At 63.4% G+C, this 115343-nt stretch carries 96 protein-coding genes (1 of these 96 only partly in view); 39 read left to right on the plus strand and 57 right to left on the minus strand.

Annotation, left to right across the window (positions count from 1 at the left end; translation table 11 throughout):
• The first annotated feature begins 6 nt into the window (after positions 1-6).
• From OOJ09_RS00280 to OOJ09_RS00325, 10 genes are all read left to right on the plus strand, one after another.
• Positions 7-1014 carry an ABC transporter permease gene (locus OOJ09_RS00280; RefSeq protein WP_269903266.1) on the plus strand — a complete coding sequence of 336 codons (1008 nt, stop codon included), beginning with the start codon at positions 7-9 and terminating at the stop codon, positions 1012-1014.
• Positions 1015-1082: 68 nt separating this feature from the next.
• The gene (locus OOJ09_RS00285) at positions 1083-2033 is read left to right on the plus strand and encodes a sugar ABC transporter substrate-binding protein (protein WP_269903267.1); all 951 of its coding nucleotides are present in this window, start codon (positions 1083-1085) and stop codon (positions 2031-2033) included.
• A gap of 77 nt (positions 2034-2110) precedes the next feature.
• Positions 2111-4246 carry an ABC transporter permease gene (locus OOJ09_RS00290; RefSeq protein ID WP_269903268.1) on the plus strand — a complete coding sequence of 712 codons (2136 nt, stop codon included), beginning with the start codon at positions 2111-2113 and terminating at the stop codon, positions 4244-4246.
• Positions 4246-5286, plus strand: coding sequence for a hypothetical protein (locus OOJ09_RS00295; RefSeq protein ID WP_269903269.1), 1041 nt, complete (start codon positions 4246-4248; stop codon positions 5284-5286). The genes OOJ09_RS00290 and OOJ09_RS00295 overlap by 1 nt, the downstream gene beginning before the upstream one ends.
• The gene (locus OOJ09_RS00300) at positions 5283-6779 is read left to right on the plus strand and encodes a sugar ABC transporter ATP-binding protein (protein WP_269904032.1); all 1497 of its coding nucleotides are present in this window, start codon (positions 5283-5285) and stop codon (positions 6777-6779) included. The genes OOJ09_RS00295 and OOJ09_RS00300 overlap by 4 nt, the downstream gene beginning before the upstream one ends.
• 187 nt (positions 6780-6966) lie before the next feature.
• Complete coding sequence (locus OOJ09_RS00305) at positions 6967-8514, plus strand: AMP-binding protein (protein ID WP_269903270.1); 1548 nt, start codon at positions 6967-6969, stop codon at positions 8512-8514.
• Positions 8515-8600: 86 nt separating this feature from the next.
• On the plus strand, positions 8601-9494 hold the full coding sequence (locus tag OOJ09_RS00310; RefSeq protein ID WP_269903271.1) for an SDR family NAD(P)-dependent oxidoreductase: 894 nt from the start codon (positions 8601-8603) through the stop codon (positions 9492-9494).
• Positions 9494-10666, plus strand: a complete 1173-nt coding sequence (locus OOJ09_RS00315) for an acetyl-CoA C-acyltransferase (RefSeq protein ID WP_269903272.1) — start codon at positions 9494-9496, stop codon at positions 10664-10666. The genes OOJ09_RS00310 and OOJ09_RS00315 overlap by 1 nt, the downstream gene beginning before the upstream one ends.
• Positions 10667-10879: 213 nt before the next feature.
• The gene (locus OOJ09_RS00320) at positions 10880-11263 is read left to right on the plus strand and encodes a VOC family protein (protein WP_269903273.1); all 384 of its coding nucleotides are present in this window, start codon (positions 10880-10882) and stop codon (positions 11261-11263) included.
• Positions 11264-11553: 290 nt separating this feature from the next.
• Entirely contained in the window at positions 11554-11787 is a 234-nt protein-coding gene (locus tag OOJ09_RS00325; protein WP_269903274.1) for a hypothetical protein, read from the plus strand.
• Positions 11788-11820: 33 nt separating this feature from the next.
• Here OOJ09_RS00325 and OOJ09_RS00330 read toward each other — a convergent pair whose 3' ends face one another.
• From OOJ09_RS00330 to OOJ09_RS00350, 5 genes are read right to left on the minus strand one after another with little or no spacing between them, the layout of a single operon-like run.
• Complete coding sequence (locus OOJ09_RS00330) at positions 11821-12942, minus strand: ABC transporter permease (RefSeq protein ID WP_269903275.1); 1122 nt, start codon at positions 12940-12942, stop codon at positions 11821-11823.
• A 3-nt stretch (positions 12943-12945) separates the two neighbouring features.
• On the minus strand, positions 12946-13707 hold the full coding sequence (locus OOJ09_RS00335; RefSeq protein ID WP_269903276.1) for an ABC transporter ATP-binding protein: 762 nt from the start codon (positions 13705-13707) through the stop codon (positions 12946-12948).
• Entirely contained in the window at positions 13676-14290 is a 615-nt protein-coding gene (locus tag OOJ09_RS00340; protein WP_269903277.1) for an ABC transporter substrate-binding protein, read from the minus strand. The genes OOJ09_RS00335 and OOJ09_RS00340 overlap by 32 nt, the downstream gene beginning before the upstream one ends.
• Before the next feature lie 9 nt (positions 14291-14299).
• A complete protein-coding gene (locus OOJ09_RS00345; protein ID WP_269903278.1) occupies positions 14300-15517 on the minus strand; it encodes a sulfotransferase family protein in 1218 nt (405 codons plus the stop codon).
• Complete coding sequence (locus OOJ09_RS00350) at positions 15517-16587, minus strand: type III polyketide synthase (RefSeq protein ID WP_269903279.1); 1071 nt, start codon at positions 16585-16587, stop codon at positions 15517-15519. The genes OOJ09_RS00345 and OOJ09_RS00350 overlap by 1 nt, the downstream gene beginning before the upstream one ends.
• 289 nt (positions 16588-16876) lie before the next feature.
• Here OOJ09_RS00350 and OOJ09_RS00355 point away from each other — a divergent pair, with 289 nt between their 5' ends.
• Positions 16877-17581, plus strand: coding sequence for a class I SAM-dependent methyltransferase (locus OOJ09_RS00355; protein ID WP_269903280.1), 705 nt, complete (start codon positions 16877-16879; stop codon positions 17579-17581).
• Positions 17581-18750, plus strand: coding sequence for an NAD(P)/FAD-dependent oxidoreductase (locus tag OOJ09_RS00360; protein WP_269903281.1), 1170 nt, complete (start codon positions 17581-17583; stop codon positions 18748-18750). The genes OOJ09_RS00355 and OOJ09_RS00360 overlap by 1 nt, the downstream gene beginning before the upstream one ends.
• A gap of 48 nt (positions 18751-18798) precedes the next feature.
• Here OOJ09_RS00360 and OOJ09_RS00365 read toward each other — a convergent pair whose 3' ends face one another.
• On the minus strand, positions 18799-19179 hold the full coding sequence (locus OOJ09_RS00365) for a DUF4267 domain-containing protein (protein ID WP_269903282.1): 381 nt from the start codon (positions 19177-19179) through the stop codon (positions 18799-18801).
• Positions 19180-19276: 97 nt separating this feature from the next.
• Here OOJ09_RS00365 and OOJ09_RS00370 point away from each other — a divergent pair, with 97 nt between their 5' ends.
• Positions 19277-19846, plus strand: a complete 570-nt coding sequence (locus OOJ09_RS00370; RefSeq protein ID WP_269903283.1) for a TetR/AcrR family transcriptional regulator — start codon at positions 19277-19279, stop codon at positions 19844-19846.
• 239 nt (positions 19847-20085) lie between these two features.
• Here OOJ09_RS00370 and OOJ09_RS00375 read toward each other — a convergent pair whose 3' ends face one another.
• The 4 genes from OOJ09_RS00375 to OOJ09_RS00390 are packed head-to-tail and all read right to left on the minus strand — an operon-like array spanning position 20086 to position 22227.
• Positions 20086-20259: a hypothetical protein gene (locus OOJ09_RS00375; RefSeq protein WP_164548627.1), complete on the minus strand. Its 174-nt coding sequence runs from the start codon at positions 20257-20259 to the stop codon at positions 20086-20088.
• A 33-nt stretch (positions 20260-20292) separates the two neighbouring features.
• On the minus strand, positions 20293-21420 hold the full coding sequence (locus tag OOJ09_RS00380) for a WD40 repeat domain-containing protein (protein ID WP_269903284.1): 1128 nt from the start codon (positions 21418-21420) through the stop codon (positions 20293-20295).
• Between the two features lie 13 nt (positions 21421-21433).
• Positions 21434-21757: a hypothetical protein gene (locus OOJ09_RS00385; RefSeq protein ID WP_269903285.1), complete on the minus strand. Its 324-nt coding sequence runs from the start codon at positions 21755-21757 to the stop codon at positions 21434-21436.
• Positions 21754-22227 carry a hypothetical protein gene (locus OOJ09_RS00390; RefSeq protein WP_269903286.1) on the minus strand — a complete coding sequence of 158 codons (474 nt, stop codon included), beginning with the start codon at positions 22225-22227 and terminating at the stop codon, positions 21754-21756. The genes OOJ09_RS00385 and OOJ09_RS00390 overlap by 4 nt, the downstream gene beginning before the upstream one ends.
• A 559-nt stretch (positions 22228-22786) precedes the next feature.
• Here OOJ09_RS00390 and OOJ09_RS00395 point away from each other — a divergent pair.
• The 8 genes from OOJ09_RS00395 to OOJ09_RS00430 all read left to right on the plus strand — a co-directional run bounded on the left by OOJ09_RS00395 (position 22787) and on the right by OOJ09_RS00430 (position 31752).
• Positions 22787-24460 (plus strand): aromatic/alkene/methane monooxygenase hydroxylase/oxygenase subunit alpha, encoded by a 1674-nt coding sequence (locus OOJ09_RS00395; RefSeq protein ID WP_420107482.1) that lies wholly within the window; start codon positions 22787-22789, stop codon positions 24458-24460.
• 47 nt (positions 24461-24507) lie between these two features.
• The gene (locus OOJ09_RS00400; protein ID WP_269903288.1) at positions 24508-25569 is read left to right on the plus strand and encodes an NADH:ubiquinone reductase (Na(+)-transporting) subunit F; all 1062 of its coding nucleotides are present in this window, start codon (positions 24508-24510) and stop codon (positions 25567-25569) included.
• A 47-nt stretch (positions 25570-25616) separates the two neighbouring features.
• Complete coding sequence (locus tag OOJ09_RS00405) at positions 25617-26675, plus strand: aromatic/alkene monooxygenase hydroxylase subunit beta (RefSeq protein ID WP_269903289.1); 1059 nt, start codon at positions 25617-25619, stop codon at positions 26673-26675.
• Between the two features lie 16 nt (positions 26676-26691).
• Positions 26692-27063, plus strand: a complete 372-nt coding sequence (locus OOJ09_RS00410) for an MmoB/DmpM family protein (RefSeq protein ID WP_027045792.1) — start codon at positions 26692-26694, stop codon at positions 27061-27063.
• 73 nt (positions 27064-27136) lie between these two features.
• Positions 27137-28159, plus strand: a complete 1023-nt coding sequence (locus OOJ09_RS00415; RefSeq protein WP_269903290.1) for an amidohydrolase family protein — start codon at positions 27137-27139, stop codon at positions 28157-28159.
• A gap of 5 nt (positions 28160-28164) precedes the next feature.
• Positions 28165-28962, plus strand: coding sequence for an iron-sulfur cluster assembly protein (locus OOJ09_RS00420; RefSeq protein WP_269903291.1), 798 nt, complete (start codon positions 28165-28167; stop codon positions 28960-28962).
• A 76-nt stretch (positions 28963-29038) separates the two neighbouring features.
• On the plus strand, positions 29039-30670 hold the full coding sequence (locus OOJ09_RS00425; RefSeq protein ID WP_269903292.1) for a molecular chaperone GroEL: 1632 nt from the start codon (positions 29039-29041) through the stop codon (positions 30668-30670).
• Positions 30671-30708: 38 nt separating this feature from the next.
• Positions 30709-31752 carry an NAD(P)-dependent alcohol dehydrogenase gene (locus tag OOJ09_RS00430; protein ID WP_269903293.1) on the plus strand — a complete coding sequence of 348 codons (1044 nt, stop codon included), beginning with the start codon at positions 30709-30711 and terminating at the stop codon, positions 31750-31752.
• Positions 31753-32049: 297 nt separating this feature from the next.
• Here OOJ09_RS00430 and OOJ09_RS00435 read toward each other — a convergent pair whose 3' ends face one another.
• From OOJ09_RS00435 to OOJ09_RS00495, 13 genes are all read right to left on the minus strand, one after another.
• Complete coding sequence (locus OOJ09_RS00435; protein ID WP_269903294.1) at positions 32050-34128, minus strand: sigma-54-dependent Fis family transcriptional regulator; 2079 nt, start codon at positions 34126-34128, stop codon at positions 32050-32052.
• Positions 34129-34214: 86 nt separating this feature from the next.
• Complete coding sequence (locus tag OOJ09_RS00440) at positions 34215-34688, minus strand: hypothetical protein (protein WP_269903295.1); 474 nt, start codon at positions 34686-34688, stop codon at positions 34215-34217.
• A 463-nt stretch (positions 34689-35151) separates the two neighbouring features.
• Entirely contained in the window at positions 35152-35613 is a 462-nt protein-coding gene (locus OOJ09_RS00445) for an RrF2 family transcriptional regulator (protein ID WP_269903296.1), read from the minus strand.
• Positions 35614-35674: 61 nt separating this feature from the next.
• Positions 35675-36139, minus strand: coding sequence for a group III truncated hemoglobin (locus OOJ09_RS00450; protein ID WP_269903297.1), 465 nt, complete (start codon positions 36137-36139; stop codon positions 35675-35677).
• 270 nt (positions 36140-36409) lie between these two features.
• Positions 36410-36763, minus strand: a complete 354-nt coding sequence (locus OOJ09_RS00455) for a chaperone modulator CbpM (RefSeq protein WP_269903298.1) — start codon at positions 36761-36763, stop codon at positions 36410-36412.
• A complete protein-coding gene (locus OOJ09_RS00460; protein WP_269903299.1) occupies positions 36760-37677 on the minus strand; it encodes a J domain-containing protein in 918 nt (305 codons plus the stop codon). The genes OOJ09_RS00455 and OOJ09_RS00460 overlap by 4 nt, the downstream gene beginning before the upstream one ends.
• 99 nt (positions 37678-37776) lie before the next feature.
• A complete protein-coding gene (locus OOJ09_RS00465; RefSeq protein WP_269903300.1) occupies positions 37777-38907 on the minus strand; it encodes an Acg family FMN-binding oxidoreductase in 1131 nt (376 codons plus the stop codon).
• Between the two features lie 281 nt (positions 38908-39188).
• Positions 39189-39962, minus strand: a complete 774-nt coding sequence (locus OOJ09_RS00470) for an SDR family NAD(P)-dependent oxidoreductase (RefSeq protein ID WP_269903301.1) — start codon at positions 39960-39962, stop codon at positions 39189-39191.
• A gap of 8 nt (positions 39963-39970) precedes the next feature.
• Positions 39971-41305 carry a dihydroorotase gene (locus OOJ09_RS00475; protein WP_269903302.1) on the minus strand — a complete coding sequence of 445 codons (1335 nt, stop codon included), beginning with the start codon at positions 41303-41305 and terminating at the stop codon, positions 39971-39973.
• Positions 41306-41327: 22 nt separating this feature from the next.
• Positions 41328-42260, minus strand: coding sequence for an allantoinase PuuE (locus OOJ09_RS00480; RefSeq protein ID WP_269903303.1), 933 nt, complete (start codon positions 42258-42260; stop codon positions 41328-41330).
• Between the two features lie 11 nt (positions 42261-42271).
• Entirely contained in the window at positions 42272-43291 is a 1020-nt protein-coding gene (locus tag OOJ09_RS00485) for an NAD-dependent epimerase/dehydratase family protein (RefSeq protein ID WP_269903304.1), read from the minus strand.
• 30 nt (positions 43292-43321) lie between these two features.
• Complete coding sequence (locus OOJ09_RS00490; RefSeq protein ID WP_269903305.1) at positions 43322-44089, minus strand: SDR family NAD(P)-dependent oxidoreductase; 768 nt, start codon at positions 44087-44089, stop codon at positions 43322-43324.
• Positions 44089-45339 (minus strand): MFS transporter, encoded by a 1251-nt coding sequence (locus tag OOJ09_RS00495; RefSeq protein ID WP_269903306.1) that lies wholly within the window; start codon positions 45337-45339, stop codon positions 44089-44091. The genes OOJ09_RS00490 and OOJ09_RS00495 overlap by 1 nt, the downstream gene beginning before the upstream one ends.
• A 313-nt stretch (positions 45340-45652) precedes the next feature.
• Between OOJ09_RS00495 and OOJ09_RS00500 the strand changes: the two genes are divergently transcribed.
• The 7 genes from OOJ09_RS00500 to OOJ09_RS00530 are packed head-to-tail and all read left to right on the plus strand — an operon-like array spanning position 45653 to position 52806.
• Positions 45653-46003: a RidA family protein gene (locus OOJ09_RS00500; protein WP_269903307.1), complete on the plus strand. Its 351-nt coding sequence runs from the start codon at positions 45653-45655 to the stop codon at positions 46001-46003.
• Positions 46004-46035: 32 nt separating this feature from the next.
• Positions 46036-47466 (plus strand): dihydropyrimidinase, encoded by a 1431-nt coding sequence (gene hydA / locus OOJ09_RS00505; RefSeq protein WP_269903308.1) that lies wholly within the window; start codon positions 46036-46038, stop codon positions 47464-47466.
• Positions 47451-48365 (plus strand): nitrilase-related carbon-nitrogen hydrolase, encoded by a 915-nt coding sequence (locus OOJ09_RS00510; protein ID WP_269903309.1) that lies wholly within the window; start codon positions 47451-47453, stop codon positions 48363-48365. The genes hydA and OOJ09_RS00510 overlap by 16 nt, the downstream gene beginning before the upstream one ends.
• Positions 48366-48378: 13 nt before the next feature.
• On the plus strand, positions 48379-49710 hold the full coding sequence (locus OOJ09_RS00515) for a Coenzyme F420 hydrogenase/dehydrogenase, beta subunit C-terminal domain (protein ID WP_269903310.1): 1332 nt from the start codon (positions 48379-48381) through the stop codon (positions 49708-49710).
• Positions 49707-50870 (plus strand): NAD(P)/FAD-dependent oxidoreductase, encoded by a 1164-nt coding sequence (locus OOJ09_RS00520; RefSeq protein ID WP_269903311.1) that lies wholly within the window; start codon positions 49707-49709, stop codon positions 50868-50870. Before OOJ09_RS00515 ends, OOJ09_RS00520 begins: the two co-directional genes overlap by 4 nt.
• On the plus strand, positions 50867-52144 hold the full coding sequence (locus tag OOJ09_RS00525) for a hydantoinase/carbamoylase family amidase (protein WP_269903312.1): 1278 nt from the start codon (positions 50867-50869) through the stop codon (positions 52142-52144). The genes OOJ09_RS00520 and OOJ09_RS00525 overlap by 4 nt, the downstream gene beginning before the upstream one ends.
• Complete coding sequence (locus OOJ09_RS00530; protein WP_269903313.1) at positions 52141-52806, plus strand: cysteine hydrolase family protein; 666 nt, start codon at positions 52141-52143, stop codon at positions 52804-52806. The genes OOJ09_RS00525 and OOJ09_RS00530 overlap by 4 nt, the downstream gene beginning before the upstream one ends.
• Here OOJ09_RS00530 and OOJ09_RS00535 read toward each other — a convergent pair.
• The 9 genes from OOJ09_RS00535 to OOJ09_RS00575 are packed head-to-tail and all read right to left on the minus strand — an operon-like array spanning position 52791 to position 64159.
• Entirely contained in the window at positions 52791-54281 is a 1491-nt protein-coding gene (locus OOJ09_RS00535) for an N-acyl-D-amino-acid deacylase family protein (RefSeq protein ID WP_269903314.1), read from the minus strand. The two genes, OOJ09_RS00530 and OOJ09_RS00535, sit on opposite strands and share 16 nt — an antisense overlap.
• A 33-nt stretch (positions 54282-54314) precedes the next feature.
• Positions 54315-55856 carry a trimethylamine methyltransferase family protein gene (locus tag OOJ09_RS00540; RefSeq protein ID WP_269903315.1) on the minus strand — a complete coding sequence of 514 codons (1542 nt, stop codon included), beginning with the start codon at positions 55854-55856 and terminating at the stop codon, positions 54315-54317.
• Positions 55857-55877: 21 nt separating this feature from the next.
• Positions 55878-56846 (minus strand): D-2-hydroxyacid dehydrogenase, encoded by a 969-nt coding sequence (locus OOJ09_RS00545; RefSeq protein ID WP_269903316.1) that lies wholly within the window; start codon positions 56844-56846, stop codon positions 55878-55880.
• 10 nt (positions 56847-56856) lie between these two features.
• Positions 56857-57765: a dihydrodipicolinate synthase family protein gene (locus OOJ09_RS00550; protein ID WP_269903317.1), complete on the minus strand. Its 909-nt coding sequence runs from the start codon at positions 57763-57765 to the stop codon at positions 56857-56859.
• The gene (locus tag OOJ09_RS00555; RefSeq protein ID WP_269903318.1) at positions 57762-58352 is read right to left on the minus strand and encodes a hypothetical protein; all 591 of its coding nucleotides are present in this window, start codon (positions 58350-58352) and stop codon (positions 57762-57764) included. Before OOJ09_RS00555 ends, OOJ09_RS00550 begins: the two co-directional genes overlap by 4 nt.
• On the minus strand, positions 58353-61211 hold the full coding sequence (locus OOJ09_RS00560; RefSeq protein ID WP_269903319.1) for a 2Fe-2S iron-sulfur cluster-binding protein: 2859 nt from the start codon (positions 61209-61211) through the stop codon (positions 58353-58355).
• The gene (locus tag OOJ09_RS00565) at positions 61208-61474 is read right to left on the minus strand and encodes a sarcosine oxidase subunit delta (RefSeq protein ID WP_269903320.1); all 267 of its coding nucleotides are present in this window, start codon (positions 61472-61474) and stop codon (positions 61208-61210) included. Before OOJ09_RS00565 ends, OOJ09_RS00560 begins: the two co-directional genes overlap by 4 nt.
• A 19-nt stretch (positions 61475-61493) precedes the next feature.
• Positions 61494-62735, minus strand: coding sequence for an FAD-dependent oxidoreductase (locus OOJ09_RS00570; RefSeq protein WP_269903321.1), 1242 nt, complete (start codon positions 62733-62735; stop codon positions 61494-61496).
• A gap of 5 nt (positions 62736-62740) precedes the next feature.
• Positions 62741-64159: an MmgE/PrpD family protein gene (locus tag OOJ09_RS00575; protein WP_269903322.1), complete on the minus strand. Its 1419-nt coding sequence runs from the start codon at positions 64157-64159 to the stop codon at positions 62741-62743.
• A gap of 167 nt (positions 64160-64326) precedes the next feature.
• Here OOJ09_RS00575 and OOJ09_RS00580 point away from each other — a divergent pair, with 167 nt between their 5' ends.
• The 4 genes from OOJ09_RS00580 to OOJ09_RS00595 all read left to right on the plus strand — a co-directional run bounded on the left by OOJ09_RS00580 (position 64327) and on the right by OOJ09_RS00595 (position 70652).
• Positions 64327-65214, plus strand: coding sequence for a LysR substrate-binding domain-containing protein (locus OOJ09_RS00580; RefSeq protein ID WP_269903323.1), 888 nt, complete (start codon positions 64327-64329; stop codon positions 65212-65214).
• 192 nt (positions 65215-65406) lie between these two features.
• Entirely contained in the window at positions 65407-67062 is a 1656-nt protein-coding gene (locus OOJ09_RS00585; RefSeq protein ID WP_269903324.1) for an ABC transporter substrate-binding protein, read from the plus strand.
• A 152-nt stretch (positions 67063-67214) separates the two neighbouring features.
• On the plus strand, positions 67215-69635 hold the full coding sequence (locus OOJ09_RS00590) for a GcvT family protein (protein ID WP_269903325.1): 2421 nt from the start codon (positions 67215-67217) through the stop codon (positions 69633-69635).
• 114 nt (positions 69636-69749) lie between these two features.
• Positions 69750-70652 carry an SMP-30/gluconolactonase/LRE family protein gene (locus tag OOJ09_RS00595; RefSeq protein WP_269903326.1) on the plus strand — a complete coding sequence of 301 codons (903 nt, stop codon included), beginning with the start codon at positions 69750-69752 and terminating at the stop codon, positions 70650-70652.
• A gap of 38 nt (positions 70653-70690) precedes the next feature.
• On the opposite strand, the gene OOJ09_RS00600 is transcribed toward OOJ09_RS00595, so the two are convergent.
• Complete coding sequence (locus OOJ09_RS00600; protein WP_269903327.1) at positions 70691-71596, minus strand: allantoinase PuuE; 906 nt, start codon at positions 71594-71596, stop codon at positions 70691-70693.
• A 33-nt stretch (positions 71597-71629) separates the two neighbouring features.
• Complete coding sequence (locus OOJ09_RS00605; protein WP_269903328.1) at positions 71630-72697, minus strand: pyridoxal phosphate-dependent aminotransferase; 1068 nt, start codon at positions 72695-72697, stop codon at positions 71630-71632.
• Between the two features lie 398 nt (positions 72698-73095).
• Between OOJ09_RS00605 and OOJ09_RS00610 the strand changes: the two genes are divergently transcribed.
• The 3 genes from OOJ09_RS00610 to OOJ09_RS00620 all read left to right on the plus strand — a co-directional run bounded on the left by OOJ09_RS00610 (position 73096) and on the right by OOJ09_RS00620 (position 78467).
• On the plus strand, positions 73096-75645 hold the full coding sequence (locus tag OOJ09_RS00610) for a caspase family protein (RefSeq protein ID WP_269903329.1): 2550 nt from the start codon (positions 73096-73098) through the stop codon (positions 75643-75645).
• Between the two features lie 469 nt (positions 75646-76114).
• Positions 76115-77215, plus strand: coding sequence for an OmpA family protein (locus OOJ09_RS00615; RefSeq protein ID WP_269903330.1), 1101 nt, complete (start codon positions 76115-76117; stop codon positions 77213-77215).
• A gap of 7 nt (positions 77216-77222) precedes the next feature.
• Positions 77223-78467, plus strand: a complete 1245-nt coding sequence (locus OOJ09_RS00620) for a caspase family protein (RefSeq protein ID WP_269903331.1) — start codon at positions 77223-77225, stop codon at positions 78465-78467.
• Positions 78468-78512: 45 nt separating this feature from the next.
• Here OOJ09_RS00620 and OOJ09_RS00625 read toward each other — a convergent pair whose 3' ends face one another.
• Positions 78513-79091: a DUF6931 family protein gene (locus OOJ09_RS00625; protein ID WP_269904033.1), complete on the minus strand. Its 579-nt coding sequence runs from the start codon at positions 79089-79091 to the stop codon at positions 78513-78515.
• Positions 79092-79273: 182 nt separating this feature from the next.
• Between OOJ09_RS00625 and OOJ09_RS00630 the strand changes: the two genes are divergently transcribed.
• Positions 79274-79810, plus strand: a complete 537-nt coding sequence (locus OOJ09_RS00630) for an OmpA family protein (RefSeq protein ID WP_269904034.1) — start codon at positions 79274-79276, stop codon at positions 79808-79810.
• Positions 79811-79948: 138 nt separating this feature from the next.
• Here OOJ09_RS00630 and OOJ09_RS00635 read toward each other — a convergent pair whose 3' ends face one another.
• From OOJ09_RS00635 to tagH (OOJ09_RS00670), 8 genes are all read right to left on the minus strand, one after another.
• Positions 79949-81577, minus strand: a complete 1629-nt coding sequence (locus tag OOJ09_RS00635) for a caspase family protein (protein WP_269903332.1) — start codon at positions 81575-81577, stop codon at positions 79949-79951.
• A gap of 213 nt (positions 81578-81790) precedes the next feature.
• Positions 81791-84139 carry a M23 family metallopeptidase gene (locus tag OOJ09_RS00640; RefSeq protein WP_269903333.1) on the minus strand — a complete coding sequence of 783 codons (2349 nt, stop codon included), beginning with the start codon at positions 84137-84139 and terminating at the stop codon, positions 81791-81793.
• Complete coding sequence (locus tag OOJ09_RS00645) at positions 84136-84546, minus strand: DUF1036 domain-containing protein (RefSeq protein ID WP_167365241.1); 411 nt, start codon at positions 84544-84546, stop codon at positions 84136-84138. The genes OOJ09_RS00640 and OOJ09_RS00645 overlap by 4 nt, the downstream gene beginning before the upstream one ends.
• Before the next feature lie 108 nt (positions 84547-84654).
• Positions 84655-87237 carry a serine/threonine-protein kinase gene (locus tag OOJ09_RS00650; RefSeq protein ID WP_269903334.1) on the minus strand — a complete coding sequence of 861 codons (2583 nt, stop codon included), beginning with the start codon at positions 87235-87237 and terminating at the stop codon, positions 84655-84657.
• Between the two features lie 5 nt (positions 87238-87242).
• Positions 87243-88016, minus strand: coding sequence for a PP2C family protein-serine/threonine phosphatase (locus OOJ09_RS00655; protein WP_269903335.1), 774 nt, complete (start codon positions 88014-88016; stop codon positions 87243-87245).
• 159 nt (positions 88017-88175) lie between these two features.
• The gene (gene tssM / locus OOJ09_RS00660) at positions 88176-91727 is read right to left on the minus strand and encodes a type VI secretion system membrane subunit TssM (protein WP_269903336.1); all 3552 of its coding nucleotides are present in this window, start codon (positions 91725-91727) and stop codon (positions 88176-88178) included.
• Positions 91728-91749: 22 nt separating this feature from the next.
• Positions 91750-93246, minus strand: a complete 1497-nt coding sequence (tssL, locus tag OOJ09_RS00665) for a type VI secretion system protein TssL, long form (RefSeq protein WP_269903337.1) — start codon at positions 93244-93246, stop codon at positions 91750-91752.
• Between the two features lie 295 nt (positions 93247-93541).
• Positions 93542-94597: a type VI secretion system-associated FHA domain protein TagH gene (gene tagH, locus OOJ09_RS00670; RefSeq protein ID WP_269903338.1), complete on the minus strand. Its 1056-nt coding sequence runs from the start codon at positions 94595-94597 to the stop codon at positions 93542-93544.
• A 262-nt stretch (positions 94598-94859) separates the two neighbouring features.
• On the opposite strand from tagH (OOJ09_RS00670), the gene tssI reads away from it, so the two are divergent.
• Genes tssI through OOJ09_RS00685 form a run of 3 tightly spaced genes read left to right on the plus strand, consistent with a single transcriptional unit; the run spans position 94860 to position 98697 of the window.
• Positions 94860-97187 carry a type VI secretion system tip protein VgrG gene (tssI, locus tag OOJ09_RS00675; RefSeq protein ID WP_269903339.1) on the plus strand — a complete coding sequence of 776 codons (2328 nt, stop codon included), beginning with the start codon at positions 94860-94862 and terminating at the stop codon, positions 97185-97187.
• A gap of 8 nt (positions 97188-97195) precedes the next feature.
• On the plus strand, positions 97196-97621 hold the full coding sequence (locus tag OOJ09_RS00680; RefSeq protein WP_269903340.1) for a DUF6484 domain-containing protein: 426 nt from the start codon (positions 97196-97198) through the stop codon (positions 97619-97621).
• Positions 97621-98697 carry a hypothetical protein gene (locus tag OOJ09_RS00685; protein ID WP_269904035.1) on the plus strand — a complete coding sequence of 359 codons (1077 nt, stop codon included), beginning with the start codon at positions 97621-97623 and terminating at the stop codon, positions 98695-98697. Before OOJ09_RS00680 ends, OOJ09_RS00685 begins: the two co-directional genes overlap by 1 nt.
• Before the next feature lie 26 nt (positions 98698-98723).
• On the opposite strand, the gene OOJ09_RS00690 is transcribed toward OOJ09_RS00685, so the two are convergent.
• The 14 genes in view from OOJ09_RS00690 to OOJ09_RS00755 are tightly spaced (at most 39 nt apart) and all read right to left on the minus strand, a layout consistent with a single transcriptional unit that may run on beyond the window.
• A complete protein-coding gene (locus OOJ09_RS00690) occupies positions 98724-99566 on the minus strand; it encodes a hypothetical protein (protein ID WP_269903341.1) in 843 nt (280 codons plus the stop codon).
• 15 nt (positions 99567-99581) lie between these two features.
• Complete coding sequence (locus OOJ09_RS00695) at positions 99582-100616, minus strand: PAAR-like domain-containing protein (protein WP_269903342.1); 1035 nt, start codon at positions 100614-100616, stop codon at positions 99582-99584.
• A gap of 9 nt (positions 100617-100625) precedes the next feature.
• Positions 100626-101636, minus strand: coding sequence for a hypothetical protein (locus tag OOJ09_RS00700; RefSeq protein WP_269903343.1), 1011 nt, complete (start codon positions 101634-101636; stop codon positions 100626-100628).
• Positions 101633-102718, minus strand: coding sequence for a DUF2169 family type VI secretion system accessory protein (locus OOJ09_RS00705; RefSeq protein ID WP_269903344.1), 1086 nt, complete (start codon positions 102716-102718; stop codon positions 101633-101635). The genes OOJ09_RS00700 and OOJ09_RS00705 overlap by 4 nt, the downstream gene beginning before the upstream one ends.
• Entirely contained in the window at positions 102718-103278 is a 561-nt protein-coding gene (gene tagF / locus OOJ09_RS00710) for a type VI secretion system-associated protein TagF (RefSeq protein WP_269903345.1), read from the minus strand. Before tagF ends, OOJ09_RS00705 begins: the two co-directional genes overlap by 1 nt.
• Entirely contained in the window at positions 103260-106796 is a 3537-nt protein-coding gene (gene tssM / locus OOJ09_RS00715) for a type VI secretion system membrane subunit TssM (RefSeq protein WP_269903346.1), read from the minus strand. The genes tagF and tssM (OOJ09_RS00715) overlap by 19 nt, the downstream gene beginning before the upstream one ends.
• Position 106797: 1 nt before the next feature.
• Positions 106798-108120 carry a type IVB secretion system protein IcmH/DotU gene (gene icmH, locus OOJ09_RS00720; protein WP_269903347.1) on the minus strand — a complete coding sequence of 441 codons (1323 nt, stop codon included), beginning with the start codon at positions 108118-108120 and terminating at the stop codon, positions 106798-106800.
• Positions 108121-108124: 4 nt separating this feature from the next.
• Complete coding sequence (gene tssK, locus OOJ09_RS00725; protein WP_269903348.1) at positions 108125-109459, minus strand: type VI secretion system baseplate subunit TssK; 1335 nt, start codon at positions 109457-109459, stop codon at positions 108125-108127.
• 39 nt (positions 109460-109498) lie between these two features.
• Positions 109499-109951 (minus strand): type VI secretion system lipoprotein TssJ, encoded by a 453-nt coding sequence (tssJ, locus tag OOJ09_RS00730; protein WP_269903349.1) that lies wholly within the window; start codon positions 109949-109951, stop codon positions 109499-109501.
• A 3-nt stretch (positions 109952-109954) separates the two neighbouring features.
• Positions 109955-111421 carry a type VI secretion system-associated FHA domain protein TagH gene (gene tagH / locus OOJ09_RS00735; protein WP_269903350.1) on the minus strand — a complete coding sequence of 489 codons (1467 nt, stop codon included), beginning with the start codon at positions 111419-111421 and terminating at the stop codon, positions 109955-109957.
• The gene (tssG, locus tag OOJ09_RS00740) at positions 111418-112485 is read right to left on the minus strand and encodes a type VI secretion system baseplate subunit TssG (protein ID WP_269903351.1); all 1068 of its coding nucleotides are present in this window, start codon (positions 112483-112485) and stop codon (positions 111418-111420) included. The genes tagH (OOJ09_RS00735) and tssG overlap by 4 nt, the downstream gene beginning before the upstream one ends.
• Complete coding sequence (tssF, locus tag OOJ09_RS00745) at positions 112449-114323, minus strand: type VI secretion system baseplate subunit TssF (RefSeq protein ID WP_269903352.1); 1875 nt, start codon at positions 114321-114323, stop codon at positions 112449-112451. Before tssF ends, tssG begins: the two co-directional genes overlap by 37 nt.
• A 1-nt stretch (position 114324) precedes the next feature.
• The gene (tssE, locus tag OOJ09_RS00750) at positions 114325-115080 is read right to left on the minus strand and encodes a type VI secretion system baseplate subunit TssE (protein WP_269904036.1); all 756 of its coding nucleotides are present in this window, start codon (positions 115078-115080) and stop codon (positions 114325-114327) included.
• A protein-coding gene (locus tag OOJ09_RS00755) for a type VI secretion system tube protein Hcp (protein ID WP_269903353.1) crosses the window boundary here: on the minus strand, positions 115067-115343 show its 3' portion. It continues 185 nt past the right edge of the window; only the last 277 of its 462 coding nucleotides appear in the window; the start codon falls outside the window, past its right edge; the stop codon is at positions 115067-115069. The genes tssE and OOJ09_RS00755 overlap by 14 nt, the downstream gene beginning before the upstream one ends.

Raw genomic sequence — 115343 nt, forward strand, 5'->3', positions numbered from 1 at the left:
CCTGCCATGACTGAGACCGTTTTCGGGAATTTGTTGGGCAGCCGCGAGGCCGGCATGCTTGAGCGCGTCGTGCTCGTCGTGACCTTTGCTCTGGTGGTCTTGTTCTCGCTGTTCATCGACGGATTTGCGACCGCTGGAAACCTGCTGGTCATCCTGTCCAATTCCACTTCCCTCGTCATGCTGAGCTGCGGCATGGCTGTCGTGATCATATCGAGGGGGTTGGATCTGTCCCTGATCGCCCAGATGGTGTCGGGGGCGACCATCTTCAGCATCCTGGTTACCAATGGCAGTCCAGCCGCGTTCGCGCTGCTGGTGGCGGTCGCCGCCATGGTCCTGGTCGGATTTGTGAACGCTTTTCTGATCGCCTATGTGGGCATTCCAGCCATGCTGGCGACATTGGCGTCAGCCATGTGCATCACCGGCCTGTTTCGGTTTGCGATCCTGCGTGGCGAATTCATCCTGCTGCTGCCGAAATCGAACCCCGCAGTGCTCTTCCTGTCAGGAAACATCCTGCCGGGTGTAACGGTCCCCGTTGCTTTGATGATCGCCACCCTTTTGGCGACCTGGGCGCTGCTGAGCTACTCGACGGCCGGGCGCATCATCTACGCCATGGGCGACAATTATCAGGCTGCCCGCCTGACCGGCCTGCCGGTGAGAACGACCACCGTGGTCGTTTATGTCTTTGCCGCCGTCACCGCACTTCTCGCCGGTCTTGTCACCTCGGCGGCCAGCGGTGCGGTCGATTTCCGGACTGTCTCGAACGGGACGCTGCTGTTTGACGTGATCCTGGTCGTGGTGCTCGGCGGCATACCGCTTCGAGGTGGCCGCGGCGGCCTCAAGAACATCCTGGTCGGAGCAGCGCTCATCGCCATCCTGCGCAATGGGATGACGCTCATGAACTTCACCACACAGATGCAGGATGCCCTCAGGGGGCTGGTCCTGATCCTGGCAATCGTCATCGATAACTATCTCAACCCCAGGGACACCGAAACCGACACCGTTGGCGATCTTTAAGACTGACAATCAAAACCAAGGAGGAGAACATGGTCTACAGAATTGGGAATCGCATCCGAACCACCGCTATGGCTTTTCTGATCGCTGCAACCGCAGCACTCGGTTCAACTGGATCGACCTCGGCCGGCAATGACCTCACCGGCAAGAAGGTGATCTTCATACCGATCGCCATGGGTATTTCGCTGACCGAAGGGTGGGCGCGCCGCATGAAGGAGGATGCGGCGTTGCATGGCTACACGCTCGAAATCCGCGATCCCGCCTTCAACAGCGGCGCCATGGCCGAACTTCTGGCCAAGGCGATCAGTGAAAAGCCTGATGTTCTGGTCGTCCATAACCCGACGGTTCAGCTGTTGGCCCGTCAGATCAAACAGGCCGAGGCCGCCGGTATCAAGGTGCTGCAGCTTAACCTGCAGTCCAACCAGCCGTCCTCCGCATTCGTTGGCGCCAACCGGACCCGCATTGGCCACGATGTCGCAGAGGATATCGTCAAGGAATGCGGCGCCGGCAGCGGCAAGTCGGGCAAGGTGGCCATCATCCCCGGACAGTTGACCGCTGCTGACAGCGTCATGATGAATGATGCCGCCTTCAAGGTGTTCAAGGATCATCCCGAGATCCAGGTCGTCTCCAACCAGGCGTCGGACTGGGAGCCGGAGAAGGCCCGCCAGATCACGGCAACCGTGCTGCAACAGCATCCTGACCTGTGCGCCATCTTCGGCCATTGGGACGTTCATACGATGGGCGCCGGCCATGCCGTCAAGGACGCCGGGCTTGAAGACAAGGTGCTGGTCTACGCAACGGGTGGTGGTGATAGCGTCACCTGCAAGGCGGTCGAGGACAAGATTCTCGATCGCGTGTGGAGCTACGACGCCGATGGCCAGGGCCGCGATGCAGCCACGATGGTCGACCTCCTGTTGCAAGGTGCCGCGGCGACGGATGGTTCCATGCTTACTGCAGAATCGCCGCTCAAGATCATCAAGGCCGGCCCCACATATGATCCCGGCCTGTGCTGGAAAATGTGAGCCGCAGCCAGTCACCGTCACAGCATCACCCGCGGGGCTCTCCGAGCCCCGCTCGTCCCCTTCGCCTGGAACGCATCATGCCTGCCGAGATCGCCTTCGCCAGCCTGCCGAAGCAGCGCGTGCCCCTGTTCGTCGTTTCGCCGCGGCGCATTCTTGCGGACGTCCTGGCCAAGGGGTGGATCGAGAGCACGATTCCGTTCCTGTCCCTGCTGTTCGTGCTCACCGGGATCGCGCTGACGACGGATGGCTACTTCTCGCCGGCCAATCTGCAGAATCTCGCGCAATATGCCGCCGATGGCGGGCTCGTCGTCCTGGCGCTGCTCATCGTTGTCGCGGTTGGCGGCATCGACCTCTCGGTCGGATCCAACTTCGCAATGTCGGCCTTCGTGGCGCTCTATTGCTTCCACATTCTCAACCTGCCGGTTCCCGCTGTCTTGGTGCTCACGCTTGCGGCCGGAGGGTTGGTCGGCACTGCCAATGGGATCGTCGCTGGCCTGCTCGGCTGTGGCGCGCTGTTGACGACGCTCGGCACCATGATAACCGTCAGGGCGTTCTTTGCGCTCGCCGCACAGGCTGAACTCGTCGAAATCTCGACAAGCAGCCGAACCGACGATCTGTGGGACTGGATCGGGTTCGAGAAATTCCTGAGCGTGCCGATCGGCGCCTGGTGTCTGATCGTCGTGTCGGTACTGGTCTTCGTCATGTTTCGCCAGCTTCGCTTCGGCTGGCATATCCTTGCCGTGGGTGGGAACCGCAAGGCGGCGCGCCACGGTGGCATCCCTGTCAGGACGACCATTTTCCTTGCCTACCTGCTGGCGGGACTTATCGTAGGGCTGGCGGGTTTTCTGTTTGCGGCCCGTCAAAACAGCATCAGCGTCGCCGACACTGGCATCGGCATGGAATTTTTTGCGCTGACGGCCCTTGTGGTCGGCCTTGGCGGCTTCGTGCCCGGCAAGGGTTCGCCAGTGACGGTGCTCATCGGGTTTACGACGATCTACCTCCTGAACAATGCGATGATCAACGCAGGTTTCCGCGGCGATTTCGTCCAGCTTTGCATGGGCGCCATCATCATGGTGATCTTGACCATCGATGTCAGATTCCGAAAGAACCGGCACCGCCTGCTGGCCTCGACCTATCTCGATCCGGTCGCGCTCGATGCCGGGCCTGTGGAAGGCATGCGCGGACTGATGCCAAGCGAGATTGCGCCCCGGCTCAAGGGCGCGGAAATCCTGGCGTCCGGGCGCGTTGACGGACCTGAGGATGTCATTCTCGACGCGCAGGGGAACCTCTATTGCGGCAACCGCAATGGCTGCATCCTGAAGATCGCCGCGCCGACGTATTCGGAGGTAAGCGTGCTGGCCAAGATCGGCGGCCGTCCGCTTGGACTGGCGTTCGACCGGGAAGGGCGGATCGTCACCTGCGTTGCCGGAATGGGCCTGATACGCGTCACGATGGCAGGCGATGTCGAACTGTTGACGGACGAAACGACGCGCAGCCTCTTCAGTGTCCAGGACGACACCGCAATCCATATGGCCGATGACCTGGATATCGGGCCCGATGGCACGATCTACTTCACCGACGCAACCAAGCGTTATGACATAGACAATTGGGGGCTGGATCTGCTGGAGGGGCGCCCCAACGGCCGCCTTCTCAGCTATGATCCGAAGTCCCGCAAGACCCGTACTGTGTGCGACAATCTGGTGTTTCCAAACGGTGTCTGCCTGACCCATGACGGCAAGCACCTGCTGGTCGCCAGCACGTGGAGCTGCTCGATCCTGATCTTTGATCTCGCCAAGCTGTCGGAGGGGCCGCGCGTCTTTCTGAAAGGTCTGCCTGGTTATCCCGACAACATCAACCGGGCGTCAGATGGCGGCTACTGGGTAGCGCTCGCCGGGATGCGCAATCCGCTCTTCGACCAGGTGCTGAAACACCCAGGCCTGCGACGGCGCATGACGAGGCGCGTGCCGCCGACAAACTGGCTCTTCGGCAACCTCAACATCGGAGGCGTGCTCAAGATCGACGGGCTCGGCAAGATAGTCGACGCGCTGTGGGACGCCTCCAACGGGCCTCTCTACATGATCACATCGATGCGCGAGCACGAAGGCTCGCTGTTTCTCGGCGGCGTCACCAACGACAAGATCGGCCGCCTTGTCCTCGATGGTGCCGATGTACAGTGGACCGGGCCCGCAAGTTATTGGGGGAGAGACCGCTGATGCTCTTCGCACGCAAGGTCACCGAGGCTCCCGGAATGACGCTGGAGGGGGTTCTTGGCCCCAACAACCGGCTGGACGAGGCGATGGCCATCCATGCGGAGAAGCCGGAAGCAATGTCCATATCAGCCGAAGGACATCTGCTGTTCAGCTCCGGCAACCAGATCCATCGCCTGCGCCGATGGGGTGAAGCGCCCGAAGACTGGGCGCGGTTCGACCAACCAGTGTCAGCACTATCGAGCAACGCCGACGGCCTTGTCGCGGTCGGCCTGCAAGGTGGTGCGATCGCGGTCATGGACCAGAGCGGGCAACCTGTCGACGGCTGGTCCGTGCCGTCAGACCTCGTCTCGGTGGGCGATTGCGCCTTTCTTTCCGGGGACGAGATCGCTGTCGTCGACAACGGCTACCGCGACGATCAAAACGTGTTGTCCATCGCGCCATGGGACGAGGTGGCACGCGGACGAGTCGCGGTGATCGGCCGCTTCAAGGAACCGCGCGTCGTTGCGCGCGCATTGCACTGCCCGATGGGCATTACCCACGACTTCGCGGGCGGCCTCATCCTCTCCGAACTCGACCGCGCCAGCATCGTCGACCTTTCAGGCCGCATTCTCCAGTCTGGCTATCCCGGGTACCTGGGGCGCATTCGCAAGACCGATACCGGATACGTGATGGCCTGCCTGTCAAGGCGCGATCCCTTGATCGAATTCCTGAAGACCGAGCCAGTGTTCGTGTCGGACATGAAGGCCAATCTCGACCCGCGCTATTGGATCTCGCCGCGTGCGACACCGGAAATCAGCCATGACTTCCCGATCGAGCTGGGTGCAGCCCGCCTTTTCGGTGACGTAAAACCTTGGGCGCCTTCGTTTTCATATGGGCTGGTGATCGAACTGGACGGGAACCTGATGCCGATCGCCTCCGCGCATTCGCGCGCCAACGGAAGCCGGCATGCGATTTGCGATGTCTGTTCGTGGAATGGCGATCTGATGGCCATCAGCCGGGCCAGCGGCGAAATCCTCAACCTTGGTTCCGGGAGCGTGCCATGACGGCCCAGCCGATCGTCAGCCTCGAGAATGTCACCAAGACTTACGGCACCACCGCCGCGCTGGCCGACGCGACCTTTGATTTGATGCCGGGCGAAATTCACGCGCTTGTTGGAGAGAACGGCGCGGGCAAGTCGACGCTTTGCAAGCTGATCGCCGGCGTGATCGCACCCTCCGAGGGCATCCTTAAGATCGACGGCCAGACCGTTCTGTTCTCTTCGCCGAAGGATGCGAGCGGGCATGGGATTTCGATGGTCTATCAGGAGACCAGCCTGGTGCCGCAACTCACGGTCGCCCAGAACATTTTCCTCGGCCGCGAGCAAATGTTCAATTCCGTGCGGCGGGTGCGCAGTGCCGCCCGGCAAGTTCTGCAGCGGCTGAACTTCAAGGTCGATCCCGCGCAGCTTGCAGGCACGCTCTCGGCTGCCAAACGGCAGATGGTCGAGATCGCCCGCGCGGTGCACAACCAGGCGAGGGTGATCATCCTCGACGAACCGACAGCGGCTCTGACCCCTGAGGAAACCGATCATCTGTTCGACCTGATGAAGTCCCTGCAGCGAAACGGTGTGGCGATCATTTTCATATCGCATGCCCTGGAAGAGGCCCTGAGCTATGCGGATAGAATCTCCGTTCTGCGAAACGGACGCATGATGACCACCGGGCCGGCCGCCGATTTCAATCGCGGCACGCTCATCCATCACATGATCGGCGATGAGTTGATCGAGCAGGAGAAGGTCCCGGCGGCAAGGCGCCCGCCGCGGTCCGCCCTGCCGGTGCTGCGCGTGGAGAACATTCGCATGGGCAGCATTGTCAACAACATGTCGTTCTCGATCTTCCCTGGTGAGATCACAGGCTTGGCGGGTTTGATCGGGTCGGGCAGGAGTGAAGTCGCCAAGGTCATCATGGGACACACAAAGCGCAATTTCGGCGGCGGTCGTATCTGGCTTGACGGTCGCGAAGTCCGCTACGGCCTCCCGGCCCAGGCGGTCGCTGACGGCATCGCCTACATCAGTGAAGACCGCAAGCTCGACGGTTTCTTCGACACGCTGAGCGTGGCGGAAAACATCGGCCTGGGTTGGCTGGCCAAGTTCGGAGGTCGTCGCTTCCTTGCGCCACGGGCGAAGATGCGAACCTTGGCGCGGGAATGGGTGGATAGGCTCTCGATCCGCAGCATCGGCGTCGAACGACCGGTTTTGTATCTTTCCGGCGGCAACCAACAGAAGGTGGTCATTGCCAAATCCCTCATTCAGAAGCCGAAGCTGGTCATCTTCGACGAGCCGACGCGCGGCGTGGATGTCGGGGCAATCGCCGAGATACGTCAGATCATCCGCAGCTTTGCCGACAGCGGTGCCGGCGTCATTTTGATATCGTCATATCTGCCGGAAATTCTGGAGACCTGCGACCGGATTTTGGTCGCCAAGAGCGGCACGATTGCCGCCGAGTTCTCAAGGGCCGAGGCAAGCGCCGCCAGTATCCTCAATGCCGCGATCCACTGAGCGAGTCGCGGTCTGGTGAGACGCGGCAGAGCGGGACAGTCCATTTGATAGGTCAATGCATGTTATTAACTGGCTCGATAGTGAATTTTAGGCTGACGCTCGCACGCCGAGAGTGCGACCATCGACAGGTCGTGGCCAGCTGCCCGGCGAGGTCTCGATGATAGACGGCACTGTCCAGCCTTTCGCCTTGACGCTCGAGAAGTTTCTCGAGCACGCCGCCAAATGGCATCCTCAAGCGCAGGTGGTGACCGGACGCGCGGACGGCAAATCCGATCGAATTGGATATTCCGCGTTGAAGGATCGCAGCTTGCGGATCTCGGCGGTGCTGCAGAGCTTCGGCATAGGCGCCGGGGACCGGATCGCGACACTCGCCTGGAACACCCAGGCTCATATCGAGGTCTGGTACGCCTGCATGGGCATGGGCGCTGTCTGCCACACACTCAATCCGCGGCTGACAGGCGGCCAACTCGCCGCCATGGCAAGCATGTCCAAGGCGCGCATCCTGATCGTAAGTGCGGATCTCCTGCCCCTGGGCGCTGAAATCGTCGGTGCCGCAACAGCGATCGAGCGGATCTGGGTGATCGACGGGGAAAGCGACTTCGTCGTCGAAGCGCCGCTTTGCTCGCTCGACCTGCTGATCGCCCAGTCGCGGGGCGAGGCGACCTGGGGCGATTTCGAGGAGACGTCGCCCTGCGGGCTCTGTTTCACTTCGGGCACGACCGGTGCCCCCAAAGGCGTCACCTATACGCATCGCTCGAGCTTTCTCCACACGCTGCGGCTGTTGCAGGCCGATGTGATGGCGATCTCGGGTGCCGATAGCGTGCTTGCCGTCGTGCCGATGTTTCATGCCAACGCCTGGGGCCTTCCATTCGCGGTGCCGGCAGTGGGCGGCAAGCTGGTTTTGCCGGGACGCAAGATGGACGGCGCCAGTCTGGCCCGCCTGATTGTGGAGGAAGAGGTGACAATGGCGGTAGGCGTTCCGACAGTCTGGCTGGGCCTCGTCGAGCATGCCGAAGCAACCGGCATAACCATGCCAACGCTCAAGCGCATTACCGTCGGAGGAGCCCCGATCGCGCCGGCACTGATGGAGCGGATCGAAAGCCGCCTCGGGGTGAAAGTGCAGACAAGTTGGGGAATGACCGAGCTCTCCCCCTCCGGTACGGTGGCGCCGCTTTTCGAGCGATCGCAAGCGGCGCTCTCCGGCCGCCCTGCCATCGGCGTCGATCTGTTGCTCACCGACGCCGATGGACAGGCGTTGCCCGGGCAGCGCGGTGTCGAAGGGCAGCTGCGCGTACGCGGCGCTGCAGTCGTTGAACGCTATTTTGGAGAACAGGACAGGGCGAGCGACGCGGATGGCTGGTTTGCGACAGGCGATCTCGCGCGCATCGACGAACAGGGCAATCTTGTCATCACGGGCCGCGTCAAGGACCTGATCAAATCCGGCGGCGAATGGATCAACCCGGCCGAGATCGAGGCGGTGATCGGCTCTCTCCCGGAGGTCGGGCTCGCGGCGGTGATTGGTCGGCCGGATCCGAAATGGGGTGAGCGCCCGATCTTGTTGATCGAGATGCGCGAGGCGCAGGTGATCAGCGATGAAGACCTGCTGGCTTGCCTGCACGGGCATGTCGCGTCCTGGTGGATTCCTGATGCGATCTATCGCCTGCCACGCATGCCCCTTGCCGCCACCGGCAAGATCGACAAGATCCGACTGCGAGCCGAGTACGGCAGCGGTTGATGTGACGGCTTACCAAGTCTCTTCGAGAGCCCCCAACCGCCGAGCACACCGGCGGCAGTTCCAGTCAGATCAGAGGTTGCAGCCGAATGTCCGTAAAGGGAAGAATTGCGATCATCACCGGTGCGGGAGGAGGGCTTGGGCGCGCCCATGCCCTTTTCCTCGCGCGCCAAGGGGCCAAGGTGGTCGTCAACGATGTGTCGTATGAGGCGGCCAACCGCGTCGCGACAGAAATAGCCGCCGCGGGTCATGACGCCGTTGCCATCGCCGCGTCGGTGACCGACGAGGCCGCCGTCGCAGCAATGATCGCGCGGACGATTGAGCATTGGGGCCGCGTAGACATCCTGATCAACAACGCTGGCATATTGCGTGACAAGAGCTTCGCGAAGATGAGCCTCGAGGACTTCCGTCTGTTGATCGATGTCCATCTGATGGGAGCGGTGATCTGCACCAAGGCGGTATGGGACATCATGCGCGAGCAGCGCCATGGCCGGATCGTGATGACCACGTCCTCGTCCGGGCTTTACGGCAATTTCGGCCAGGCGAACTACGGCGCCGCCAAGATGGCGCTGGTCGGACTGATGCAGACCCTGGCGATCGAGGGCGACAAATACGGTATTCGGGTCAATTGCCTGGCTCCGACGGCCGCAACGCAGATGACGGATGGCTTGCTGTCCGAAAGACACCTGAGCTTGCTCGATCCGGCGCTGGTCAGCCCCGGATTGCTGGCGCTCGTCGGTGAGGACGCTCCCACTCATGCGATCCTGTGCGCCGGCGCGGGCCATTTCGCCCGGGCGAATGTCACCCTCACGCACGGCCTCCATATCGGCGCCGGCGAAGACGCCGGCGAGGAAGTAATCCGCAATTGGGATGCGATATCCGAGCGCGCCGGCGAGATCGTCCCTGACTACGGTTTCACCCAGGCCGAGCACGAACTTGCCAGCGCCGAGGCGGCAGCCCCGTCAATTGCGAGGCAGCGTTGATGCGCGACGCGGTCATCGTATCGACGGCGCGGACGCCGATCGGACGCGCCTATCGCGGTGCGTTCAACCATACGCCGTCGCCCACGCTTGCGGCCCACGCCCTCACCGCGGCTGCCCAACGCGCCGGCGTCGCGCCCGAGGAGGTCGAGGATTGCGTGCTGGGCTGCTCCTTGCCGCAGGGTGTGCAGCAGACGATCGGCCGGATGGCGGCATTGCGTGCTGGCTTCCCCGTATCGGTGCCGGGCATGACGATGGACCGGCAATGTTCGTCCGGCTTGGTGACCATCGCCACGGCGGCCAAGCAGATCATCGTCGATCGGATGGACATCATCGTTGCCGGCGGGGTGGAATCGATCTCGCTTGTCCAGACGCCCGAACTACGAACCACTCCCGACCCGGCGCTGGCCGCGATGCATCCTGATGCGTACATGCCGATGCTCGAGACCGCGGAGGTCGTCGCGCGGCGCTACGGCATCGCGCGCGATGCCTGCGACCTCTATGCGCTCGGCTCGCAGCAACGCACCGCGGCAGCTCAGGATGCCGGGCGGTTCGACGCCGAGATCGTGCCTGTGAAGACGACGATGAAGAAAGTGGACAAGACCAGCAAGGAGGTCACCTTTCACGAAGTCGCTCTCGACCGGGACGAGGGGATGAGGCCCGACACGACGCTCGCAGGACTTGCCGCGCTAACGCCGGTGATGCCCGGCGGTACGGTCACGGCCGGGAATGCCAGCCAGCTTTCCGATGGCGCCTCGGCTTGCGTTGTCATGGAGGCGCGCCTGGCGGAGCGACGCGGCCTCAGCCCGCTCGGGCGGTATGTCGGCATGGCCGTGGCCGGCACCAAACCGGACGAAATGGGCATCGGTCCGGTCTTTGCCGTGCCGCGCCTGCTTGGACGCTTCGGGCTCTCGCCGGACGACATCGGTCTCTGGGAGATCAATGAGGCCTTCGCCGTGCAGGTGCTTTATTGTCGCGACCGGCTGGGCATCCCCGACGAACGGCTCAACGTCAATGGCGGCGCGATTTCGATCGGCCATCCCTATGGCATGTCCGGCGCAAGAATGGTTGGCCACGCCCTTCTTGAAGGCAAGCGGCGCGGCGTGCGGTACGTCGTGGTCTCCATGTGTGTGGGTGGAGGCATGGGGGCGGCAGGGCTTTTCGAGGTCCTGTAGAGCTGCTTGCCGCGGAGCGTTCGGGCCGCCACATCATACGAGAACGAACGAAGAGGGACGATACGGACCAGTGCGCGATTTGGGTGCTGACTGGCGGCGCAAGAATAAGATCGGCGGGACGAGGCGACCCTTGCGAACGGCGACACCAACAAAGTGGCGCCGTACCCGGCGGTGATCTTGGCCCCAAAGCCCGGCGTGGCTAGAGTTCGGAGCATGCTGAACGCCATTCACCACGTCGCGCTAATCTGCACTGACTACGACCGGTCGCGACGTTTCTACGTCGAACTCCTCGGCCTCGATCTGATCCGGGAGGTCTATCGGGAAGAACGGCAGTCATGGAAGGCCGACTTGCGAATCGGTTCCGCCCAGTTGGAATTGTTCTCCTTCCCCACCCCAGCGATGCGGCCGTCGTATCCAGAGGCGACAGGTCTGCGGCATCTGGCATTCGCCGTGGCGAATCTCGATCTCGTCATTATGCGCCTGGAGGCCGCCGGCGTTGCCGTTGAGCCAATCAGGATCGACCCATACACGAGTCAACGGTTTACCTTTTTCCGCGACCCGGATGGATTGCCGCTCGAACTATGCGAAGCCCAATAAAGAGCTGTTTTCCCCTTTCACGACCACGTCGTCGCAGGTGGGAACACCACTGCTATTGCCTTTTGAGAACTGCAGGTTTGCGATCGCCCTGAGATAGGCGAATGCACCGGGCTTCGCCCCCGAATACTACGGTCGCGAATTCATTGACATCTGCCGTTGCAAGTTCCAAGCAACATTGTTGTCGCCGACCAAATACCTGCCCGGGCGCTGTGCACTGGCGGTCTCATCGGTATCGGCGGAGCCGCGAATCTGTGCTAAGCCGCCGCCCGAACAACCAAAGGACGACACCAGTGAGCGAACTGAACGTGGCCGAGGCGACCGAAAGTATCTATGCCTCGCTCAGAGCGGACAATGCCGACATCGACGCACATATCGCAGCGCTCAAGGCCGCGCTGACGCGAGAGGGGATAAAACAGGCGGTATTCGATCCCAGCAGATTGGCGCAGAACAACCGCTCGGGCCGCAAGCTGATGCAGGCTTATTTTCGGCAGCGCGGCGTGAGCGTCAGGTTTTCGGACCAGTAGAGCCGCGCGCGGGCGGTCTCAAACGCGCCGGCGTCAGATCCTGCGGAGCGCGTCAGCGGGGAGAAGGCGCGTGGCGCGCCAGGCCGGATAGAGCGCGCCGAGGGGGCCAGCGATGAAGACGAAGATCAGCGCCTGCGCGATCGACCAGCCTGACAGGTAAGGCACGATCAGACCCGCCGCGAACTTTGTCTTCGCCGCCATTTCCATTGTCAGGGCGCCGAGAATGATCCCGATTACCCCGCCGGCTGCGCTCATGATCACGCCTTCGATGAGAATGAGCCGAAGAATCCGCCGCGGCGACCAGCCAAGCGCTGCGAGAACTCCAATCTCGAACGTCCGTTCATTCACGGCCATCAGAAGTGTATTGGCAATGGCGACACAGGCCATCACCATGACAACCAGTGAAATTGTCCGGGCAATCGCCTGAAGCAGATCGAAGACGCGGATGCTGCTGGCGAACTGCTCGGTGTCGCCGACCTCGAACCCCGGCGCGGCTGTGACGAGCCTGGTTCGGGCAACAGCGATATCGTTCTTGTCGAGCGGGCGCTTCAGCCTCACCTCGAACAAGGTAAACACGTCCTCCCGCGACAGGAGTTGCTGCAGCCCTTCGAGCGGAACGATCGCGCTGTTCTGGTTCAGTATGGACGAGAACGACGCGATGCCGACAACCGTATAGGGCTGGAACTGGAGCTCGACAGTATCACCGACCCGTTTGTCCAATGCGCTGGCGATCGACTCGCCAAGGATCACGGACCACTGGTCCCCCGATGCAGGGATGCGTCCCGCCAGGAGGTGTATGTCCTTCCACAGGAAGCTGCCGCTCGGCCAGCCGGCCATGACAATGTTCGCGGCGTCGTCAGCAGTGGTGATGTTCAGGAGAACGCCTGACACGGCCTCGACGTTTGGCACCCCCGAAAGCGCCGGGCCCAGCGACGTAGGTACGGTGCTGCTCACCAGGTTGAACGCGCTGCGCTGGCTTACCACCAAATCCGCACCGTTCTCATCGATTCCCGATGCAAACGAGTGCTGGACGCCAGCGGTCAGGCCGGTCAGTGCCACAAACCCCGCCACCGCCAAGGCGATGCCGAGAACCGTGAGCAGGGTGCGAAGCGGACGCGCAATGAGACCGCGCAAGGGAAGGGTCAGCTCTGTCATGGGTCAGCGGATCCGCGACGCCGGCGCGGGCGTCGACATCGCCGCCATTCCGCTGTCCGAGCGGATGCGGCCGTCGGAGATCTCGACTCGCCGGCCGCACAGTGCGGCCACGTCCTCGTCATGCGTCACCACGATCACCGCGGTACCGAATTCGCGATGCACGTTGCCAATGATGCTCATCACCGATTGGCTCGTCTGCACGTCGAGGCTTCCTGTCGGCTCGTCCGCCACGAGAAGCTTCGGACGGTTGGCCAGCGCGCGGGCAATTGCAAGCCGCTGGCGTTCGCCGCCCGAAAGCTCGGCCGGCCGGAGCGTAGCGCGCTCGGCAAGACCGAAATGTGCCAGAAGTTCGAGCGCGCGAACACGACGCTGCCGCGCTCCGCCGAGGTTTCCCAGCAAAGCCACCTCGATGTTCTCGCGCGCCGACAAGGACTGGAGCAGGGAGAAATTCTGGAACACAATCCCGATCTTGCTGGCCCGGACGGCTGCCCATGCAGCCCTGCCGTTGACGGCCCGACCTTCGAACCGAACTTCGCCGCGCGTCGGCCGGTCAAGCCCACAGATCAGGTTCAGGATCGTCGACTTGCCGCTCCCGCTGCGGCCGACAATGGCGACGGTCTCGTCATTGCCGATCGCGAGCGACACATCGTCAACGGCGACAATGCGGCCACCGTCGAAGTCGCGGCCCACATTGCTCAATTCGACGAGGGGGGGCATGAGCACGAGCGAGAAGTCATACCCGGCCTTTCCTGAGATCGACGACAAGCGCGGGGATCGAGCCGCCATTGCCGGCGAGCCGTTGGCCAATGCGGTCCCGCTGCTGCACGGTCACGGAGCCGCCGTCGACAAAGACATCGCCGATGCAGAGTTGTCCGCGGCAGTGGCGGACACGCCAGTCCACGGATGTTGGGCCGTGGAGCGGCCGGCGGAATTCGCTGCGCACCAGGATGTCGCCGTTGGCCAGGGCCTTTGTGCCGATCACGGTGAACGTCTTGTCCTGCGTCCGCTCCAGCCTGTCGGCCAGCCTGTGCGCGATAGCATAAAGAAGCGCATCGATCACCGCGGCGCGGTCGTCCGCACTCGCCCGGCGCCAATACGTCCCGAGCACGGCTTGCGCGATCCCCCTACCGTCGAACGCCGCGGAGATGGAGCGGAGCTGCCCCTCGGCGGATCCACCGTGCCCAAGCACAACCGCCGCCTGGCGCACGGTCTCAACCAACTTGACCGCGTCGCTCTGCTCATCGGCGGCTGCCGAAAGCGATGGGGCGCAGATCGCGAGTAGCATGGGGACAAGCAACAGCCGGGCCAAGGCTGCCCAGCTTGCGTGCGACCATGGGGCTGTCGTCATGATCCCATGTCATCCAATGCGCGGTTGGCTGTCAATATTGAGCGTCCCGGGAGCCTGCGCCGGCGCATGCCCAAAAGCGGCTGCCAGCGGTGCGAGGCGAGCCACGCGCGCTTTCTGCCTTTCCGTCAGGTCGGGATGGCGGCTGCGCACCTGTTTGCCAAACGTCGCGGCGACCTGCTGCATCCGCTCCTCACAGCCGCGGGAAAATGGCAGGCCCAGTTCGCGGTAGATCCGTTTCATCTCGCCCACGGGGTCTGCAGTGAGATCCTGCAGCCGTACTTCCGCGAGGTCGGCGGCTGGAATCTGAGGTCTATCTGCCAGATAGTGCATCTCCGTCGCGAGATATTCGTGAGCGATGATCTCCTCCTGCTCGTCCTCGGGCAGTGGCGGCTGCAAGGCGAATGCACGCTGCAATTCGCGCGCCAGAAGGAGGTTGGACCGGAACACCACTTCCGGCGAACGGGAGATGTGGACAAACTTGGCGCCCGGGAACAACTCCTGGAGGTAGCGGACACGCGCCGTATGGCTCGGCGACTTGAGCAAAAGTCGCCGCCCGCCTGCAACGAGAGTGAGCTTCTGGACGAAAGCGAACTGATGTGAGCGCCAGCGGCTTAACTCGTCCGCCGAAAGCCCGTCGAGATCGTGAAATCGATTGAAGAAGGCTTGCCGGCGGGGAAGCACGGCGCGTCCCGCGAGGATGGACATTCCACCCAGATTGTTCAACGCGAAGTCATCCTCCGCCGGCAGCCTGGCGCCCACCGGCACGACCGCGTCGAGGCGCGTCAACGGCAGCAAGGGGACGAAAACGTAGCGCAGGAGAGCCCAGCCAAGGACGAATGCCTGAGGCGCCAAGACCTGCGGCCAGCTCGGCGATCTCAGGCCCGGGTCAGCTGCCAGCAGGTTCTGTAAGAACGTCGTCCCGGATCGGAAGTAGCCGAGAACGAACACAGGGGCGTTATCCCGCTCCATCGGGGGAGGGCGCAGCCGCAGCCATGCTCCAAGGATCACGCGCTCCGGCAGGGAGGCGATCGTGTTGATGCCGGAAAGCAGCAGCAGGAGCACTAGGCGCGGCCAATAGGCGGGAGGGATCTGGCCTTCAGCGCGCCATAGGGTCCTCAGTACGGCGTCAAGAGGCGCCACGCACATAAAGTGCGGATACGGCAAATAGGGCACCAACCAGCGGCCTGCGAAAGCTCGGATGCGGTGTCGCACGTTGTTCGATGGCATCAGGCAGTCCGGAACATCATGGTCTCGGTGGTCAATCCCGGCCCGAACGCCATGCCGCAGCCGAGCAGGCCCGACGGCTCCTTCAGCATTTCGGCCATCACGAACATGACGGTTGCCGACGACATGTTGCCGTATCGCCGCAGCACTTCGCGCGATGCGGCGAGCGCGGTCGGCTCCAGTTTGAGTGCCCGCTCGACCGCGTCGAGCACGGAGCGGCCGCCGGGATGCACCGCCCATAAATCGATGTCCCTGGCGGGCCTGCCGCCCAGGATGGCAGGATGGTCATTGCGCAGCGTCTCACGCACCGCGCCGGGAACCTGGCCGGACAGCACCATGTCGAAGCCGTCGTCGCGGATGTGCCAGCTCATCAGCTCCTTGCGCTCCGCCGCGACGATGGCGTGGAAGCTTTCGAGCAGGATGCCGTGCGGTTCGGCCGTTACCAGCGCGGCCGCGCAACCGTCGCCCCACAGGCCGAACGAGATCAGCTTCTCAAGCTCGGTGGCTTCCCTGAGATGCAGCGTGCACAATTCGATGTTGACAACCAGCACGCGCGCTTTCGGGTCGGAGCGCACGATATGGCGTGACAGCTTCAAGGCGTTGATGGCGGCATAGCATCCCATGAAGCCGACGATGGTCCGCTCGACCGACGTCGTCAGCCCGCATCGCTGCACCAGCTCGAGGTCGATGCCAGGTGCCGAAAAGCCGGTGCAGCTCGTCACGATCAAATGCGTGATCAGCGAGCGGTCGTCGTCGGCCAGAAGCTTGTCGACGGCCTTTTGCGCGAGCTCCGGCGCGGCGGCCTCGTACATCTCCATACGGATTGCGGTGCTGGCGAACGAGCCCCTGACCGAGGTGCCGTCGCGGTCAATTGCCCCACCGCGCGGATCGTCGGCAGGCGCAAAGCAGGAATAGCGATGTTCGATCCCGGCGAGAGCGACCATTCGCTCGAAGAGCGTAAGGCGCTGGGCATCGTCTTCAAGCAGCAAAGCTCCATAGCGGAGGTAGAACTGATGCACGTCGTGTTTTGGAACTGACGTGGCGATGCGGTTCAGATACGCTTGAGGGGACAAAATTGCTCCGACAATGAGCCCAACGGGTCTCACAAGAGGTCTAGAAATTGGGGAAGCGCTTCCTAAGGCAAACGCCGGCACAAAGTGTTTTATTGCGCAGCGCCGATATTTCTCATTAGCAAACTGTGATATCAGCCTCCGATCTTGTATGAAAGGGACCAAGGTTCGGCTTCGCCATCCGGATTGAGTTCACATGCGAGTTCCGCCATGAACGGCGCGCGGCCATAAAAGTACGACCGAATTCTATTGCCGGATCGCCGGCTGAAGCCCTAGATTTCCGATCCATCGCATGACCGACATAAACATCCGGCATCTGGAGCCAGAGCTCCTCGACGGTCTCCCGGCCGACGATCCTGGTGCGATCGCATCCCGTCGTGATCTCGTTCGCATCAATGCATTGATGTTCCAGGCCAGGTTCATGGCATCGCTCATGCGAGCCAACGTGCAGACGCTGCCGCTGCGCATCCTGGAAATAGGCGCCGGTGACGGAAAGTTCATGCTGACGGTGGCGCGGCTGATGGCGCGGCGTTGGCCCAACGTCGAGATCGTCATGGTCGACAGGATCGGCCTGATCGGCAAGGATGTGTGCAACGCTTTCGCTAAATTTGGTTGGCGGGCGCAACCCGTAACCGCCGATATATTCGATTGGACAGGAGACAGACCCTTCGATCTTGTCTGCGCCAACCTTATCCTCCATCACTTCGACGACACGCGCCTGCTGGAGCTGTTTTCCCGGATCATGGCGATGGCCCCCATGCTCGTCGCGACGGAGCCATTCAGGGCCAAGGTGCCACTTGTCGCGACACGGTTGCTGCCATTGATCGGCGCCTGCGCGGTGACCCTGAACGACGCGGCGCAAAGTGTCCGCGCCGGTTTTCGCGGCACGGAACTTTCACGATTGTGGCAACTGTCAGGGGGAACGCCTGTGGTTGAAGGCCGCCGGGGCCTGTTCACTCAAGCTTTTGTCGGTGCCAGCGTGCCCGGCGCCAGATGATGCACGACGCAATTGTCATCGGTGCTGGCCCTGCTGGCAGCTCGACCGCCACTGCGCTGGCCCAGCATGGTTGGTCGGTGGCAATGGTGGAGAAGGTGGTGTTTCCGCGCCGAAAGGTGTGCGGCGAATTCATGTCGGGGACCAGCCTTGCCTTGCTTGACCGGTTGGGCGTCGGTGAGATCTGGCGCGCGGAAGCGGGCCCGGAAATACGTCGCGTCGGTTTTTTTTCGGGCGATGTCTCGGCGCAGGCGCGGATGCCGACCGCCAGGACGGGTCCCGGCCGCGCTCTCGGCCGCGATCGCTTGGACTACGTCCTGTTGCAGGCGGCCGAACGTGCGGGTGTCGAAATTCTCCAGCCTTGCAAGGCTGTCGCCATTCGTCGGGGCGATGACCTGCAGTTTGTGACCGTGGAGGAGGGACAACAAGAAAAGGTTTTGAGCGCACCTGTCATAATTGCCGCGCACGGATCCTGGGAACCCGGGAAACTCCCAAGCCAGCTTGCAAGAACAAGCCAGCCCTCTGACCTTTTCGGGTTCAAGGCCCATTTTACCGGCGCCGCGCTGCCGCCCGACCTGATGCCGTTGCTGGTATTCCCGGGCGGCTATGGTGGAATGGTAACGGCGGACCGTGGCCGGGTTTCGATTTCCTGCTGTATCCGCAGGGATGTTCTATCCGGGCTGCGCCAGCGCTTTGGAAACACTGCGGCGGCGGATGCGGTATGGCGCCACGTCGTGGCCTCATGCCGGGGCGTGGGAACTGTGCTGGCCGGTGCCGAACTGGATGGCCCATGGCTCGCCGCGGGACCGATCCATCCCGGTATTCGAGCTGGCTATGATCAGGGCATCTTCCGCGTCGGCAACGTCGCAGGCGAGTCACATCCCGTCATTGCGGAAGGGATTTCCATGGCGCTGCAATCCGGCTGGCTTCTTGCGAGAGAACTGGTCGCGTCGGGTAAAGGTCACGAGGGCCACGACGAGGCTGGACATCGCTACGAAAGGGAATGGCGTCGGCAATTCTCGACCCGTTTGCGTGCCGCGGCCTTGATTGCCCGAATAGCACTTGGGCCTGGCGGCGCGGCGGCCATGCGCGCCGTGATCAAGAATTTTCCGGCGGCTTTGACGCTTGGCGCGCGATTGAGTGGAAAGATCCAGCCTGTCCCGGGCTTCTGATGTCAGGTTGCGCTGCTCAGGAGCTGGATTGAGAGGGTGTGCACCATCCTAGGCCACGCCCATAATCAGGGGGATCGCCGCCAGGATCATCAGCGCCGCCGTGAAGCCGTGGATGCCGAAGGCACGCTTGGCCGAGCCTTTCGAAGCCAGAATGAGCGACATGTCGCCCGCGGGGATAATCGCCTCGATCAACAAAGCGATGCCGACCATCCGTGGCCCGCCCCACACCATTAGGGCCAGCACGACCAGCCCTGAAGCGATGTCGCGCACGCCTTTGAGGCGAAGCCACCAGGCGATGTTCGCCCCCTCTTCGGGAAGCGGCAGGCCAAAGCTCTGTGTCGCTGCCCTTGGGTTTGAAAGATACATGATGCCAATCGCGATGATCCCGATCGCCACCAGCAGCGCCACTCCGATTGAAAACCAGTACATACACGCCTCCTCTTTGCGGCGATATATATTCTAGCATTGCTAGTTTATCAAGCCGCGTTATATGTGGGCCACGCATTCGGCATGTGGAGATCAAGGGTTGGGTGTCGCGGAAAGGAAAGGCAGGGAGCGGGCCGGACGAGAGCGCCGCATCACCGCGGCGGCCCGCCTGATTGCGGCACGCGAGGGATGGAGTGCCGTCACGATCCGCCGCCTCGCGGAGGAAATCGAGTATAGCCAGCCAGTTCTCTACTCGCACTTCGAGAACAGGGAGGCGATTGTCGCGGCCGTCGCCGTTGAGGGTTTCGGGGAACTCGCCAGAGCCCTTCAGCAGGCCGCGCATGAATCGAGCGATCGTCGAAATGCGCTCCGGAACGTCGCCATGGCGTATCTCGCCTTCGCCGGCGAGCATCCGGCGCTCTACGAAGCCATGTTCACTATGCCGACTGGCCTGCGTTTTGCGGAAGCTGACACGAAGCCAGAATTGAAGGACGCCTTTGCGGCGCTGACAGCTGTCCTCACGCCATCAAACAGCGATGTCGAGGTCGCGGCCGAGACATTCTGGGCAGCGCTTCATGGTCTAGCCGAGCTCGAGCGCTCGGGTCGGATCAGGCACAGCGCGCGAGACGAGCGGGTAGCGCTCGTCGTCCACGGACTTCTTGATCGTTGAGCCGATCGGGCGGCACCGAATGGCGCAGACATCGGCCTTGTGATGCTGCCCGATGGAACCTTGACCGGAACCTATACGCTTGCCGGCCAGACCTAGACGGGCGTGTTCGTCAGGCAATGATCAAGGGAGCATCTAGCTCATCGCACTGACAGCTCTTGAAGGAGTGGCGGGACCAGGGGTTTGGGCCCGCCATTTACCGGTCATCCGTTAGAGGGGAGCGGACAAGTGCGTTATACAGTCTAATTGGTCTTCAGCTTGCCAACGCGATTTTCAGCGATCCAGCGGGCGGCAAGTACCAGCGCGCCCATGCTGAAATCCTTGCCATGCTTGGCCACCATTTCTTCCGACAGCTTGGCCAGCCGCTCGAAAAATTCGTCTTTGCTTTCGTCCTCGGCCGTGAGTTCGGTCTGCATGTCATCCTCCTGTTTCATGTGGACTTGCGTCCGCTATTTGAACATCTGCGCGGGAAAGGTGATGATCGCGGCGGTGCCATCGACGGCGCCCACCGCCAGGTGCCGCCCGTCGCCGGACCAGGCAAGCGCGGTCACCGCGCTGCCCAGGGGTCTGACGAGCAGTTCGTCCCGCGCGCCGATCTGGGCGATGGTGATGCGGCCATTGGCGTAACCCGCGGCAATCAGCTTCTTTTCCGGGTGTGCCGCCACCGCCTCGACCAGAACCAGCCCGGTGCGGCCAGTTTCCAGCGCGCCAGAGGTTTCGCCGCCAACTGGCGGCACGGTCATCGACCATCCGGCGATCCGGAAGGCGCCCGAGGCAAACAGGGCATTCGCCGTCTGGCTCCAGCACACTGTCCGGACCGGCGATGGAAATCCCGCGACGATGTCAACTCGGCCATCGGCCAGGCTGACCAGGGCAAAGCCACCTGTTTCGAGCCCGCAGGCCAGCCATGTGCCATCACCGCTCCAGCGGATCGACACCGGGCGCGCTGACAGAGAGATTTCGCGTATCAGGGCAGGGTTGTCTTCGACCGCCCAGATCGACAGTCCTTCACCGAGGCCACACGCCAGACGCCGTCCGCCTGGCGAGAGCGCAAGTGCGTCCGTGGACGATATCGTGGCATGGTTCAGCTTCACTGCATCGCCTTGGCCGCGCGACACGAAGACGTCATGCCCATTGCTCACGGCTGTCATGTCCGCCCGGGGGCTGTGGTCGATGGCCACGATTGGCCCGTCGATCCTGACCACGGGGGGCGCGACTTCACCGTCGGCGGTCAGATGCAGCACCTCACCATTGGCCGCGCCCACCAGAAAGCCGGAATGCGCATAGGCAGCGAGCGGGACATCGCCATCTCCAAATGCCGCCGTGGCGATCAACGGTACTGGAGGCTTCTCTCTTGGCCGGATCGTCGTCTGCCCGAGATCATTGCTCACCCTGATCCGCGACTCCGGCGGCTCCTGGTCCGCGACCGCGGCTATGGCGACAGTCCCATCCACGCAGGCGAAGGCGACAGTCGAGCCATCGGCGCTGAAGCGCAGATCGGCGACCGCCGACGGACGACGCCAACTGCGGGCCAGAAGGTCGAACAAGGTCAGGTTCTGCATCGTCTGCTGGTTCACGCTGTCTCTCCCATCAGTCCTCGTTCGCCGTTGCGGCAAGCCGGCGATCGACGTCCTCGACATCGTCTTCCGCCGCGACGATGCGCTGCTCGCACGCCGCGCATGCCTGCATGATCGCCGCCGCGCTCTGCTCTGCTTCATGCAAGTCCCGCACCAGTTGCTCGCTGGCGCCGCTTCTGCCTATTTCCAGCTCCAGGCGCAGCACATCCATCTCGATGCCGGCGCGTTTCTGGTTGAGCCGCAGCGCCTCGGCGGTGAGCGCGGAGACGCTGGCGACCAGATCGAGCCGGCGGGCGAGCAACGCGTCACGCCTGGCCGTATCGGACCCCCTCGTCATTTTTCGCTCTCCGAAGGTCCGGGCGGCTTTTCGAAAGCCGACAGCAATTTTGGCAAAGTGCCGGCCTGCGACTGGAACTGTTTTTCGGCCGTCTCGATGTGGCTCTTGAGTTGGTCCCAGATGTCGACGCGGATCATCGATGTCGTGTCGCCGGTCAGGCGCTCGATCTCGTCGACGCGGAACTGGCGTGTCAGCGAAACGCCGGAAAACACGAAGTCGCGCAGCAGGATCGCGTGGTTTTCGATGAAAAGATGGATCATTGGATGCGTCTCCGTGGTGACGCCACCGGCGGCAAGCTCGGCCCGGATGAAGTCCTGGAAATGGCTCTGCAGGCGGTGCTGGCTCTCGCCCATGAAGCGCATGACAAAGACCAGATCGCGGGGCATCAGCTTGACAAGATCGCCGGTGACGCCGTCGGCGTGACTGGACATTCGCCGCGGCGGGCCGCTTGCGTCCCTATCATTCTGCATGGTCTTTCTCCAGCGCTAGGCCCACCCCAGGGGCCGTCACCTTCAAATAGTAGAGAAAGACAAAGAATTAAACAGATAATATGAGTTTTGATATTTGCTGCAACTGCTAACAATATATATTGCATGTGCGAATACATGTTAAATATTACAGGCGTAAGTTACAACTGTAAGAGAACGTTACAGTGGTTGCCGGGTCGCGTGTCGAAAAGGGCGCCGATTTTGTTTTAAGCGCCAGCCATGGGTGCTGTTTCGAAACTGGCACGGCGCTTGCGTTGCTCATTTTCATAAGAAGCCCATCGCGCTTGGACGCGGTGCCAAAAGAACGAAGGAACGGAGGAAGCAGGGACAAATTCCGCTTCGATACGCCCATCGCACATGCGGTTGGCGCCGCGGGTCTCTGCCCTCGAACACCTTTGCCGCGATCCACTTGAATGGCCGGACCACGGGTCGCGCCTGAACGCGCAACCCTTTGTCATGCCGCTCGCACTCTCACTGGCGGTGCTGTGCGCCGCTTCATGCCGGGGTCAACGGACCTGCGGCTCAAACCTGGTGGAGGCTTATGACCATGACGTCTCTGACGCTCAACAAGATTACCTCGCAACGCGGAATCTCCGTCGGCGAGGCGACCAAGAAGATTGCCGATCTCGGCTGGAATCCTTCCTACGTGCAGGAAGCGATGACGTTTCCGACCGACTACAAGATCACCAAGACGCCGCGCGACCCGATGAAGCAGGTCCTTCGGTCGTACTTCCCGATGCAGGAAGAGAAGGACAACCGCGTCTATGGCGCGCTCGATGCGGCATTGCGCGGCGACATGTTCCGCAACGTCGAACCGCGTTGGGTTGAGTGGATGAAGCTCTTCCTTGCCATCATTCCCTTCCCTGAAATCTCCGCCGCCCGTTCGATGGCGATGGTCGCCCGCATCGCTCCCGGCGAGGAACTCAGAACCGGATTCACCATGCAGATGATCGACGAGTTCCGTCACTCGACGATCCAGATGAATCTGAAGAAATGGTACATGGAGAACTACATCGATCCGGCTGGCTTCGACATCACCGAGGAAGCTTTCGGAAAGTGCTACGCCACCACCATCGGCCGGCAGTTCGCCGAAGGCTTCATCACCGGCGACACCATGACCGCCGCCTGCATGTACCTGACCGTGGTGGCCGAGACCGCTTTCACCAACACGCTGTTCGTCGCCATGCCTTCGGAAGCCGCCCGCAACGGCGACTACGCGCTGCCGACCGTCTTCCTGTCGGTGCAGTCGGACGAGAGCCGGCATATCGGCAATGGCCATTCGCTGCTGATGGCGGCGCTCAAGGAGCCGGAAAACCACCTCTTGCTCGAGCGCGACCTGCGCTACGCCTTCTGGCAGAACCACGCGATCGTCGATGCCGCCATCGGCACCTTCATCGAATACGGCACCACCAACCGCGACAAGAACAAGGAGTCCTACGCGGAAATGTGGCACCGCTGGATCTACGAGGACTATTATCGCACCTACATGCTGCCGCTCGAGAAATACGGCATCAAGATCCATCACGACGACGTCCAGGCGGCCTGGGAGCGCATCACCAAGAAGAACTATGTCCACAAGGTCGGGCAGTTCTTCGCGGTCGGCTGGCCGGTCAATTTCTGGCGCATCGAAGCCCAGACCGACAAGGACTTCGAGTGGTTCGAGCATAAGTATCCGGGCTGGTACGCCGAGTTCGGCGACTTCTGGAAATGGTACGCCAAGCTCAGCCACAAGGGCGAGAAGGTGCTGCTGTTCAACAGCGACGTCGGCTACGTCTATCCGCACCGCTGCTGGTCGTGCCTCGTTCCCTGCCTGATCCGCGAGGACATGGTGGTCGGCGAGATCGACGGCCAACTCCATACCTTCGCTCACGAACTCGACAAGTGGACCGCAACGGTTGCCTTCGCCGACGAGTATCAGGGCCGGCCGACGCCCGCGATGGGCCGCTTCAGCGGCAAGCGCGAGTGGGAGACGCTCTATGACGGCTGGGACCTGGCGGATGCGATCAAGGACCTGAACTTCGTCCGCTCCGACGGCAAGACGCTGGTCCCGCAGCCGCATCTGCGCTTCGACGACAAGGAGATGTGGACGCTCGACGACGTGCGCGGCAACACGCTCGGGTCGCCGCTCAACGCGCTGCGTGCCATGTCGCCCGCGGACCGCGAGAAGCACCTGGCGGAGTACCGGGCTGGCTTCACCATCAATCCCTGCAACTGATCAGGGGGGCGGGTTCATCCCGCCCCTTCCTTTCACTGGAGGTCCGTATGTCGGAAACCCACACGGTCAGGCTGAGTCCAGTCGGCGTCGAATTCGACGTCGAGCATGGCGAAACGGTGCTCAACGCCGCGTTCCGCCAGGGCATTGCGCTGCCGCACGGCTGCAAGGAAGGGCAATGCTCGGCCTGCAAAAGCGTGTTGCTCGAAGGCGAAGTCGACATGCTGAAATACTCGACCTTCGCCCTGAACGACATGGAGAAGGAAAGCGGGCACGTCCTGTTGTGCCGCTGCATCGCCTTCTCCGACCTGGAAGTCGAGCTTCTCAACTACGACGAGGAGATTTTGGCGAAAGCGATCGCCGTGAAGACGTACAAGGGCCGGATTGCTCGGATCGAGCAGCTGACCCACGACATTCGCGGCATCGAAATCGAACTCGGCTCCCCAATGAAGTTCTGGGCGGGGCAATATGTCGACATCACGGTTACCACGCAAAAAGGGGAGACGATTACGCGCTCGTTCTCCATGGCAAATACGCCGGACCAAACCGAAAAACTCTCCTTCATCATCAAAAAATACCCTGAGGGAAAGTTCTCGGGAGAACTCGATTCCGGAGGCATCAAGGCCGGAGCCGAAGTCACCGTCGTCGGACCCTACGGAACCTGTTTCCGCCGCGACGAACGGCAAGGACCCCTGATCCTGGTCGGCGCCGGCTCGGGCATGTCGCCGATCTGGTCGATCCTCAACGACCATCTGAAGAGCGGCGAGAAACGTCCGGTCTATTTCTTCTACGGCGCCCGTACCCGCAACGACCTGTTCTATCTCGACAGGATCGCCGAGCTGGTCGGCAATCATTCCGACGTCACCTTCATTCCCGTGCTGTCGCACGCCAATGACGACGCCGAATGGCAAGGCGAGCGTGGCTTCGTGCACCAGAGTGTCGATGCCAAGCTCAAGCAACTGGCGGTCGACGGGCAGGGCGATGTCCATGCCTGTGGCCCGCCGCCGATGATCGATGCGCTGCAGCCGGTGCTGTTCATGAACGGCTTCGAGACCGAGCGGATCTTCTTCGACAAGTTCACCACATCGGCAGGCGCAACGCCGGCCCATTGAGGGCGGTCGTGCCAAGCCAACCACAACTGCAACAAGGGAGAGAGACTATGCCTGCAACCTCGAGTTCAGTCGGTTCCGGAGCCGCTGGTGCTGCGATCTTCGCCGACTCCGACAGCCGGAAATACCGGTACTTCGAGCCGAAAGGCCAGCGTGCCACACACTACGAGGACATGACGGTCGACGTTCAGCCCGATCCGGAACGCTACCTGATCCAGGACTGGATCATCTCCTTCGCCGACGGCAAGGGCGCCTACGTCAAGCAGAACACCGCCGCCCAGAGCTCCAACTGGCATGCCTTCCGCGCCCCCGACCAGGAGTGGGAGCGCACGCACTACCAGCGCCAGTCGAAGATCGAGACGATGGTGCAGAGCGTCATCAACAATGCCCGCAAGGCGGGTGCGCCGAAGACCTTCGACAAGGCCTGGGTCAAGATCCTGCAGACGCAGCTCGGCGCCTGGAAACATGCCGAATTCGGTCTCGGCACCTCGCTGATGCAGGCGCAGCGTTACGGCTACACCCAGATGATCAACAACGCGACGCTGACCAACTCGTCCTACAAGCTCAGGCTTGCCCAGGACATCACGCTCTACCTTGCCGAGATCGGCATGGATCTTCCCGACTGGGACGACGAGCTCGGCAAGAAGGCCTGGCTCGAGGACAAGAACTGGCAAGGCACGCGCGAAGCGGTCGAAACCATCATGGGCGCGACCGACTATCTCGAGCAGTATTTCGCCATCAACATCGTCTTCGAACCGCTGGTCGGCGAAGTGTTCCGCTCCGGCTTCCTGATGCAGATCGCCGCTGCCAACAATGACTTCATCACGCCGGCGGTGATTTCGGCGGCCGAGGCCGACTATGAGCGCAACCTCGCCAACACGATCGACCTCATGCACATGCTCGCCAATGACGAGACGTATGGCGCAGCCAACCGCAAGCTCTTCCAGGGCTGGGTCAAGAAACACGGCGCGCTCGCCGACAAGGCAGCCCTCGGCCTGCAGCCGATCTGGTCGATGCCGCATTCCAAGCCGGTCGCGTTCGCCGATGTCCGCGCCAAATCCGAGGAGCGGATTGGCCAGATCCTCGGCGAACTCGGCCTCAAGCGCTGAAACAGGAGAAATTGTCATGTCATTATCTGCACGCGACGCAACCCATTCCAACATCTTCAAGGCGATGAAGGACATCACCTTCGAACAGACGATTTCGCATCAGTGCGGCGTCACCATGAACGACTCGGTCGAGGCTCGTGCCATCGCCGAATTCATGGGCCAGAAGCCGGGGGTGACCATCACCTACCAGCCGGCGCTGATCCGCATCGACGGTGACGGCAAGCTGATCTTCAAGATGGACGCGATCGGCGAATATCTCGGCCGCGAGATTTCGGCCGAGACCTTCGAGGTCAACACCTCCACCCATTACGGCCGCATGGTTCGCGTCGACGACAACACCGTGATCCTGTTCGGCAACATGGACGAGATGTTCGAATACATCGAATAGTCGTCACAGAAATCCGGCGCGCCGCCGGGTGCGGCGCGCCGAACCGATCAACGCGATTGCTGCGGAGGCAACAATGTACAGAACACCGGAAGGCAAGGACATTTTCGTGGTCGACGGCCACACCCATTTCTGGGACGGCAGCCCGGAAAACCAGAAGAATATCCACGGCAAGCAGTTCATCGAGTGCTTCTACGCCTACCACACGGGCTTGAGCCCGAAGGACCAGCTGTGGGAGAAGAGCAAGTTCGAGAAATACAGCGCCGACGATCTCTATCGCGACCTGTTCATCGACGGCCCCGATGATGTGGCGATCGTCCAGTCGACCTATCTCAAGGACTTCTACAAGAACGGCTTCAACACGATAGAGCGCAATGCCGAGGTGGCCAAGCGCTATCCCGAGCGGTTCATCGTCAACGGCGCCTTCGATCCGCGCGACGGCGAGAAGGCGCTGGAATACATCCACTTCCTCAAGGAGACCTACAACGTCAAGGGGGTGAAGATGTACACGGCCGAATGGAACGGTGCTTCCAAGGGCTGGAAGCTCACCGATCCCGATGCCTACAAGTGCTTCGAACTCTGCGACAAGCTCGGCATAAGGAACATTCACGTTCATAAGGGCCCAACGATCCTGCCGCTCAGCAAGGATGCGTTCGACGTGCATGACGTCGATCACGCGGCGACGGATTTCCAGGGCCTCAACTGGATTATCGAGCATTGCGGCCTGCCGCGTCTCGACGACTTCTGCTGGATCGCGACGCAGGAAACCAATGTCTATGGCGGCTTGGCGGTGGCGCTGCCCTTCATCCACGCGCGACCGCGCTATTTCGGCGAGGTTATCGCCGAGCTGCTGTTCTGGCTCGGGCCGGAGAAGATCCTGTTCGGTTCCGACTATGCGATCTGGACGCCGCGCTGGCTGGTCGAGAAATTCTGGGCCTATCAGATCCCCGGGGACATCGCCGCCGAACGTGGTGTGCAGCTGACCGACGAGATCAAGGAGAAGATCCTCGGCCTCAACGCCGCGCGTCTCTACAACATCGACATCGAAGCCAAGAAGAAGGCGCTTGCCAACTCGCCCTTCAGCATCGCGGCGGAGTAGGGGCCATGGCAACCGCCAGCGTTTCCGGCAGCCGCGAGAAGGAACTCTGGCGGCGCCTTGGTGAGGTCAACGACCCGGAACTCGACGAACCCGTCACCGAGATGGGCTTCGTCGAGCGCGCCGCGGTGACGAGCGATGGCCGGGTGGAAATAGATTTCCGCCTGCCGACCTACTGGTGCTCCCCCAACTTCGCGTTCCTGATGCTGGACGGCGTCCGCAAGGCGCTCGACCAGCTCTCCTGGGCGCCGGCCTATCGCGTCAAGCTGCACGACCACATGTTCGCCGAAGAGGTCAATCGCGGCATGGAAGCCGGCAAGACGTTCGGCGACATCTTTGCCGTGCTTGCCGAGGATCAGGATCTCGGCGCGTTGCGCGAAACCTTTGCCATGAAGGCATTCAAGCGGCGCCAGGAGGCGGTGTTGCGCGGCCTGCGGCAGCACGGCCTGACTGATCGGGAAATCCTCGGCATGGACCTGCCGGCATATGACGTCGCCCGGTTCGAGCCGGGCGAGGCGGCCAAACAGAAGCCGAGATACCGGGCGGCTCTGCTCGAGCGGTTTCCCGACCGTCGGCCAGATGATCCTGTCTTCGTGACATGGGAAGGGGAGAAAATCCCGGCTGACGCACTCAGTGCCCATCTCGCCGAACTGCGCGGTGTGCGCATCAACATGGAGTTCAACGGCGCGCTGTGCCGTGGGCTCAAGCAGACCAGATACAAGGAACTGGATGTGGTCGACGGCGAACCGACGCTGGTCGATTTCATCTTGGATCGCGTGCCGGCACGAACCGGCCCGACCGCCTGAGGCAGAGCTGACACAACGGCCTCCCTTGCACGAGGCCCCTAACCAACAACCCGCCCGTAAGGCGGAAGGAGGAATCATGTCCAAGATAATGCTTCACAATTCCGAGGCCCGCCGTGCTCTCGCCCGTGGCGTCTTCCGGCTTGCGGCCGCCGTCGAGCCGACGCTCGGTCCCAAAGGCATGAACGCCATGATCGACCGGCCGATCGGCACGCCGATGGTGACCCGCGACGGTGTCAGCATCGCCTCCGAAATCGAGCTGCATGACCGTTTCGAAAACATGGGCGCGCAAGTCGTCCGCGAAGTGTCCATGCAGACCAACGAGATCGCCGGCGACGGCACCACGACTGCCATCGTGCTCGCCAACGCGCTCATCCAGGGTGGTGTCGCGGCGAACGAGCGCGGCGCCAAATCCGTCGATCTGTGCAAGGGCATCGACCTTGCCGTGGCGGCGGTGGTGGCGGCGCTCAAGGCCTCGGCCAAGCCGGCCAAGGGCAACGGCATCCTGGCGTCGGTCGCCAACATCGCCGCGACCAACAGCAAGCTTGGCGCGCTGGTGGCGGAAGCCCATCAGCGGGTAGGCGCCGAGGGCGTCATCACCACCGACTTCAGCGTCACCACCGAGACCACGCTCGATGTCGTCGAGGGCATGTCCTTCGAACGCGGCTACCTCTCTCATCACATGGTGACCGACCAGGACAAGATGGAGGCCGTGCTCGAACGGCCCTACATCCTGATGACCGATCTCAAGATCAAGGAGCCCGAGCAACTCGATGCGGTTCGCCGCATCGCCGAGGAGGCCGGCCGGCCGCTGCTGATCGTGTCCGAGGAGATGTCGCCGGAAGTGGTGGTGACCCTGCTCGGCAAGCAGGGGCCCGGAAGATACCTCGTGGTCCACCCGCCGGAATACGGCCACTGGCGCAAGGCGATGATGGAGGATCTGGCCATCATCACCGGCGGCAAGGTGATCGCGCGCGATCTCGGCGGCCGGCTGGAGGATGTCACCGCCGAGGATCTCGGAACGGCCGACCGGGTGAAGACCAGCTCGTCCTACACCTCGATCATTCGCGGCGGCGGCGACCATGCGGCCATCGCGTCGCGTCGCGCCCAGGTGCAGCGGCAGTATGAAGCCTCGCCGCCCAACATCGACCAGGACAAGCTGCGCGAACGCCTGGCCAAGCTCTCCGGCGGCACCGCGATCCTCTATGCCGGCGGCGTCACGCCGGTAGAGCAAAAGCGGACCATCCAGCTGATCGAGGATTCCTTGAATGCGGTGCGCGCCGCGTCCGAAGAGGGCGTGGTCGCCGGTGGCGGTTCGGCACTCGCCCAGATCGCGCCCCTGCTCGACAAGGTGGCGGCTGGCGTCGATGGCGATGTCGCCGAGGGCGTGCGCCTAGTGCGGTCGGTTCTGTCGCGACCGCTCTGGCGCATCGCCGCCAATGCCGGTGCCGATCCTGAAGCCGTGGTCATCGAGGTCACGCGGATCAATGGCGGCTACGGCTACAACGCGTCGACCGGCACGTATCAGAACATGTTCGAGGCAGGCATCATCGATCCGGTCCGCGTCACCTACACCGCGCTCGCCAACGCGGCTTCCGTGGCGACCCTGATCCTGACCACCGAAACGCTGATTGGCGATCTTGCGGAGGACGAGGATCCGACGGCCGGACCGGCGCGTGGCGGTGGTTCCGAAAAGCTCGGCCGCGCCTGAAGCAATCCAGACAATCTCGACGTTGAAGGGATACGACAATGAAAGCTGCCAGACTTTACGAATACGATCCGAAGATGAACGTTCAGCTCAAGATCGAGGAGGTCAAGGCGCCGACGATCACCGCTCCCGACGAGGTGATCGTGCGGGTGGGCGCCGCCGGCCTCTGCCGCACCGACCTTCACATCATCGAGGGTGTGTGGAAGCCGACCATGGATCCCGAAGGCACGCTGTTGCCCTACATCATGGGCCACGAGAATGCCGGCTGGGTCGAGGAGGTCGGCAGCGGCGTCAGATCGGTCAAGCGCGGCGACGCCGTCATCTGCCATCCCTTCCGCTCATGCGGCATCTGTCTCAACTGCCGCCACGGCGAGGACATGTATTGCGACAACGGCCAATTCCCCGGCCTTGGCATGAATGGCGGTTTCGCCGAGTACTTCATCACCAGCGAACGCTCGCTGATCAAGCTGAACGCCAACATCACGCCGATCGAAGTGGCCCCGCTGGCCGATGCCGGCATCACCGCCTACCGCGCCGCCAAGCGGGCGGCGAAACTGCTGCGGCCAGGCAGTTATTGCGTCCTGCTCGGCATAGGCGGGCTCGGTCATATCGCGCTGCAATCGCTGCACGCGATCTCGGGCTGCCGCATCATCGCCGTCGATCGCGAGCCGGCGGCGCGGGTGCTGGCCAAGGACCTTGGCGCCGACTTCATCCTCGATGGCGGGCCGAATGTCGTCGAGGAAGTCAGCCAGATCACCGGCGGCGGCGCGCATGTGGTGATCGACTTCGTCGGCGAACTCGGTGTCGAGAACATCTGCTGGAAGATGGTGCGCAAGGGCGGGCAACTGTTCGTGGTCGGCTATGGCGGCAACATCAACGTGCCGACCGCGCACCTGGTCATCGAGGAGATCAATATCGGCGGCAGCCTGGTCGGCAATTTCACCGAGCTTGTCGAACTGATGGAGCTGAACGCCGACGGCAAGGTGAAGATGCACTACACCGAATACAATCTCGCCAGCATCAACACCGCGCTCGATGATTTCAAGAATCGGCGGTTCACCGGCCGCGGCGTCATCGTGCCCTGAAAGCCTCCGGACTGAACGCGGCACGAAACGGGCGTGCCGCGTCATGGCGCGGCGCTTTTTCTGCTTGTGACGTCGGTTATGGCGAAGGCGTCGGCGGCATCATCGACGTCGCGGCCGCCGTGATGATTTCGCGGATCATCGGCAACATCCTCGGATATCTCTCGGAGAAAGTGACCGGTGCTGTCGTAGAGACCTGATCATCCCCGCGACCACTGACTGACGGCAGTTTCGGTCGACGAGTTTTCCCCAAACCGCGGCGCGAATGCCGCGGGTTTTTTGCGATGAACGGACCTGGGCCTAAAGAAAGCCTCGGCGGATGCCGTACTGGCCGAGCTTGCGATAGAGCGTCGGCCGCGAAATGCCGAGCCTTAGCGCAACCTTGCTGAGATTGCCGCCCTCGGCGACAAGCGCATTCTTGATCGCCTGGCGTTCGGCATCCTCGAACGAGCACACCGGTGCTTCGAGCATGGCCGCGGGATGGTCGCCGTGCATGACCATGGCGTCGCGATTGCCCGCACTGATTTCTCCGGGAAGGTCCTGTAGTTCGATCGTGCCGCCGCGCGCCAGTATATGCAGGCGCTCCACCAGGTTCTTCAGTTCGCGCACATTTCCCGGCCAGCGATAGGCCAGCAGCGCGTCGAGCGCGTCGTTTGAAAACTCCAGCGGATCATTGCCTGCCAGCTTCGCGATCTGCCGGTTGAAATGCTCGATCAGCAACAGCACATCGTCGCCGCGCTCGCGCAGGGCCGGGACATGGATCGAGACCGCGCCGATGCGGTAGTAGAGATCGCTGCGGAAGCGCCCGGCCGCGACTTCCTGCTTGAGGTCGCGATTGGTCGAGGCGACCAGTCGCACGTCCACCGGGCGGCCTCTCGAATCACCGATGCGGTGGACCACGCGCTCCTCCAGCACGCGCAACAGGAAGGGCTGGATCTCGAGCGGCAACTCGCCGATTTCGTCAAGGCTGAGCACGCCGCCATTGGCGAGTTCGAAGATGCCCGGCTTGCCGTCACGCGAAGCTCCGGTAAAGGCGCCGGCCACGTGGCCGAACAATTCGCTGCCGAACAGTTCCTTGGTGATCGCGCCGCAGTTCATGGCGATGAACGGGTCGTTTTCGGTGCGCCGGCTGCCGGCGTGGACAAGCCGTGCAAACAGCTCTTTTCCGACACCCGTCTCACCTTCTATCAGCAACGAGGTGACACCGTTCGACGCGGCCACCCGGGAGGCGACATCAATGGCGGCCAGCAATTTTTCGCTGTCGCCGACGATCATCGCCGCGGCTGTCCGCAGGTGTTTGTTCTCCTCCCGGCGTATCACCGTCACGCTCGAGACGGCCGGTACCGAGGGAAACACCAGTGCCGCGCCACGAAGATCGCCATCAAGCTTCAGCGGCGTGACATGACAGGATCGCAGATGCGCCGGCAGCGCGTTGGCGAGATCGGTGTCGGAGCCGGAGGCGGGCAGGTTCATGAGCCAACGACCGCGACCCGGTTCCATCGGGCCGTCCATCATTTCCGTCGCGTCGCCATTGGGCACGTTGTTGCAGAAGATCGCGCGGCCACGATGATCGACGATCACCAACCCGTCTTTTCGGCGGTAGCTGGGTGCCGAGGAAATGAAGGCTTCGAGCAGGCGCGTGCGCTGCTCCTGTTGTTGCTCGGCGAGTGCCTTTTCAATCTGCCTGGCTGTGGCGGCGACGAGCGCCGTGTTGTGCGGCCGGAAGATCGGCGAATAGCCTGACAGGTCGACAACGCCGATGATCTTGCCATCCAGCGGATCGCGGATCGGCGCGCCGGCGCAGGTCCAGGATTTGATGCCGGCGCAGAAATGTTCGGCCGCGTGGACGAAGATCGGTTCGCCGGTCCACAGTGCCGTGCCTATGCCGTTGGTGCCAACGGCGTCCTCGTTCCATTTGCCGCCGATGCCCAGGTGAATGTCCATGCCGTCATGCAGGGTCTTCTTGTCGCCGATGGCGTCGATCAGCACGCCGTCGCTGTCGGCGAGCACCAGCATCGCTCCCGTGCCTTCCAGCAACTGGCCAAGAGACACGAACGATCGCCGCGCCGCCGAAAGCAACTCGGCATTGGCGCGGGTCAGGTATTCGATCTCGTCACGATCGCTGCTCAACGGCGCTTCGATGCCTTGCGCGTTGATGCCGCCGGTGGCGCTGCGATACCAGGAATCGTGGATCAGCGAGCGGACATGGACCGGATCGCGAGCGCATGTCGGCTCGTCGGACAGAAAACTCTCCCAGGCGCGCATCGTGGCGCGCTCATCATAGTCGATCCCGTCCAGAACCAGCTGTCCGGTGGCCATCGACGCACGCGTCGGAAGAGCATCGGTTTTCATCGGATTGGGGCCGCTCGCATGTTTCATTCAGTCATCACAGTACCTTTTGAGGTATGCCATTTCTGTATGCTGTCGCGGATTGGACGTGCAGAGCGACGCCCGAATGCCGGTCGTCAGGCGATGCCGAGTTTCGCACCGATGTCGGCTGCAAGCTGTTCTTCGGTATAGGTCGCGGTCAGCCGGGAGCCGTCCAGCCCGGCAAGCGCCTCGGCGATGGTTTCGTCGACCGGCGAGAAAAAGCCGTTCTGCTTCGTTGCCAGGACGAAGATCTGTTCTCCATTCCGGTTGCGGACATCGCCGATGTGATGAAGCTGGCGGCCGGTGTTCTGGTCCTTGGAGATCACGCGGCCGTTCATGGTGACGCGGATGGACGGCTTGGGCTCAGTCGCAGGCGAGACGCTGCCGCCGACATGGATGATCAGTCCTTCAGCCTTCGGTTGCTGGCGTGGCTTCCTGGAAGCCGAATAGCCGCCGCCGCTGATCTGGTCGGCAAGCTGGACGATAGTCGATCGGTTCTGCTCGATCAGCCTTTTGACCTGCATGTCCTCGCGCCGCGGGCCATCCCGCTTGGAGATGATCTCGACCATGAATCCTCCCAGATTCGCTCGGCTGTGCCGAGGGTACGGCTCATTTATTGTTCTTATGCGGTGAACCCTACACTGCCTCTGTGAGGTTCGCCATACCCATTGGATAGCGCCAAAATTCACGTCGCTGGTAGCAGGTGGCTGCTACACGGATTTTCGGCGCTCGGGCGTCCGAGCAATGCCGGAGGGGCAGGCTGCCTTGCTTTGACATCAGCCAGAGAGCGCGATCCAGTTCATGGGACTCCCCCGGAAATCGCAACCGCGATCCCCTCGTTGACCGCCTCAAAGGCGCTGCCGCCATGCCACGATCAGATCAGCAGCGGGCCCTTCATACTGAAGTGGCCTTTCCATTCGGATGGCCGCCCATCAGCGAATGTCACTATTGGTGGTTCGATATGGGTCGGCCATCGGTGGCGGGACGCACTTGATCTTTCGCTGCGCAATATTTCGCAAGGAGACATCGATCCTACGCGCCGCTTCGCGCCAGGCCGGAAGGTTGGGGTGGTGGCAGCCTGCCTAGGAAATCCTGGGGCGTTAGTGTGACGTCGGCCAGCGTGTAACGGTCAAGGACGCTCTGGAAGGAGGCCATCGCTTCGCCAAACATGCTCGAAAGCTTGCAGGAGTGGGTGAGCACGCATTGGTTTCCGGTGGCAAAGCACTCTACAACCGCGAAATCCGGCTCCGTCAGCCGTATGACATCGCCGATCCGGATCATCTCGGGCCGGAGCCCCAGAACAAGGCCGCCGGAACGGCCCCGGATTGCTTTCAGGTAGCCGCTACGCGTCAGTGTATTGGCGACCTTGTTGAGGTGTGTTTTCGACACCCCGAAGGTGCGTGCAGTCTCCTCGATCGTGATCAGGCGGTCGCCAGCTGAGGCCGCGTACATCAGCATCCTCAAGGCATAGTCCGAGAAGTTGGTCAGCCTCACGGGCGGTTCCTTTCTTGGATCGGCGTGCCGCTATGGGAACCTCTTGCAAACCTATTCGGCCTCACAGGTCTTTCTCGGCAATCGGCTCGATGCCAATCGTGGTCTCGCCACGGTTGAAGGCGACCGCAAGACGAAAGCTGTGAGCGATGCGCAGCGCGCGGTCCATGAAAAGCGCCGCCACCTCGGGCGGGCAGATGCGGCGCACCGTGGCGCGAAACAATTTCAACCAACGCCGGAAATGCACCTCGCCAAGGCCGGCTATCGTCAGATGTGGCGGCAGGGGCCGGCCTTCATATCGGGTCGTTCGCAGAAGTGTCGCGGACCAGAAGTCACACATCTTTGCCAGATGACGCGGCCACTCGTCGGGCTGTATCTTCTGGTGGAAGATGGGGCCGAGAAGCTCATCGCGGCGAATTTCATCATAGAAGCCGTGAACCACACCATGGATCATGGTCTCGTCAAGCACGTCCGGCAACGGGACTCCGTCCAGGACAATGGTGCTCTTGCTGCGGTGGTTTCCGCTCATATGCGCTCCTGGTTCACAAGGCCGAGGCGGCGTTTGGTGTCTTTGCTCGCGCACACGGCGCTCGGTCGAGCGGCCGATACGAAGCATCGCCTCGCCCCTCGAGTCGAAAATGCGCAGACGCTGTGTCCTGCGATGGCGATCGATGGGTTTGCGTTGCCCGCCATGTCCTAGCGTGGAATGGACCCAGCATCTTCGTAAAAAGATACATTGTCAATGTATGTTATGTATATGCGGCGACCATGGAGCCCGGGGACGCGGCGGCGTGCACGATCATGTCTCCTCACTGCCGGGCGCGAGGCTGCCGCTATCCCGCTCCATCGCAGCGATGATTGCGGCCTGAACGGACTTGTCCTGCGTCGTCACGGCCGCGCTCAGTGCTCGCAGGCGCTGCCGCGTTTCGTGGAGCTGATCGATCAGCGACAGTATGACCGGCAGCGTGTCGGCATCGATCTCCAATTCATAGCGAAGCGTGCAGATCAGACGGACGCGTGCGAATTCCATGTCGTTGAAAACCATGGTCCCCTCATCCTGCCGCGGCACGACAAGTTCGTCCCGGATCCAGGACTCGAGATCGCTGCGCTGGAGAGCGGTTATCCGCTCGACAAGGTCATCGATGCTCATCATGCCAGCATCTCCCTGCGGGGGTGATCGGGATGTTTCGGCTGCCAGCTTTCGAGGAACGCGACCAGTTCGTGCTCTTCGGCCGAGGGCAGAACAGCCTTCAGGGTGATCAACTGGTGTCCGCGTTGTCCGGTCTTGCGGTTCCGAATGCCCTTGTCGCGCAGTCGCAGCGTCTGGCCGGTGTTCGACCCCTTCGGGATGGTCATCGTGACAGGACCGCTTATGGTCGGAACCTCGATGCGCGCGCCCAGCATCGCCTCCTTCAGGGTAACGGGAACCTCGACATGAATGTTGTCGTCCTTGCGATGGAAGAACGGATGCGGCTCGACATGCAGTTCAACGTAAGCGTCTCCCGCCATTCCACCGCCGAATCCGGGCATGCCCTGGCCCTTCAGTCGCAGCATTTGCCGGTCCTCTGCTCCTTCGGGGATTGTCACCTGTAGCGTCTTGCCTTCAGGCAGCGTGATCGTGCGCTGGGCGCCATTGACCGCTTCCATGAATTCCACCGGCAGCACGTAGCTCACATCCTGGCCGCGCGCCTGAAAGGTTTCGTGCCCCCGCTGACCGCCGCCTGCAAACGCCCGCCTGAGGAATTCTTCCAGATCCTCGTTGCTGGCGAACCCTTCGTTGGCTGCGTGCGAGGCGTTTACACCGCCGTCGGCGAAGTCGCGATAGAACCGCTCCCGTGGCCGTTCCGCTCCGGCGGCGTCAATCTCGCCCGCGTCGAAGCGGCGCCGCTTCTCCTTGTCCTTGAGCAGATCGTTGGCCGCGGAAATGTCCTTGAACTTCCCTTCCGCTGCCTTGTCGTCCGGATGCAGGTCGGGGTGGAACTTGCGCGCCAGTTTCTTGAACGCCTCCTTGATCTCCTTGTCGGTGGCGGTGCGGGTTACGCCGAGCGTCTCGTAAGGGTCTTTCATTCACCTGATCCCATCGCAATCTCCCCGCTCGGCATCGGCAGGCGTCACGCGCTGCTTTTCTTCACGCGATGCCGGACAGCTCCTGAAGCGCATGCCGACCTACGCCTGAAGAATGACGTGCTCCACCGGGCGGCGGAGCGATCTGGGCAACTCGGGACCATAGCCGAACCTCATCACGAGATCCGGTCGACGGCCACCGATGCCCAGATAGGTTGCGAATTGGCCTCGCACGGCGGGAACCTCGACCGGTTGATTGATGAAAGCATGCCGGAGTTGGAGAGCCGTCGCCTGGAGGGCGAAGCGCTGGCAGCAACGGCCGGCTTCGGCCCAATAGGCTGGTTCATTCTTGTCGGAGACGAATACGGCAACACCAGCCGAACTCCTGAGCTGGCTCTCGTATTTCCTGTTCTCGGCGCCCTTGGTGAACACTCGGCTGAATATCAAGCGGCCGATCCAACCTGGCAGGACTGGACTGCCGGAGGATTTCGAAAACAGGCCGTCTCGCGTCGAAAGGGCTTCGCCATAGCTGAATCGTATCCACGATTCCAATTCCTCTACGAACGCGACATCGTCCAACTGCGCACTGTTGCCTGCGACGAGATAGGAGAGGATGTCTTCACGTTGCTGTCGTTCGGTGAAAAGCAGCATCCGCACGCCGTCGCCGTTCCCGGCAGCTTCCAGAAGCCGCAAATGCTCGGGCGGGACAGACCGCCCATCATAGCGAGAGCGCGTCGATTGACGATGCGGGATAGCGTCGAACAGGTCCGTCCGTTCGGGCGGCGCGGCCTCCAGGTCGACCCGTATTCCGGGCGCACCCGGGTCGTAGCTCGGAACCGCCCTAAGTCCGAACGCGCGAGCCGCTTGAACCATGTTCTCGACGGCGCAGCCGAGGCTGGCGAACACGTGATGGTCATCGGGATCGACGGCGGGCAAGCGGCGACCGGGATCGGGCAGCACAAGGACGGAATGGTCCGAGAGCCGGAATTGCCAGGGCTGGGTGTTGTGGCTGTTTGCCGCCAGGGTGGCGTAACGGACAAGTTCTCGTCGGGCCGATGACAGTGGCAGATCGGTGCTGTCGCTATGGCGCCACGTGGCGTTGATAGCGTCCTCATAACCGGAACGACCCCGGGCGTTCATGACAAGCGCTGATCCGCCGCCAATCGCGACAAGCCCTCCTCCGACGGCAAGCGCGGCCAACAACCGGCGACGGCCTTGATGAACCTCAGACATGATGGCTGCATATTACAACCGGGGCCCGCCTGGCTTTGATCTGAGTCATTCCTGCCAGTGGCGTGGCCTCGACTTTGCGTCCTCGTTGGGCGCGCGACCCTACACGCCCAGCAACTGCAATAGCTCGTTCTGCGTCGATGTCTCGAACAACTCGCGCAGCAGATCGCTGTCGCGGAAGCGGCCATCGCGGTTCTTAGGTGGGTTCGCTCACGCCTGTTTCACTCGCTGCTCGAGGGGCTGTGAAGAGACAGGGGAGGGCCAAACCCTGATTCCTGCATCCATCAGCCTGCCATCCAGCCGCCATCCACCATCAGGTTGATGCCGGTGACATAGCTTGCCATGTCGCTGGCGAGGAACAGGGCAGCGCCCGCGACGTCGCTCGGGGCACCTAGCCTTGGCCACGGCGTGCGCCGGCGTGAATAGTCGAGCGCGTCGGGATCGTTGGCCACGCCCGGCTTACCGGTGATGATCTTGCCGGGCGCGATGGCATTGCAAACGATCAGGTCGTCGGCATGGTCGACGGCGATCTGCCGCGTCATCTGCACGATGCCGCCCTTGCTCACCGAATAGGGAAAATCGCCAGGGCAAGCGACCATGCCGTGCTGGGAGGAAATGTTGATGATGCGGCCGCGCACGTCGTTGAGTGGCGCTTGGATCCGCATCTGCATCACCGCCCGTTTGCAGCAGTAGAAGAAGCCGGTCAGGTTGACGCCGATGACGCGGCTCCATTGCTCGGGCGATGTCTCGATCAGGTTGGTGCTGGTATAGATCGCCGCGTTGTTGACCATCACATCGAGCCGCCCGAAGCGTGCGACAGTCGCCGCGACCAGCGCATCGACCGCATTCCACTGCGCAATATCGGTTTTGATATACATCGCCGTTCCGCTGGCCTGCTCGATCAGGGTGGCGGTACTCTCGCCCCCCTCGATCGGCGGTTCGGCCGTATCGGCGATGACGACGCTGGCGCCTTCCGCCGCGAGCTTCAAGGCGATCGCGCGGCCGATGCCGGAGCTTGCTCCGGTGACGATCGCGACCTTGTCGGTGAGCAGTGGCATATTATCCTTCAGCTTTCTCGACGAACAGGCTTGCCCTGCGCCGGATCGATCAACACCTGGTCTCGCACGATCTCTTTCCCGCGCAGGAAGACATTCGTCAGCCGTGCCTTGACGGTCCAGCCGTTGAACGGGCTGTAAGCCGCGCGCGACACCTGGTCGGCATCGGCGATGGTGCTGGATTGCCGAGGATTGACGATCAGTACATCGGCGTCATACCCGGCGGCGATCCGTCCCTTGCGCTTGCCAAGGCCGAAGCGCTCCGCCGGATTGCGAGCGCATAGGCGCACCAGGTCGGGCAGCGTGATCAGACCCTCGTCGACCAGTTTCAGCATCGCCTGAAGCAGTATCTGCAGCCCCGGCATGCCGCCCGGAATGTCGGCGAAGGACGCGTAGGGGGCTGCCTTTTCGGCTGGCGCGTGCGGGGCGTGGTCGGTGGCGACGATGTCGATCAGTCCAGCGCCGAGCGCCGCGCGCAAGGCATCGACATCCCGCCGCGATCGCAAGGGTGGCGACCCTTTCAGCCTAGCGCCTTGCGTCTCGTAGTCGTCGGCGCTGAAGAACAGATTCTGCGGCGTGGTCTCGACGCTAGCATCCGCCATGTCGCGCAGCCTGCTCCAGACCTTTGCGCCGAGTTCCGAATTGATCTGCCGGACATGGATGCGGGCTCCGGTCACGGCGGCGGCCAGCACGGCGCGCGCGATGCCGCCGGCCTCCGCCGAAGGCGGACGGCTGTCGAGGAAGGCGGCAATCGTACCGGCCTTGTTTCGCTCGGAGCTGCCGGTCAGGATCGATTGATCGCCCGGCGAAATGCCGATCAGCGTGTCGGCCTGGTCGAAATTCCGCAGAGCCCGGGCAACGTCATCGAAAGTCGAAAACAGGAAGGCTTCCGGTACATCGGCGGTGAACAGCTCGAATGACACCGGCGCCAACTCGAGCAGGCGAGGAGTGAACGACAGGTCGCGGCTGACCACGGCCTGGAAGCCGACATCGACATGGATGCGGCCTTCGGCCATCGCCATCTTGTCGGCAAGCTGTTCGGCGGTGGCCGTCCAAGGCTCGTCTGTGGGCATGTCGAGCACCGTCGTCACGCCGCCGAGGGCGGCTGCATGCGTGCCGGAGGAGAAATCTTCCTTATGCGTCAGTCCAGGCTCGCGCAGATGCGCATGCGCATCGACCAGGCCGGGCAGCAGGAAACAGCTCCTGGCATCGACGACGGTCCCGGCTTCAGCCGCTTCGCCGGGTGCGACGAGCGCTGTGATCCGACCGCCGGTGATGCCAACGTCGCGCCGGTCGAGCCCCTCGGCGTTGACGATGGTGGCTCCCCGGATCAGCGTTTCGAACATGCCGCCATTCCCGTTGCTCTTGTCAGCCGCGCCGCTCGAAGCTGGCATGGTTGGCGAGCCAGAAGCGGGCGATGTCTTCGCGCCGCATGAAAGCAGCGGCCGGGTTCTTCATCACGTGCTCGATCACTTCGCGCAGCCCGGACGCCCGGTTGGGCTGGCCCATCCATCTCGCATGGATGCCGATCGTCAGCATGCGGCCGCCGGTCTCGTCAGCCTCTTCGAGCATGTAGTCGATGGCCGAGCGGCAATCCTCGGCGAAGTCGCGCGGATTGCTATAGCCGGGCGCCACCAGATAGCGGCTGTCGTTGAGGGTCTTGGAATAGGGCACGACCAGCACCTCGGTGCCCTGATGGTCGAGGAAATAGGGCAGGTCGTCGTTGCAGGGATCGGAGTGATAGAGAAATCCGCCCTCCCGCACCAGAAGGTCGCGCGTGTTCACGCTCGGAAACGAGCGGCAGTTCCAGCCGGAGGGACGCCTGCCCGTCAGCTTCTGGTAAAGGGCGACTGCTTCGTGCAGCTGGCGCTCTTCCTCGCTCCGCTCCATCGTCGTGTAGTCGACCCAGCGCAGCCCGTGGCCGAGCAGGTCATGCCCGCGCGCGTTCATCCATTCGACGACCGCCGGATTGCGTTCCAGGGCCACGGCGCAGGCGGAGATGGTGACTGGAATACCGTATCGGTCGAACAGTCGCGCGAGGCGCCACACACCGGCGCGGCTGCCATATTCGAAATGGGTCTCGGTGCCGAGGTCGCGCACCGGCGGGCTGCTGGCGAGATTGTATTCGCCCCAATTGTCGTTGCGGCCGTCCTCCAGCCAGGAATATTCCGACCCCTCCTCGTAGTTGAGCACCAGGTTGATGGCGAGCTTGGCGCCGCCCGGCCAGGTGACCATGGGCGGGTGCGGGCCGTAGCCGACGAAGTCGCGTGGCTGGGGTGCTGGCGGCAGATCGGTCGGCATCGGCTTTCTCCTCAAGGGCTCTCGTTGGCGGCGATCCAGTCCATGTAGTCGTGGAAGGCCTGCCTGGCTGGCCTTGGCCGCCAGTCCGTGTCCCGCTCGATGCGGGCAAGGTCGTATTCGCCCCACATGCCGGTCTTCAGCGCCGTGTTCATGACGATGTTCGCTGTCTCGGCCGGGCTGACCTCGGCCTTCAGGTCGGGGATGCGCTCGCTGGCCCAGCCGATGAAGTCGCCGACCGTCTGTGTGCCGCCGCTGCCGATATTGTAGTGGCGGTAGCGCAGGCACTTCGCATCGAGCAGCGCCAGGATTGCCTTGGCGACATCGCTCGACAGCACATAGTCGCCAAGAGGTTCGAAGCTGTTCGGCCGGATCGTCTCGCCGGCCAACGCCATATGCGCGACGCGGTTGGGCAGATGGCGGACGTTGCGGCTGCCGGTGACGCGGTCCATAGGACCGTAGACCGACGACAGCCGCACTGAGATGGCGGAAAGGCCGAACAGGTCGGCGTATCGGTTGGTGACCATTTCGGCGGCGAATTTCGAGATGCCGTAAAGCGTCAGCGGCGCCACATAGCCGTCCTCGGGCAGCGGCTCGCCGTTCCAGTCCGGCCCGTGATGGCGATAGACCGAACCGGAGCTGACATAGACGAAACGTTTGATGCCCGGTCGGCCGCGCGCCCATTCCAGCACGCGCACCGTGCCCATCAGATTGACGTCGACGATATCGGCTGGATTGTGGGCTTCCGGCTGCATCTGTGGGTCGCTCGGGCGCGAATTCGGCGTCACCGTCGCGCCGTGCACGATCGCGGTGATGTCATGCGCATCGAGCGCTGCCGCCCAGGCGGAGGGCGCCAATATGTCCGCCGTCAGCACGGTGAGGCGGTCGCGCACCGGGGCGAAGAATTTCTCGGCGATCGCATCCAGCCCAGAGCGATCCAGAATGACGGCGCGGGCTTGCGGATCACGGTCCAGCCATTCGCGCGCGACCACGCTCATGACAAAGCCGGTTCCACCGGTGACGAGCAGTGTCATGTGAACTCCTTTGAAAACGAGCGAGTTATATCAGCGTGTCGCATAGCCGCCGTCCACGAGCATGTCCGAGCCAGTGACGAAGGAGGCGTCCGACGACAGCAGGAACGCCGCCGCCGCCGCGATCTCGTCGGGCTCGGCGATCCGGCCAAGCAGATGCGCCGGTCCGAGGCCGGCATTGGCCGCCTCGAAGTCTGGAAATCGGCGCAGCAGGCGCGTGGTCGCCACCGCTCCCGGTGACAGGCTGTTGACGCGGATCTTGTCGGGCGCGTGGTCGACGGCCATCGCCTTGGCGAGGTGGATGAGCCCTGCCTTGGCGGCGCAATAAGCGACGGCCCTGGTGGTGGCGACGCGCCCGAACTGCGAGCCGATGAACACCACCGAACCGCCGCCGCCTGCCGCGATCAATGGCACCGCGAACTTGCTCATCAGGAACGCGCCGGTCAGGCTGACGTCGATCTCATGCCGCCAGGCGCTTTCATCCAGATTGACGACCGTGGCGCTCGTCGATGGCGCCGCGGCGTTGTGCACCAGCCCGTCCAGCCGGCCGAAGTTTGTTTTGGCGATGTCGACCGCGCTCCGGGCGGAGATGGCGTCGGTCACGTCGCATTGGCAAGCGACCGCCGAGGTGCCGAGTTCGTCGGCAAGCGTCTGCGCCGCCGGGGAATCGAAGTCGGCGCAGACTATTCTCGCGCCCTCGGCGACGCAGCGCCGGGCAATGGCGGCGCCAATGCCGCTTGCCGCACCCGCGATCAGGATGACGCGGCCTTTCAGGCGGTTCGTCGCTGGGTTGTCCGTCATCAAACCTGTTCCTCGACAGTTTGCGCGATCGGTGCGGAGGCCGGCCGGCGCACAAGATTGTAGCAGGCCGCGAGCGTAACCAGCACCGCCCCGCCGCCGAGTAAAAGGAACATGGCCGGCGGTCCGAGATGCGCCATCAATCCGGCAGCGACGCCTGGCGTCGCCACATTGCCAATCGAATAGAGCAGGAGAAGCGTACCAGAGGCGGCGACCATGTGCCGGACCGGCAGCTGCGAGGCGGCGAATGCCATCGCCACCGGATAGATCGTCAGCGCGGTCACGCCATAGAGGAAGAACAGGACGAACAGCAGCGGCACGGAGAGAGTGCCGACCCAGGCGATCGAGGCGCAGGCCGCCACCGCCACGAGCCCTTGCACCAGCAGCATCACACGTCGGTCGAGCCGGTCCGACAGCCAGCCGACCGGCGTCTGCGCCAGCATGCCGGCGATGCTTATCGTGGTGACCAGCCAGACCGTGGTCGATGCCGACAATCCGATCTGCGTCCCGTAGATCGGTGTCAGCACGAAGATGTTCATGTTGGTGATGCCGGCCTGGAAGATGGCGACGACCGTCACCGGCGCCAGCTTGAAAAGTGCCAGCGGCCCCAGCCGCGCTGCCTTTGTTCCGGTCGCCGGCGTCGGATCGGCAGGAACCGAGGGCAGCGCGGGCCAGCGCAGTCCGGCGACTTTGGGCACGAAAGCCAGCAGCACTACGATCGCGGCGACGGAAAACAGATGCGGCGACTTTGGGCCGACCAGCGCGACCAGGACCTGTCCGAGCAGCACCGCTATCGCCGTGGTCAGCATGTAGATCGAGAACATCGCGCCGCGATTGTGCTGTTCGGCATAGAGATTGATCCAGCTTTCGCAGACGACGAACATCGAGGCCATCGACATGCCGCCGAGCAGCCGGAAGCAGAACCAGCTCGGCACGAAATCGGTGAGGACGAAGCCCGCGGCCGCCAGCAGTGCGGTTGCCAGGATCACGACGAATGTTCGCTCATGGCCGTAGCGGGCGACCAGCGGGCGCGTCATCAGGCACCCGATCAGGAAGCCCGCTGGATAGGCCGTCAGCACGATCTGGACCACGTCCGGGGCGATACCGGGTTTGCCAAGGTAGAACGACACGGCGGTGGTGAGCATGGCGCTGCCGATGCAGGCGAGGCAGATACTGGCCATGATCGGCAGCAAGGCGCGCGAGCGTTCCGCGTTCCGCCAGAAGGCTCTCAGATATTGAGCGATCGGCCCCATGGACGCCGCCGTCAGCCGGCTACGAGACGCATCGGGGATCGGAAGCGGGGCCGATGACCGACGCGGGACTTTCATGCATTGCGACGGTTCCCCTTGGCAAGGCCGCCGTCAGCGGCGCTGCTCTCCCAGACGGAAGCTACACCGCGCCCGGCATGACACAAACGAAGATTGACACGGCTATGCCGTCAATTTTTTTGGCCATCCGAATTGCGGAAAGCAGCGCCTCGCCGTCTGCCGGGCTTTACAGTCGTTTTGTCTGCTCCATACCATGGCCAAACTGCCGAAACTGAAATCCGCCACTGGGAGAACCTGCATGACGATCGAACGTCTTGAGAACGGCCAACGCTTCTGCCGTGTGCTGCGCTACAACGGCACCGTCTACCTGGCCGGTCTGACCGCCGACGATCTTTCCGGCGACACCACGGCGCAAACGAAGCAAATCCTCGCCAAGATCGATGCCTGTCTGGCCAAGGCCGGCAGTGACAAGACCAAGCTTTTGAGCGCCCAGATCTGGCTGCGCGACATTGCCGATTTCGACATGATGAACGCGGCGTGGGACGCATGGATCGACAGGAGTGCCATGCCCGTTCGCGCGACCGTGGAGGCGCGGCTTGCTGGCGACCAGTATCGTGTCGAGATCATGGTGACGGCGGCTGTTGGCTAGGAGCCCGATCCGCGAAGGGGGCGGCAAAACCAATGCATGAGCTGGTGATCAGAGGCGGACGCGTTGCCCTCGACGACGGCTGGGCCGAATGCGACATCGGCATCGATGAAGGCCGTATCGCAGCCATCGGCAGCGGGCTGACGGGCGCGACGCTGCTCGACGCGGGCGGCCGTTGGGTCATGTCCGGCGGCATCGACGCCCATTGCCATCTTGACCAGCCGGTCTGGGGTGGCGCGGGCAATGCCGACGACTTCGAGTCCGGCACCATCTCGGCCGCGTTCGGTGGCACGACCTGCATCGTTCCGTTCGGCATGCCCGGTCCTGATATGTCGACCGTCGATGCGGTGGATCGTGCGCTCGATCGGGCCGCGGGCCGCGCGGTGATCGACTATGGACTGCACGCCGTGGTGACCATGGGCACGGGCGCCGACGTCAAGGCTCAGCTTTCCTCGCTGGCAACGCGGGGCATCGCCTCGGTCAAGCTGTTCATGACCTATCAGGGTTTCGCGGTCGACGACGATCTTTTCTTCGACATACTGGACGCCGCGCGCGGCCTTGGCTGGATCGTCATGGTTCATGCCGAGAACGACGCCGCCATCCGCCGCACGCGCCAGCGCCTGATCGACCTCGGCCGCACCGATATCCGCTACCATGTCGTCGCCCACAGCGAGACGATGGAGCGCGAGGCCACGCATCGCGCTCTGGCCTTCGCGGAAATGACCGGCGCGCGCATGACCATTGTCCACGTCTCCTCCTGGCAATCGGCCGAGGAGATCGCACGGGCACGCACCCGTGGCGTCGATGTGGTCGCCGAGACCTGTCCGCAATATCTGTTTCTCGGTGCGGCCGATCTCGACCGCCCGGCTGTGGACGCCGCGCGTTTCGTCTTTTCGCCGCCGCCGCGCTCACCGCACAGCCAAGAGCATCTGTGGCAGGCGCTGATCGATGGCGGCATCGATCTTTGGTCCTCCGATCATTCCCCGTATTTTTTCGCCGACAAGATCGGCAGGGCGGAAACGCCTGGCTTCAATACAACGCTGAGCGGCATCCCTGGCATCGAAACGCGGCTGCCGCTGCTGTTTTCAGAGGGGCTGCTGACCGGCCGGCTGACGCTTGGCCGCTATCTCGATCTCACCTCGCGCAATGCCGCATCGGTCTATGGGCTCGCGCACGCCAAGGGCAGGATCGCCGTTGGCCTCGACGCCGACCTGGCTCTGTGGGACCCCACGGCACGTTGGACGCTCGGCCATGCGGCCCTGCATTCGCGCGTCGACTTCACGCCCTACGAGGGCCGCAGCGTGACCGGCAAGCCGACCACCGTCCTGGTGCGTGGCGTGGCGGTGATTGCCGACGGCGTGCTGCGGGTGCAGCCGGGTTTCGGACAGTTCCTGCCACGCACCGCCGCCGATCCGGCCCGATCTGGAAAACCTGTCGAGGAGACGACCCCATGGCTAGATGCCTGACCATCGCGGTCTGCCAGACCGGGCCTATCCAGCGCAGCGCCTCGCGCGCCGAGACGGTCGGCCGCCTTGTCCATTTGCTGGAGAAGGCGGCCGCTGCCGGAGCCGAGCTCGCGGTCTTCCCTGAAATGGCGCTGACCACGTTCTTTCCGCGTTGGCGCATCGACGATACCGCCGAGATCGAGGCCTTTTTCGAACGCGCCATGCCGGGGCCGGAAACCCAGCGGCTTTACGACGCCGCCGCCCGCCTGAAGATCGGCTTCGCGCTCGGCTACTGCGAACTCGTGCGCGAAGACGGCCGCACACGCCGCTTCAACACCATGGACCTCGTCGGCCCGGATGGCGATTTCATCGGCCGCTACCGCAAGATGCACGTTCCGGGGTCGAGCGAACCGGAAGAGGGCACGACCACGCATCTGGAGCGGCGCTATTTCGAGCCGGGCAATCTCGGCTTTCCGGTCTTCGACTATCGCGGCGTCCGTGTGGGTCTCGCCATCTGCAACGATCGCCGCTGGCCGGAGACCTACCGGATGCTGTGCCTGAATGGCGCCGAGGTCGTGCTCATCGGCTACAACACGCCGCTGCTGCTCGACGAGGCGCCGGCACTGGCGCATCTGCGCATGTTCCACAACCATCTGCCGATGCAGGCCGGCGCCTATCAGAACACGCTGTGGGTGGCGGCCGCCGCCAAGGCTGGATTCGAAGACGGCCAGGCGCTGATTGGCGGCTCCTGCATCATCGCGCCGACCGGCGAGATCGCCGCGCAGGCGCTTTCGCTTGGCGACGAGGTCATCGTCCATCGCGCCGACCTGGACCTGATCGCGACTTGTCGCAAGGTGAACTTCGACTTCGCCCTCTATCGCCGGCCGGACCAGTATCGCCTGATCGCCGAGCAGGCCTGACGTTGAGATCCAAATGGGCCGCGACCAAGCCAATCGAGTGCAAGGCGTGATGGCTGATCCGGCCACTCCCTTGTCGCTGGGCGAGATCGTCGAGAACGGACTTTGCATCGGCTGTGGGCTGTGCCCGTCGCTTGCCGGGCCCGGCGCGGTCGAGATGGTCATGACACCTGAAGGTCGCCTCCGTCCGCTTGTCCGGCAGACACTCGACCGGCCGACCCTGACGCGCATCAACGCCGTCTGCCCGGGAACGCGGATCGCCGGTCCGGATCAGGCGCAGACAAACACAGCGGCTGTGCAAGACACCGTCTGGGGACCCGCCGAACGGCTGGTCCTCGGCCATGCCGTGGACCCCGATGTGCGGTTTCAGGCGTCGAGCGGTGGCGTGCTGACGGCACTCGGCCAGTTCTTGCTGGACTCCGACCGCGTCAGCTTTGTCTTGCACGTCGCCGCATCGCGGTCGGCGCCGATGCGCAGCGAGCAGCGCCTGAGCTTCGACGCGGCTTCAGTCCTCGAAGGCGCCGGGTCGCGCTACGGTCCGGTCGCGCCGCTGGCGGATTTCGGCGAGATCCTCGACCGTGGCCAACCCTTCGCGCTGATCGCCAAGCCTTGCGACATCACCGCCGTGCGCAACCTGGCGCGGCTCGATCCCCGTGTCGATGATTTGATGCGCTATGCCCTGGCCTTCGTCTGCGGCGGCGCTTCGGACCTGTCGAAATCGGAGCAGGTGCTGCAGCGCTTTGGTCTTGGCGAGGATGAACTCGCCCTGTTCCGCTATCGTGGCCACGGCAATCCCGGGCTCAACCGGGCCGAGACGAGGGATGGCCGCGCCTTCGAACTCACCTACCGGCAGCTGTGGGAAGACGAGGACAAGTGGATGATCCAGCCGCGCTGCAAGATCTGCCCCGACGCGATCGGCCAGGTGGCCGACATCGTCGCTTCGGATGCCTGGCTGAATGGCGGGCCGGCGGTCGACGACGAAGCGCTCAACGGCATCATCGTGCGCACCCGGCGTGGGTTGGAGCTGTTCGATGCTGCCGTTGCCGCAGGCGCACTGGCGATCAAGCGCGAGACCAGCTTTGCCGAGCTCGGCGAACTGCAGTCGCATCAGGTGCGCAAGCGCCGTGCCGTGTGGGCGCGGCTGAAGGGCATCGAGATGGCGGGAAAACCGGTCCCTGCGGTGATCGATCTGGCCCTGGAGGACTGTGCGCTGCAGAATTCGCTGGCCGAAAATCTCGCCGAGGGTCGCGGCGCTCGCGACCGCGCCCGACGCGGACGCCTGGGGGAACCGCCTCCGGTGCCGCGCAGCGAAGCCGGTGCAGCCATGTTGAAGGATGGACTTATATGAGTGCCGCCGAGGAAACCGACGTAATCATCATTGGCGGCGGCATTGCCGGCGCCGGCGCCGCCTTTGAGATCTCCCGTTCGGCCAAGGTGGTCCTGCTCGAGCGGGAAAGCCATTGTGGCTACCACACCACCGGCCGCTCGGCGGCGAGTTTCACCGAAAATTACGGCAACGGCGTCATCCGCCGGATCGTGCTGGCAAGCCGGGCGTTCATGATGGGCCCGCCCACCGGCTTCTCCGACTATCCGCTGCTCAGCAAGCGCGGCATGATCACGGTGGCGCGCGACGACCAGCTCGACCTCTTGGCGCGGGATCTGGAGGCTGCCCAGGCCCTGGTTCCCTCGATCGTCGCCATGACGCCCGCCGAGGCGATCGCTCGTGTGCCGGTGCTGCGCGCCGATTATCTCGCCGGCGCTTACATTGAACCGCATTCGATGGATATCGACGTCAACGGCCTGCACCAGGGCTATCTGCGCGGTGCCCGCACGCGCGGCGCCCGCATCCTCACCAATGCCGGCGTCAAGGCGATTGGCCGGCAAGATGGCCAGTGGCGTGTCGAGACCCCGGCGGGAACGTTCCTTGCACCAACGCTCGTCAATGCCGCCGGCGCCTGGGGCGACGAGATCGCCGTCATGGCCGGCGTGCGCCCGATCGGCCTGCAGCCCAAGCGCCGTACCGCCTTCAACATTCCAGCACCCGCCGGGGTCGACATCACCGACTGGCCGCTGGTCAACGATGTCGGTGCCGAATTCTATTTCAAGCCGGATGCGGGACAATTGTTCGTCTCGCCGGCGGACGCGACGCCCTCAGTGCCGATGGATGCCTATGCCGAGGATATGGATGTCGCCAGCGGCGCCGAGCGCCTCGAAAAGGCGACGACGATCGAGGTGCAGCGCGTGTCGCGCTCATGGGCCGGGCTCAGGACCTTCGTCGCCGACGGATCGCCGGTCGTCGGGCCCGATGACGCGGTTCCGGATTTCATCTGGCTGGTCGGGCAGGGCGGCTACGGCATCAAGACCTCGCCAGCGCTGTCGCGCGTCTGCGCCAGCCTGATCGGCGGCGGCGGCCTTCCGGACGATGTCGCCAGGCAAGGCGTTGAGCTGTCGGATCTCACCCCGCAACGGCTGCGGGGTGCTGGCTTCCAGAAGGCTTCCGCGTCATGACAACCGCCAGCCTGACGGCAGGCGGCAGGCTTGCCGGGAGCGTGCTGGAAAGACTTGCGAAAGCCACCACCGACGCACCGGGCATAACCCGCGTGTCCTACGGTCCCGGCGAGCGTTTTGCCCATCAACTGATCCGCGAGGAAGCAGAAAAGCTCGGCGCCATGGCGCGTGTCGATGCCGCCGGCAATCTCTATTTGACGCTGAAAGGCCTCAACGCCGACCTGCCGGCAATCGTCATCGGCTCGCATCTTGACAGCGTGCCGCATGGCGGCAATTTCGATGGCGCCGCCGGTGTCGTGGCCGGGCTTGCGGTGATGGCCGAGTTTGTCACTCAGGGCACGCGCCCGTCACGCGATCTCATCTTGCTGGCGACGCGCGCCGAGGAAGCGGTGTGGTTCCCTCTGTCCTATCCGGGCAGCCAGGCTGCTCTCGGACTGCTCGAACCGCAGGCGCTCGAAGCCAAACGATCCGATAGTGGCCGGACCCTGGCCGAGCATATGCTGGAGGAAGGCTTCGATCCCGACGCGGTCAGGCGCGGCGTTGTAGGCATCGAAGCCAACCGCATCGCGGCCTTCGTCGAAGTCCATATCGAGCAAGGCCCGCGCCTGGTGGCCGCCGGCGTGCCGGTTGGCATCGTCACCGGGATTGCCGGCGGCTTTCGCCATGTCGATGCCGCGTGCCTCGGCACCTACGGCCATTCCGGCGCCGAGCCACGCTTTGCCCGCCATGACAGCGTGCTCGGCTTTGCCGATCTGGTCGTCGGTCTCGAAGCGGAGTGGGACGCGCTCGAGCGCGAGGGCCACGAGGCCACCATCACCTTTGGACGGGTGGAATCTGATCCGAGCCAGCATGGCGGCAGCCGCGTGCTTGGCGAACTTCGCTTCACGCTCGATGTGCGCAGCGCCGACGCCGCCGTGCTGGAGCGGATCGAAGCGCGGCTTCATGCGCTCTTCGCCGAGGTCGGGGCCAGGCGTGGCGTCACTTTCGCTGCCGGGCCACGCTTCACCTGGGAGCCGGCGACCATGTCGCCGGCGCTGATCGCCGCGTTAGACCGTGCCGCCGGCGATTTGCAAATGCGTGTACCGCACGTTCCAAGCGGGGCCGGACACGACGCCGCAACCTTCGCCACGGCGAATATCCCGAGCGCCATGCTGTTCGTGCGCAACGAGAATGGCAGCCACAATCCGCATGAAAGCATGGACATCGCCGATCTCGACCAGGCGATCCGTCTGCTTTTCCGTCTCGTCACAGACTTCGACCGAGGACATCCATGAATCCAGCCAAATCGGCTCTGCTCGCCATCGATCTGCAGAACGAATACCGCTCCGGCGCTGCCTGGCCGGTTGTCGGCTATGACGCGGTGCTCGCCAACGCCGCCCGCTTGATCGCCGCGGCACGCGCGGCAGGCATGCCCGTCATCCACGCCCAGGCCTGGGTCAAGCCGGAGGAACGCCAGGGCTACGCAAGGCAGGAGGAGATCCTGACCGAGGAATTCCGCTCGGCCGTGGCGGGCAGCGCCGGCGCAGATATCTGCGCCGAGGTGGCGCCGAAAGCCGGCGACATCGTCATCCACAAGCACTGGCCGAGCGTCTTCCGCAGGACGGATCTTGCGCAACGTCTTGCCTCACTCAAGGTCGAAAACCTGATGGTGACCGGCGTGCTCACCGACAGCTGCGTGACCGAGAGTGTCTTCGATGCGGTCTATCAGGGGTTCAGGGTCTGGCTGGTCAAGGATGCCTGTGGCAGCATGACCGAGGCGATGCACCGCACCGGCATGCTCGACATGGCGAACCGCCTTTACGGCGGCGGCATCCTGCGCGTGCCCGAGGCGCTGAAGGCGCTTGCCGGACAGCCCTTCGACGGCTGGCGCTGCACAAGGCCGGTGGAGTTCGCCTACACGCTGGAAACCGTCGACCGGCTCTACGAAGCGCTGTGATCAGCACCGCAACTGCACGCGCCCTTGATGATTTTGGGTGACGCGGACGGCTTGAGAACCGTGCCCGGCAGTGGGCCGGTCGCCTTGCCATCGCGCCAGACGGATATGCCGTTGACGAAAACATGCTCGATACCGGCGGCGGGCTGACGCGGCTCCTCGAAGGTAGCGGTGTCGATGATCGTCGCGGGGTCGAAGATGACGAGATCGGCGAAATTACCTTCTGCCAATACGCCGCGCCGATCGATGCCGAACTCCCGCGCCGGCAGGCCTGTCATGCGATGCACGGCCTCTTCCAGGCTGAACAGCCCGACGTCGCGGGCATAGTGGCCGAGCACGCGCGCAAAAGTGCCCCACAGGCGCGGGTGTGGATGAATGTCGTGCGGCAGGCCATCGGAGCCGATCATGGTGCGCGGATGTGCGATGATGTTCCGCACATCCGTCTCGTCGAGCTGGAAATAGACGGCACCCGCCGGCAGCAATCGCTGGCCTGCCTCGCGCTCGCTGCAATTCCATTCACGCGCGATGTCGCTCAGCTCGCGCCTTGCCATTTCCGGATGCGGGTCGGACCAGGTGATGAGGATCTTCAAGCCCGTATCGCAGCGCTCCAGCCGCAGCACGGTCGAGCTCGCGGCATAGGGATAGACGTCCATGCCGATGTCCATCGTCTCGCGCGCCCGGTCGATCCGTTTGAGCGAAGGGCCGCTTTTGCCGAAATTCGCGCGGCCCGTGCATTGGTGGTGCGAGATGAACAGCTTGCCGCCGGCATGGCCGGCGATGTCGATGGCTTCCTCGATCGCCTCGTCCATCGTCTCGAAATAGTTGCGCGTATGGGTGACATAAGGCCCGCCAAGACGTGCCGCCGTTGCCGCGAGCGCCTTGACCTCCTCGGTCGATGAGTTGACCGCCGGCGGATAGTCGAGGCCGGTGCTGAGCCCGAACGCGCCCTCGGCCATCGCCTGCTCCACCGCTTCCTGCATCAGGATCGTCTCTGCGCCATTTGCAGGGCGGTCGGTGACCGGCATGACGCGCTGGCGCAAGGTGGTGTGGCCGACGAGCAGCGCCGCATTGGTGGCGATGCCGTGCTGCCGGAGCTCGGCGACATAGTCGGCAAAGCGGTCGAAGCGGAAATTCTCCTGGCCGCCGACCAGCGTGAAGGGCGGCGGCGGTGTCCTGTCGAGAAGGAGAGGCGCGAGGCTGACGCCGCAATTGCCGGCGATCACCGTCGTCACGCCCTGGCTGATCTTCGGGTCCATGCCGCGCGGTGCCAAGAGCGCGCCGTCGTCGTGGGTATGGACGTCGATGAAGCCCGGCGCCACGATCTTGCCTGCAGCGTCGATCTCTAGCGCGCCGCGCGTGTCATCCAGCCTGCCGATGGCGGCGATCCTGTCGCCGGCAACCGCAAGATCGGCCTCGAAACGCGCCGAACCGTCACCTGAGATCAACGTCGCGTGGCGGATGACGAGATCGTATGGCATCAGGCATTTCCTCTTTGCGGCAGGTCCAGGCCGTCAGCCTTCCGGATCAGCGGCGATTTCCTCGCGGCGGCGCGCGACATAGGCGTCGAGCTCCTCGCGGACCGAGGCGTCCATGACTGGCTCCTCGTAGTCATGCAGCGCCTGCTGCCAAAGCTCGGTGGCGCGTTCGAGCGCATCCTTGCCGCCGGCTTCCTGCCAGGCGCCATGGTTCTGCCAGTTGGACAGCATCGGCTGGTAGAAGGCGCTGGTGTAGCGCGACATGGTGTGCTCGGCGCCGAAGAAATGGCCGCCGGCCGGCACCGACTTGATCGCTTCGAAACCGAGATCGTCCTCCTGGAACGGCAGCGGCCGCAGGAACTCCATCATGTTCTGCAGGATCTCGACATCGAGGACGAGCTTCTCGTAGGAAGCGGTCAGCCCGCCCTCCAGCCAGCCCGCCGCATGGTAGATCAGATTGGCGCCGCCGAGCACCGCGCCCCAGGTCGCCATCTCGGTTTCGTAGGCGGCCTGCAGGTCGACCACGTTCGACGCATTGGCGTTGGAGGTGCGATAGGGCAAATGATAGCGCCGCGCCAGCTGGCCTGCGATGATGTTGGCCTTGGCGTTCTCCGGCGTGCCGAAGGCCGGCGCGCCCGATTTCATGTCGACGTTGGAGGTGAAGGCGCCGTACATCACTGGCGTGCCCGGGTTGACGAGTTGCGTCAGCACCACGCCGAACAGCGCTTCGGCATTCTGCTGGCAAAGTGCCGCCGCCAGCGTGACCGGCGTCATCGCGCCCATCAGCGTGAAGGGGGTGACCGTCACCGGCTGGCCGTGCTCGGCCATCGCGATCAGGCCCTCGGCCATGGCATCGTCGAACAGGCGCGGCGAGTTGATCGATATGATGGTCGTCACGCCCGGCGAGGCGCGCATTTCCTCGACGCTGATGCCGCGTGCGATCGCCATCATGTTGATGCCGTCCATGGCTCTTTGCCGGCCGATTGCCGTGCAATGGAAGCTGAGATCGCTGAGCGTCAGATTGGCGTAATAGGTGTCGAGATGGCGCGAATTGGCCGGCAGCTCCATCGGCGCCACCACCTGGTTGCCGATGATGTGGATGGCGTTGAAGTGGTGCGCCAGCCGGATGAAGTTTTGGTAGTCGGCAAGATTGCCCTGGCGGCGGCCATTGATGCGGTCATGCACGTTGGGCGGGCCGGCTACCAGCCCGAAGACCAGCGAGTTGCCGCCAAGATGCACCTGCTTGCCGGGATTGCGGCTGGTCAGCGTGAAGGAAGATGGAACCGTTCGCAGCGCTTCGGTCACCAGGCTTTCGTCGATGCGGATGGTCTTGCTCTCGCGGTCGACAATGGCGCCCGCGGCGGCGAACAGGTCCATCACCCGCTCGCTCATGACGCGGATGCCGAGTTCCGACAGGATGCGCATCGACGTGTCGTGCAGCCGCTCCATCCGCTCCTCGTCGAGGAGTTGCATGGGCGGATAGGGGTTCTCCACGTGCTGCCAGGGCAGTTGCGCGATGCCGCCGCCGCCGCGTCCGACCTTCGCCCTGCGGCCACCGCCGCGCCTGTCCTGTGTCATGAGATTGCTTTCCTCTCGGCTTCAGTAACCGCGTTCCGGACTGACGACGTTTTCAAGCGGCGCGCCGCTGCGGTAGCGCTTCAGATTGTCGGCGAACATGCGCACCGACTTGATGTCCCAGCCGTCGTAGACCGCCGCGCAATGCGGGGTGATGGCGACGTTGTCGTAGCCCCATAGAGGATGGTCCGCCGGCAGCGGCTCGGTCGCGAAGACATCCAGCGCCGCGCCCTTGATCTGCTTGCCGTCAAGGGCCGCGAGCAGCGCCGCCTCGTCGACGACGCCGCCGCGCGAGATGTCGATGAGCACGGCGGAACGCTTCATCGCGGCGAAGGCGGCCGTGCCGAGCAGACCGCGCGTGCTGGACAGCAGCGGGACGCAGCAGACGATGAAATCGGCGCGCCCAAGCAAGGGCAGCAGGGCATCCGGCCCATGCACCTCGTCGAGGCAAGGCATGGGTTTCGGCCGCGCACGGATGCCAAGCGTGCGCATGCCCATCGCCTGTGCGCGGCTGGCGACGGCTGTCCCCGTCTTGCCAAGGCCAATGATGAGAACCGTCCTGCCTTCGATCGGCTCGACGCGGCCACCGCCCCAGACGCGTGCCTGCTGGCGGCGTTCGAAACCGCGCAGATCGAGCGAGAAGGACAGCATGGCGCCGAGCACGTATTCCGCCAGCATGCCGGCGGCGACGCCTGCCGCATTCGTCACCGTGAGCCGTTCCGGGTTCCAATGTCCGAGATGATCGGTGCCGGAGCCGCCGACCGATACCCATTTCACGGTCGGGCTTTCGACCAAGGCCTGGCGCGGATATCGCGGCGTGCCGTCGAAGCGGACGGAGTAAACCACTTCCGCCGCCACGCGCCCGATCAGCTCGGGCAGGGCGGCATAGCTGTCGCAGCCATGGACGGTCAGATCCGGATGTGTCTCCCTGAGCACGGCCAGCGCCGCTGCCGGCCGGTCGGTGTGCAGGATGACGGATGGATCGGCCGACATGATGCCGCTCTCAGCTCCGGCCAATGTGGTCGGCCGAAGGACCGAGCGCGGCAAGCAGCTTCTCGCCGCTTTCGAGCGTTGCATTCTCATGCGGCGCTCGCAGGTTCAGCCAGCGCTTGTCGCCGGACCGCACCGCCAGCACGGCTTTCATCGCCGGGATGAGACCGGCATCCTGGATGATCTTGCGGAACGCCTTGACCGTCGCGTCCGCCTCGGCAACGTCCTCTCCGGCCATCGTACGATCGTAGAGGGCCCGGATGGCCGCGGCATTGAGGTTGACGGTCGCCGAGATGCAACCCGCCGCGCCGCTCGAAAGACCCTTGGTCAGCTGCGCTTCCGAGCTCGGGAAGACCGCGACCCTGGGCGCCGCGGCAATCACTGCCGCCGTGTTGTTCCAGTCGCCGGCGCTGTCCTTGTAAGCCACTACGGTGTCGGGAAACGCCTCGTTCAGCCGGGCGGTCAAGGCCGGGCTCACCGGCACGCCGGAATTTTGCGGGATGTGGTAGAGGATCATCTTCATGGCCGGGTTCGCCACCCGCTCGATCAGTTCGCGGTAGTAGCGGGCCTGGCCGTTGTCGCCGACAGCGGTGTAGAAGAACGACGGCAGCACCATCACTCCAGCGCAGCCGAGCCCGACCGCATGGGTCGACAGCTCGACGGTTTCGGGGAGCGCGGTGACGCCGGTTCCGGGCATCAGCCGGCTGGGCGAAATGCCGGCCTCGACCAGCCACTCCAGCGCCTGCATGCGCTCGCGCAGCGAGATTGACAGCGCCTCGCCGGTGGTGCCGAACGGCGACAGGAAATGCGCCCCCTGGTCCAGCACCCATTTGGCGTGGGATACCCAGAGGTCGCGTGCGATGCGGCCGTCGTCTTCGAACGGCGTCAGGATCGGTGCGATGGTTCCTTGCGGGCGGGTCATGTGTGTCCTTCCGTATCGATCAGCAAATCTGTGCAGTGCCTGGCCGCCGCCGCTACCGTCCTGGCGAAGTAAGCCGACGCGGTGACGTCGAACAGTACATCGAAACCCGCCTGCGAGCGGACCATAACGGCCTCGATGTGGCCAACGCGCGTCTGCGCAATGTCCTCGGCGCTGAATTTATCGGCTCTGAGATCAAGTGCGCATAGCCGCTCCATCGCTCGCGGCGCCTGCGGGCCCGAGACGCGCATCCACGCCCAGCCCTCCTCGCGCCACGATGAATAGCCCTTTGGCGCAGTTGCGCCATGCCAAGTGCTTGCAAGCTCGGCGAGCGTGCTGTCGGCTCCATCGGCCAGCAACAGGATATCTTCGTTGCCGAGGCGCAGCACGCGCGTGCCGCGCCAACTGCCGAGACGATTGACGGCAGGCAAGGGAACGCCTTGCGACGCGAGCCAGCCGGCGCTGCCGCCGCCTTTGAGGCCGAAGCGAAAGCCGCCTGTGAGATCGGTCAGCATCACCGCGCCGGAAGGCAGCCTCGTGCCGTCCGCGGCGCCACCCGGCATGAACGGAAACACAGGGGATGCTGCCATTTACATCTCCTGCCGTGCATTCGCGGGGTCGAGGAAGGCATGAGCGACCACCGGTACGTCGACCAGTTGGCCATTCCGGCACTTCACCGTCACCCGGCTGCCTTCCGTGGAGTCGTCGACATGGACGTAGGCGAGCGCGATGGCGCAGCCGAGCGTCGGCGAGAAGCCGACCGAAGTGATCTGTCCGACGGGAGTAGTGCCGCGCAGCACGAGGCAGCTTTCACCGGGTATGTTCTTGGCATCGGCCGGGAATTGCAGGCCGACGAGCTTGCGCGACTGGCCCAGCCTTGCGCGCATTTCGATCGACCGTTTGCCGACGAAGAACGGCTTCTTCTTCGAGACCGCCCAGCCGAAGCCGAGTTCGTCCGGCGTGGTGATCGCATCGGTGTCCTGGCCGATCAGGATGTGGCCTTTCTCCAGGCGAAGGATGCGCGATGCCTCCAGGCCATAGGGCTGGAGGCCATGCGGCTTGCCGGCGGCGATCACCGCGTCCCATAGGGCGGGCGCGAGGCTCGACGGGCAGTGCAGTTCGTAGCTCAGCTCGCCGGTGAAGCCGATCCGCATCACCCGCACCGGCACGCCGGCGACAACACCTTCGCGGCCGCTGAGATAGGGGAAGGCTCCGCGGCCGAAATCGATGTCGCTTTCCAGCGCCTGAAGCACGGACCTCGCCTTGGGCCCGGTGACATTCAAGCCGGAGAACGCGCCGGTGAGGTTGAGGACATCGACCCGCAAGCGCCATTGCGCGTTCCAGAACAGCATATCGGCATAGACGCGCGCGACCGCACCCGTGGTGGCGGTCACATAGAACCGGTCTTCCGCCATGCGGTAGGCAACGCCATCATCGACCACCGAGCCCATTTCGTTGAGCATCAGGCAATAGCGGACGCGCCCGACCGGCTGGTTGGCATGCGCCATGGTGTAGAGGCGGTCGAGGAACGCGCCGGCATCCGGCCCGCGCAGCTCCAGCTTGCCGAGCGTCGAGACGTCGAGCAGGCCGACGCCTTCGCGCACCGCCATGATCTCGTCGCGGATCGCCTTTTGCGCCTCACTGGCATCGCCATAGAAATACGGCCGCCACCAGGCGCCGACCGGCTTCATCACGGCGTTGAGCGCGAGGTGCCTTGCATGCAGCGCCGTGCGCCGTTCGAGCGGCTCATGATGGCCGGCAAGCACACCCAGCGTCTCCGGCCCGACCGGTGGCCGCGCGGTGGTGACGCCGACCTCGCCAACCGTCCGGCTGGTCGCCTCGGCGACGATCCTTGCCGTTGCCAGGGCCGAATGGCGGCCCTGGCTCGGACCCATGCCGACGGTGGTGAAGCGCTTGACGAGCTCGATCTCGCGATAACCCTCCTTGACCGCGTTCTGCAGATCCTTGACCTGCAGGTCCTCGTCGAAATCGACGAAATCGCGCCCCTTTGGATTGGCGACGATCGGCAACACATGGACCGGGCTGGTGGCCGTCGGCCTGGTGGGGCTTCTGTCCTCTACGACCGCCTTGCCGAGCTGCGAAAGCGCGGCGGCCGCCGCCCGGCAACCGCCGGCAATCGCGCCCCGCAGATCGTTATCTCCGGCAACGGAACCGGCAAAGTGGACCGGCGCTTTCGGGAGGGTGAGCGTCATCGATCCGGTAGCGGCGTCATAGCCGACCTTTGCTCCGGCCTGGCAAGGCAGCTGCCATGCAGGCACCTGGCCGGCCGAGACGGCGAGCAGGTCGCACTCGATCCAGCGCCCGCCGACACGAACGCGGGCAAGGTGGCGATTTCCCGCCGTCCCCTCGGCGGCTTCGATCGTCGCGGCCTTCTGGATGGCCACGCCCTTGCCGTGCAACTCGGCTTCGAAGGGGCCGGCCCCGCCGCCGGATCTCGGATCGGCGACCAGCATGACCGAGACGCCGGCCTCGACCAGATCGAGCGCCACGCAATAGCCCTCGTCGCCGGGGGCCAGCACCACTGCCTTTTGTCCGGGGCGCACGCCATAATGGCGGATCAGCCGCTGCGCGGCACTGCCCAGCATGATTCCCGGCAGGTCGTTGTTGCGGAAGATGGCGGGTTGCTCGATGGAGCCGGTGGCCAGGATTACCGAGCGCGCCCGTGTGCGATGGAGCCGGTCGCCCTGGATCAGCGGCAGCCAGTTGTCCTCATACCAGCCGTTGCAGACGGTCCCGGTCAACAGGCGCAGATTTGGCAGCGCCCGAAGCCTGGAGGACAGGTCCGCAAGAGTTGCCGGATCATGCCGTCCATAGGTCAACGATCCGCCGATCTCCGGGTTCTCGTCGCAGAGCACGACATCAGCGCCACCCTCGGCTGCAGTGATCGCGGCGTTCAGTCCGGCCGGACCAGCGCCGACCACGAGGATGTCGCAGTGCAGGTGCGTCTTGTCGAAATGCCGGTACGGGGCCGTGGTGTCGACCACGCCCAGCCCGGCCTTGCGGCGGATCATCGGCTCCCAGAATTTCAGCCAGCTGTCGCGGCGTGGTCCCATGAAGGTGCGGTAGTAGAAACCGACCGGCAGAAAGCGCCCGAGCCTGTCGATGATCGCATCGCGGTCGCGTTCGAGCGAGCCGTTGACGTTCTGCGCGCTCACCCGCAGCCCCGCGCTGATCGGGGTGCGGTCGGCGGCGACGTTCGGCTCGAACGGCAGTTGCACCAGCGTATTGGCGTCCGCGCCCGTCATTGAGAGGACGCCGCGCGGCCGATGATATTTGAAGGAACGCGACAGCACCCATTGTCCGGAGGCGGCGAGCGCGCTGGCGATGCTGTCGCCGGCATAGCCTTCAAAGGTCTTGCCCTCGAAAGTGAAGCGGATGGGACGGCTTCGGTCGATCCGGCTTCCCCAGGGCTCAGGCAGCCGGTTCATGATTGAGCCCGACGTTCTGAAGCGTCGAAAGTGCGGATGATCTCGTTGGTGACGAGATCGCGCTCGGCGAGGAAGAAATAATTGCTTGGCACGTGCCGCCACCACTCGACCACGATGCCCCTGCGGTTCTCGGCGCGGAACAGGTGTCGCGACCAGTCCGTGTCGGCGGTCCGATCCGGGTCCGGCTCCGCGCGGACGGGTCCGAAGGATTGGAACTCGTCTATGTTGCGCGGGCCGTTCATCGGGCAGGTCAGGATCTTCATGGTCAGTGGCGTTTCATGGTCAGTGACTGGCCGCCGTAGCGCCCATTTCGTTGAGCAGCCGGAAGGTCTCGAAACGCTCCAGCGCGAACGGCTTCAGGATGTCGGGCACACGGCCCTTGGCGATGGTCTCCGCCATCCGCTTGCCGGCGACCGGCGTTGCCTTGAAGCCCCATGTGCCCCAGCCGCAATCGAGCCACAGATTTTGAAGTGGGCTGGCACCCATGATCGGGCTGTAGTCTGGTGTCATGTCGGTGATCCCTGCCCATTGCCTGAGCAACCGCACGCCCTGCAGGAACGGGAAGAGGTGCACGGCGCCTTCTGCGAGGTGCTCTTTCATATCGAGCGTCGAACGCGTGGAATAGAGCTGGTAGGGGTCGGAGCCGCCGCCGATGACGATCTCGCCGCGCGAGGACTGCACCAGATAGGTGTGCAGGGAGACGGAGGAGACCAGCGTGTGGAGCCAGGGCTTCAGCGGCTGCGTCACCATCGCCTGCAGCGGATAGCAGCGGATGGGAAGCTCGACGCCGGCCATCAGCGCCACGTCGTAGTTCATACCGCCGGTCGCGATCAGCACCTGTCCGCAGGCGATGCGGCCGCGGTTGGTCTTGACGGCCTGGACCCGGTCGCCGACGACCTCGAAGCCTTCCACCTCGGTCCGCTGGTGGATTTCGACGCCGCGCCGCGACGCCTGCGCGGCATAGCCCCAGGCAACCGCATCGTGCCGCGCGGTGCCGCCATCGGCATGCCAGAGCCCGCCAAGGATCTCGAGCGCGCCGCCATGGTCCATGTTGAGGGACGGCACGAGCTCCTCGACCGCCTTCTGGTCGACCACTTCGGTCCGCGTGCCCAGGTGCTTGCCCATCTCGGCGCGCGCGTGGAAGCTGCGAAGCGTCGCTTCCGTATGCGCAAGGGTCAGCTGGCCGCGCTGCGAGAACATGACGTTGAAGTCGAGTTCCTGCGACAGGCCCTCGAACAGCTCGACGGCTTCCTTGTAGAAGGCGATGCCTTCCGGTGTGATGTAGTTCGAGCGGATCGTGGTCGTGTTGCGCGCCGTGTTGCCGCCGGCGAGGTAGCCCTTCTCGATCACCGCGACGCTGCGTATGCCGTGGTATTTCGACAGGTGATGCGCGCACGACAATCCGTGGCCGCCGCCGCCGACAATGACGACATCGTAGGATGGCTTGAGGTCTGGCGCTGCGGGAATGTCGCCGCTGACCGGATAGTCCCTGCTGAGACCGTATTTCAGAAGCCTGAGCGGCATCTAGCCTACCACGCTGGCCGCTGGAGCATCGTACTGATCACCGGAGGATCGTAGAGCAATACCGAAAGATCAAGGAAGCGGCTGTCCGGCTCGGTGAGCGACAGGACTGCGTTGCGGATCGCGCTGGCGCGGCCTTGTCCCAGCACCGGCGCCGCGAACTCCATGTACTTGGCCTCGATTTCAGCGTGTGTCAGCGGCGCCTCCGGCCCGCCGCGCGCGTGGACGTCGCCTGAAGCAAGCATCCGCCCATCGCTGGTCGTGATCGTCACGTCGGCCCAGCGGCCTGCGGGAAAGCGGGCGCTGTGGCGCTCCGATTCCGAGACGGTGATACGGCCCAGCATGTCCGCGACGGCGTCATCCTCAAGCCCGCTGCCGGAAATATGTTCCAGTCCGATGCGGCCATGGACGATGAAGGTCGCGACGGCGAAGCGCAGGCTGTATTGCGCCTTCGAGGTCGTGTCCGGCATGCCGTCGAACAGCGTTGCGGCGTAGTGGAAACTGTTGACCTCGACATGGCCGATGTCGGACGGCGCCAGATGATGTGCCACGCAAAGTCCGCGCGTCGCGTCAATTGCCGCATGCGCCCAGCGGCAGATCGGGTAGGGCTTCACATACTGGTGCAGCACCTGCCAGAAGGCGCCGAGATCCTGCCAATGCGGGGCGACGTCGGGTGCCTCGATCGTGATCGCCGGCGCGCCGGTAAAGCCGCGCTCGGCCAGCACCGCGGCGGACAGGCCGATCAGCGCGCCGATGCCCGAGCCGTCGTGCAGCATCGTCGGGTTGGCGATCTCGCGCATCATCTGGCTGCGCGGGCCGTGATATTCGGCAATGCCAAGCGCCTCTCGCAACTGCTCGTCGCTGAGCCGCCGCAACCTTGCCGCCAGCGCGGCCACGCCCAGCGCGTTCCAGGCGCCCGATGTGTGGTAGTCCGACACCGTCGCATGCAGTGCGATACCGGCCCGGCCGGCGACTTCGTAGCCGACGACCAGGGACGCCAGCGCTTCCGGCCCGCTGAGGTCGGGGTGCGCCTCGGCAAGCGCCGCCAGCGCCGGCACGACGGCGACGCCGATATGGCCCTTGGTCGGGCTGTATCCGTCGTGGCCGTCGAGATTGTCGATCTGCGTCGCGGCCGCATAGGCGGCTCCGGCGATGCTGGCGCGGCGACCGTCGAAAAGCATGCTCGCCGAATACAGCGGATCGGCCGAGCCGTAGAGAAGAGCGGCGGTGTCGCGGGCGATCCGACCAGCTTCCATCGGACCTGCCGCAATGGCAATTCCGAGCGTGTCGAGCAGGAGATAGCGCGCCTGTTCCAGCACAGGCGCCGGGAATACGGCCGCCGGCCGCCGCAACACGAAATCGGCCAGGCGAACGGCAGCGCTGGTACTCGCGTCAGGCCCTTCACGCCGATGCGACGGCACAGCCACTTGCATTACTCCCCTCTGCGTCACGACATCATTAATTTGGGTCCATCGTGCTTTCACGCAATTAGTTTGGCGGCTTTGGCCAAAAATATTCACGTCTTGCCATCAGGCATGATTGAACGGCGGCGCGTCTGTGGGATAGCTATCCCAGCGTGTTGCAGGAGTTAGCGATGAAGCCGCCGCCCCCCTTGAACTATATCCGGTCCTTTGAGAGTTCGGCCCGGCATCTCTCTTTCACCATGGCCGCCAAGGAGCTCGGATACACGCAGGCGGCCGTCAGCACGCATGTCCGTGCGCTCGAACATTATATTGGGCGGCAATTGTTCATCCGCTATCCGCGCAGTCTCAAGCTCACCGAAATGGGCGAGGCGTTCCTGCCGACGTTGCGTCAGGCGCTCGATCAGATCGACCAGGCCACCGAGGCGATCGTGACCTCGTCGCGCAACCGCACGGTGGTCGTCTCCTGCCCGATGAGCCTGGCGGAGAACTGGCTGGCCGGCTGCATGGCCGCCTTCCGCAAGAAGCATCCCGAAATCGAGATCGTGCTTCACGGCACGATCTGGGAGGACCTCAGCGAGCAGATCGCCGATATCACCATTTCCACACGGCGTTTCGACGACCGTCCGCCCGCTGGCATCCCGCTGTGGAACGACGAACTGGTTCTGCTGTGCGCTCCCACGCTGCTGGATGGCGAGGACGCCCTGAAGCTGCCTCGGGATATACTCAAGGTCGATTGGATCTTCGTGCATGGCCGCCAGGAATACTGGCAGGTCGTGACGTCGGCGCTGGGCGTCGACATGGAGGACTACGACAAAGGCCTGACGACCAACGCTTCCAACATCGCGCTCGAACTGGCCGCCATGGGGGCAGGGCTCGTCGCGACCCAGCGCTCGCTTGCCCACGCCTATCTCCGGCGGGGACTGCTCGTCGAACCGTTCCCCGTCCGGCCGCCGAGCCCATGGAACTACTACCTCACCGAGAACCAGCTTTCGAAGGGAACCATCGCGCGCACGGTGCGGGAATGGATTCTCTCGCGAGCGCAGGAGGATAGTGCCTAGCGCTGTTTCCACAGCCGGTGAATTTTCCAAACTCAAAATTTGACACGCCAATGGCATCGTTTTTTTAGGTCATCGAAGCCGGTTTTCGGCGGTTTGCTCGGGCTCAAGCCCTTCCGGGATTTTTGCATCGCCTCTAACATCCCCCATGCAAGGGGAATGTAACGGGCGGAAAGCCCAAACCGGAGAATCACAATGACGATTTTCAAGAGCAACGGTGACCGCGTCCCGGCAGCCATCGAAAGCTATGCAGACGAAGTCAGGAACGGCGGCATGGATCGCCGCGAGTTCCTTGCCATGGCGAGCGCGATGGGCGCCTCCACGGCGTTCGCCTATTCAATGATTGGCCTCTCGCCGGCCCAGGCCGCTGCCCAGGAGCCGGGCAAGAAGGGCGGCATCCTGAAGATGCAGATGATCATAAAGGACATGAAGGATCCACGCTTGTGGGACTGGTCGGAAATGGCCAACGTGCTGCGCCAGTGCAACGACTACATGATCCGCTACACCTCCGACTTTACTTTCGAGGGCCATCTGATCGAGAGCTGGGAAGTCAGCGACGATGCCACCGAATACACGCTGCATGTGCGCAAGGGCGTGAAGTGGTCGAACGGCGACGAGCTCAACGCCGACGACATCGTCTTCAACATCGAGCGCTGGTGCGACAAGACGGCCGAGGGCAATTCGATGGCCGGCCGCATGGCCACGCTGATCGACCCCGCCACCAAGAAGGCCATTGCGGGCGCCATCACCAAGGTCGACGACCATACGGTGAAGCTGAAGTGCGGCCAGTCCGACGTCACCATCATTCCGGGCTTCGCGGACTATCCTGCCATCATCGTCCACCGCAATTTCGACAAGGACGGTGCCGACATGACCAAGACGCCCGGCACCGGCCCATACGAGCTCGTTTCATACAAGGTCGGCGAGTCCGCTTCGGTGAGGCGCCGCAAGGACTTCACCTGGTTCGGCGGAGAGCCCTATCTCGACGGCGTCGACTGGACCGACTACGGGACGGACGCTTCGAGCCCGGCCATCGCCAGCGCCTTCGAGGCCGGCGAGATCGACTGCAACTATCAGACGGTCGGCGGCACCGTGGACCTCTATGACGGCATGGGCCTGGTCAAGGAATCCGTCGTCACCGCGGGAACGATCGTGCTGCGCACCAACGTGACCAACAAACCATATGACGACAAAAGGGTGCGCAACGCCATCCAGCTCGCGGTCGACAACGAGACGGTGCTGAAGCTCGGCTACAGCGGCCTCGGACAGGTCGCTGAAAACCATCATGTCTGCCCGATCCATCCGGAATATTACGAGCTGCCGAAAGTACCGCGCGACCTGGCGAAGGCCAAGGCGTTGATGACCGAGGCCGGCCAGATGGATCATGAGTTCGAGCTGATTTCCTACGATTCCGACTACGTCAAGGACCCGGCCGATGTCGTCGCCGCGCAGATGCGCGAGGCCGGCTTCAAGGTGAAGCGCACGATCATTCCCGGAACTTCATTCTGGAACGACTGGACGAAGTATCCATGGTCGACCACCGAATGGGGTATGCGACCGCTTGGAGTCCAGGTGCTGGCGCTCGCCTACCGCAGCGGCGAAGCCTGGAATGAGTCGGGCTACGCCAACCCGGATTTCGACAAGAAGCTCAATGCCGCGCTTGCGGTCGCCGACCCCGCCAAGCGCAAGGAGCTGATGAAGGATGTCGAGTGGACGTTGCAGGATTCGGGCGTGCTGGTTCAGTCGTTCTGGCGTTCGCTCTACCGCCACCACGCCGCCTATGTGAAGAACCTCAAGATGCACCAGACATTCGAGCTGCAACTGGAGAAGGTCTGGCTCGACAAGGCATAGAACGGGTAAATCCATTGCATGCTCCAGGGGCGCATCTTGTGCCCCTGGCTTCGCCAGGCGACTGCAATTGACCAGCCGGCCGAACAGATCTCCAAGGCGCTCTTCGAAAGCGCGAAAGCAAAAGTCGCCGAACCAAGGGAAGAAATCTCGATATGCGTACTCATGCACAAGCCGTTGTCATCGGCGGCGGCCTGATCGGTTGCTCGATCCTTTATCACCTCGCCAAATTCGGCTGGTCCGACGTGGTTCTTCTCGAGCGCAACGAGCTGACGTCCGGCTCTACCTGGCATGCGGCGGCCAACATCCACGGCCTGCACGATTCCACCAACATCAGCCGTCTGCAGCACTACACCATGGCGCTCTACAAGGAACTGGAGATCGAGACCGGACAGGGCTGCGGCATCTTCCAGCCGGGCTCGCTCTACCTCGCCCAGACCGAAGCGCGCGAGCATCAGCTGAGGCTGCAGGAGGCCAAGGCGCGGCGCTACAAGATGAACTTCTATGAGGTCGCGCGCGACGAGGCGGAGCGGCTGCACCCGCTGGTCGATTTCGACGGCATACGCTGCATCATGTACGAGCCGGAGGGCGGCAACGTCGACCCGTCCGGCGTCACCGCCGCCTATGCCGCCGGCGCCCGGCAACGCGGCGCCGAGATCCATCGCTTCACCCCGGTCACCGCCACCGAAGCACAGCCGGACGGCAGCTGGATCGTGCGCACGCCGAAGGGCGATATTCGCACGCAATGGGTGATCAACGCCGCCGGCCTGTGGGGTCGCGAGGTCGCCGCGATGGCCGGCCTGCAACTGCCGCTGATCCCCACCGAGCATCAGTATTTCGTCACCGAGACCATTGCGGAAATCGCTGCCATGGGCCGCAGATTGCCCTCGGTCGCCGATCGCGACGGCGAATATTATCTGCGTCAGGAAGGGCTTGGCCTGCTCATCGGCGCCTACGAGCGCAAGATGAAGTTCTGGGCCGAGGAGGGAACGCCGCTGGACTTCGGCCACGAGCTGTTTCCCGACGATCTCGACCGCATCGAAGAGAATATGCTGCGCGCGATCGCGCGCGTTCCAGCAGTTGGGACCGCAGGGGTCAAAAAGGTGATCAACGGCCCGATGATCTGGTCGCCCGACAGCGCCGTGCTGTTCGGGCCGGTGCCCGAACTCAGCAACTATTTCTGCTGCAACGGCATCATTCCCGGCTTCTCGCAATCGGGCGGAATGGGCAAGCTGGCGGCCGAGTGGATGATCGAGGGCGAGCCTTCGCTCGACATGTTCGCCTGGGACATGGCGCGCTTCGGGCACTGGGCCGGCAAGGCTTTCACCAAGGCCCGCGTGCAGGATCAGTACAGCCACCGCTTCAAGATCCATTTCCCCAACGAGGAGCGTGCCGCCGGACGGCCGGTCCGCATCCGGCCCGCCTATGACATGCAAAAGCAGATGGGCGCCGTCTTCGGCCTCAATTTCGGCTGGGAGCATCCGCTCTGGTTCGCCGCCGAGGGCGAGCCGCGCGAGGAGACGATCGGCTTCAAGCGCCAGAACTGGTGGGGTCCGGTTGGACGTGAAGCGCGCATGCTGCGCGAGCATGCGGGCATCATCGACGTTTCGAATTTTGCCAAATACGAGGTCAGGGGATCCGGCGCGGAAGCTTGGCTCAACGCGCTGTTCGCCAACCGCATGCCGGCGGAAATCGGGCGCTCCTGTCTCACGCCGCTGATCGGCAAGCGCGGCGGGATCGCCGGCGACTTCACTGTGACAAAGCTGGCCGACGACGAGTTCATGGTTTTCGGTTCCGGCATGGCCGAGCGCTTCCACCAAAGGTTCTTCAAGGCCGTCCCTTTGCCTGAAGGCACCACATTCCGTTCGCGCACGGAGGAACTGGCCGGCTTCAACGTCGCCGGCCCGAAATCGCGCGAACTGCTGCAGCGCTTGACCAATGCCGATCTGTCGACGGAGGCGTTTCCATTCATGCGCTCGCGCCAGATCACGGTGGCTGGTGTCGACGTGGTGGCGCTGCGCGTCTCGTTCACCGGTGACCTGGGCTGGGAACTCTATTGCGCGGCCGCCAACCAGGTCGAGCTCTACAGTGCCCTGCTTGAGGCCGGCAGCGAAGTCGGCGCCGGGCCGGTTGGCTCGCGCGCGCTGATGTCGCTGCGGGTTGAAAAGGGATATGGCAGCTGGAGCCGGGAATATTCTCCCGAATACTGGCCGCAGGAGGTCAAGTTCGATCGGCTTGTCAAAATGGACAAGGGCGAATTCCTCAACCGCGACGCCTACGCCGCCGTCGCCGACAGGCCGGCGCGCGACGAACTGATCATGCTGTCGATCGATGCCAGGGATGCCGACGCGACCGGCGGCGAGCCGATATTCCTGCCGGACGGCACGCCGATCGGCCAGGTGTCCTCGGGCGCCTACGGCTATTTCGTCGAGCAGTCGCTGGCACTTGGCTATGTCAAGGCCGGCTCGGCCAAAGCAGGCGATGCCGTCACGGTCGCGATACTCGGGAGGCCGCATGACGCGGTGCTGCTGAAGCAGCCGCCCTTCGACCCCGAAGGCAAGCGGCTGCGGGCGTAGGTCTGGACCGTCTGGCGATCGACGGGCGGACCGACAGAACCATCGACGCTGGCGGGTAACGTCAGCGAACCTGACGCGGGGAAGATTCAACGGCCTGAAGAAAAGGGGAATCGCATGATCAAACGGCATCTGCTGGGCACCATCTTTGCCCTGGTCCTCACATCCTTTGCGCACGCGGGAGACGTCAAGGTCATCAACGACGACGCGTGGTTCGCCGAAGGTCCGATCTGGTACCAGGACAAGCTCTTCTACGTCGAATACGGCCGCGGTACGGTCAGCGTATGGGACGGCAGGAAGAACGAGATCTTCTGGAAGATGGACGGTTGCGGCCCTTCGGCTGTGCTGCCGACAACGGCCGGCGAGTTCCTCGTCACCTGCTACGACAACAACACGATCGGCCGCATCTCTGCCGACGGCAAGACGCTGCCGGCCTATGACAAGGACACTGATGGCAAGCCATTCAGCGGCCCGAACGACTTCGCGCCCGACCAGGATGGCGGCACCTATTTCACGGGGTCCGGCAAGGGCGGTCCGCTGATCGACGCCTCGGCCTACTACATCGGCAAGGACGGTAGCGTGAGGAAGGTTGCCGGTGACCTGCACAATGCCAACGGCTTGGTCATGTCCAACGACGGCAAGATCCTCTATCTGGTCGAGACCGAGGATAACAGGATCATCGAGTTCGACGTTCAACCCGACCACAGCCTGAGCAACCGCCGCGTCTTCCTGCGCCTCGACGATCTGTTCCCGAACCAGCCGCATATCTGGCCTGACGGCATCAAGATGGACAAGGCCGGCGAGATGTATATCGGCCAGAGCCCGCGCTCGCTCGATGCGCCCGGCAAGATCATCGTCGTCGACAAGGATGCGAAGCTGCTGCGCATGCTTTCGGTACCGTCGCCATCCATGCCGAACTTCGCTTTCGGGCTGGACGAGAAAGTGCTCTACGTGATGGCGCTCGATCAGATCGACGCTGCGCCCTGGCACGGCAAGGTCTACGAGGTGCCGAACAAGTAGGAATGTTTCACCGGCGGCTGGTGCCGCCGGATGACGCCTCAGCCGCCGAACCGGTCCAGCCAATGCCGGGCAAGGTCGGAGCGGCGGCAGATCCAGATGTCTGGATTGGCCCTGATCTTGTCGAGGAAGCGGGCGAGCCCGACCATGCGGCCCGGCCTGGCCGCGAGCCTGCAGTGCAGCGACACCGTCATCATGCGTGGCGTCCGCTCGCCCTCGGCCAGAAGCCAATCCACCCCATCGCTGACATATTCGAAGAACTGGCTGCCGGTCTCCAGCCCGGAGCCACGCGAGAACCGGCTGTCATTGTTGTCGAAGCTGTGCGGCACGACCAGATGCCGCTTTGCGCCGACCTCGACGAAGTAGGGCAGGTCGTCATTGTAGTCGTCGCAATCGAACAGGAAGCCGCCATGCTCCGCCACCAGCCGGCGCGTGTTGAGGCTGGGCCGGCCGGTGTACCAGCCGAGCGGGCGAATGCCGGTCAGCCGCTGGACTGTGTCAAAGGTCATCGCGATGTGCTGGCGTTCCTCGTCCTCGCTTAGCGGTGCGTAGTCGATCCAGCGCCAGCCATGGCAGACGATATCGCTGCCGAGGCTTGCGATCGCCTTGCCCGCTTCCGGATTGAGTTCCAGCGCCCGCCCGACGACGTAGAAGGTCGGGATGATGTCCTTGTCCCTGAACAGCGAGGCGAGCCGCCAGACGCCGACGCGTGAGCCGTATTCGTAGAGCGATTCCATATTGCGGTTGCGCAGGCCCGGCACCGCTGGCGACACGGCAAGGTCCGACAGGATCGCCTCTGAGAGGCCGTCGCCTTCGCCGATGCTGTACTCGGCGCCTTCCTCATAGTTGACGACGATGTTGAGCGCCAGCTTGGCGCCACCGGGCCATGCGGCCGAAGGTGGCTTGTCGCCATAACCGATGAAGTCACGGACGGGCAGGTATGGCATCTCTCAACGCTCCCTCGAATGCAGTCGCCAAAACTATCCGCCGTGCATGTCGATCAGTACGCGCAGTGCCTGATCCATTGTCTCTTGCGGGCCGACCGTCGCGCGCAAGCAGTCCGTGAGGCCGTAACCGCCCAGGCTGCGCACAATGATATCGGCGGCGCGCAAGGCCCTCTCGGCTGCCTCCGCGGCGGCTGCGTCGGGAAAGCGGATCAGCACGAAATTCGTCCGGCTTTCCGGTACATCATATCCGGCAGCCCTCAGATCCTGCGCGAACCGGTCGCGAATCCCGGCCGTGCGGGCCACCGTTTCGCGCATGTAGGCCTCGTCCTCCACCGCCGCGACCGCCATTGCCAGGCTTGCGGTGGTGACCTGGTTGGAGTTCTGCATCTTGCGCACCTCGGTGGCGACCGAAGGCGGAAACAGCCCCCAGCCGACGCGCGCGCCAGCCAGGCCATAGGCTTTGGAAAGCGTGCGCAGCACGACGGTATCGCCGCGTGCGACAAGCGCAAAGACAGGCCGTGGGTCCTGGTCGTCGAACTCGCCATAGGCCTGGTCGATCACGAGCAGCGCATCCCCGCGCAACGCGGCGCGCAAGCGCAGCAGCTCGGCGTTGCCGATGCGGGTGCCGGTCGGATTGCCGGGATTGCAGACGAAGACGACCCGCGTTGCCGGCGTGACGGTGGCGAGGATGCTGTCGACCGAAACGGCGAAATCCTGTTCCGCGGCCCTGACATAGACAGCACCGGTGCGAGCCGCCGCGGAGGCCACGAAATTATAGGCATAGGAGGTGCCCAGCACCTCCTCGCCTGGCCCCGCGAACGCCGCGATGGTGCAGCTGATCAGCTCCATCGAACCGGCGCCGCACAAGATCAGGTTGCGCTCGACCCCATGGGCTTGCGCGATCGCCTCGCGCAGCGCCGTCCAGTCCGGATCGGGATAGAGATGGCTGCGGGCAATCGCGTCCTGGCCAGCGGCGATCGCCCTGGGGCTGGGCGGAAAGGCGCTTTCGTTCTGAGCGAGGGTTGGCTGGTCATGGCCGCCGAAATTCGCGAGCGCGAAGGCAGACATGGCCTCGATATGGGCGGCGGCTTTCAGGGCCACGGTGCATCCATGGCAATCTGGATGTGGGTCATCTCGCGAACTACCTTGGTCGGACGGGCACATGGCCAAGCTACAATCCGCCGGCGCGTTCACAAGCAAAAACTAACCGCGCAATGGCTCCGAAATTCTGGCCCTTGTTGGGGCGCGGCACACCGTCGCCGGATTTGAAGCCTGGCGGGTGCGTCGGTCCGGACAGCCGCGCCGGCACATTTGACACGCATTGCGGATGATCCGGCTCTGGGGTAATTTAGACCTCAATCAGACGATGAAAGTGCCCGCTGTAGCGACGGCCTCTTCACTCTGTTCGTGTCTCGGCGGTTTGTGAGCTCTTTAACAGACCTTGATGCCGCAACCTGAAAGCTTGTGGTCATCAGGTAGCGACGGTTAAGGCAGTTGGCATGCTCCGGCTTTGCGGATTCATTGCGGTCGTCCTCGTAGCGGCCTTCACCACCTTTGATACGTCGGCCGATCGAAGGGTCGCCCTGGTGGTCGGCAATTCCGAATACCGGGAAATCCCCGCTCTCAAGAATCCGGACAAGGATGCCGAGGACGTATCGAGGACGTTTCGGCTGGCCGGTTTCGAAGTGTTCGTCGCCAAGGATCTCACAAAACTGCAGTTCGAGGAGCAGTTCCGCAACTACCTTGCGGCAGCGGACGGCGCCGATCTGGCCGTCGTCTATTATTCAGGTCATGGCTTTCAGATCGGTGGCGAAAACTTCCTGATCCCCGTGGATGCCTCGCTGAAGAACGCGGCCGACATAGAGGTCCAGGCGGTCAAGCTGGACGATGTGCTTGAGCAGTTGCGCTCGAAATCGAAGATCCAGGTGATCATCCTCGATGCCTGCCGCAACAATCCGTTTCCGCGCAAGGACTATTGGCTGCGGGACCAGTTGATCGCCGCGGGCAACACCGGCCTTGCGCAGGTCAAAAGCTCGCTGAACACGCTGATTGCCTTCGCCACCGAACCGGGCGCGGTTGCCTATGATGGAGCGGGCGACCTCAGCCCCTTTTCATCCGCCTTCTCCCGCCGCGCGCTGGCTCCGAACCAGGAGATACGCACGGTCATGGCCGCGGTGCGCCGCGATGTGGTTGAGGCCACCGACGGCAAACAGGTTCCCTGGGAAAACTCCTCGCTCATCGACGAGGTTGTCCTGATGCGCCGCGCCAGCCGGCCCTCGCTGCCGCCGGTCCTGGAGAAGGTCGTGCCGTCCGGGGTCGGCCCGGTCGCTCTGGATCTGCCGGAACCGGTCGACGTCGATGGCGGAGCCATAACCGTCAGCATCGAAAGGCCGCCTGCGCTCGGACGTCTGATGCTGGACGGCAAGCCTGTCGAGGTTGGCGAACAGATCCAGGGCAAGGACCTGCCGCGTCTGCAGATGGATGTGCCCAAGGGGGCCGCCGCGCAGGACGAGGTGGATATGCTCGCCTACGCCACGCATGACAATTGGGGCGGCCGGACCCAGGGCATCCTGGTGTTCCGCGTCAAGAGCGGCGAAGGCGCTCAGGGCGAACAGATTGTGGCCTCGCTCGAGGCCGAGCAGAAGCAACAGGTCCTGGAGCGCGGCATCCATATCACCGGCGCCGCCGAGGCGATCGAAAACCGCGAGATCAGCGTCCCCGTCGGAGTAGGCCCGGTTCCGCTGAAGCTGGATTTCCCCACAAAGGATCCCTCCGTCAGCCTGAAACTCGCGAGCTATCCGGCGACGGGAACGCTGTCCCTGCCGGATCGTGCCCTGTCGCCGGAGTCGAGCGTGATGGCGGACGAGGTCGACAATTTGCGCTACGAACCACAGATCGGTGCCGCCAAACCGGTCGAGGTCGGCTTCGAGATCCGGGCCGACAGCAGCTCATCCAAGCCCGCCACCATGAAACTGTCGCCAAGCGTCGATCCGTGCGACCAGGCTGCCGGCGAACCTCTCGACCTGCAGGGCGTCGTCCCCGGCCTGCTGCCGAATGAAATCGGCGCCAGCGCCGTGGATGTCTGCGAGACTGCGGTGAAGGCTTATCCGGATGTGCCGCGCTTCCGTTACGAACTCGGGCGCGCGCTGCTTGCGTCCGGCAAGGTCGCGGAAGCCAGGACGGCCATCGAGGACGCCGCCAAAAAGGGGCACGTGCGCGCCGTCTTCGAACTCGGGTATATCGCCTCGTCTGGAATAGGGATGGCCGTCGATCCCAAGAAGGCCAACGAATTCTACTCAGTGGCGTCCGACAAAGGCGACCCCTACGGGATGACGGCATGGGGTCGCGCTTTGTTCAACGGTCTCGGCATCCAACGCGACACCGGCAAGGGCCTGGACCTGCTGCTCAAGGCAGCGGCGATGGGGCACACCTATGCCATGAACGATCTCGCCGCCATCTTCACGGAAGGCCGCAACGGCGTGCCCGCCGATCCGGCCCGCGCCGTTGCCTTTCTGAAGGCTGGCGTGGAGCGACAGGACATGTATTCCATGAACCTTCTCGGCCGCAATTATATCACCGGGCGAGGGGTCGAGAAGGACCCGAAGGCTGCGATGGCGCTTTTCCAGAAGGCCATTGACCTTGGCCAACCTTACGCGCCGGGCAGCCTCGGGCGCATGTACCGGGACGGTGTCGGCGTGCAGCAAAATCTTGATGAAGCGCAGCGCCTGTTCGAGCTGGCAACCGCTCGGGGTGATCAATCCGGCGCGTATGATCGCGCGGCCGTTGAGATGCAGAAGGGCGACAAGGCCGACCAGGCTTTGGCCGTGCGCTATCTTGCGTTCGCGGCCGCGCTTGATCTCCGCAACGAAATTCCGGACGCAAAGAACACGCTGGCGAAATTCGGCTCGAAGGCGAAAACCGCTGCACTGAAGCAACTGCGCGCGGAACTCAAGTCGAAGACTCCGGCGAGTGGTTCTGTCGACACGCAACTGGTCAATGCGGCCAGGGCGGTCTGGGAGCAAGCCAATCCGCGTCGTGATTTGTTTTGATCCACAAGGAGGCAATGGTGCGCAGGGCATTGAAGCAGACAGTCATCGCAACCATTCTCTGCAGCGCTCTTGCGGCGCTGATGGGCTGCACGTCCTTGTTACCTAAACCTGAGCCGACGCCGGTGGCGACGAAGCCTTCGCCGAAGATTGTTCGAACGACGACCGGGTCAAAGGTTTACAAACCCAAGAAAGTTGCCGCCAGGAAAGTGATCAAGCCTGCTGAGGTCGAACCGCCACCGCCTGTGGTCGCTCCCCTGGGTGGCAACGGCGGAGGCGGAGGCGGCTGGTGATGAGCATCGATAGCAGTCGGCTGTATGCCGGCGCACAGCTGAGCTGAGTTCAGTACCTTTTCAAAATACCGCCAGAGGAGAATTTCACGCTTTCGCGACCGGTCGGCGTGCCTGCTCGCCAAGCAGCCGCAAGTGCTCTATGCTCCCGCCTGGTGTCGTGTCCTGGGCAGGGGCGTTCCATGTTCGAAGTCGTCGCATTCTGGTGGAAAACACGGTCTGGAGGCATCACCGCAAAGGCTCCTGGCCTGATCGTCGCGTTGTTGCTGTGGCTCGGATCGCAAGCCGCCGGCGCCGCGCCGAACTGGACGCTCGATCCCACCGCTTCGGTGCTCACCTACCAGTCGGTCAAGAAGAACACGATCGTCGAAACCAACAAGATCAGGAACATCGCCGGCACCCTCAGTTCGGCGGGTGATGCCAAGGTCACCTTCGACCTCAATTCGGTCGATACCGGCGTCGATCTGCGCAATGTCCGCATGCGCTTCCTGTTCTTCGAGACCTTCAAGTACCCGACGGCCGAGCTGACGGCGAAGGTGGATCCCGCCGCATTCGCCGATCTCGCGACAAAGCGCCGGGTGAAGGCAACCTTGCCTTTCCGTCTCAATCTGCACGGCGTCGACAAGGACCTCGAGGCCAGCATCGTCGTCACCATGATCAGCGACAACATGGTGTCGGTCGCCTCGGAGGCCCCGGTCGCTGTCCATGTCGAGGACTTCGGCCTGCTGCCGAACGTCGACAAGCTGCAGCAGGCGGCCAATGTCACCAACATCGTGCCCACCGCGTCGGTGTCGTTCGACTTCGTCTTCACCGCCGACGGCAGCAAGCCGGCCGCCACGCAGACCGCCGCGGCGAGTTCGGCCGAGGTGGGCCCGGTCGCCACCGATGCCGCGAAGGCGAATTTCAGTGACGAGGAGTGCCTGAACAGGTTCGCCGTGCTCTCGCGCACCGGCGCCATTTATTTCCGGCCGGCAAGCGCGCGGCTCGATACCCAAAGCCGCCCGCTGCTTGCGGAGGTCGTCGGTGTCGTGAGCAAGTGTCCTGGCCTGAAGGTCGAGGTTTCCGGCCACACTGATTCCGATGGGTCGCCTGTCGAGAACAAGCGTTTGTCGGAGCGGAGGGCCCAGGCGGTTGCCGACGCCATTGTTGCCGCGGGCATTCCTCGCACGCAGATCACGGCGACCGGCTACGGCGAGGAGCGGCCGGTTGCCGCCAACGACACGCCGAAGAACAAGGCGCTCAATCGGCGGATCGAGTTTTCCGCCAGCAAGCTCGTGAACTGAGGTTCCGGTGAGGTCCCATCTGATCGCCCGTTGCGGTGGCCTCTTTCGCGCCGCCGGCCTTGCGGCGCTCGCCTTGCTTCTGACTTTGACGATGGCCAATGCGGAGCGCCGCGTCGCGCTTGTCCTCGGCAACTCGCAGTACCAGCACGCGCCGCCGCTCACCAATCCGGTGCGCGACGCCCAGGCCATGGCTGAACGCTTGAAGAAGCTCGACTTCGAGGTCGTTTCCGGCTTCGACCAGACCAAATTGCAGACGCAGGCAACGATTGCCCAGTTCGCAAAACAGGTGCGCGGAGCCGACGTGGCGCTGTTCTTCTACGCCGGCCACGGCTTGCAGGTTTCGGGCAAGAACTATCTGCTTCCGGTCGACGCCGCGCTTGAGGATGAGACCTCCCTCGACTTCGAGGCCGTGTCGGTTGATTTCGTTTTGCGCCAGATGTCGCGGGAGACCAGCATAAGGCTGGTGTTTCTCGACGCTTGCCGCGACAATCCCCTCGCCGAGGTGCTGGCCAAGACCGCGGGCGTCAACGGTGCAAGCAGCGGCCTTGCCGAGATCCCGATAGAGAATGGTGGCGCCGGCACGCTCGTCGCCTTCGCCGCCAGCCCCAATCAACTCGCCTATGACGGGTCGGGCGAACATTCGCCTTTCACCGCGGCGCTGCTCCAGCACATCGGCGAATCCAACGTCTCCATCACCGAGGCGATGAACAGGGTGACCAGCGACGTCTTCAAGGCAACCGCTGGCAAGCAGCGTCCCTGGATCAACGTCTCGCTGACCACGGAGGTCGTCCTGCACAGGATCGATCTCAACGCGCCATTGATCGTGGGCGAGGCGAGTCCACTTCCGGCCGAAGGCGCCTCCGACGCGCGCAACACCGGCGCGGCAGGCGCATCAGGCCAAGGTGACGACCAGCTGGCGCTCGATGTGCTGCGCCAGAAGATCCCCAGGCTGGCGTCGGACGCTCCGATCTTTTTCGACCATCCGATCGATTTCGGCGATCCGGCAATCGACGGCAAGAGCATCGCCCAGCTGATCAAGAGCAAGCCCCTCTTCAGTCCGGTGGAGGGATTGGACAAGTCGGTGTGGGAGGGCAAGCACTGCGACGGCTGCCATGAATGGAACGAGGCCCGGCTGTGCGATCAGGCGAAGAATTTCGCCGCCAACGATGTCTCTGTCCTGCGCCTGCAACATCCGCTTGGAACACGCTTCAAGGTGGCGCTCGCCAAATGGGCCCAGGGTGGCTGCAAGTAGGGCAGGAAGGTGAGGACATCCATCCGGTTCTGCCGGGATGGAGGTTTAATACGCATCCGCTGATTGGCGCAGCGCCTCCATCTCGGCCATCTGGATGCCCATCTTGACAAATGCTGAAAGAACGGCAAAGCGGTCCGCGAGCGCGACACGCGCCAGCCCGGCCAGAACACCGGCATTGACCGCATGGGCGGCGGGAAATGGCTGCAAGGCCGATACCGTCGTCGCGGCCATGGCCGACCCATTGTCACGCCACCCCGCGGCCAGCGCAATCCAGCCGACCGGCGTTGTCGGCGGCGTCGTGGCTGCCGTGCTGACTGCCGCCCGATGGCGTGGGCTGTCCTGTTCCCCCACCCAGTCGCGAACAAGCGCGAGCAACTCGTGATCGGTCCCATCGAGCAACTCGCTCAGATGGCTCAGGCATTCATGCGCCCACCAGACCGCGGCCCGATCGGGAAGCAGGTAGGCACAGAACGTGATCGCCTCCTCGGGAACGCGCCCGGCGAGGAGGTCGCGGCAAAACGCGATCGAGTGCTGTTCGGTTGGAGGGGTTCTCATGTCCCGGGCAACAGCGGGACAAGCCATGAAAAGATCCCGTGCCGTTTTGAATCGGAGCCCATTGGCCATGATCGCCACGCTTTCATCGAGGAGCTTTGGCCACTGAAGCCTTAGGCGCGGCGCGGGTCAAGTCTCAACCGGCGACACGGCAACAACTGCCGGCACCGCCGTATCCCCGAGCGTTTATCGACATACAATTGCCTCGGAATTTGGTAGCATGGAAACCAGATGCTCAAACAGGAGGAGCCGCTATGCAGTGGGGCAGTTCAGCCTTTGTGTTGGCGGTCGTGTTTTTCTCGACCCACGCTTCCGCCGACCCTGTCCAGAAATCAGAAGACATCGTGAAGTTCTTTACCGGCGCCGCCGATCTCGGCAAGTCGCGAGGAATTTGTGTCGGCACCGAGGAGGAGTGCAAAAGCAAGACCAAGGCAAAAGACGCGCCGGCAGAAAAATCCAGCCTCGACATGCTGATCAATTTCGGGCTGGATTCGGCCGAGCTCGACACCACTGCGCGGGCTGAACTCGACGAGTTCGCCAAGGCGCTTAAGGACAGCCGGCTGAGCACGTTCAACTTCGTCGTCGAAGGCTACACCGACGCCACCGGCACGGTGCACTACAACGAAGGCCTGTCGCAACGGCGGGCGCAATCGGTGGCAGCCTTCCTGACGGCCAGCGGTATCGAGGCCGCCCGCATCAACGCGATCGGCATGGGCGAAAAGAATCCGCGCAGCCCCAACCCGTACGATCCTTTGAACCGCCGCGTGGAAATGCGGATAAAGACGCAATAGCTTGGGTTGACGCATGCCGCCCAAAAACCGCGCAGCGGTTGTGGGTCAGGGCGCCCAACGCAGTCCTTGCCACGAGCGTCGCAATGACGGCGTTTCCAGGTAGGGTTCCGGCCGAACAGGCCTGCAAACACGGACCTGTCAGTTCTTGAGCACGCCGCCGACAGCCACACCGGTGCCGAAGATCAGCGCCTTGGTGAGGAAGTCGTTGTTGTCCTGGGGCGGCGGCGGATCATCCTGCCGCACCACGGTCTCGCGGTTGCGCCGCTTCTGAACGACCTGCTGTTGTTTGCGGGGTCTCTGCGCCGCCGGCCTCTGCGTGCGGACTGTCTGCGCCACCTGCTTTTTCGGCTGCGTCGCGCGGGCTTGATCGGCGGCGTATCTGGCGCGCACGGCGTCCATCATCGGATCTGTCTGGATCACCAGGAATGCCAGTTGTTCGCGCGTCAGATAGGTGGTCTGCGGCAGGCCGTTCTTCACTTGCCAGATACCGATCGCCTGCCGGGTCTGCGGGCCTATGTTTCCATCGATGCGCCCAAGCTCGTTGCCCAACGCCTCGATGCGCAATTGCAGGTCGACGCGGCCCTGACGATCGAGGCCGATGGCACTTTCCGTCAACGCGGTGCCCGGCGTTTGCTTCATCTCGTCCGGAACACCGACCGAGGTGCGCACGGCGGAGCCGGAACTGGCGTTCGCCTGGTCCGTGTCGAGTGCCGCGACCTGCCGGTTCTGGGCTTTCGGGTCGTTCAATTCGTCGATGTTCAGTCGCGCCACGGTGGCGAAGCGACCGTTCGGAAACTGGTCGAGATAGGCCTCGTAGAACGGAATCGAATTGCGCTTCGAAGCCTCATCCCAAAGGCGTTGCTCGACTTCCCAGGAAGGAGGATCACTGGCAACCGGCGCAGGAGCGGATGGTGCGGCCGCGTTCGATGCGTCGGCCACGGGTTTTGCAACAGGCGGCGCCGCCGCGGCGGGTTTTCCCAGGAAGACCTCGCGTCCCAGCGATGCGTTGTGCCAGGGCCTCTGGCGACCTTGCGTGGTTTCGGTCACTTCGCCGCGCACGCGCGTCAGCGCGCTCTGGATTTCGACGCCGGGTTCGGTCAGATGCCTGGCGAGCGCCGTCGAGTAAGGACTGTCGACCCCGTTGCCGTCGAAAGCGATGGCGCCCGGATCCGTTGCATAGGCAATCAGGAGGCCGCCGGTTCCGACGCCGTCCGATTTCGCTTCGACCGGCGCCAGGCCGGTGCCCAACGAGGTGGAGCGGCTCTTCGGCAGCGAGGCGGCCAGCGTTCTTGCCAGCGGATTGTCGCGGCAGGCATCGAGGATGATGACGCCAACCGCCGGGTCGGGCGGCAAAGCAGCCATGAAGTCATCGATCTGGATGGTGCGGGTCTTGAGATAGGCCGGCGACGTCAATTCGGCATCGACCGGTATCAGGTAGTTCTTGCCGTCGACCTGCATGCCGTGACCGGCATAGAAAATGACCGCGAGGTCCGCGTCGTAGGATTGCTCGGTAAACCGGCTGATGAGGCTGTGCATGCCTGCATTGTCCTGATCGACCCCCTCGATCACCTCGAACCCGGCATTGCGCAGCGTCGATGCGATGAGGTGGGCATCGTTGGCGGGGTTGGGCAAGGTAACCGCATGGACGTATTTGCTGTTGCCGATGACCAGCGCGACGCGCTTTGTGTCAGACCCGGCAGCCTCGGCGCCGAGCGCGGCAAGGAAAAGCAGGATAATCCCGCTCAGAAAGACGGCGAACGCTTTCATGGACCAGCCCTCCGCCCACCAGGGCGCACTATTGATGTCTGCGCATGCTAAATTTCGTCAGCGACAAAGTCGCTTGTGCCAAAAATGGCTCCTGGGCGTATGTGATCTTGACCACAGTCTTGGTTCACAAAGGGCCCGAAAAAACTTGGCGATGGTAACACCTGGCGGCAGGAACACCAATGGTCCGAGAGACCGATGCCGCGACGGGCAGGTTCAAATCGTATTCTGAATCGAGCTTATGAGGGCCGTGACGGCCTGCTTGTATTTTTCGAACTCCGGCGATGTCTGGTGGATCTCCGTGGTCGTCGCCTGCGGGCTGGCGTCGGTGGCCACACGGGTCAGCTTTTGCCCCATCTTCCTTTCGGCCCAGTCCACCACATAGCTGGCTGTCTTGCCGGTGAGAAACGGGTTGGCCTGGATGACGGCCGACCCCAGCACGGCGCTCAATTGCGCCGAACCTGGCGCCGACAGCACCTGGTGCGCGCCTTCCATTCCCAGGAAATGACAGAGATAGAGCCGGCCGGCCGTGATCTGGTGACCGCGCGCCCGAAGATAGGCCTCGCCTTCGCGCGCGAGATTGCGCACCATCTCACGCGAAATCGTGGCGTCGTAGCGCAGAGCCAAGAGGTCGGCGGTCGACAGCGTGCGCGCGAGTTCCGGACGATAGGTATTCATCATCCGGATCCAGGTCTTCGTTATGAACTGGCCGGCGCCGGTCGCCGAGGAATTCGGGTTCTTGGCGCGGGCGCTGCCGCCGCTTTCGACATGAACGATCCGCTCGGTCAGCGTTTCAACGGCGACATCGCCGGAATTGCCGGTATCGTAGGCGGCGACCGTGGTGACCGTCCCCAGCGGATCGATCGCCTCGCCATTCTGGTAGAGCTCGAAATGCAGGTGCGGGCCGGTCGAAAGCCCGGTGGTGCCGATATAGCCAATGACGTCGCCGGCCTTCACCTTGGTGCCGACGCCGCTCGCAATGGCGAATTTTTGCATATGCGCGTAGCGCGTCTCGCGCCCGTTCGCATGCGAGATCTTCACCAGATTGCCATAGCTGCCGCCATCGCCCTGGAAACTGATCTCGCCGTCGAAGGCCGCCTCGACCGGCGTGCCGACAGGGGCTGCCCAATCGACACCCTTGTGGATACGAACGACGCCGAGGATCGGGTGCTTGCGCGGGCCGAAGGTCGAGGTCATGACCCCGTTCACCGGCGTGACCATGCCGTTGGCGACAGTCAGCGAGCGCACCTCGTCATTGCCTGTGACGCAGGCGAACTGGCCGTCGCTCTGCTGGAAGACGAAACACTCGAGGCTCTTTTCGGTGCCCTGGACGCCCACATACAGCACCCGCCCGGCACCCTCGTCCTTGCCGCGCGGCGTCTGCGAATAGATCAGCACAAGACGCTGGTCCTCGCTAGCAAAGGCGTCCAGATCCTGCCCTCTCGAGAGATACATGATCGCTTCGCCGATCACACCGGTCGGAACATTGTTGCGTGCCGCCGTCGAATAGATCGCGTCGAGCAGACGATATTGCCTTTTGTGCGTGCCTTCCGCCTGTGCGCCCGAATAGTTGAACAGATCCTCGCGGACCCAGGGATCGACACCCGACACGAACGCGCCCGCCGCGTTGCGCGTCAGCGTGCCGACAAACACGTTCTTGGCGTAGATCGAAACCTGCATGAGGGACATCGTGGTCGTCTCGCGCGTCGGCCGGTATCCGCGCATCGCAACGACATAACCTGCTTCCAGACCGTCCCGGTTGAAGAGCGCCTTCAGGGCTTCACCGGCCAGCTTGGCATCCTCCGCGGAGAAATGCGCATCGAGCGCAACGCTGTCCAAACTTCGGTCGTTGAGGATCTTCACGAACGTGTCTTCGGTCGCCTCGAACCGCTGATACTCATTCGTGACGACCGCGACACTCGTGTTGTTTTCGATCTGGGTCTTCTGGAAGGCGGGAAGGGCTGCATCGCCTGCATCGATTGTCTCACCCCAGCCGGCTTCGGGATTGTCGGCGTCCGCCTTTGGGCCCGAAGCCGCTGCGGGTTCCCCGGCGGCCGGCGGCGGCTGAAGATCGTTCTGCAAATCGCCGGACGGCGCGGCGGCGGTCTTTCGTTGCGCCTGGAAGAATGCGAAGTCCTCCTGCGTCGACGGTATCGTCGTCATGAATTTTTCGCTGGCGCTAAGCATAACGTCGGACAGGATTTCGATCTGGGGCGAAACTCCGGCCTGGTCGAGTTCCGCCGGGCGCGGGATTTCGCGGCCTTTGGTTGCGGCGCCGGCATCAGGTGCAAGCGTGATCCACATCGGGTCCCCGGCCAGGTCGATGATGGCGGGCACATAGACGGATGCATCGGCCGGCACATCGTCCACTCCTTCGACCGCGTGCAACTCCTCGTTTTCATCGCCGAACGACCAATAGTCCGCGGTGAGGTAGAAACCGGCGGCGATGGAAAGCAGGACAATCACGGCGAGACCGGCAAGGAGCCTGCGCCAAAGCGTGCGCCTGCGAAGGGCAGCGCGCGCCTGCTTTTTCTGCTTGAAGCTCGTGTCGATGCTGTGCGTCACGGATTGCTTCCGGTCAGGAAGAAGGTCCACCGCACCTGTTCAAGCGTATCGACTTCGAGAAATTGCGCCGCGATATGGCCGCGCTGCCAGCATTCGTCGATGCCGCGGATCGAGAAACGTCGCCGCTCGATGCACATTTCGGTGGATCCGGTGAGGATCGCGTGGCCGAAAACGTCCGTCGCATAGATGTAGATGTAGCGGTTCGTCAGTTCCTCGCGGATGACGTTCACGCACTGATTTGCGCCGATGGTCCACCAGCCGTCGGTCTGGTCCGCATTGTCGACCCTCTGGCCGACGGCGAGGTTGACGACGTCGAGTGTCTGGTTGCAAACCGTGAATTCGGCGCGCGCTTCGCCGGACGTCAGCACGGCCAGCAGGGCGGCGCCCGCCATGACCGCAAGCTTCATGCGGCCCGTCAGGGCAGGCAGGGCTCGAACCGGATCACGCTGCCTTGTGGGCAGGTCGGCGGACGAGTGGGGCAAACACGCGCGGCGGAGTTCCATCGGGCGCCCATGCTACCCGCCGAGCCGGAAATACTTGGCCGTGGCTGAGAACTGGGATCCGTCGGTCTCGATCTCCTCGAGTATTTTGGGCAGCAGCACCGAGGCTGGCGTGGGGGTGGAGAACGCGGCCGCCTGAATATCCTGGGGGCCCGTGATCACCATTATGATCTGCGGCACGGCCTTGCCAGTGGCCTTGTCGGCGGCGCCAAGACCAATCGGGATGCTGAAGGTGGCCTTGTCCGATTGTGCGACGATGCGGTCGTCGAGATTGAACACCATGCCTTTGTGATCGATCAGCAGCACGCTGGAAATGAGCCCGCCACGCGTCACCAGCGTGCCGCTGATCGGCGTACCGTTCGGCACCGATGTCCGGTCGAGGACAAGCTGCGGCTTGTCGGCCGCGGTCTGCCCCAGAAAGCGCAGGAAGTTGGTGACCTCGCATTGGCTTGGCTCGATGAGGCGGACACTGATGTCCGGCTCGACATGGAATTTTGCTTGGAAGTCGCCCAGCATGCGCTCGAATGGTTGGACCGCCGTTCCAAATCCTTCGATCGCGGCGGCCTTGTCGGTTGCCGACGTCATGGTCGCATAGAAGCAGTCGCCGCCGCCGAAGTCGCGGACCCAGGAGACCCGTTGCGCGATGTCGTCGACGACCGGGGGAATCTCTGGTTTGGGCACGTTCAACGCGACGACGGGTTGGTCCGGTTGTTTGGCTGCCGGTGACACGGCCTTTTGGCTCTCGGCGTTCGCGACATCCGTCTGGCTTGCAGCGGGTTTGGGTGCCGGCACGGCCGCCTTGGGCGCCGCAGGCTGGCTGATCTGTGGTTGTGGTTCGGGTTTTTGGCTGTCCACAACCACTGGCTGGGCCGGCGGCGGCGTTGAGGCCTTCCCGGCGGCTGGCGGGGCTGGAGCGGCCGTCTCAGGCGCCGGAGCCGATTTGGCCACCGTGTCCGGCTGGATTGCCGGCGATGCCTTTTCGGGTGGCTGCGCGTCGGTTGCGGATGGCTTCGGCGGTTCCTTGGTTTGCGGAAGGACTGGGGGCTTCGCCGGCTCCGGCGCTTGCACTGCCTTGGCATCTGCCTGGCTTCCAGCCGGGGGCGCGCTCGCCTCTGTTTGCGGTTGCGCTTCCGTTGCCGGCGGCTTCGGGGGTTCCTTGGCCTGCGAAGGGACTTCGGCGGGCTTGGCCGGCTGTTGCTTTTGAGCCGCCGCGGCATCTGGCTGATTGTCGGCTGGCGGCGCGACGGCTTCCGTTTTCGGCTGTGCGGGTGGAACTGCCTTTGCCGGCTCAGGGACGTTCGCGAGATTGCCCGTGGGAGCCGGCTTCGACGTTTCCGGTGCAGACTTTGAGGGTTCCGGCGCGGAAAGCGATATCTTGCCGGCAGTCGGCGTCGCAGGCGTCATGAAGCCGCTCAGATAAAGGCCGGCACCTGAGGCGACAGCCAGCGTCGCCAAAGCAGCGATCGCGATGGTTCGGGCCTTTGTGGGTTTTCCAGGCGCATCCGCCGTGACCGCGCGGGGAGGGACGGCGACGGGCGAAGGCCGCGGTTCGGACAAATGCGCGGGCCGCACATGCTGGACGAAGCGTTGCCCACCTGGACCCGTTGCTGTTGCGGCATCGTGCCCTTCGACACTGGATGGCTGCGTCTGGATCCTGGAATCAGGCGCAAGCGTTTCCCCGGTTCGCGGCAAAGCCGGCCGTTCGCGGGGTGTCCTGGATGTCGGCGGCGTTGTTGCTTCGTCCTCGTCACGCGTCATCCTGGCGATTTCCGCCATGCTGACCGGCCGGTCTCGCGGATCCGGTTGCAGCATGGCTTCAACAATGCCACGAAAATCATCGTCGATGCCGGAGAGATCAGGCACGGTCCGGCGCTTTTCGATGATCTCGTACTGTGACCCGCTCATGTCGATCGGCTTCCCGCGCAGAGCGGCAGCCAGCACCAGCCCAAGGCTGTAGATGTCGGACTGTTCACTGACGTCGCCGCTGTACAGCCCGAGCTGTTCGGGTGAAACGTAGTTGTACTTTCCCGCGAACTTTCCGCCGATCAGCGTCTCCCCGCCTACGGTCGCCGATCGCGCGATACCGAAATCGATGATCTTTGCGCGGTCGACCCGGCCTCCTGGCAGGATGATGTTGTCCGGCGAGAGGTCGCGATGGATTGCTCCCGCCTGATGCACGGCGCTCAGGCCGGACGCGAGGCGATGGCACAGCTTGCGCACCTCTTCCGTCGGCATCGGGCCGCGCCGCATGATGTCGAACAGCGACTCGCCGTCGACGAATTCCATGGCAAGGTAGGGACGGCCGATCCCGGGATCGATCGTGAAGACGTGGTATCGCACGACCGCGTCGTGCGACAGGTGGTTGAGGATCGAGGCCTCCTTGCGGAACAAGGACAAGATCGTCTGGTCACGGGCAAACTCGGGCAGCACGATCTTGATCGCGACGTGGTCGCCGGTCTGGATGTTGTGGCCACGGTAGACCTCGCCCATGCCGCCGAATGCGATCCGCTCGTCAAGTTCGTAGATGCCACTGAGCTGCGTGCCTACGGCGGTGTTGGCCACATGCGGCGATATTCGCGTCTTGTCGTCGGCGCTCATCAGCCTCAGCCCTCCGCTCTGGACAGATCGGGGTGGACCGATCGTCCATTGCGCCCGTCTACGATCTTCACCAGCACAATGGTGACATTGTCTGTTCCGCCCCGCGCCAGCACTGTTTCCAGGAGATTTTCACACGCTGCCTGAGGCGTTGCCGACACCACCGCCGCCTCGATCTCCGCATCGGTGACATGCGCCGTCAGCCCATCGGTACTCAACACAAAAATGTCTCCCGGCATGAGTTCGCCTTGCTGGAAGTCGATGACGAATTCGTCGCTGACGCCGACCGCATGCGTGATGACGTTGCGGCGCGGCCAGGTGAGCGCTTCGGCCGCGCTGATCATGCCTCGATCGAGGAGTTCCTGCACTTCGGTGTGGTCTTTCGAGATCTGCGAGATCGAGGCGTTGCGGATCAGATAGACCCGGCTGTCTCCCGCCCACAGGCAGGCAAACCGTCCGTCCATAGCCAACAGGGCGGCGACGGTGGAGCCGATGGTTATGCCGCGTGACTCGGATATCCTGCGGATCTCGGCATTGGCCCGGCTCAGCCTGTCCTCGAAACGCGCCCGCAGATCCGGAGCGGAACTTGCGATGCCGATCGTCGCCAGATGGTCGACAATGCTGGCTGAGGCGACTTCTCCGGCGTCATGCCCGCCCATTCCGTCGGCCACCACCCAAAGGCCGGTTCGTGGCTCGACCAGATAGTTGTCTTCATTGTGCTCGCGGACACAGCCTTTGTGGCTCACTCCGAAGCTCTCAAAGGGAAGGGCGACATCGTTCAATTTGCCACCAAGCGCTTCTCAAGCGCCCTCTGCGGCGCACCGCCGCGCGCCCGCTCGAGCCACTTTGCCACAGGCTCGAACATTAGAGTATCGAAATCAGGGTCTGGGCGCCTGGGGCCTGCGGATAGCCTCATCAGACGGAAAAGCTCGCGGGTCATCTCAAAATGCCTTCGGACAGCTGAAGCCGGAAAGCGCCGGGAGGGAGAAGGGGCTGGGGCTGGAACCGGTCTGGATCGTGTAGGTAACGTCGCGTCCGCCGATCAGGAAGCGCGCGGTCACATTGCTGTCGCTGCTGGTGATGGTCGCCTTGTCGAGCAGCCGCTTCAGCGCCCACGGCCCTTCGAACCTGATGGTGGATTCGCGGCCAGGCATCTCCGGCGTCAAGCTCAGACTGGCGGACCCCGAGGACGTGCCGCTCGGCCAGGTCACGGTGCTTGGCGCGTTGCCCGCCTGGTTGCTCTGGACGGTCTGACCATCGACATCGAGCACCGCCGCATCGGCATCGCCATGCAGTGAGAACGGTGTGATGGTGAGGCTGACCGAGGGCACCGAACCACCCGATGGAAAGAAGGCGTTGCGGATTTCCGCCGCCAGCTGGAAGTCTTTCAAGGTCGATTTCGACAAGTCGCGTCCAAAGCGCGCATCCTGTTTCCAGCTCCAGTCCTGGCCGGTCATATCGATCAGCGATGCGAGATTTTGTGCGAAGAACCGGTCCATCAGTCCGCCCGGAGCGAACAATTTCCCGAAATCCGCCATCGCGATATCCTCGGTGCCATTGCCGGCGAAAGGATAACGGCCGTTGACCGCCGCCTCGCAAGGAGCAGTGACCGCCTGGTCAAGCATCTGGTTCAAATTCGCCACCGAAGTTTCGGTGACGTTGCCTTCGAACTCGTCCGCCGTCGCATTGACCATTCTGGCCAGTTGCTTGGGCAGGCGCGAGACGTTGGCGCGAAGGGTGGCTATCTGGAGCTGCAGATTTGCGTTGACGCGTTCAGTCTGCGAAGGCACGTCCGTCGCCAGCTGCAGGCTCTGGTAGATGTCGCGGAAATTCTGGGTCAAGGCATCGATCGGACGGTGCCCGGCGGGACCGTTCACCAGAGCCTGGAACGACCTGAACTGCGCTTCGATGTTGGCCCCGGGATTCTGGTTCTGTGAGCTTGCGGACCCTGTGCCGGCTCGGCTTTGCGACTTTCCAGTGGCAGTTTGAATGCCGATGCGAGCCAGCCCCCTGGCCATGTTCGCGGCGTCCTGTGATTGGCTTTGACCCGCTCCCGCTTCCGCCCCGGTGCCGGAAGCGGGGTCTCGCGTCAGAGCCGTCTCGCTGGCGATCGCCGTGAACAGCTGTTCGATCGGCGAGGTTGGCGCGGCGGCGGCGGAAAGCGCGATGTAGTGCGGCTTGTCCGTCAGCATCGCTTTGAATTTCAGCTGGTCGAGAACGCTGTTCCACGCCGTTGCGAACTCCTTCCCATAGCGATCGAGAAGTTCGGGACCGAGCTTGAGCAACGCCTGATCGATGCCGCCTTGCTCGCCGCCGCCGCCGAGGACCCACTGGTCGTCGACGAGCGTCTGCGCAATGCGCGAGAGTTGTCCGAGATAGAAGTTATTGAAGCCGGCATAGGTGTAGATGCCGGGAACACGAAGGCCCGACAGATCGCCGCCATCGACACGCTCGAACAGCAGTTGCGCTTCCGGGCCGCCTTTCAGCGAAACGGAAAAATCGTCCAGTGCCGCCGCGTATGCGGCAGATTTGATCAATGCGGAGGCACGGTCGGCAAGGCTCATGCGCCCGAGCGAGCGTTGAGCGGCTTCGACAAGCGGCTGGTTCAGCTCAAAGACCGGATCATAGGCGTCGTCCAAGGCAAGCATGGCGCGCAGGTGCTTTTCGAGTTGTTCCCGTCCTTCGCGGTTGTTCTCGCCTGGATACCGGTTCTGCTCCCAATCCTGCTTCATCCAGGAAACGATCAACGCGTCGTCGACTTTTGGCGCCTTGCCACCAAGCATCAGATAGATTTTCAATGGTTCGTAGAGCGCGACGGGATCAGCCATCCTGGCCTGGATCGTCCGCTCGGCCTGGATCAGCAGGCGCGATCGGAACATTCGTTCCAGCGCTTGCCGATAGGCCGTCCTGGATGCCGAAAGAAGTCTCTCCCGCTGACTGAGGCCGAACGTCTCCTCGATCGGTGTCGGCAAGTCGCTGGTCTCGAACCCGGCCGGCAGATCGCGCAACTGGTCGAGCGGGCCAATGACGTTTTCGAGGTCGACATCGGTGACCTCGCTGCTTTCGAGCAGCGCGCCCGCCGTCTCGCGATACTGGCCCATGGCCTGCGTGGTGGAGGCGATCAGCGACCTGTTGGTCGTGAAGCTCAGCGCCAGGGTGCCCAGGGCCGCCGCGGCGATCAACGCGATGGCGCAGAGCCCCCCAAATCTGGCGATCGCCGCACGTCTTGCAGCCGATTTGTCGTACGAAACCCATCCGGATTCAGCAAAGATGACGCCCGTCAACAGATCATGCAAAAAGAAACTCTTGCCGGTTCCGGAAAGATGGGCGCTGGTATTGCTGCCGAAGCTGCGGCCGATCGCGCCCAACACCTGATCGATTGGCGTTCCCTCTTGCGTCCCTGACGAGAAATAGAGTCCACGCAGGCTGACATTCACCTGGCTGCGGGTCGGATCGAACAGGCTGGCGATAAAATTCGTAACTCGGCCCTTCAGCGCGCCAAACTGCGCCGGAAAGCCAAAGACGGATATGCGCGCGACCGGATCAGCCTCTTCCTGAAGGCGGTCAGGCATTTCCTCCACCAGGCGTCTTGCCAGCGCATCGAATTCGGCAGGGGCCTCGGCGGCCATGTTCTTGTTGCGATCCGTGGTCTGGAATGTCGCGCCCCAGACCTTGCGCCGGCGTGGCTCGTCGAAACCGCCGAAATAATCCATGAACCCGGAAACGAGATCGGCCTTGGTGAAAAGCAGGTACACCGGGAACTGGATTTTCAGCGTCTCGTGGATTTCCCGCAGGCGACTGCGTATCTCGACGACGTGGGCGTCAAGCTGCTGATCGTCGAGGCCGATGAGATCGGCAAGGCTGATGGCAAGGATGACGCCGTTTATCGGTTGGCGGGTGCGGTATCTCTTGAGCAGCGACAAGAAGGCGAGCCAGCTCTTCTTGTCGCTTTCAGCATTGGAATCCTGCGTCGTGTAACGTCCGGCGGTGTCGATCAGCACGGCCTCGTCGGTGAACCACCAGTCGCAGGAGCGTGTTCCGCCAACGCCAGCCACAGGTTGGGCGTCCCCCGAACCGGCCAGCGGAAAATTCAGACCCGAATTGACCAGTGCCGTTGTCTTGCCTGCGCCTGGCGGACCGATGACGATGTACCACGGTATCTCATAGAGAAAGTTGCGCTTGCCGCTCGACCGCTTGAGCGCAGCGATGGCCTCGTTCATGCGGGCTTCGAGCACCCGCGAGTCATCATCCCGGTCGTCGGTGTGCGCAACGACAGTTTCGAGCTCTTTTTGTGCCTTTCTCGCTTGCCAGAAACGCAGCCCGTAGAAGAGCGCCAGCGTCGACACGATGACGCCAATGATTGTCGCGCGCAGCCAGACAGGTCCGAGAGGACGGGTGTCGGCGAAGCGAACCAACGGTCCCGCAAACCACACTGCCGCCGCGAAACCGGCCAGCGCGGTCACGCTGAATATCCGCAGCGGCCAACGCGTCATGGGCGCTTCCAACAGGCCGTGCTCACAATGTCTCCTCCCTGGGGATCATCACATCGACACGGCGGTTCCTGGCGCGGCCCTCTGGCGTCGCATTGTCGGCGATCGGTTCGTCCTCGCCCTTGCCATCGACCGTCAGTCGCGAGGGATCGCTGAATTTGGGTGCCATCAACGCTTCGACAGCCTTCGCCCTGGCGACGGAAAGATCGAAGTTGGACTTGAACGGGCTCGATTTTCGCGGCTTCACATTGTCCGTATGGCCGACGATCCTGATTGGTCCGCGCTCGGGTTCCAGGGCTGCGGCTATATCAGCGGCAATGGGCTGGAATTCCGGCTTCGCCTCGGCCTTGCCGGACTGGAACAGCAGGAGATTGTTGATTTCCACCACGATGAAGTCGCCTTTCGTGCCGATGGTCAGCCCGCCGCCTTCGACGTCCTTGGCCAGTGCCGAGCGGATGCGATCGATCTGCGTGGTTGTGGCGGCAGGTGGGGCGACTTTCGCCGGCTCGGCCAACGGCGCTACGCTGGCGTGCTCGATAGCGACTGGTGTCGATGGGTTGAGTGCCAGCAATTCACCGGCGGTGGCGTCGCCTTCATTGGTGATGAGGACCCGCAATGCGAAGAACGCGGCTGTCAGCAGTGCCGACGCCGCAGCTGCAACGACCCAGAGTGGCAGGCGGGCCGACGACCGCGCCATGGTCGCCGCCAGGCCCTGCCAATGCGGCGAGATGTCTTCGCCGGCACGCGCCCTGAAGTAGCGAAGCGTCTCGTAGACGTCGCGTCGAACGCGTTCGAGATTGGTGTCTTCGCGCGTCACGCCCCGGTACTGGCCCTCGAAACCCAGCGACAGGCAGGCATGCATCAGTTCGAGCAGATCGTAGTGCGCCTCCGGGCTGGCCAGTACCTTGTTCAGCGCTTCGAAGAAGCCTGTGCCGCTGGGCTCGATGTGAAAGAACTGCGACAGCATGCTGTGCCGCGCCCAGTCGTTCTTTTGTGGCCAAGGCAGGTTGCCGATGAGATCGTCGGCGGTTTCGCAGACGGCAAATTTTGCGATCCGCGCATCCTCTTCGGGAACGACTGACTTCTCCATTGTCCTGTCGAACTTCTCAATCGCGTCGGCGACATGTTCCGCCAGTGGCTCCGCCTGTCTTTCGACCGGCATAAGCCTGAGTTGCCCGAACAGCATCAGCAAAGGTGCCGCCGCGGCGAGGATCGGGTTTGCCGCGGAGTATTTGACGCTGTCCGTGGCGCTGAGCAGGAGCGCCTGCTCGATGGCTGGCGTCGGCGCGCCGGAGGGAGAGCCGGCTCCCGTCCCCGCTCCTTGATAAATCACGGTTCCGGATGTCCAGCCCGGCGGCCGCCCGACACCAGGATCGAACACCGTTGAATCCTTGACCTGAAAGGATTGACCCCGGTCCGCGACAGGTGGCTGAGGAACTGGCGGCGATTTTCGTTCGCGCCGTGGATTTGCGCGAATGACGGTCTTGCCCGCCGGACCGAAGGGATCGTCCTTCGAACTCATCGCCGATCATCCGTGCGGGCGGTGTGCCCGCGATTGGACGAGACACGCGCAAAACGGTTTGTGGTCAGGCGAAGGAACTGCAGGCTCTGCCGACCGTGGCAGTTTCCGGAGGAAGGTTGGCCAGAAAACGCTTTCCCGCCGTAACATGACATTTGCCGCAGACCCCCAGGTCAATGAGCCTTACCCGCTTGGCGAACTGTCGTATGTGATCGTAATCTCAGAAATTGTCGATTGGAACCGGATGCCGGGGTCGAGGAGACTTTTCTTCGCCGGCTGCCGTGCCACCTTGGATCGTCTATTTTTGCTTGTCGGCTTTGGCGTAGGCCTCGCTGAAATAGGCAAGGAATATGTCCAGCATGCCGTTTTCGTGCGCCTCCTCCATGGTCCGCCATGTCGCGACATAGGCGTCCCAGGCCTGGCTCTTCTTCGACGTAAACGACGTAGGCGGGAGTTTCCTTCCGATGGCCTCGGGCGACAGGTCGTCAAGCAGCCGCGATAGCGCAGCTTGCATGGCCGCATAGGTGGCGAACTCATGCGTCTTGAGATCGCGGAATGCATCCTCGATACTGCGCCTGGCATCAAGATAGCCGGTCCTGCGACGGGCGAACATGATTTCGAGGATGTCGTCGGTTCCTGGAACGAACTTCAGGGGATTGTTGTCCGCGGAGCTGATCATCGTTCGTTGTGTGCTCTTGGCCAACATCTTCGCGGCCGCGCGTGCTTTCAGCAGCAAGGCCAGTTCCTCGACCACCGTCCGCAGGACCGCGCCGATTTCGGCAGCGGCTTCATGCGGGTCGCGCGATTGAAGCAATTCCGGCGAAATGCCGGCCCCGATCGCTATCTCCCGCAGCACTTCGTCTCTGGTCGAGGGGAGAGCCGCGGGTTGCGACGGGAACGTCGACGCTGGAAGGCGCTGCCCGGACCGTTGCCCTGCCGGAGCGAAGAACGGCTCGTCGGCGAATTCGAGCGGCCGGCCTGTCGCGGCCGGCATTTCTCTTTGTGTCGAACCGTGGCTTGGGTGACCTGTCGCGGCGCGCTCGTCATCAATCGATACGAAGATGACATAGCGGCCGATCAGTACCCGGTCGCCGTGACCCAGCCGATGTGGACCGGTCATGCGCTGGCTCGATCCGTTAATGTAGGTTCCGTTGCGGGAGACATCGTGCAACCAAAACGTGCCTGCCTCGTATCGAACCTCGCAATGCCGGCCGGAGATGAACTTGTCCGGGTCCGGCAAGGTCCAGTCACAAGCGTCGCGACCGATTTCGAAGCCGCGATCACGCGCCGCGTAGCCGGTCGGGAAGCCTGCGGGCACGGAGTCGATATTGTTGATTTGCAGACTGAGGTACATCCAAGATCGCCGTCGAACGCCGGTTGATACTGCGCCATTCTAGCAGCTTGCGCGTGCAACAGGACAGAAGCGTTTCAAGCCGACCCCTCGACGAGGCAAGGTTCTGTCGCTGCCCGTCCTCTTTGGCCGGCAGGAAAACATGTGGTAGGCTCAACATGGCCTGGTGTGGCGGATCCGAAAAGTTCCTGAGCGTGATTTTGTTAATATAGCGGGAACTTCAAATCAACCACGTTGGCGGCCGCGTCCAGGAGGGGCACGACCCATGCCGAACGAACGTGCCACGGTTGTGCAGACACCGGTTGGCGGCGAGCTGTTGACCTTCACGCATCTTGTCGGGCGCGACGAGATTAGCCGTTGCTTGGCCTATACGGTCGGGTTCGTCAGCCCCAACTCCGACATCGATCCGCTGAAGATGCTGGGGGGTGTCGTTTCGGTCGAAGGTGAATCCGATCCGAAACGGTGGTTCAGCGGCCTGGTGTCCGAGTTTCGCCTGACCCGCATCGAAGACCGGCTGGCCTACTACGAAGCGGTCGTCAGGCCGTGGCTCTGGTTCCTCGGCAATGCGACCGATTGCCGGATCTTTCAAAACATGACTGCTGTCGAGATCGTCGAAAAGATCTTCTCGAAATACGGAACGGCGAAATTCGAGAAGCGGCTGCAAGGGTCGTACCCCTCTCGCGAATACTGCGTGCAGTACGACGAGAGCGATCTGGATTTCGTGCAGCGCCTGCTCGAGCACGAAGGCATTTTCTATTTCTTCGAGCATGACGAGGGCAAGCACACGCTCGTGCTCTGCGACGCGATGAGCAAGCTGAAGCCGGCGCCGGGCTACGAGAAGGTGCCTTATAATTTCGAGGGACACGGCTCGCGGCGCGACGTCGAATACATCACTGAATGGATCCCAGGCAGTTCGGTGCGGCCGGGGGCTTATGCCCACACCGACTATGATTTCCAGAAGCCGGGCGCCGATCTGATGGCGAAGTCCGCCCAGCCGTTCGGCCACAAGGAAGCCTCCGGCGAGAATTATCGCCAGCCCGGGGCGCATCTTGATGTGGGGCGCGGCGACGCCCTTGCCGGTATCCGGCGCGAGGAACTCCAGGCCGTGCACCAGCGCATCACGGCCGTCGGAACCGTGCGCGGTCTCCATTCCGGTTGTACCTTCAAGCTGGAAAGCTTTCCGCGCGATGACCAGAACCAGGAGTATCTGGTGGTCAGCGCCGAATACAGGTTGTTCGATCCGGGCTACAGGACCCAGAACGAAGCCCACAGCGAGAATTTCAAGGTCGTGCTGGGTGTCGCGCCGACCACCTTGCCCTATCGCCCTCCGCGGATCACGGCGCGGCCGATCATGCGGGGGCCGCAGACGGCGACGGTGGTCGGCCCTTCAGGCGAGGAGATATTCACCGACAAATATGCCCGGGTGAAGGTGCAGTTCCACTGGGACCGCCTGGGCAAGAAGAACGAAAACAGTTCCTGCTTCGTCCGTGTGTCACAGACCTGGGCCGGCAGTGGCTGGGGCTTCATCCAGATACCGCGTATTGGCCAGGAGGTGATCGTCGACTTCATCGAAGGCGACCCTGATCTGCCGATCATCACCGGCAGGGTCTACAATGCCTCGCAGATGCCGCCCTATGGGCTGCCGGCCAACGCCACGCAATCCGGCTGGAAGTCGAATTCCTCGAAAGGCGGCGGCGGTTACAACGAGCTGATGTTCGAGGACAAGGCCGGCTCCGAGCTGGTCAATTTCCAGGCGCAGAAGGATCACCATCTGCTGATCAAGCACGACCGCAATAAGACGGTTCAACATGACCAGTCCGACCGCATCGACCACGACGCCAAGCACTCCGTCGGCCACAACCTCGACGAGGACGTCGGCAACAACAAAACGGTCAAGGTCGGCGTCAATCAAACCACCAACATCGGCAGCAACGACACCGAAACCGTGGGCGCGAACCGCTCGCTGACCGTCCAGGCCAACGAGACGATCCATGTCGTTTCGAATTCGACGGAAAACATCGACGCCAACCATTCGCAGACGGTGGGACTCACTCAGACAGTCACGGTGGGTGTCGCACGCGTCGATACGGTGGGCGCAGCCGAAGCGCGAACGGTTGGGGCCTCGCAGACAAACACCATCGGCGCGACGCGATCGGTGAGTGTGGGGATCAGTCAAAGCCACAATATCGGCGCCGGCGACTCGTGGACCATCGGTGCGGGACAAGACATCAGCATCGGCGCCGGACAGACAGTTGCGATCGCCGCGTCACAGGCGACGGATGTCGGCGCCTCTCGCTCCACCAACATCGCGTCCAACGATGCCACCGACATTGGTGGCGGCCATATGCTCAAAATAGCCAAGGGCAGCAAGATCGACGTCGGCGAGAGCGGCGTTATCGATGTTGGCAAGAACTTCACGCTCGACGCCAAGGAGAGCATCACGCTGAAAACGGGCAGCGCGCAGATCGTGATGAAGAAGGATGGGACGATCATCATCGAGGGCAAGGATATTACCGTGAAGGGCTCCGGCAAGATCAACATCAAGGCCTCGAGTGACGTGATCATCAAAGGCTCGAAGATCAACGAGAATTGAGGGCGACGATGAGCAAGGTCAGGGACAGGATCGACGGCGTGGTGATCGGCGCCTTCCTGGGATTCGGAGAGGAGTCCCCGCTGGTCGTTTTTCCCGGCAATCCGGAAAAGACGGCGTTGCCCGCGCGCAGTCTGTGTGAATTGTCGTCGGACATGATCGGCTGTGAAGTGGCCTTGCTGTTTCAGGAAGGCGATCCTCGCAGGCCCCTGATCGTCGGTCGGATCGTTGAGCCCAGCCGCTCCAAGGCGGCTCCGCACGTAATCCGGGATGGCCAGCGTGTCCGGATCACCGCCGAGGAATACCTGGAACTGCGATGCGGCAAGGCGACGATCCTGATGGAGGCGGACGGCCGCATCACCATTCGTGGCGCTCACATCACCAGCCATGCCAGTGGCGCGCAGCGCATTCGCGGCGGCTCGATCAACCTGAACTGATGCGAACCTCGTCGAAGACAGAGCGGCCACGCCCGGTCCGGATCGCGACGGAGGCCGTGCGTCAACACGCGGAACTCGTCGCCTTCCTGTGGGCGCAGCGCGACAGCTGGTCCGCAGAGGATCCGCCCGACGCCAAGGCTATCGCCGAAATCGACGAGCGGCTGGAGATAAACCTCGACGGATTGCGCATCGCGGGCGCCTCCGCATGGCCGCATCTGATCGCGCAGCACGAGAATTTTCCGGAGAAGGGAGAGCTTTTCGCCTTCGCATGGATGGCATTGGAACTGGCTGATGGCGAGAAGATGGCACAAGCGGTCGAGTTTGGACGATCTGCAGCCGATGATGCCAAGGGCTTGATCGGCGCGCTGGCATGGCACAAGCCAGCGGTCATCGGACCTTTTGTGCGCAGGTGGATCGGCGACCACGATGCCTTCATCCGGTTCCTCGGCGTCTCGTCATGCATCGTGCACAATGTCGACCCGGGCGTGACTTTGGCCCGGTTGGTCAAAGACGACGATTCAAGGGTGTGTGCCGCCGCCTCGCGTCTTGCAGGCCAGCTTCGACGCTTCGATCTGGGGCGGGATGTCCAATCCGCGCTTGATCACGAGGATGAGCGTGTCCGGCTATGGGCCTCGTGGGCCCTCGTCGAACTGGGGGCAGGCGATCTCACGCGCCAGGAACTCAGGAAAATCGCGGCCGCCGGCGGGCCTGACGCCATGGTCGCGATGCGCGCGCTGGTCAAGGCCGGACCCGAGAAAGATGTTCGCACTTGGATGGGCGGTCTGATGAAATCGCCCGCTACCGCTCCCATCGCCGTGCGTGGCATCGGGATGCTGGGAGACAGGTCGGCGCTGACCTGGCTCATCCAGCGTATGCGCGAGCCCTATGTGGCGGCCGCGGCCTGCGCGACGTTCTTGGAACTCTATCCCGAGGCCAGGGTGGAGACGAAGCTGTTCACCGCCGATCCAACGGAACTGGGGCCGGCCTTCACCAAGCACTTCGAGGATGACGTGGTGAGGCTAGCATTGCCGGACAAGGTGGAGACGTGGCAGCCGGAAGGTGGCGGCGCGCGATAGCGGGAATCCGCGGGCGCGGCAGTCCTTCAGTCCGGTATGGGATGCCCGAAGAAATAGCGCTGGCCTGGAACGAACCGGCTTACCTGATCGCTCTCCAGGAATTCTTCAAGGATGCCCATGGCTGCAAGGCGGTCCAGTCGAAATTTCTCATCGAAGAAGGTTGTACAATTTACGCCAGTTGCGGCCTCGAATGCCAGCCTGCCGCGATAGAAGCGCTCACTTCGAGCGTCCTCCGCTTCGAGCCGAGCTAACAATCGCTCCGCCAAGCGAACGACGTCGTAGGGCTGAGCCTCAAAGACCTTGAATCCGTCAAGCGCCTCAGAGACCGACAATTGGTAAGGCTTTGTAAGTTCGACTAAGCTTTGATGACTTGGCAGATCGTGGCGCGAATCAAAAATCTCTCGATCCTCGGTTTCGAGCAGGAAAGAGAGTTCGCGCAGAGTTTGATCGCAATCCTCGTCTGGGTTCGTACATAGGGCATAGAGTTCAATCAGAGGCACGACAGCACGGATGTCGCAGGCGGAACCAAGTAGCATCGCCATATAATATCTAACGTTATACTCGTTCATTCGGCTTCGAAAAAAATCAAATGACTTCAGAGTGCTTTTCCATCCGTTCGTGAATCCAAGAATATTGACGCCTGCATTCCAAATTAGAGTCTCGTTATTTCTCATCATTATGTGATGAGCGCGCTCTGCATATGAGAAATCTCCCTGCTGGCAAAGTATGCCCACAGCAAACATTTGCTCCCAGTCGGTGCCGTTCAGCAGGCCGCGCAAATTTTGGGGAGGCTTGTCTTCCTTCGTTAGAAAAAAGCCAAGGGCGAGGTTTCGGTAAAATCTATCTGAGGAATAGGGTTCGTGGCTCACACGATGGTCCTTCGGTTAGATCAAGCTTCGTGTGCCTTGTTCAAGAGCGGACTGGAGCGCTTCTATCTGGTCGCACTCTGGGCCTCCCATCATGTTGGCAGGGACGACGTTGTCCGGATCATTGCAACCGCCAGCTTGCTTTGGAGTAATATGATTTCTCGACGTTCCGCCGACTACCGGCTTGCCCGTCTTGGCAGACCATTGTGCGTCTACCCGTGCCTTTCGGGTCGATCCGAAATCATCATTACATCTTTGGGCAGTCGTTTTGGTGCTTGATGGCGGATACCTCTTGCCCGGCGGTATCTCAAAATGAATAGCGCAACCGTCTGTTTCTTTCGAGTGTACGTTGTTGCAGCCAGGCTGACCGGCTTCGCGGGCGGATCTGGCGTCCTTCTTGGCAAGTGTGAAATCAAGAAGCGTCTGTTGCAACGCGGTTTGGGCCGGCCCCGCGGGCAGCCGATCCACACGTGACCTCCAGAATTCGGTAGCCGTTACCGCCCTGTATGGCTTCTTCGGGTTGTCGGGACTGTCGGGATCGCGTTGCCATTCGTGCAACGCATCGCCGCAACAAGGACAGATGCCGCTGTCGATGACATCTTGGGCATCCGCAAGATTCTGAAACTCTATTGGTGGCAGCGGCGCCGTCGTGGTCCCGCTTGACGCATGATTGCTGGTGGTGATGTCAAAATGCCGGCAGACGTTCTTGCCCTCGAACTTCACGTCCATGCACCAGGCCTGAAAATAGGTCTTGCCGGTGATCTGATGGGTGACAACATTCGCTCCGAACGTGCGCGTCGCTGCCTCGTCACCCAAGACGGGTTCCTTGTAGTAGGACTTCTGCGCGAGCGCGGCACCTTTGCCGCCAATCAGCACTGTGCTGGAACCGGACTTCAGATTGTTGGAGAACGAGGTATCAGGGTAGGGGATCGGGATCGGCCCGGCCGGCGGCGAGGGCGGCGACATGCAGACGTCCGGGAACCGCGCGATGGACTTGTTCATGCCGTTCTCGGCGGCGATTTCCCACATTCCGGCAAAGACGTTCTTCGTCATCTGGAACCCCTACGCCGAGACCACGGCGGCGGCGCGGCCGCCGAACGCCATCGAACTGCCGTGCAGCGCCGCGAGTTCGCCGGGCGCATAGCCGCGCTTGAATGCCTGCTCCGCCCAGGCGAACTGAATCAGGCCAGCGGCAGCCCCACAATCGCCCATGCAGTCGGCCGCGTGCCATACGGGTTGCTCCGGTCGCGTCTGGCGCATGTTGCGCATCTGCGCCAGCACAAGCTCTTCAAATGCGTAAGATTCGCCCCCGACATCGCTGAGCCGGAATGCAACCTCGTGCATCCGGACGCCAGCCTCGCCGAGTGCGACTTTCAGTGCCGCGCTGAGGCCATCCGCCCGGAAGGGTTCCTCGTTGCTGGCGGTTGCGGTTTCGACGGCGAGGCCCAACCCTCGCAGCCGCAAGGACCCGTCAACAATAGGACGCTTGCTGACGACCAGAATACAGGCGGCTTCGCCAGGGATGAGCCCATCCGTCACTTTGCTGGTCTTCAGCCGCATCCGGCTGTCGAGCCAACTGAGCGCGCGCGCGTCGATCAGGCTGTCTACCGACATGATGAGGCAGGCTTCCACATTGCGTTCATCCAGCAGCCTGCGAGCCTGTTCCATCGCGACGAAAACCGAAATCTGGCCATGGGTAATCTGGAAAGTGCGCGCCCCAGCCAATGGCTTCCCGCCGGGAACCGCGAGCCCAGACAGAATTCCGTTGATGCGGGCGCCCGGCATGCCGGCGTCACGGCTACACAACAGGAAAGGCATCTCGCCCCAAGGCAGCAGGCCCGCAACTTCTGTATCGATATGCTCGACAGCGAACCGGGCCAGCGCCGCAAGACGGCTTCGGCCGTGCGCCTCAGGCGGAACGGCATCGACCCTGGCCCCACGAATCGATTGGCCGGCGCGGTCGCGGTACGGCAATTCCTCGAACACCGAGATGCTCGCCCGCATGGCGGCAGCAGCGCTTGCCGGCGTGTAGCCGACAGGGCAGACGAGGCTGATACAGGAAATGGCGGTCATCTTTTTTTGCGCATTCCGGCCAACGCCGCCACGGCTTCCTTCAGTCCGGCGTAATGCGGCTTGGGATCGATCGGCTTCGGCTCGTTGCCCACCTTCACCTGCTGCAGTTTCACAAATTTTCGAGGTAACTTCGTGCTTACTCGCCCGACCAGAACGACCTTCCCCTCGTGAGGCAGGATGGTCAGGGTATCGGGTGTCGCCACCTTGTGCTCGGTCCTGTCGTCGAACATAAACCGCACCGGAACCGACATCGCCGGCAGTTTCACCTTGAACTTGCCGCTTTCGTTCATGCCCACGCAGCCAAAAATCATACCTTCCGACAGCCTGTCGACCCATTGATCCTGGGGCGCCGCCTGGAAGTAGCGGTCGTCGAAATCCTGCGGCAGGAAGGGCAGCACGTTTTCCATCCAATGCTTGTCGTAGGTGCCGGCATATCTCGCCCGCTCCTTGGCAAAACGTGGAACTGGCCCAAAGCCGATCGGGCGCGGCCTGTCGTTCCAAATGCGCATCGGCGATTGCGGGTGCTCGACACAGGGCAGAGGTGTGCCATCGATGTTGCTTTGGCCGACAAGATAGCCGCATCCGATTGGGTTGACGGCGTCGCCGCGGTGTTTCGCGGGATCAGGATCGGTTCGGTCGGTGCCGCCGAATGCGAGGTGCCATGCCAGCGGCATTGAAATAAAGGGATGCGGCCGCGACGCCTGGATGCCGAGCCCGCCCCGGAACCAGCGCCTTTGTCCAGTGACCACCGCGCGCTTGTCCAGTCCCGGCCCGACCAGGCGCACTTCGATCGCTTCCGCCGGCCTCCCTTGCGGGGCGATCGCCATTGCGTCGAGCAGAACCTCGCATTTTGGCTTGATCGGGGCAAAGTCGGTCTCGACGCGAATGGAGGTGACTTCCGGGTCGCCATAATGGGTGTCGGCGTAGACGAAAGGCGACTGTTCCTTGCTGGGTGTGCAGTTGCCCTGTTCATCGACGTCGTACGTCGCCCGGATCACGGCAACACAGAACTTCACGCAATGCTTGTCCTGATAGGGGAAGGTCTCGGCGAGAAAGGGGGTGGTGTTCTGGCTGACGAACATCAGACTCGCCCCTGCATCGACTGGGCTTCCCAACTGGCCGCGAGGATCTGTTCCAGCGTCGCCTGCGGCGATTGCGGATCGATGTCGAAAATGTCCGAACGGGCTGTCCACATCACCATGTCGCTGATGAGCTCTTCGCCCGCCTCGACAGGCGGCACCGGCAGCCTGGCCAGCGCGGCATCCAGTTCGTCGGGCGTCAGCTCGCCGTTTTGGGCCGCGATGGCCGCCTCTTCGATGCTGGAAAACCACGCCTCGGCGTCGGCCAGCAGAATGGGGGCTTCAGAAAGCTGCGCAACGACGCTCAAGGGGAATTTCCTGCCAACCCTGTCGGCGCTCTGCAAGATGACGCCCGCCGATGCGCCGAAGGATGCCGGACCCGCCAGAAACCGCAGCGCGGTTGTGCTTGGCCAGGATTCCGAGCCGAACAGCGGAACGAGATGCTGCGCCAGCCAGCGGTCCCAGCCGCGAACAAAGTCGCCCGACAGCCGCCGCGTCACGAAATCCCCGGTGGCGGGCATTTTGCCGTAAAAGCCGGGCAAGGTCATATCTGCGGCGGGCATGAGAATTTCTTGAACATCTGCAAATTGTAGGGGTTCTCGACGCTGGCGGCCTTGAGCTCGAAATCGGCGTACATGCCTTTCGTCCCCAAGCGCAGGCTGTAGACATCGGACAGCGACGTGCCGGCGAAGCGGCCGCTGCGCAGCATCCTCAGCCATGCCCAACTGCCGGTCTCGTTGAGCATGATTTCGGGCGAACCATCGATCGGCTGGAAGGCGAGCGAGATGACCCCGGTGCCATCCTTGCCGGGCCAGGTCATCGGCTGAGGCCGCGTCGCGTTGTTGTAGTAGACGAGGGTCTGGCCATCGAGATTGAGCGTGACGCGCGTGACGTTGGGAGACAGGTCCTTCGGTTCGAGCGTGAAGCTCATCACCGGCCCTGTACCACCGGGAAAGAGATCGTCGCGGATATGCCTGGCCTGCTCGAACGCCGCCAGCGCCGACGGATCGAGGCCGAAATCGGCGCGCCATTTCCATGGCTGGCTGGTCGTGTCGACATAGTTGATCAGGTGGTCATTGATGAAACCGTCGATCAGCCCGGCCGGTCCGAACAAGCGGGCGAAATCACGCACATTGACGTCCACCGCGCTGTCGGCGCTGAATGGATAACGGTCGTTCAGCGCTGCCTGGCAGAAAGGCAGTATGTCGGCCCGCCAGATGGCGTTGAGCTCCGAAGTGACCGCCTTCTGTGTCAGATTGCTGGTGTCGCCGGCAATCCCTCCCAGCCAGTTGTTGATGGGGTCAGGCAGGATCTGTGCCTGCCTGGCGACCGCGCCCGTCAGTTCGGCAAGGCCGCCCTGCTTCTTGATGGCATCCTGCGGATTGGGGTTCGCGGTGACCGTCTGCAGTACGTTCGAAAGCGCGGTCAGCGCGACAACGGCGGCATCGAGCGCCGGTGGCTGGCCGTCGACCTCGGCAATGGTGCTCTTGAGCGGTTTGAAGTGTTCGGCCACCAGGTTGCCGGTCAGGTCCACCTCGGTTGCTGATCCGGCGCGGGGAAGCAGCTTCGCACCGCTTGTCGCCAGCTTGCCGAGCTTGCCAAGCTTGCCGAGCAGTTTGGAGGCGCCCTTGGCCGCCGCCTTGTCGTCGGCAGGCGCCTCGTCGGAGCGCGTCAGTTCGGTCTCCTGGACGACCGCCGTAAGCAGCCGCTTCAGGGCGGAATCGGCACTCGAGAGATCCTTCAGATTTTCGCTGGCGACATTGAGATCGGTCAATGGCGCGAGCCGCATGTCACGCAGGAAGCTGTCCCATTGCGCGATATAGTCGTCATAGTAGAGCTTCAGAATATCCTCGGACAGCGCCGAGACCGAGGTCTCGGAGTTTTCCGAGCAGCCGCCGGCGAAAACGGCGCGATCGAGCGCCGCCTGGGCGGCGACATCGTCGATGCGGTCGAGAATGGCGTCGTGGAAGCCTGAATAGGTGAATGCTCCGGCAATGCCGACGCGAAGTGTCTTGTCGGAACGCCGCGCAAACACCTTGCCGCCATTGGGGCCGGCGAAATTGGCCGGGATCCACTCCTTGAGCTCGGCCACTGCCGGATCGGCCAGCAACTGCTTGTAGGCACGCGCCGGCAACGAGATCGTGCACACCGTTTTCAGCGCTTCGGCTACCAGGGCCTGGTCGGGGGCGATATAGCTTTCGTCGACCGCCATCCGGCGGATGGCGGCAAGCTGATGTTCCTCGGCGTCGGCGGTCGGAAATGGTGCCGCGGCGGCGAATTCGGGCAGACTGTTGACCCACCAGTTCTGCGCGAAATCGGGATCCATCTGCGACAGGCCCGTCATCATGCGATAGGTCTTGAGAGCGCCGAGCATGAAATCCGGATCGCGGATCTGCCGCCACATGGTTGCCTCGAGCAGCGCGACCATGCGCGGCTCGAGCACGTTGCGCAGGGCGTGCTCGTACGTGTCGGTCTGCGCCCGCACCAGTTCCGCCGAGGCCGACGGGCCCAGCAGATCCTGGGCAGCGCCCGGCGGTGTTGTCCGCGCATTTGCCACCGCGTCCATGGCTTCGAGAGCGCTGTCGATGGCGGGCTGCTCCACCGATGCCGGGCTTGCGGCGGCAGAGGTCAGCGGCGTTTGCAGCGCTTCGAACTGGCTCGCCTGGGCCGTGATCGCGTTGCGGTTGTCGAAATAGGACCAGGTGAACAGCCCGCCGGCCAGCAAGGCCGCCGCCGCGCATGCGGCCGCGGCACCGCGCCAGATCCAGGCGCGGCGGCGTTGCGCCAGCGGGTCGAACGTGCCGAGGCCGGCTTCCCTGAAGATGACTTCGGTGAGCAGGTTCTTCAGGAAGAAGCTGCGTTTCTCGACCCTTGGCGCGGGCAGGGCCCGCCGTGGCGGAAGGCCGAAGGACGACGACAGCGCCGCCGTCAGCCGGTCGATGGGCGCCCCCTCCTGCGTCGCCGATGTCAAATAGAGGCCACGCAGCCAGGCGGCCTCTTCATACCGGCTTTCGCCGAACATCGCCTCGACCAGCACCTGGATCGGTTCGGACAGGCTGGACAGCTGGGCGGGAAACCTGAAGATCTCGGCGCGGGCGGCGAGCTTGTCCTCGTCCTCCAGGCGCGGCACCAGCCGTCGCTCGAGTTCCGTCGCCAGCGTCGAAATCTCCCGTTCGATGGTCTTGGCATCCACGCGCGCATCCAGCGCGAAGGTCGTTCCCCAGACCTGCTCGCGCGAGGCGGTGGACAGGCCGCCGAAGAAAGCCTCGAAACCCTTGATCAGGTCGGCCTTGGTCAGCATCAGATAGACCGGAAGGCGGATTTCGAGCCGGTCGTTGAGCTCGGCCAGCCGGCGGCGGATCTTGCGGCCGTGCGCCTTGATGGCTTCGTCACCCTCCGAAAGCACGTCGATCGAAAGCGCGACGATCACACCATTGAGGGCGCGGCGGCCCCTGTGCTTCTTCAAAAGGTCGAGGAAGCCCAGCCATTCCGCCGCGTCGACATCGGGCTGGCTCTCCTGCTGGACATAGCGGCCGGCGGTGTCGATCAGAACCGCGTTTTCGGAAAAGAACCAGTCGCAGTTGCGCGTGCCGCCGACCCCCTGCAGGTCGTCGGTGAGATCGATTGGAAAATTCAGTCCGGACTGCCGCAACGCCGTGGTCTTGCCGGTGGCCGGCGGCCCGACGATAACATACCAAGGCATCTCGCGCAGGAACTTGCGTCCGCCCAGCTTGCGGCGCTTCAGTTCGGCCATCACCTCGGCGAATTTGGCACCCACGGCGGCGACGTTCTCTTCGCCGGGGCTGAGCGGCTTTTCCGCCACGGGTGCTGCAATCTCCGCGACGAACATGCGGTTGGCGCGGATCGCCCGGCGCTGGGCGACGATCAGCCAGATCAGCCAGAAGATGACCAGCAGCGCGATGATGACGATGCGCACATTTTCAGAGGCGAACGGCTCGTAGGGACCGACCCTGACGATCGGGCCGAACACCCAGATGACCAGGGAAAGCAGCGTGATGCCGATCAGCGTCCAGAGCCAGCGCGATGTCAGAACCGCCCAGAGGAAGCGCAGGATGAACATCTCACAGCCTCTTTTCGACGAGCACCTCGACGCGGCGGTTCAAGGCCCGCCCCTCGCGCGTGCTGTCGCTGGCCACTGGATCGGTGGCCGCACGGCCCTCGGAATGGACGCGGTCCTGCGGCACCCCGTTCTGGACCAGCATGTCGGCAATCGTCTGGGCGCGAGCCTCGGACAGTCGCTGGTTGGTCGACAGCGGATTGGTCTTTTGCAGGGGAACGCCGTCCGTATGACCGATCACCGTGATGTTGCCGATCAACTCCTGATTGGCAAGGATCACCTTGGCGATCGAACCGATCAGGGGCTCGAAGCCTTCGGTCAGTTGTGGCCGCGACGACTGGAACAGTTCGGGGTTGGAGGCCTGGATGATCAGCTTGGCCAGTGAAACGCTCTCGGTGCCGCTGAGGGCGGACTTGAGGTCGGCAGGCGCCCCGGCCTGAAATTCCGGCAACAGCGCAAAATCCACTTTCTCCGGTGGCGGGGCATCGACCTTGGGCGACGCACGACTGATGTCGCCGCGTTCGGGCGGCGGCAACGCGCGAACAAGCGCGGAAAGCTCGACCGCCTGGCTGCTCAGTCCCATCGAGAGACCGATATGGATTGCCGTGGCAACAACCGCCGCACCGAGCGCCATGACCCAGATCGGAACGATGAAGCGCTGCGGCTCGTCGGATGCGATCACGCCTTTCCAGTTTGGCGACAGTGGCGCGCCTTCGGCGTCGGCGTCGCGCAGGAAGCGCGCCGCCGCCACGCGGACGGCATTGAGCGAGCGGTCGCCCGACCGGCCGGGCACACGATATTTGCCGCGGAAGCCAAGCGCCAGGCAAGCATATTGCAGTTCCAGCAATTCGCGATCGCGGTTGGGATGGCGTTCCAGTTCGTCGAGGCGCGTGAAGAACTGCGTGCCGGCATCGACATCGCCGCGCAGCATGACCACAAGCGGCTGCCGCGGCCAGGCGCTGGCCCCGCCCCATGGCGTGTTCAGGGCCAGATCGTCGAGCAACGCCGCGACTGCCCAGGCCGCCTGGTCGGCCCGCTCCATCGAGGACCCCGCCGACATCGCGGTGTCGCGTGCCCGGACCAGTTCTTCGAGCAATCGGGTGCGCAACGCTTCCGGATTCTCCGGCGGCAGCGCACTTTCAAGCTCGGGAGCGAACTCGAGCAAGGGCGCGAATGCGTTGACAAGCGCGTTCGGGTGGGTGCGAGACCGCTTTACCGCCGCGCCCGGCAAGAGCGGCGCCATTGGCCGCGGCATCGGCGCGCCGGTCAACCGTATGCGGGTGCGTTCGCGATCCTCCGACAGTCCGAAAGGATCATCGCGGCTCATGATCTCACCTGTTCACCGAATAGCAGTCCACTTGCGGCTCGCTCGGCAAGACGCCCGAAACGCCGATGACGAAGCCGGGGGCATCGAGCAGCGACGCCCAGTGCTCACTTTTCTGGTCCAGCTCGAGGCAGAGCCGATCGCCATCGTAAGGGATCTCGCGCGGCTGGGAATGAAGCGGTTTCAGCGGGATGCCGGGCAAACGCGATTTCCACAGGCCCTCGAACTGGTCGGCCGAGCCGACGGTCGCCTGGTTGACGAATATCTTGCGCAGCGCGTCCTCCGACAGCTCCGAACCGACCCGGATGACGATCCGGCTGGCCACCAGCAGCTTCGGGTTGTCGATGCGGATTTTCCAGACATTGGTCGAATGCCGCATGACAGGCAGCGCACGCGATTTCGGCTCGATGTAACGCAGGCTGAGGATGAGCGAGCGCAGCGCATCCGCCAGCGCCGAATAGGCGGGGCCAGGCGCCATGTGATCGTAGGCGGGCAACTCGCCCAGCCGCCGCGCGCTCGATCCGTAGGTCGCCATCGAGCCGGCGAGCCCGGCAAGTTCCAGGTAAAGCTCGGCGGGATGGAAGACATCCTGCGCCAGCATGTGGGCCAGCCGCGGACGCGCCGCATTGGCGAGGTTGAGCATCAGCAGATCTTCGACGCTGCGTCCCGGTCCGCCCATCACCATCTTGCCATGCGCCTCGGCGATCTGGTCGAGGCCCGTGACAACTTCCAGGAGCAGCTGCCGATACCAGGCCACCGCGCCGGTAACCAGCGTCGGCGGCAGGAAGGTTTCGTCCAAGGACACGCCGCCATCGGCTCGAACCCCCTTGAGGTCGGCTATCGGCAAGGCCGTGTAGCCACCGACCGACTTGCCGGGCGCCAGCAGCAGAGCCTGCGGGCGGGCGATTTCGATTTCTTCAGGGTCCGCGCCACCCTGGACTGCGTCACGCACCGAAACGATCCGCCCGTGATAGCGTGCTCCCGAGGGGGCCGCGTGTGCCGGATCGAAGCCGACACCGCCGGGAGGCTCCAGCGGCAAGGCGACCAGCACCGGTCCGGCGCCCGTGTCCGGGGTGACCGGCAGCGGTCGCGGCGCGTCCATCATGTCTGGGATGGAGAAAGGTGTGCCGTCCGGGAAGATGCCCCGTGCGGACAGGATCGAGATCTGGCCGGCCTCGAGCAATGCCTGGTCCAGCGTCAGCTGCTGGAAGCCGAACGTATGCAGTTGCCCGGCCTGCAACGCGCCGCGCACCGTCGCCTCGAAGAAACGATCCTGCTGCTGGAAATGCTGGGTCCGCAGGAAAAGGCCTTCGGACCATAGCACCCTGTTTGCATCGCTCATGCCGCTACTCTCTGCATTGAGCTCCCCTTGTCCTGGCCGCTAGGCGGAAATGCCGCCGCTGCCAAGCGTGACATTGATCGTGAATTTCGATCCCGGCGACACCGATTTGGTGGTCCGCCAGTTTCGTCCGCCAGGCTCGCGGATCAGCGCAACGAAGCCCAGCGCCGTCGCGTCCGGCTCTACCGTGATGGTCTTGGACGCGGATTTTCCCGGCCCGACGGCGATCTGGTCGGATCCGATGAGATCGCCTGCCAGCGCCGAACCGGCATCCCCCTGCAGAGCAAAATAGTCGGCCGAATTGAATTTGCCGGTGCCGCGCAGCCGCATGACGAGGACAGTCACCGGCCGGTCGCCGCCACCTGGCCCCGGGTTCATGCCGGTCCCGCCGGTCACGTTGACGGTGATCACCGATGGTTTTGGCGGGCCGCTCTGGCAAGCCGCAAGCAGTCCCGTCGCGCCCAGGGCAACGACAAATTCGCGTCGATCGATCATGTCTCACTCCTCCTCATATGCATCTCGGAAATCAGCGCCGATTTCGCCAAGAAAGCTCTTTTCAGCGCTCTCGGCGATTTCACGATGGCGTTTCTGGTAAAGCTCCCACAGCTTGGCGCCACGCCCGCCCGAAAGCAGGGTGCCGATCGCGGAATTCGATTTCAGCTCTTCCTCGATCACCGCCGGGTCGAAACGGTCGATCATCCGCCGCAAGGCGCCCTGCACGCCGCGCCAGGCGCGCACGTGATGCTGCGCGAGATCGCGAACCGCGTCGGCGATTGCCGCTTCGCCGGCGAGAAATCCGGGGCTGCGCTCGGCAATAAGCGTCACGATGGCGTCGTCGACCGTCGGCAGAAACTTGAGGGGATTGACTTCGGAGGCGCCGACCATGGTCTGGGCGACGCGAGCGTTTCCCTTCTCCTCCGCCCGTTTGCGCAGAAGCTGCATCAGGCCTTCCATCATCAGCCGATATTCGCGACCGAACTTCTCCATTTCCGCGATGCTGTCACGCCCCGGGAAATCGGCTTCCTCGACGCCCATGCCGTGCAGGAATGCCGTGCGAAGCGCCATCTCCGCATGCGGCGCTGCCGACGGGCGGGTGGATTTGGGAGCGGCACCTGTCCGTGCTGGTGGCGGGACATCCGCCGCTTGCACGGGTAAATCCCACGGATTGGCGGATTGTGGTCGTTGGGCGATGTGCTCGCGCTGTCCGGTCGAGCCAGCGCCGTTCGCCGAACTGGGCGCCGCGGCTGGTCCGAAACCAAAATCATCTTTGAAATCGGACAGCTTTCCACGAGCGAGTTCGGCCGCGCGGCCGGGCGATGGCACCGGGTCGAGGCTGAATGGGTCCGCCGGGTTCGCCGCGCCGCCCGGTTCGAGATAGGCGGCGTCTTTCGACACAGGCGTCGAGACCGGATCGAGGCTGAACGGGTCGTCGAAGGCAGGTGAGCCGCGCTGGCTGGAACTGGCCCGCTCGAACGCGCCTGGAACCGGCTGCTCGAACGGGTTCGGCAGGTCGGCCGGGCGTGGCCGCCGCGGCTCTTCTTCGACCGTGGCGGAAAAGAAGTCGTCGCGGCCGATGCTCACCGGCGCCCGCGATGCCGGCGGCAGGCGTTCCGGAACCGGCTGGCCGGCTGCCGGCGCTTGGGCGGTTGGCGTCTGCAGGTCGACATATACGATGTAGTCGCCCAGTCTCAGCCGCATGCCGCTTTGAAGGCGCGTCGACTTACCGGCACCGAGCGGGCTGTCAGAGTCGTTTATGAACAATCCGCTGCTCGACGTGTCGGTGACGAAATATCCATCTCGCCCGCCCGAGATCCTGCAGTGAGCCCGCGAAACGAACATGTCGGGATCGTCGATCTGCCAGCCCGCGTCCGCGCTGCGGCCGATCACCAACTCGCCCTCGTCCAGTCGGGTCTGCCGTACCGCCTGGGTGCGTGGCCCTTGCTCTAGCGTCAGCAGCAGACTCATGCCGCGACCTCCGCCATTTCCGGCCGCCATCCGACGATTGTCCGCAGCCGCATGTCGTCAGCATCGCCCCTTTCAGCGGGCCGCGCAAGCCAGGCGGTCCGGCCGAGCTGAACCGCCCCGATACGCGGCGGCGGAACTGCTTCACGCGCCAGCACGATGCGCAGGTCAACGTCGAGCGATTCCCCGACCATGTCGCGAACGGCCCGCTTGAACAGTTTGAGCCGCGGGCCTCCCGGCAGGAATGCCTTGAAGTCCTCATAGCCCAGCGGGCCGACACGCAGTTCGATCCTGCTTTGGCGGTTGAAAACGCGCGGGCCGATCGTCGCCCCCCGGCCGAGCCCCGCATAGGCTTTTGCAAGGCGGGTCTGGAGCCCGGTTGGTATGGTCATCCAGGCGGCGATGAACTCCTTGATCTGAACCGGCACCTTGAACGCTTCCGCCAGGAACAGCGTCAGCCGTTCCGGGCCGTCGACCTGGTTGGCGAGCGAAGCCGCCTGGCGAAGCTTCACCGTATCGAGATCGGCGTTCTGGGTGCCGGGAAGTCCGATCCCGGCCATGGCTTCAAGCATGGCGCGAACGCGCCCACCGACCGCGCGTTCGACCTGTACGGCCGGATGCGCATCCGCCCACGCCCGATAATACAGGGCGATCAAGCGATGCTGCAGAATGTTGACGAAGTCCAGGAATGTCGTGTCACTGGTCTGCTGCGCATCGGCGCCGGTGAACCAGCGCTGCGACAGGCGATCGAGCACCCAGCGGGTCAAATGGAGCGGCAGCGGACCTTCAGGTCCCATCAGGCCGAGATTTGTGACCGTAACCCTGGCCGGGGCCTTGTCCTTTGCTTCGCGGAATTCAACCACGTCCCTGGCCGAAAAGCTGAGACGCACATGCTGTCCGAGCCTTGCCGGCTCGCGCTCCGGCGAGCCGGAATGACCGAACAGTCCGCCCCTGCGTTCGAGCCGGCGCAGCAGCTCGAAGAAGTCGAACGTCTCGGACAGTTCCTCGGCCCGGTTCGGGTCGACCGCGTCTAGATCAGGTAGCGATTGCCGGGCGTCATCGGCCATGGCACATCCTCCTGCTTCTGCAACAGCCGCGTACGGGTTCGCACAAAGCCGTTTATACCGGCATGACGGGCAAACAGCCGTGCAAGCAAGGCCGAAAGCAGCAATGTGCTCTGCCCTGCCAGGACTGACTGATCCACTTGCAATGTCACTTCCGTACCGCGTCCGAAGCACATTGGCCCGTCGATCTGCAGCCTTTCGATGACCGACCGCGAGTCGATGCGGACGATCGAATGCACGTTGCGGGCCAGGCTCGGATCGCCCCGGTCGGCATAAAGATCGAGCAGCGCATGCAGCGGATCGACGCCGCGGCCTTCCTTGGCAAGGCTGAGAAAGTTGAGCGCCAGCTGCGCCACCAGCCGCCAGGCGAGATTGTCGGCCCGGGATTCGCCCGCTGCGCCCGCCGGCAGCGCCGCGGGGATGGCCGGGCGAGGCGGACGCAACGCGCCGAGAAGCCGGACCGTTTCGACCGGGTCGCCGGCCTCCAGCGTCAAGGTGGGATTGTCATCGAGGATCGGCAGGTCGCGGTTGGTGCAGAGCGCCACGATGTCGACACGCTTCAGCGGCCGGTTCGCCTGGCTTTCCACCGGGCGTGAAATCGCCAGGAAAACATCGTCCCCTGTGTAGGAAGTGCGGGTCAGGCCGTCGCGCCGCTCCTCTTCCGTCGCGCGCCGTGGGCGCCGCTCGGTGGAATAGACCCAGCCACTGCCGCGGTTTTGCCCCAGACTGAAGAGCTCGGGAATTTCGGCGTCGCCGCCTTCGGTGTCGGCGTCCTCGACGCGGATGACTCGGTAGATTTCGAAGTCGCGCGCCCGCGTGCGGTCGGCATGCAGCACCTGGCGCGTCTTGCGCGGGTCGAGCTCGATGACGTTGCACTCACGCTCGAAGAGATTGATGATCGGCGTTGCAAAAAGTTCGAAATCGGCCGGTGTCAGGTCGGCAAGCTCAGGCACTGGACGCCTGAACATGAAGATGATCTCGAGCCCGGCCGCGCATTTGCGCACGACAGGCTGCAGGCCCGATATCCGCACGTAGTGGAAGCGCTCGGGCATCATGAAATATTCGCGCAGCAGACGGTACCCCTCGAATGTCGGACGGGTACGGGGCATCAGGGCCTCGTCGTCGCTGATGCCGATCATTTCGGGTTCCGGCAAGGGCGATACGGGATTGGTCTTGCCTTCCGCGCGTGCGCCAATGGCCGAGCAGGCGCCGAAGATCGCGTCGAAAAGCAGTGGTGCTTTGGTGCGCCCGGCGAAGTAGAGATCGAGCTGGTCGAGCGACAGTTCGTCGAGCCTGCCTTTTCCGGTCCGAGCCAGCACGATGCGGAGCGCCGCCTCGCCGCCCACACCGCCGACCGGCGCCATGCCGCCCGCCGCCAGCGCGCTGCGATCTTGAAAATAGCTTACCGAAGTGACCGCTATCGGCCACAGCGTGATATCCTGGGCGGTGGTGAACGTGCAGCGCGTCGAAAGGCCGGGCTGCAGGCTGGAGACCAGCCGGGTGCCGCGCTTGACGACATGGCCGGCAACCATTGTCTGGACCTGCTGGCCGGGTTTCAGCACCACCATCGCCGTTGCCGGCGCCGGCGTGACCAGGTCGGGATAGAGGACGTCCAGCACGCTGCGTGAAAACCGCGAGCGTTCCGCATCAACCTTCAGCCGGGTGCGCGCGGCGAGGAAAGCGACGCCGTCGAGCAACCGCTCGACATACGGATCCGGACACGGGACCGTGTCGAGCGACAGGTTGCGCGCCACCGCCGGATGCATGTCGGCGAATTCCGCCGCGAGTGCACGGATATGGGTCAGTTCCTCCTCGTAATATTCTACGAAGACCCGATCCATCTCAGGCTTCCCTAAATTCGGTCCGCGCCAAGCCGTTATCGAGATTGATCGTGGTGCGCAGCCGCATGCGTTCCGGCGTCGGCGTCATGATCAGCACCGCGTCTATCTCGATCTTCAAGCCCACGCTCTTGTCGCCAAGCGTCACCGCAACCTTCGTCGCGCTTTCCTTGAGACGTGGCTCGAACGTGGCAAGCACCGAGCGAATCTCGCGCGCCAGGGCTTCGCGATCAAAGTCGCGGGACGAACGACCGGAGAAGGAAGGCACACCGTAGTTGACCACGCTTCGGCGCACCTCCGGAAAATCGGCGAGCGACGGCGGGTTGTCCGCCGCCTGCTCGCTTTCAAGATCGGACAGAAGCGGAACAGCCTCGAAACGCTCGGTGTTGAACAGAGCCTCGATGTCGCGCCGCACGGCCTCCCTGAGCACGCGGGCCGACACGACCACGCCTCGGCTTTCCATCTCCGCGCGATGCTGGGTCTGAAAGGCCAGGCGGTGCAGGCGCCGCTTTTGATCGGCCGTCAGCTCCGCATCGGCATCGATGAGCCGAGCACTGCCCGCGACCAGGGTCTCCAGCCGGTCCACGCCGAGCTCGTCCTGCAAGGCCTGGCGCAGCCCGTCTATCTCGGAGACCATGCCCGGCAGGTCGTTTACGAGGCGGTCCCAGAGGGAGGGCTGGACCGCTTCGCGTTTTGCTCGCGAACCGCCGGTAACCTGCAGCTTGTCCGCGCCGGGCCGCCGGCCCTCACTTGCCGACATAGACATCCATTTCGATTTCGTCATTGCCGTCATAGACGAACTTGATCTTCTTGTAGGCGAAGCTGACCTCTTCCTCGATCAGGTCTTCCTCGTCCTCGGCCTGCGACATGTCATATTCCATGATCGAGGCGTCGGTGAGGGTGACGACCAGGTAATCCTTGGTCTCGCCATCGATGGTGCGGCGTGCCGAGAACACCACTTCGTCCAGCGCCTTGTTCTCGAACAGGGCTTTCTTCAGATAGGGCGAGGACTTGTCATAGTGC

This window comes from Mesorhizobium qingshengii (assembly GCF_027563465.1).
Lineage (GTDB): Bacteria > Pseudomonadota > Alphaproteobacteria > Rhizobiales > Rhizobiaceae > Mesorhizobium > Mesorhizobium qingshengii_A.

Coding starts and splice junctions, on each gene's coding strand:
- OOJ09_RS00395 (WP_420107482.1), top strand. CDS start 22,787: ATGACCATGACGTCTCTGACGCTCAACAAGATTACCTCGCAACGCGGA.
- OOJ09_RS00460 (WP_269903299.1), bottom strand. CDS start 37,677: ATGAAAGACCCTTACGAGACGCTCGGCGTAACCCGCACCGCCACCGAC.
- OOJ09_RS00400 (WP_269903288.1), top strand. CDS start 24,508: ATGTCGGAAACCCACACGGTCAGGCTGAGTCCAGTCGGCGTCGAATTC.
- tssM (WP_269903336.1), bottom strand. CDS start 91,727: ATGACGCGTTGGCCGCTGCGGATATTCAGCGTGACCGCGCTGGCCGGT.
- OOJ09_RS00535 (WP_269903314.1), bottom strand. CDS start 54,281: ATGCCATACGATCTCGTCATCCGCCACGCGACGTTGATCTCAGGTGAC.
- OOJ09_RS00560 (WP_269903319.1), bottom strand. CDS start 61,211: ATGAACCGGCTGCCTGAGCCCTGGGGAAGCCGGATCGACCGAAGCCGT.
- tssI (WP_269903339.1), top strand. CDS start 94,860: ATGCCGAACGAACGTGCCACGGTTGTGCAGACACCGGTTGGCGGCGAG.
- OOJ09_RS00405 (WP_269903289.1), top strand. CDS start 25,617: ATGCCTGCAACCTCGAGTTCAGTCGGTTCCGGAGCCGCTGGTGCTGCG.
- tssF (WP_269903352.1), bottom strand. CDS start 114,323: ATGGATCGGGTCTTCGTAGAATATTACGAGGAGGAACTGACCCATATC.
- tssG (WP_269903351.1), bottom strand. CDS start 112,485: ATGGCCGATGACGCCCGGCAATCGCTACCTGATCTAGACGCGGTCGAC.
- OOJ09_RS00680 (WP_269903340.1), top strand. CDS start 97,196: ATGAGCAAGGTCAGGGACAGGATCGACGGCGTGGTGATCGGCGCCTTC.
- OOJ09_RS00280 (WP_269903266.1), top strand. CDS start 7: ATGACTGAGACCGTTTTCGGGAATTTGTTGGGCAGCCGCGAGGCCGGC.
- OOJ09_RS00450 (WP_269903297.1), bottom strand. CDS start 36,139: ATGAGCGGAAACCACCGCAGCAAGAGCACCATTGTCCTGGACGGAGTC.
- tssK (WP_269903348.1), bottom strand. CDS start 109,459: ATGAGCGATGCAAACAGGGTGCTATGGTCCGAAGGCCTTTTCCTGCGG.
- OOJ09_RS00610 (WP_269903329.1), top strand. CDS start 73,096: ATGCTCCGGCTTTGCGGATTCATTGCGGTCGTCCTCGTAGCGGCCTTC.
- OOJ09_RS00490 (WP_269903305.1), bottom strand. CDS start 44,089: ATGACGGACAACCCAGCGACGAACCGCCTGAAAGGCCGCGTCATCCTG.
- OOJ09_RS00580 (WP_269903323.1), top strand. CDS start 64,327: ATGAAGCCGCCGCCCCCCTTGAACTATATCCGGTCCTTTGAGAGTTCG.
- OOJ09_RS00330 (WP_269903275.1), bottom strand. CDS start 12,942: ATGACAGAGCTGACCCTTCCCTTGCGCGGTCTCATTGCGCGTCCGCTT.
- OOJ09_RS00475 (WP_269903302.1), bottom strand. CDS start 41,305: ATGTTCGAAACGCTGATCCGGGGAGCCACCATCGTCAACGCCGAGGGG.
- OOJ09_RS00300 (WP_269904032.1), top strand. CDS start 5,283: ATGACGGCCCAGCCGATCGTCAGCCTCGAGAATGTCACCAAGACTTAC.
- OOJ09_RS00315 (WP_269903272.1), top strand. CDS start 9,494: ATGCGCGACGCGGTCATCGTATCGACGGCGCGGACGCCGATCGGACGC.
- OOJ09_RS00630 (WP_269904034.1), top strand. CDS start 79,274: ATGCAGTGGGGCAGTTCAGCCTTTGTGTTGGCGGTCGTGTTTTTCTCG.
- OOJ09_RS00650 (WP_269903334.1), bottom strand. CDS start 87,237: ATGAGCGCCGACGACAAGACGCGAATATCGCCGCATGTGGCCAACACC.
- OOJ09_RS00355 (WP_269903280.1), top strand. CDS start 16,877: ATGACCGACATAAACATCCGGCATCTGGAGCCAGAGCTCCTCGACGGT.
- OOJ09_RS00495 (WP_269903306.1), bottom strand. CDS start 45,339: ATGGGGCCGATCGCTCAATATCTGAGAGCCTTCTGGCGGAACGCGGAA.
- tagH (WP_269903350.1), bottom strand. CDS start 111,421: ATGAGTCTGCTGCTGACGCTAGAGCAAGGGCCACGCACCCAGGCGGTA.
- OOJ09_RS00545 (WP_269903316.1), bottom strand. CDS start 56,846: ATGTCGGCCGATCCATCCGTCATCCTGCACACCGACCGGCCGGCAGCG.
- OOJ09_RS00700 (WP_269903343.1), bottom strand. CDS start 101,636: ATGACCGCCATTTCCTGTATCAGCCTCGTCTGCCCTGTCGGCTACACG.
- OOJ09_RS00320 (WP_269903273.1), top strand. CDS start 10,880: ATGCTGAACGCCATTCACCACGTCGCGCTAATCTGCACTGACTACGAC.
- OOJ09_RS00705 (WP_269903344.1), bottom strand. CDS start 102,718: ATGTTCGTCAGCCAGAACACCACCCCCTTTCTCGCCGAGACCTTCCCC.
- OOJ09_RS00550 (WP_269903317.1), bottom strand. CDS start 57,765: ATGACCCGCCCGCAAGGAACCATCGCACCGATCCTGACGCCGTTCGAA.
- OOJ09_RS00585 (WP_269903324.1), top strand. CDS start 65,407: ATGACGATTTTCAAGAGCAACGGTGACCGCGTCCCGGCAGCCATCGAA.
- OOJ09_RS00555 (WP_269903318.1), bottom strand. CDS start 58,352: ATGGCAGCATCCCCTGTGTTTCCGTTCATGCCGGGTGGCGCCGCGGAC.
- OOJ09_RS00465 (WP_269903300.1), bottom strand. CDS start 38,907: ATGTCTGAGGTTCATCAAGGCCGTCGCCGGTTGTTGGCCGCGCTTGCC.
- OOJ09_RS00375 (WP_164548627.1), bottom strand. CDS start 20,259: ATGCAGACCGAACTCACGGCCGAGGACGAAAGCAAAGACGAATTTTTC.
- OOJ09_RS00340 (WP_269903277.1), bottom strand. CDS start 14,290: ATGACGACAGCCCCATGGTCGCACGCAAGCTGGGCAGCCTTGGCCCGG.
- tssE (WP_269904036.1), bottom strand. CDS start 115,080: ATGTCGGCAAGTGAGGGCCGGCGGCCCGGCGCGGACAAGCTGCAGGTT.
- OOJ09_RS00570 (WP_269903321.1), bottom strand. CDS start 62,735: ATGCCGCTCAGGCTTCTGAAATACGGTCTCAGCAGGGACTATCCGGTC.
- OOJ09_RS00645 (WP_167365241.1), bottom strand. CDS start 84,546: ATGAAGCTTGCGGTCATGGCGGGCGCCGCCCTGCTGGCCGTGCTGACG.
- OOJ09_RS00385 (WP_269903285.1), bottom strand. CDS start 21,757: ATGACGAGGGGGTCCGATACGGCCAGGCGTGACGCGTTGCTCGCCCGC.
- OOJ09_RS00695 (WP_269903342.1), bottom strand. CDS start 100,616: ATGACGAAGAACGTCTTTGCCGGAATGTGGGAAATCGCCGCCGAGAAC.
- OOJ09_RS00510 (WP_269903309.1), top strand. CDS start 47,451: ATGGCTAGATGCCTGACCATCGCGGTCTGCCAGACCGGGCCTATCCAG.
- OOJ09_RS00415 (WP_269903290.1), top strand. CDS start 27,137: ATGTACAGAACACCGGAAGGCAAGGACATTTTCGTGGTCGACGGCCAC.
- OOJ09_RS00600 (WP_269903327.1), bottom strand. CDS start 71,596: ATGCCATACCTGCCCGTCCGTGACTTCATCGGTTATGGCGACAAGCCA.
- tagH (WP_269903338.1), bottom strand. CDS start 94,597: ATGTACCTCAGTCTGCAAATCAACAATATCGACTCCGTGCCCGCAGGC.
- OOJ09_RS00635 (WP_269903332.1), bottom strand. CDS start 81,577: ATGAAAGCGTTCGCCGTCTTTCTGAGCGGGATTATCCTGCTTTTCCTT.
- OOJ09_RS00360 (WP_269903281.1), top strand. CDS start 17,581: ATGCACGACGCAATTGTCATCGGTGCTGGCCCTGCTGGCAGCTCGACC.
- OOJ09_RS00480 (WP_269903303.1), bottom strand. CDS start 42,260: ATGCCGACCGATCTGCCGCCAGCACCCCAGCCACGCGACTTCGTCGGC.
- OOJ09_RS00590 (WP_269903325.1), top strand. CDS start 67,215: ATGCGTACTCATGCACAAGCCGTTGTCATCGGCGGCGGCCTGATCGGT.
- OOJ09_RS00310 (WP_269903271.1), top strand. CDS start 8,601: ATGTCCGTAAAGGGAAGAATTGCGATCATCACCGGTGCGGGAGGAGGG.
- tagF (WP_269903345.1), bottom strand. CDS start 103,278: ATGCCCGCCGCAGATATGACCTTGCCCGGCTTTTACGGCAAAATGCCC.
- OOJ09_RS00455 (WP_269903298.1), bottom strand. CDS start 36,763: ATGATGAGCATCGATGACCTTGTCGAGCGGATAACCGCTCTCCAGCGC.
- OOJ09_RS00365 (WP_269903282.1), bottom strand. CDS start 19,179: ATGTACTGGTTTTCAATCGGAGTGGCGCTGCTGGTGGCGATCGGGATC.
- OOJ09_RS00390 (WP_269903286.1), bottom strand. CDS start 22,227: ATGCAGAATGATAGGGACGCAAGCGGCCCGCCGCGGCGAATGTCCAGT.
- tssM (WP_269903346.1), bottom strand. CDS start 106,796: ATGTTCATCCTGCGCTTCCTCTGGGCGGTTCTGACATCGCGCTGGCTC.
- OOJ09_RS00440 (WP_269903295.1), bottom strand. CDS start 34,688: ATGGTCGAGATCATCTCCAAGCGGGATGGCCCGCGGCGCGAGGACATG.
- OOJ09_RS00530 (WP_269903313.1), top strand. CDS start 52,141: ATGAATCCAGCCAAATCGGCTCTGCTCGCCATCGATCTGCAGAACGAA.
- OOJ09_RS00470 (WP_269903301.1), bottom strand. CDS start 39,962: ATGCCACTGCTCACCGACAAGGTCGCGATCGTCACCGGAGCAAGCTCC.
- OOJ09_RS00285 (WP_269903267.1), top strand. CDS start 1,083: ATGGCTTTTCTGATCGCTGCAACCGCAGCACTCGGTTCAACTGGATCG.
- icmH (WP_269903347.1), bottom strand. CDS start 108,120: ATGAGCCGCGATGATCCTTTCGGACTGTCGGAGGATCGCGAACGCACC.
- OOJ09_RS00485 (WP_269903304.1), bottom strand. CDS start 43,291: ATGACACTGCTCGTCACCGGTGGAACCGGCTTTGTCATGAGCGTGGTC.
- OOJ09_RS00625 (WP_269904033.1), bottom strand. CDS start 79,091: ATGGCCAATGGGCTCCGATTCAAAACGGCACGGGATCTTTTCATGGCT.
- OOJ09_RS00595 (WP_269903326.1), top strand. CDS start 69,750: ATGATCAAACGGCATCTGCTGGGCACCATCTTTGCCCTGGTCCTCACA.
- OOJ09_RS00420 (WP_269903291.1), top strand. CDS start 28,165: ATGGCAACCGCCAGCGTTTCCGGCAGCCGCGAGAAGGAACTCTGGCGG.
- OOJ09_RS00525 (WP_269903312.1), top strand. CDS start 50,867: ATGACAACCGCCAGCCTGACGGCAGGCGGCAGGCTTGCCGGGAGCGTG.
- OOJ09_RS00540 (WP_269903315.1), bottom strand. CDS start 55,856: ATGACACAGGACAGGCGCGGCGGTGGCCGCAGGGCGAAGGTCGGACGC.
- OOJ09_RS00345 (WP_269903278.1), bottom strand. CDS start 15,517: ATGCCATCGAACAACGTGCGACACCGCATCCGAGCTTTCGCAGGCCGC.
- tssJ (WP_269903349.1), bottom strand. CDS start 109,951: ATGATCGATCGACGCGAATTTGTCGTTGCCCTGGGCGCGACGGGACTG.
- OOJ09_RS00295 (WP_269903269.1), top strand. CDS start 4,246: ATGCTCTTCGCACGCAAGGTCACCGAGGCTCCCGGAATGACGCTGGAG.
- OOJ09_RS00430 (WP_269903293.1), top strand. CDS start 30,709: ATGAAAGCTGCCAGACTTTACGAATACGATCCGAAGATGAACGTTCAG.
- hydA (WP_269903308.1), top strand. CDS start 46,036: ATGCATGAGCTGGTGATCAGAGGCGGACGCGTTGCCCTCGACGACGGC.
- OOJ09_RS00290 (WP_269903268.1), top strand. CDS start 2,111: ATGCCTGCCGAGATCGCCTTCGCCAGCCTGCCGAAGCAGCGCGTGCCC.
- OOJ09_RS00615 (WP_269903330.1), top strand. CDS start 76,115: ATGTTCGAAGTCGTCGCATTCTGGTGGAAAACACGGTCTGGAGGCATC.
- tssL (WP_269903337.1), bottom strand. CDS start 93,246: ATGAGTTCGAAGGACGATCCCTTCGGTCCGGCGGGCAAGACCGTCATT.
- OOJ09_RS00685 (WP_269904035.1), top strand. CDS start 97,621: ATGCGAACCTCGTCGAAGACAGAGCGGCCACGCCCGGTCCGGATCGCG.
- OOJ09_RS00410 (WP_027045792.1), top strand. CDS start 26,692: ATGTCATTATCTGCACGCGACGCAACCCATTCCAACATCTTCAAGGCG.
- OOJ09_RS00565 (WP_269903320.1), bottom strand. CDS start 61,474: ATGAAGATCCTGACCTGCCCGATGAACGGCCCGCGCAACATAGACGAG.
- OOJ09_RS00520 (WP_269903311.1), top strand. CDS start 49,707: ATGAGTGCCGCCGAGGAAACCGACGTAATCATCATTGGCGGCGGCATT.
- OOJ09_RS00435 (WP_269903294.1), bottom strand. CDS start 34,128: ATGAAACATGCGAGCGGCCCCAATCCGATGAAAACCGATGCTCTTCCG.
- OOJ09_RS00425 (WP_269903292.1), top strand. CDS start 29,039: ATGTCCAAGATAATGCTTCACAATTCCGAGGCCCGCCGTGCTCTCGCC.
- OOJ09_RS00500 (WP_269903307.1), top strand. CDS start 45,653: ATGACGATCGAACGTCTTGAGAACGGCCAACGCTTCTGCCGTGTGCTG.
- OOJ09_RS00515 (WP_269903310.1), top strand. CDS start 48,379: ATGGGCCGCGACCAAGCCAATCGAGTGCAAGGCGTGATGGCTGATCCG.